Origin of the sequence: Candidatus Pantoea deserta, from assembly GCF_003813865.1 — a bacterium.
Classification (GTDB): Bacteria; Pseudomonadota; Gammaproteobacteria; order Enterobacterales; family Enterobacteriaceae; genus Pantoea; species Pantoea deserta.
In genome coordinates this window covers 1-115343 of the sequence record NZ_RMVG01000015.1, presented here as the reverse complement: position 1 = coordinate 115343, position 115343 = coordinate 1, and the positions used below count along the sequence as shown (strand labels likewise).

Sequence of the window (115343 nt, the reverse complement as noted above, 5' to 3'; positions counted from 1 at the left end):
TAAAGACCGTCACGCCACGTCTTTAAAATGCAGTCTCTGCGCTTAACCTCTTTACTCCACTAACCCCGCGCAGTACAGGTTATAGCGGGACTCTTTGACATCCCTTCGCCCGAACAACATCATGAGTGACAAAAAAGGCATAGTGTCTGAGAACGTCAAAAGGTACTGAGCAGCAAATGTTCTCTATAAAAAGATTAGCGGGCAATAACTGCCCGCTGTTTACATCTATAAAAGGCCCGTTTTAACAGGGCAAAAGAAGGTTACGACTGATAGCCAGGCAGGCCTTTCATAACATCAACGATTAGCGTTTCTCCAAGAGCCAGCGTCGCATCCCAGCCGAGGTAAGGAGTATAAACAGCGCCTGCCACTGCACCAACCACCGCTCCGCCAATCATACCAACCAGCGCCGTAATTCCGCCGCCGATACCAATCAGATCCCAGTTATGTGAGCCACGTCCGCCTAAAATGGCAACTGTCCATGAACCCCCTACGGCTCCAAGAATTGCACAACCGATGGCTTCGCCAATATTAGCCAGCATGTTATCCCCGTAAGCACCGGAAACAGAGGTTATTTCCAGACAAGTTAATTCGCGCATAGTTGATCACCTGTTTATTTATAAAAGAATAGAGAATTTTGATTCTGACGTTTACTGGATTCCGCCAGAAACAAGCAGATCTACAAACTGATTAACCAGCGGCATACAGTAAGAAAGCGAAACTATACTTCCTCCGACTAAGCCGCCGATACCGCCGATTATCCCGCCGCCGGCCGCTCCCACCAGCTGACCAATAGCCTGCAAGCCCAACACGCCCATTGCATCGCCACCGTGGAGATAACCAATCGTGCCACCGCCAATAGCGCCAGCGACAGTGCAGATAACTGCGCTCGCCAGATGATCGCCAATAAAAAGTGCAGCATTGTACAAGTTAAATTCAGCGCCTGAAACACCTGAAATTTCAGGAATGGTTAATTCGCGCATAAGCCCTCCTGGCTCAAAAAAAGTTATTATTGATACACGCTCGCGAGCGTGCCCATTTACAGGCTAAGTAGAAACATTTAATTAATGAATAGCAAAAAATCTAAAAAATAAAGCAGGTATGTTTTTTTGAGAATCCGAACAAATACAACTTATTTTTTACAGGTGAATTTATACGAAATTTTTTTATGCGGTGTTTTTTTGGACGCTTATGAAAAAAACGAGATGGGAATAAAAAAGCAGCAGCAGAAGATTATTATAAAAAGACCTGACAAAGCGCGAGCTTTGCCAGGCATAAGGCAAATGATTATGAAAGACGCTTTTTCGCTTCCTCAATGGCAAAGGCCACCTGCTGTGGCGCGACGCCGCCTTTCGCGTTACGTTTTTCCAGACAGGACTGAAGCGCCAGTACCGGATAGACATCCTCTTCAATCGCCGGGCTGAAGGCTTTAAGCTGCGCCAGCGACAGCGCTTCCAGCGCCACGCCCTGGTTAATCGCCTCGACGACCGCTTCACCTACGATATGATGCGCCTCGCGGAACGGTACGCCTTTCGCTACCAGATAGTCAGCCAGCTCGGTTGAATTCGCATAGCCCTGCTCGGCGGCTTCCTGGCAGCGCGGACGTTTTACCTGAATGCCGTCCAGCACCAGCGCAGACATGTGCAGGCAGTCCAGCCAGGTATCGAGCGCGTCGAACAGTCCCTCTTTGTCTTCCTGCATATCTTTGTTGTAGGCCAGCGGCAGGCCCTTCAGCGTCATCATCATGCCGGTCAGCGCGCCCTGCACGCGGCCGCACTTGCCGCGGATCAGCTCCAGCGCATCCGGGTTTTTCTTTTGCGGCATCAGCGACGAGCCAGAGGTGACCTTATCGGAAAGCTCGACGAAACCCGCCTCGCCGGTATTGAAGAAGATCAGGTCTTCCGCAAAGCGCGACAGGTGTACCATGCCGATAGAGGCATCAGCCAGCAACTCCAGCACATGATCGCGATCGGATACGGTATCCAGACTGTTGCGCGTCGCGGAGGCGAAGCCCAGCCAGCCCGCCAGTTGCTCACGATCGATCGCATAGGCGGTGCCCGCCAGCGCGCCGCAGCCGAGCGGACTGACGTCGAGACGCTTCAGCGTATCCTGCAAACGGCTTTCATCACGCGCCAGCATCTCCACATAGGCCAGGCACCAGTGGGCAAAGGTCACCGGCTGCGCGCGCTGCAAGTGGGTATAGCCAGGCATGACCGCGTCCTGGTTCGCCTCGGCGGTGCTCGCCAGCGCCTGCTGTAGCGCACGCGTCGCGCCCAGCAGCGCCTCAACCTGCATTTTGCACCAGAGTTTCAGATCGGTGGCGACCTGATCGTTACGGCTGCGGCCGGTATGCAACTTTTTACCCAGCGCGCCAACCTTCTCAATCAGCTGACCTTCCACCCAGCTGTGAATATCTTCGGCATCGCTTTGCAGGATCTGCTCAGGATCCGCCTGTACCTCTGCCAGCAGCGCATTCAGGGCCTGTTCCAGCTGCTGCTGCTCATCGTCGCTCAGCACCCTGACCGTGACCAGCGCTTTGGACCAGGCGATAGAGCCGATAATATCCTGCTCCGCCAGACGATAGTCAAAGCGCAGCGAGTCGTTGAACTGTTTGAAACGTTGATCTGCTGCCTGGGTAAAACGCCCGCCCCAAAGTGCCATAGGAAACTCCTTTAATGCTGTAAACAAAAGGCGGCCCGAAGCCGCCTCTGCGAAATCTGGTGGGCGAGGCTGCTGCCTCGCCGGGAATTACTTCTTCTGCTCGTTCAGCGCGCGGATGCGCGATGAGAGCGAGAACAGACGGATAAAGCCGCCCGCGTGACGGTGATCGTAAACCTCGTCCTCGCCAAAGGTCGCGAACTCTTCGGAGTAGAGGCTGTTAGACGAGCTTTTCTGAATCGCCGTGGCCTGACCTTTGTAGAGTTGCAGCACCACTTCGCCGTTGACCTCTTCGGCCAGCGATTCCGCCGCCGCCTGGATAGACTTACGCAGCGGCGCGAACCAGCGGCCGTCGTATACCACGTAAGACATCTCATGGCCCAGCTGCTCGCGCCATTTAAAGCTGTCGCGATCCAGTACCAGCTGCTCAACCGCGCGCAGCGCGTTAACCATAATGGTGCCGCCAGGGGTTTCGTAGCAGCCGCGCGACTTGATGCCGACCAGACGGTTCTCTACGATGTCAATACGTCCTACGCCATGCTTCGCGCCAATGGCGTTCAGCGCTTCCAGACACTGGAACGGGCTTAATCTTTCGCCGTTTACCGCGACGACGCGACCTTTTTCCACGGTCACGGTGACATTTTCCGGCTGATCCGGCGCGTCCTGCGGGTCTACGGTCCACACCCAGCAATCTTTGTTCGGCGCGTTAGACGGGCTTTCCAGCACGCCGCCTTCCGTAGAGATGTGCCACGCGTTTTCGTCGCGGCTGTAGATTTTTTCCAGCGACGCGGTGGTGGGAATATTGCGCTCTTTCAGATAGTCCAGCAGCGCTTCACGGGAACGCAGGTTCCACTCGCGCCACGGCGCCACCACTTTCAGCTGCGGCGCCAGCGCCGTGTAGGTGGTCTCGAAACGCACCTGATCGTTGCCTTTGCCGGTTGCGCCGTGGCACAGCGCGTCAGCGCCGACTTTCAGCGCCAGCTCAACCTGCGCTTTAGCGATAATCGGACGCGCCATCGAGGTGCCGAGCAGATAGGTGCCTTCATACAGCGCGCCGGTCTGTAATACCGGATAGACGTAGTCGCTGATGAACTCTTCACGCAGATCGACAACGTGACACTCCGACGCGCCGGACTGTAACGCTTTTTTCTCAACGCCTTCCAGATCGCTACGCTCCTGGCCGATGTCCGCCACGAACGCCACTACTTCACAGCCGCCGTAGTTCTCTTTCAGCCACGGAATAATGGCTGACGTATCCAGACCGCCGGAGTAAGCCAGTACGATTTTTTTGATGTTTTGCGTGCTCATTGTCGTCATCCTGAAATCTAAGTCGTTAAGCGAGAATGCGGGTGCCAATCGACACACCGTTAAACAGGTCGGGCAGCTGTTCCGCGTGACGCCAGCTGGCGATGTCCACCGGGCGGCCCAGGGTGCGCGCCGCGTCGAGCGCCGCGTGCACCTTTACAATCATGCCATCGGTAATAATGCCCTGCGCGATCAGCTGTTCCGCTTTGGCCGCGGTCATCTCAGCAATGCGCTGGCCTTTACCGTCGAGAATGCCGCTCACGTCAGAAAGCAGCACCAGATCCGCCCCCAGCGTCGCGGCCAGCGCGGTTGCGGCCTGATCGGCGTTGACGTTCATCAGTTCGCCCGCGTCGGTAATGCCGATAGAGCTAACGATCGGCATATAGCCTGCGCCCAGCAGCGTGTTCAACAGCGCCGGATCGCCCGGCTCGGCGTGACCCACGTGGCCCAGCTCTTCGTCGAACTGCGCCACTTTCACCAGATCGGCGTCGCCCAGGCTCAGGCCGACCGCCTTGATACCGTGCTTTTTCGCCCAGGCGAGCAGCGTTTTATTGGCGGTTCCCGCCAGCGCGCCGGTAATAATGTCAATCTGATCGGCTGGCGTAACGCGCAGGCCGTTTTTCTTCTTCACCGGCAACGACAGCTTTTTCATCAGCTCGTCAACCACGCAGCCGCCGCCGTGAACGATCATCAGCGGTCGCTGATGCGCGCTGCGCCAGGTCAGCAGCGCCTCAAACAGCCGTGCCAGCGCTTCTTCGCTGTCGAGCAGTACGCCGCCCAGTTTGATAATTAATGGAGTGGTCATATGCATCCTTGTCCGTTAAATCAGTGACTGCGTTTCAGGGAAGCCGAAGCGAATATTCATACACTGTACCGCCTGCGATGCCGCGCCTTTCAACAGGTTATCTTCCGCCGCGACGACAATCAGATGCTCGCCCTGTACGGCGAAACCGATATCGCAGAACGGCTGGCCGATAACCGCTTTCAGCGCCGGCACGCCCTGGTCGTAAACGCGCACCAGCGGCTTGTCGTGATAGGCAGTGTGGAACGCCGCCGCCACGTCATCCTGGCTGACGCCCGGCTTCAGACGACAGGTAATGGTCGCCAGAATGCCGCGCGGGAAGCTGCCAAGATGCGGCGTGAAGATCACGGGCGTCCCCAGATGCGCCACGATCTCCGGGTGATGACGGTGATTAAACAGGCCGTACGCCGACAGGCTCACTTCGCAGAAGCTGGTCGCTACGTTAGCTTTACGACCTGCGCCGCTGACGCCGCTGGTGGCGTTGATCACCGGCCACTGCTCAAGATTCAGCAGCTCACCCTCAACGAGCGGCTTCAGCGCCAGCTGCGCGGCGGTGGGATAACATCCCGGCACCGCAACCAACTGCGCCTCTTTAATTTTCGTCTGGTTCCACTCCGCCAGACCATAGACGGCTTTGTCGAGCCAGTCGCCGTGCTGGTGCGTGAACCCGTAGAACTGCTGATAAAATCCGCCGTCGTTCACGCGGAACGCGCCGGAGAGATCGAATACCACGCAACCGGCTTTCAAAAATTCCGGCGCCAGGTCGTGGCTGACTTCGTGGGCCGTCGCGAGAAACACCACATCCACCTTGTCCGCCCACTCGGCGGCGCTGCTCAGCGGCTGTAGCGGCAGATCCACCACGCCTTTCAGCTGCGGATGCAGGTCAGACAGACGCTTTCCTGCATCCGGGCTTTGCGCTGAAACCGCCAAAGCGGTTATGTTCATATGTGGATGACGATTGAGGAAAGTGGCTAGCTCTACGCCAGCGTAACCACTGGCACCAACGATCAGCGTATTCAACATCAGGCTGTAACCCTTTTTACAGTCACACGTTCCGGGTCGCGGCCTTGCCCCGTTGCCCACGATGCCGCTTGCAGGGGATTTTTGCTTCCCAGCCAACCGGCGTTAATGTATTTTTATTCACTATTAATGCATGAATATTGATACATCCTAACTCAAGGACCGTCAACAGTGAAGACAAAATTACCGCCTTTTATCGAACTCTACCGCCAGCTGATCGCAACGCCGACCATCAGCGCGACCGATGCGGCGCTGGACCAGAGCAATGAAACTTTAATCAATTTGCTGGCAGGCTGGTTTCGCGACCTTGGCTTTAGCGTTGAGGTGCAGCCCGTGCCGGGCACGCGCCATAAATTCAACCTGCTGGCGCGCACCGGCAGCGGCGCGGGCGGCCTGCTGCTGGCCGGTCATACAGACACCGTGCCTTTTGACGATGGCCGCTGGACGCGCGACCCTTTTACGCTGACGGAACACGACAACAAGCTCTACGGCCTGGGCACTGCCGACATGAAAGGCTTCTTTGCCTTTATTCTCGACACGCTGCGCGACCTTGATCTGAGCAAACTCAGCAAGCCGCTCTATATTCTTGCCACCGCCGATGAAGAGACCACTATGGCGGGCGCGAAATATTTCTCTGAAACGGCCTCTGTCCGTCCCGACTGCGCGATTATCGGCGAACCCACCTCTCTGAAGCCGGTGCGGGCGCACAAAGGCCATCTGTCACATGTTATTCGCGTGCAGGGACAGTCAGGCCACTCCAGCGATCCGGGACGCGGCGTAAATGCCATTGAGCTGATGCACGACGCTATCGGGCATCTTATGCAGCTGCGCAATACCCTGAAGGAGCGCTACAACCACGATGGCTTCGCCATTCCTTATCCCACCATGAACTTCGGCCATATCCACGGCGGCGACGCGGCCAACCGCATCTGCGCCTGCTGTGAACTCCATATGGATATTCGCCCTCTGCCGGGCCTGACGCTGAACGATCTGGAAGGATTGCTGAACGAGTCGCTGGCGCCGGTCAGCGCACGCTGGCCGGGCCGCCTGACCGTGGGCGAGCTGCATCCGCCGATTCCGGGTTATGAATGTCCGGCCAACCACGAGCTGGTTGCGGTAGTAGAAAAACTGCTGGGCACTCCGACCGAAGTGGTGAACTACTGCACCGAAGCTCCCTTTATCCAGACGCTGTGTCCAACGCTGGTTTTAGGACCGGGATCGATCAATCAGGCGCACCAGCCGGATGAATTTATCGATACTGCATTCATTAAGCCAACGCGTTCTTTAATCGCTCAGGTTGTGCAGCATTTTTGCCACTGATACGTAATAAACAGGGCAATTAACTGTTAAGAAAGTAAATTTCCTGATTAATGCGCGGGATTTGTTGATAAGAATAACTTATCCCGCTCCCCTCAAATTAAAATCTTTGAATTTCCGCTAGTTAGGCGCATGTTACCGGGCGCTTAAGCGCATTGACGCCGCAGGGTTTACGTGGCTAGATAAAAGCCGATGTTATGCCCAATGGGCGATTGCCCATGCCGTTTCACGCGATCGTGAAAGGTGGGTATAGAAGTTTACCAAGACGATAAGGGTGTCAGGGTCACATGAACGAACAATATTCCGCAATGCGAAGTAATGTCAGTATGCTCGGCAAACTGCTCGGGGATACCATTAAGGATGCACCAGGAGAGCACATCTTTAATCAGGTGGAGACCATCCGCAAACTCTCAAAGTCATCCCGTGCGGGAAATGACACTCATCGCAAGGAACTGCTCAATACGCTGCAAAATCTGTCGAACGACGAACTCCTTCCCGTCGCGCGCGCCTTTAGCCAGTTTCTTAATCTGACCAACGTCGCCGAGCAGTATCAGACCATCTCGCGCAGCGGCGACGGCGCCAACCATCCTGAACTGCTGAAAACCACCTTTGACCGTCTGAAACAGCAGCCTGACGTCAGCGAGAGCGCTATCCGCGAAGCCATCGAGTCGCTGTCGCTGGAGCTGGTGCTGACCGCTCACCCTACGGAAATTACGCGCCGCACCCTGATTCATAAACTGGTCGAGGTTAACAGCTGCCTGAAGCAGCTCGATCACAGCGACATCTCTGACTACGAGCGCAACCAGATAATGCGCCGTCTGCGCCAGCTGGTGGCGCAGGCGTGGCACACGGACGAAATTCGTAAATACCGCCCGACGCCGATCGATGAAGCCAAATGGGGCTTCGCCGTAGTGGAAAACAGCCTGTGGGAAGGCGTGCCCGCCTTTTTGCGCGAGCTGAACGAACAGGTGGAAGAGGCTTTCGGCATCAAACTGCCGGTGGACTTTGTCCCGGTGAAATTCACCTCCTGGATGGGCGGCGACCGCGACGGCAACCCGAACGTCACCGCGACGGTAACGCGTCATGCCATGCAGCTGAGCCGCTGGAAAGCCGCCGATCTGTTTCTGCGCGACATCGGCGTGCTGATTTCTGAGCTTTCAATGTCCGAGTGCAGCGAAGAGGTTCGCGAGCTGTGCGGCGATCCAGAGGCCATCGAACCTTACCGCGTTATTCTGAAGCGTATCCGCAGCCAGCTGATGAATACGCAGGCTTATCTTGAGCGCCGCCTGAAGGGCGAGCGTCTGCCGCGCCCCGCCGACCTGCTTATCTCTAACGATCAGCTGTGGACGCCGCTTTACGCCATCTATCAGTCGCTGCAACAGTGCGACATGGGCATTATCGCCAACGGTCAGCTGCTGGATACGCTGCGCCGCGTGAAGTGCTTCGGCGTGCCGCTGGTGCGCATCGATCTGCGTCAGGAGAGCACGCGCCATACCGAGGCGATTGCCGAAGTCACGCGCTATCTCGGTCTTGGCGACTACGAAAGCTGGTCAGAAGCAGATAAGCAGGCCTTCCTGGTGCGCGAGCTGAACTCCAAACGTCCGCTGCTGCCGCGCCACTGGGAGCCGAGCGATGAGACGCGGGAAGTGCTGGAAACCTGCCGTGTCGCTGCTGAAGCGCCGCAGGGTTCTATCGCCGCCTACGTGATCTCAATGGCGAAAACGCCCTCTGACGTGCTGGCGGTGCATCTGCTGCTGAAAGAGGCGGGCATCACCTTCGCCATGCCGGTCGCCCCGCTGTTTGAAACGCTCGACGATCTCAACAACGCCAACGACGTGATGAGCCAGCTGCTGAGCATCGACTGGTATCGCGGCTTTATTCAGGGCAAACAGATGGTCATGATCGGCTACTCTGACTCGGCGAAAGACGCAGGCGTGATGGCGGCCAGCTGGGCGCAGTATCAGGCGCAGGACGCCCTGATAAAAACCTGTGAAAAAGCGGGCATCGCGCTGACGCTGTTCCACGGACGCGGCGGCAGTATTGGTCGCGGCGGCGCGCCGGCGCACGCGGCGCTGCTGTCGCAGCCGCCGGGCAGTCTGAAAGGCGGCCTGCGCGTGACCGAACAGGGCGAGATGATCCGCTTTAAATATGGTCTGCCGGAAGTCACCATCGCCAGCCTGTCGCTCTATACCGGCGCGATCCTGGAAGCGAACCTGCTGCCGCCGCCGGAGCCGAAGCAAGAGTGGCACAGCATTATGGATCAGCTCTCCGCCCACTCCTGCGCCATGTATCGCGGCTACGTGCGCGAAAATCCAGAGTTTGTGCCTTACTTCCGTTCCGCTACGCCGGAGCAGGAGCTGGGCAAACTGCCGCTCGGCTCGCGCCCGGCGAAACGTCGTCCGACCGGCGGCGTCGAATCGCTGCGCGCCATCCCGTGGATTTTCGCCTGGACGCAGAACCGTCTGATGTTGCCCGCCTGGCTCGGCGCAGGCGCGGCCCTGCAAAAGGCGATGGAAGAGGGACATCAGGATCAGCTGGAAGCCATGTGTCGTGACTGGCCCTTCTTCTCCACGCGCCTGGGCATGCTGGAGATGGTGTTCGCCAAAGCTGACCTGTGGCTGGCGGAATACTACGACCAGCGTCTGGTGGACAAAGCGCTCTGGCCGCTGGGTAAACAGCTGCGCGACCAGCTGGATGCTGACATCAAAGCGGTGCTGACCATTGCCAATGACGCCCACCTGATGGCCGACCAGCCCTGGATCGCCGAATCCATCGCGCTGCGCAACGTCTACACCGATCCGCTCAACGTCTTGCAGGCGGAGCTGCTTCAGCGCTCCCGCGCGCAGGAAGCGCGCGGCGAAGAGGTCGACCCGCGCGTCGAGCAGGCGCTGATGGTGACGATCGCGGGCGTCGCCGCGGGAATGCGCAATACCGGCTAATCCGGCTTTCTCATCCGGGCAGGTCCCTGCCCGGATACCTGCTGCGCCGCGCGTGTTTCACGCGCGCAGGCGTTGTGCCTGGCGGCTACTTTGCTCTATTCTTTAGGACCATTCCTCGGTTCGACCTATTTTCATTTACAGGAGTTGCCCTTATGGCTTCAGGAATTTCTCGCGTCTGGATGCGCACCGGCATGCTGTTCAGTGCCGCGTTGCTGATGTTTAGCCTCACTGCATGCGGCGATAAAGAGGGCGATCAGCGCAAAGCCTTTATCGATTTTTTGCAAAATACCGTGATGCGCAGCGGCGAGCACCTGCCAAGCCTGAGCGAAAACCAGAAGCAGAACTTTGGCAAATACGCGGGCGATTACGCCATTATTTACGGCTTTTCGCAGCAGGTGAATAAAGCGGTAGACCAGGGAATGCGTCCGGTTGTGGATGAGCTGTCGGCGATTCACGTCCCCCAGGATTATCTGACGCGCCGCGAATCGCTGCGCCAGGCAAACGGCGCGCTGGTAATTGTCACGCAGCAGCTGGAGAGCGCTAAAATGCAGGCGGACAGCAGCAAAGCCGCGCTCAAGCAGGAAGAGGATCTGAAGAAGGTCTATGACGGCGTTTACGACAAAGTCGTCACGCAGCCCGCAAATCAACTGGTGCCTTTGCTGCCGAAACTTCAGGCGTTGAGCCAGGGCGCGGTAGAAGCAGGCGACTTCCTGCAACAACAAGGCACGCGCGTCACCTTCAATAACAGCGCCGTTCAGTTCCCGACGCAGGATCAGGTTACGCAGTATAACGCGCTGATGAGCACCCTTTCCGCTAACGCGCAGGCATTAAATCAGGCGCAGGCCGCCGTTCAGAGCGGTTTGCAATAACGTCTTTCAGAGGCAGGCGACCCGTCTGCCTCTGCTCTCTTCGCTTATCTCTTTTCAGTTTTTTCTCAGGCTTCCCCAGACTGTGATCGGACGCATTTTGACCCGCAAATTCTTTGTGATCTTAGTCACATATATGAAACAAAACGAACATAATAAAAAGTGACTTTCATCACATTTAGCCCGGTTTCCTGCTGAAAAAATGTGCGCTGGCGCTTTTTTATACCTCTGAACTGTGATCTACTTCACTAAAAAACACCCCGAACCCACCAAAAATCAGTGACCGAGATCACACTTAATCCGACCGCTACGCAGCGTCATATTCGCGTGATAGAGTCCGCGTGCATACAGTAATAGCGACGGCTTGCTGCCTCGCTGGCCTAACAAAAACAAACGCGCTCTCTTATTGCAGCGCGTCTCGATAAGGGGTGGGTTTATGTCCTCATCAGTCAAGGTCAAGGTCCAGAGCTTTGGCCGCTTTCTGAGTAACATGGTGATGCCTAACATCGGTGCGTTTATCGCCTGGGGTATCATTACTGCACTGTTCATCCCAACCGGATGGATTCCAAACGAAACGCTGGCCAAGCTGGTCGGGCCGATGATCACCTATCTGCTGCCGCTGCTGATCGGTTTCACCGGCGGGCGTCTGGTCGGCGGCGATCGCGGCGGCGTGGTCGGCGCGATTACCACTATGGGCGTGATTGTCGGCGCCGATATGCCGATGTTCCTCGGCGCAATGATTGCCGGTCCGCTGGGCGGCTGGGCGATTAAATCTTTCGACCGCGCGATCGACGGCAAGATCAAAAGCGGCTTCGAGATGCTGGTTAACAACTTCTCTGCCGGTATTATCGGCATGGTGCTGGCCCTGATCGCCTTCATGGCTATCGGTCCGCTGGTGGAAGCTCTGTCGCATATCCTTGCCGCAGGCGTGAACCTGATGGTGCAGAACAACCTGCTGCCGCTGACCTCTATCTTTGTTGAACCGGCGAAAATCCTGTTCCTCAATAATGCCATCAACCACGGCATCTTCTCGCCGCTGGGCATCCAGCAGGCCAGCGAAGCAGGCAAATCCATCTTCTTCCTGATCGAAGCGAACCCAGGCCCAGGTATGGGCGTGCTGGTGGCCTATATGATCTTTGGCCGCGGCAGCGCGAGACAATCTGCGGGCGGCGCCGCGATCATCCACTTCCTCGGCGGGATTCACGAAATCTACTTCCCGTATGTCCTGATGGCGCCGCGTCTGCTGCTGGCGGTTATCCTCGGCGGTATGACCGGCGTATTTACGCTGACGCTGCTGCATGGCGGCCTGGTCTCTCCGGCCTCGCCGGGTTCAATCCTGGCCGTTCTGGCAATGACGCCGAAAGGCACCTACTTTGCCAATATCACCGCCATCGTCGCCGCCTTTGCCGTTTCATTCGTGGTCGCTTCCGTGCTGCTGAAAACCAGCAAAGTGAAAGAAGATGATGACATTGAGGCCGCGACTAAGCGTATGCAGGATATGAAAGCGCAGTCGAAAGGTCAGGCTGTCGCCGGCGCGCCAGCCGTTGCCGATGCGAACAGCGTTGACGTCAGCCACGTGCGTAAAATCATTGTCGCCTGCGACGCCGGTATGGGTTCCAGCGCAATGGGCGCTGGCGTGTTGCGTAAGAAAGTGCAGGATGCCGGTTTAGGCAACGTGTCGGTAACCAATAGCGCGATTAACTCGCTGCCGGGCGATGTTGACCTGGTGATTACTCATCGCGATCTTACCGAGCGCGCAATGCGTCAGGCGCCGCAGGCGCAGCATATCTCGCTGAATAACTTCCTCGACAGCGCGCTCTACACCAACCTGACTGAGCGTCTGGTTGCCGCGAACCGCAGCGAAGCGCACCGCGAAACCGTACAGAGCGCGCTGGCGGACAGCTACGATAACAGCGGCGCCCATCTGTTCAAACTGGGCGCGGACAACGTCTTCCTCGGCCTGACCGCCAGCAACAAAGAGCAGGCGATTCGCTTTGCCGGCGAGCAACTGGTAAAAGGCGGCTACGTTCAGCCGGAATATGTCGACGCGATGCTGGCGCGCGAACAGCTCACGCCAACCTACCTCGGCGAATCTATCGCCGTGCCGCACGGGACGGTGGAAGCGAAAGATCGCGTATTGAAAACCGGCGTAGTGTTCTGTCAGTATCCACAGGGCGTGCTGTTCGGCGAAGACGCGGATGACGTGGCGCGTCTGGTCATCGGTATTGCGGCGCGTAACAACGAACATATTCAGGTCATTACCAGCCTGACCAACGCGCTGGACGACGAAAGCGTGATTGAGAAGCTGGCGCACACCACCAGCGTGCAGGAAGTCCTGGATCTGCTGTCAGGCAGCCCGGCTACCGCCTAAACGTCCTGCATGATTTTCCCTGGGGCGGGTATGCCCGTCCCGATTTGCGGGGCGGATATGCCCGCCCCATCGTCATTTGATATGGGTCAATATTATGAAAGCGTTACATTTTGGAGCAGGTAATATCGGTCGTGGTTTCATCGGCAAGCTGCTGGCGGATGCAGGCATTGAGCTGGTCTTTGCCGATGTCAATCAGGTGGTGCTGGACGCACTGAACGCGCGTCATGAGTATCCCGTTCATGTGGTTGGCGAGCAGGCGAAAGTAGACATCGTAACCGGCGTCAGCGCGGTCAACAGCACCAGCGATGAGATCGTGACGCTGGTGGCGGAGGTCGATCTGGTGACCACGGCGGTAGGCCCGCAAATTCTTGAGCGCATCGCAGGCAGCCTGGCGAAAGGTCTGGCGCAGCGCCATGACAACGGCAATACCCAGCCGCTGAATATTATTGCCTGTGAAAACATGGTGCGCGGCACCAGCCAGCTAAAGCAGCACGTGCTGAAAGCGCTGCCTGAACAGTATCATACCTGGATCGAACAGCACGTCGGCTTCGTCGACTCGGCGGTAGACCGCATCGTGCCGCCCTCTGAGGCGGGCAGCAAGGATCCGCTGGAAGTCACGGTAGAAACCTTCAGCGAGTGGATCGTTGATAAAACCCAGTTCAAAGGCGAGCTGCCCACTATTGCGGGCATGGAGCTGACCGATAACCTGATGGCGTTCGTCGAGCGCAAACTCTTTACCCTAAATACCGGCCACGCCATTACCGCTTACCTCGGCCAGCTGGCGGGTCATCAGACCATTCGCGACGCCATTCTGGACGAGAAAATCCGTGCGGTGGTAAAAGGCGCAATGCAAGAGAGCGGAGCGGTATTGATCAAGCGCTACGGCTTTGACGCCGACAAGCACGCCGCCTATATCGAGAAAATTCTTGGCCGCTTTGAGAACCCCTATCTGAAAGATGATGTCGAACGCGTTGGCCGCCAGCCGCTGCGTAAGTTGAGCGCAGGCGATCGCCTGATCAAGCCGACGCTGGGAACGCTGGAGTACCAGCTGCCTAACGCGAATCTGGTGCAGGGCATCGCGGCCGCGATGCGCTACCGCAGCGCGCAGGATCCGCAGGCCCAGGAGCTGGAAGCGCTGCTGAATGAGAAAGGTCCGCAGGCCACGCTGGCGCAGGTGTCCGGTCTGGATGCCAACAGCGACGTCGTGGCCGCAGCGGTTAGCGCCTACAACGCAATGGCATAAGAGACGCGTGCCAGTCACGCAAAAGTGGTACGGGCGCGGTCAGGCTGCGCCCGTTGACGGTAGTGGAATGTTGCAGGCGACAATGGAAGAAAAGCAGGCTTTTGAAAACCGGGTGCTGGAGCGCCTCAACGCCGGTCGCTCGGTGAGAAGCTTTCTGATCGCCGCCGTAGAGCTGTTGGCCGAAGCGGTCAATCTGCTGGTATTACAGGTATTTCGCAAAGACGACTATGCGGTGAAATATGCGGTAGAGCCGCTGTTACTGGGCGATGGGCCTCTTGGTGAGCTGCCGGTGCGTCTTAAGCTGATTTACGGCCTGGGGGTTATCAGCCGCCACGAGTATGAAGATTGCGAGCTGCTGCTGGCGCTGCGCGAAGAGCTTAACCACGATCAGGGCGACTATCGCTTTACGGACGACGAGATCCTCGGTCCCTTTCGCGAACTGCACTGCGTGGCCGCCTGGCCGCCGCAGCCGGATTTTCACCCTGACGACGCCGAGCTGCGCGCCATGCAGCAGCAGCGCTATCTGCAAATGGTACGCTCGACCATGGTGCTTTCCCTGACTGAATTGATCTCACGAATCAGCCTGAAACAGGCGTTTAAACGTCCTGGCAGCTAAGGCCAGGCGCGCCCTTCTCTGCGGATGAACGCGTATCCGCGCGACTTTTCGTGTATCCTTTGCCTGTTTTCCACTACGAGTTTCCGCCATGAAAGAGCAAGAAAAAGCCGAAATTAAGCGTCTGAGCGATCAGCTGGACGCCCTGAACCGTAAAGAGCCGCAGCTGCTGGAAGCGGGCGACGCTGAGAAACTGGGCGCGCTGCTGAAAGAGAAAGAGGCGCTGGTTACCGAAATCGAACGTCTGCGCGACAAGCTCGACGACAAACTGAGCAAAGAAGCGCAGAAGCTGATGGACCTGCCGTTCAGCCGTGAAATCACCCGCAAAGAGCAGGCCGACATGGGCACGCTGAAGAAAAGCGTGCGCGGCCTGGTCGTGGTGCACCCGATGACGGCGCTGGGTCGCGAGATGGGTCTGAAAGTCATGACCGGCTTCGCGAAAAAGCCGTTCTGACCCCCCAGGATCAGGCAGCCGCCTGATCCGCCGCGCGCTGGCCAGCAGCGGTTAACATCTGCTCTGTCAGCGCGTCCAGCAGCGCATAACGTCGGCGATACTCCGCGCGTTTCTTGCTGGCGATCTCCTCCAGCGCTTTACGCGGCACGCTGAGCGGTAGCTGAAACAGCCCATCCTGACGCTCTGTTCCGCCGAGCGAGATCCAGAACTCGCTATAACTGGCAAAGAAGTGATCGCTTTTGCTGTGGCGATAGCGCAGGCTGCGAAACACATGGGTCGCATCGCCGACGGCAACGATGTTTTCCACGGCGCACTGCCGCGCCAGAATAAAAACCGCCTCCATCAGGATACGTTTAGGAAACAGACCGTGCGCGGCTTTGGTCGCTTCGCGGATCACCTCATTTGAAATATGCTTACGCGGCCCCTGCAATCCGCCAATTAATAAGGTGCGCTGTTTACTCTCATTAATTAACGAAAAAGAGAGCGAGGCAATTGTCGCCTCCTGATAGCGCAGCACCAGCGTTATTTCCCCCTCGCGATCAAAACGCCCCGGACAGGAGAAAAGCGCAAAGCACTCCTCGTTTTTACCGCGCAGCGTCGCCAGCAGGTTTTCGCCGGCACTTTGTAGCAGCTGGCGTAGCCTGATATTCTGCAAGGCAGCTACCTGCTGGTAGTGATCGAGAATGGCCTGCGCGCGCTCGGCGACGCTCATTCCGGCGCGCAAATAGGGGCGATGCGGTTTCGCAGGTAATAGCCCCTGTACGCTCATTACCTGGGCTAAATCGGGGAGCCTCGACAGCTGGCGTAAATAGCTCAGCGTCGTAACGGGAAACGCCAGCGATCTTAAGGCAAATTTCACACGGAAATTTTTACTCAACCACAGTTTATTCGGAATATATTTGCCGCTGATTAACTGCAAAAACAGCGAAGCCGACGACTCTGTGGCCGGCGAGTGCGTAGTTATAATGGACACGATGTAACATCCTCTGGTGGAATGTTACTAAGCCTACCGGGGCAAAGCTCAACGGTTGATTAATGTGGTAAAAGGTAAAATACGAACTGCACGAATGTTTAACTGCGGTTTAATAAAAGGATTTTAAGCAATAAAAAAACCGGCGAAGCGATGCGCCGGTTTTTTGTCTTACTGGATAAGACGATTATTTTGCTGAAGCGAAACGCGCTGCGGCTTCGTCCCAGTTCACCACGTTCCAGAACGCCTTGATATAGTCAGGACGTTTGTTCTGGAATTTCAGGTAGTAGGCGTGCTCCCACACGTCCAGGCCCAGAATCGGGAAGCCAGAGGTGCCGGAAATGGCTTCGCCCATCAGCGGGTTGTCCTGGTTAGCGGTAGAAACCACGGCCAGCTTGTCGCCTTGTTTCACCAGCCACGCCCAGCCTGAACCAAAGCGGGTTGCGGCAGCTTTCTCGAACGCTTCCTGGAATTTCTCAACGCTGCCGAAATCTTTTTCAATCGCGGCTTTCAGGTCGCCCTGAAGCGTGGTGCCGGTTTTCAGGCCTTTCCAGAACAGGCTGTGGTTAGCGTGGCCGCCTGCGTTGTTGCGCAGTACGGTTTTTTTGTCTGCCGGAACCTGATCCAGTTTAGTGATCAGCTCGTCAACCGGCAGGTCAGCAAATTCGGTGCCTTCCAGCGCTGCGTTAGCATTGTTAACGTAGGTCTGGTGATGCTTAGTGTGATGGATTTCCATCGTCTGCTTGTCGAAATGCGGTTCCAGTGCGTCGTAGGCGTAAGGCAGGGATGGCAGTGAATAACTCATGTTCTTCCTCTCCATATCATATTTGGGCGGCAACGCCAGGGGCGCGCCGCGTAAGCAGTCGAACCATTATAGTTAAATTCATGATCCGGAAAAGGGTAATCAATGCCCCATTAAACATAAGGAATAGCGAAATCCGGCATAAGCAAACCGTTGTTTTTACAGCCCACCGGCACTAAACCCGGCTCAGCGCAGCCGCTGCGGATGCGTATACACCGTGGCGCGTCCCGGTTTACTGAAGCCGACCAGCGTCAGGTTGCAACGCTGCGCCACCTCGACAGCGAGACGCGTGGCCGCCGACACCGCAAACAGGATCTCTACGCCGCACATGGCGGACTTTTGCACCATTTCATAGCTGGCGCGGCTGGAGACCAGTACGGCCCCGTCGCCCCAGCTGGCGCGACTGCGATAGCCGAGCAGCTTATCGAGCGCGACGTGCCGCCCCACATCTTCGCAGCCGCCCGCCAGTTCGCCGTCCGGACGTATCCAGGCCGCCGCATGGGTGCAGCCGGTCTGCTGGCCTACAGGCTGAAAGCTTTTTAACTGGCCTAAGCCGCGATCCAGCTGCGCCAGATCGAAGGTCTGCGTAAAGGGCAGCGGCTGTACCGGCTTGCCGATCTGCTCCAGCTGCTCCACCCCGCATACGCCGCAGCCGGTACGCCCTGCCAGCGCGCGGCGCTGCTCTTTCAGCGCCATAAAGCGCCGACTGGAAAGCTCGATCTGCACTTCAATACCGTTACAGCCAGGCACCACGTCCAGGCCGAAAATGTCGCCCGGCGCGTCAATAATGCCTTCCGACAGAGAAAAGCCGATGGCGAACGCCTCCAGATCTTTTGGCGTCGTCATCATCACCACATGGGAGATACCGTTGTAAACCAGCGCCACCGGGACTTCATCCGCCAGCCAGTCAGACTGAGGCTGCGTTAAGCTAGCGCGCTGCCATACCAGCGCTTCGCTGATCCCGTCCTGAAATGTTAAATTTTCGCCTGAAGGTTGAGATAGGGATTTCAAGAATGTCTACCCGTCGTTAACAAGAATGTAAATCATGCGCTGCTGAACATCAGGCGCTGCGTGGACCAATTTTGCGCTCTTGCCTCGCGCAGCGCAAAAAAAACACTATACAAATTATGCTGCCATTGCCCGCTGCGCCTGCCCTGTCGCTGTAAATGAGAACGATTCCTTATCCACAATTAACATCGTATTTCATAAGACAACAGGTTTCTTTTTACCTGCTGAAAAAAACGCCACCCCGCTCGCACTCTACCTAAAGAGTGTTAAACAGAATTTAAAAAAGCTTTATTAAGCACTGCCTTATTGACCTTCATCAAATAAGTCCGAAAGAGGACTGCTATTTTGCATAGCTTCGCAATGGAGCTGATTGATAAAGAAGAAAGATAATGCAAATTACCAGACGAAGTTTTTTTAAGATTTGCGCCGGAGGCATGGCAGGGACCAGTGCGGCGTTATTAGGGTTTGCTCCTGAAACGGCTCTGGCCAGCATCCGGGAATATAAGCTGGTTCGCGCCAGAGAAACCCGTAACAACTGTACCTATTGCTCGGTTGGCTGCGGCATGCTGATTTACAGCCTCGGCGACGGCGCTAAAAACGCCCGCTCAGCCATCTACCACATCGAGGGCGATCCCGATCACCCGGTAAGCCGCGGCTCTCTTTGCCCGAAAGGCGCGGGCGTACTCGACTATATTCACAGCGATCAGCGATTAAAATACCCTGAATATCGCGCGCCCGGCAGCGACAAGTGGCAGCGTATCAGCTGGGAGGAGGCGTTCGAACGCATCGCCCGCCTGATGAAGCAGGATCGCGACGCGCACTTCCAGCAGACCAACGCCGCAGGTCTCACGGTCAACCGCTGGCCGACGACCTCCATGTTCTGTTCGTCGGCGGCCAGCAACGAAACCGGCCTGCTCGACCATAAATTCGCCCGTGCGCTGGGTATCGTCGCGCTGGAGAACCAGGCCCGACTGTGCCACGGGCCAACGGTTGCCGCGCTGGCGCCCAGCTTTGGCCGCGGCGCAATGACCAACAACTGGAACGATATTAAAAACGCCAACGTCGTGCTGATCATGGGCGGCAATCCGGCGGAAGCGCATCCGGTCGGCTTTAAATGGGTGATCGAAGCGAAAACCCATAATAACGCGCAGGTAATTGTGGTCGATCCGCGCTTTAACCGTTCGGCATCGGTCGCCGACCTCTATGCGCCGCTGCGTGCGGGCAGCGACGTCACCTTCCTGATGGGCGTCATTAACTATCTGCTGCAACACAACCAGATTCAGCAGCAGTACGTGCGCGCCTTTACCAACGCCGCGCTAATCGTCAGTGAAGGTTACAGCTTCAAAGATGGCCTGTTTAGCGGCTACGATCCGCAAACGCGTCAGTACGATCGCGGCAGCTGGCAGTATGAGCTGGATGAAAAGGGACAGGCGCGCCGCGACGACAGCCTCAGCCACCCGCGCTGCGTGCTGAACCTACTGAAAGTCCATGCCAGCCGCTACACGCCGGAAATGGTAGAGCGTCTGTGCGGCACGCCGCAGGCGACCTTCCTCTCTGTCTGTGAGCAGCTCGCCTCCACCAGCGCCACCAACCGCACCGCCACCATCCTCTACGCGCTGGGCTGGACGCATCACACCAACGGCGCGCAGATTATCCGCACCGCGGCGATGATTCAGCTGCTGCTCGGCAATATCGGCATGCCCGGCGGCGGCATCAACGCGCTGCGCGGCCACTCTAACGTACAGGGCTATACCGATCTCGGCCTGCTGGCGCAGAGCCTGCCGGGCTATCTGCCGCTGCCGTCGGAAAAAACGCCGACGCTGGCGGACTATCTGCAAAAAGCGACGCCCGTCGCGCCGCTGGCGGGACAGGTCAACTACTGGCAGAACACCGATAAATTCTTTGTCAGCCTGATGAAAAGCTTCTATGGCGATAACGCCACGGCGGAAAATCAGTGGGGCTATGACTGGCTGCCTAAGTGGGACAAAAGCTACGACTGCATGGCGCAGGCAGAGATGATGGAACAGGGCGAGATGAACGGGGCCATTATCCAGGGCTTTAACCTGCTGGCCGCTTTCCCGAACAAAAACAAAGCGTGCCGCGCGCTTTCTCGCCTGAAATATATGGTGGTGATCGATCCGCTCAGCACCGAAACCGCCAGCTTCTGGCAGTCGCACGGTGAATTTAACGACGTTGATCCGGCGCAAATCGACACGGAAGTGTTCCGCCTGCCCTCTTCCTGTTTCGCAGAAGAAGATGGTTCAGTCGCTAACTCCTCGCGCTGGCTTCAGTGGCACTGGGCGGCCGCCGAGCCGCCGGGCGAAGCGCTGCACGACGGCAAGATCCTCGGCAACCTCTTTTTACGCCTGCGCGAACTCTATCAAAAAGAGGGCGGCGTCGCGCCAGATCCGCTGATGGCGATGAGCTGGGATTACCGTAACCCCGCCGATCCATCGCCGGAAGAGGTGGCGCAGGAGAGTAACGGCCGCGCATTACAGGACGTCTATGACGCCAGCGGCAAGCTGCTGCTGAAAAAAGGCCAGCAGCTCAGCTCCTTTGCCGAACTGCGTAACGACGGCACCACCGCCAGCGGCTGCTGGATTTATAGCGGCAGCTGGACGCCGCAAGGCAACCAGATGGCGCGCCGCGATAACGCCGACCCGTCAGGTCTGGGCGCGGTGTCCGGCTGGGCCTGGGCCTGGCCCGCCAACCGCCGCATCCTGTATAACCGCGCCTCTGCCGACGAGCAGGGCAAAGCCTGGGATCCAGGCCGTCGCCTGATTGAATGGGACGGGCAGCGCTGGCACGGCATCGACGTTCCTGATTATCCGCTGACCCTTGCGCCGCAGCAGAAAGCCGGACCCTTTATTATGCAGCCCGACGGCATGGGCCATCTGTTCGCGCTCGATAAAATGGCCGATGGTCCTTTCCCTGAGCACTATGAACCGATGGAAAGCCCGCTCGACGCCAACCCGCTGCATCCGCAGCAGAGCCACAGCCCGGTGGCGCGCCTCTTTGCGCGTGACGCCGAAGAGCTGGGCGAGGCGGCCCAGTATCCCTGCGTCGCCACCACCTACTCCATTACCGAGCTGTTCCGCCACTGGACCAAACACGCCCTGCTGAACGCCATTGCGCAGCCAGAGCAGTTCGTCGAGATTGGCGAGGAGCTGGCAGCGGAAAAAGGCATCAAGGCGGGCGACAGCGTCAAAGTGTCATCCCGACGCGGCTATATCAAAGCGAAGGCGGTGGTCACGCGACGGTTGCAGCGCCTCACCATCGACGGCAAGCCGATCGATACCGTCGGCATTCCCTGTCACTGGGGTTTTGAAGGCGCGGCGCGCAAAGGCTTTCTTGCCAATACGCTGACGCCGTCAGTGGGCGATGCCAACTCGCAAACGCCCGAATATAAAGGTTTTTTAGTGAAAATAGAGAAGGCGTAACGGAGAACGGACATGGCTTATCCCACCCAGGACATTATTCGTCGCTCCGCGACCAGTTCACTCACGCCCGCGCCGCAGGCGCGCGACCACAAACAGCAGGTCGCCAAGCTGATTGACGTGACCACCTGTATCGGTTGCAAAGGCTGTCAGGTGGCCTGCTCGGAGTGGAACGATATTCGCGCTGACGTCGGCCATAACATCGGCGTCTATGACAACCCCACCGATCTCGACGCCAAAGCCTGGACGGTCATGCGCTTTTCTGAAACAGAAGAGCATGGCCGTCTGGAGTGGCTGATCCGCAAAGACGGCTGCATGCACTGCGCCGATCCCGGCTGCCTGAAGGCCTGCCCGTCGGCGGGCGCCATCGTGCAGTACGCCAACGGCATCGTCGATTTTCAGTCGGAACACTGTATCGGCTGCGGCTACTGCGTAGCAGGCTGCCCCTTTAACGTGCCGCGCATCAACAAAGAGGACAACCGCGCCTATAAGTGCACGCTCTGTGTCGATCGGGTCAGTGCCGGACAGGAACCGGCCTGCGTAAAAACCTGCCCGACCGGCGCGATTCACTTCGGCACTAAAGAGGAGATGAAACAGCTCGCGGCCGAACGCGTGGCCGAACTGAAGTCGCGCGGCTTTGAAAACGCCGGTCTTTACGATCCGGCAGGCGTCGGCGGCACCCATGTGATGTATGTCTTGCACCATGCCAGTAAGCCGCAGCTTTACCACGGACTACCGGAAAATCCGGGCATCAGCCCCACCGTGACGTTCTGGAAAGGGATCTGGAAGCCACTGGCGGCCGTTGGTTTCGCCGCTACCTTTGCCGCCTCGGTATTTCACTATGTCGGCGTTGGGCCAAACCGCGTAGAAGAACATGAGGAGGAAAAGGAATGAAAAAAGGCGATCGCATCATTCGCTACCGTGCGGCGGAGCGTATTAACCACTGGATTGTCGCCATCTGTTTTATGCTGGCGGCGCTCAGCGGACTGGGTTTTCTTTTTCCCTCGTTTAACTGGCTGATGAATGTGCTGGGCACGCCGCAGCTGGCGCGCATTCTGCACCCCTTTATCGGCGTGACGATGTTTGCGGCCTTTCTGCTGATGTTTTTCCGCTACTGGCATCATAACCTGGTGAATAAAGACGACCTGCTGTGGGCGCGCAATATCCATAAAATTGCCCTCAACGAAGAGGTCGGCGATACTGGCCGCTACAATTTCGGCCAGAAGTGTGTGTTCTGGGCTGCTATTATCAGCTTAATACTGCTGCTGCTTAGCGGTGTGGTCATCTGGCGTCCGTGGTTTGCCGGCGCCTTTAACATCCCGATGATCCGCGCCGCGCTGCTGGTGCACTCCCTTGCCGCCGTGGGCCTGATTGTCGTTATCATGGTGCACATTTATGCGGCGCTGTGGGTCAAAGGCACGCTCACCGCTATGGTTGAAGGCTGGGTGACATCCGCATGGGCGGAGAAACATCATCCCCGCTGGTATCGCGAGCAGCGCAACCGCTCAACACAACAGGAAAAACGCCCCTGATGAGTATTCGCATTATCCCGCAAGACCAGCTGGAGAAAGGCGAAAAAACAACGGCGGATACGATTCCGCCGTTACTTTTTCCCCGGCTGAAGAACCTCTATAGCCGCCGCGCCGCGCGGCTGCGCGAACTGGCGGATAAAAATCCTCTGGGCGACTATCTGCGCTTCGCCGCCAAGATCGCCCAGGCGCAGGAGATCGTCCTGTACGACCATCCGCTGCACCGCGATCTCTACGATCGACTGGTGCAGAGCGCGGCCGAAGGCAAGCCGCCGCTGGATATTCATACGCTGCCGCGCGATGCGCACTGGCAGCGCCTGCTGCACTCGCTTATCGCCGAATTAAAGCCGGAGATGACCGGTCAGGCGCTGGCGGTGCTGGAAAATCTGGAAAAAACCGCCGCTGGCGAACTGGAGACGCTGGCCAGCGCGCTGCTGGCGGGAGAATTTGCGCTGGTCAGCAGCGATAAAGCTCCCTTTATCTGGGCCGCGCTTTCGGTTTACTGGGCGCAGATGGCCGCGCTGATCCCTGGCAAAGCGCGGGCGGAATATGGCGAACAGCGCCAGTTTTGCCCGGTTTGCGCCAGTATGCCGGTGGCGAGCGTGGTGCATCTGGGCACGCAGCAGGGGCTGCGCTACCTGCACTGCAACCTGTGCGAGAGCGAATGGTATGTGGCGCGCAGCAAATGCAGCAACTGCGAACAGACGCGCGATCTGCACTACTGGTCGCTGGACAGCGAACAGGCGGCGATTAAAGCAGAGAGCTGCGGCGACTGCGGCACCTACCTGAAAATGCTTTATCAGGAGAAGGATCCGGCGCTGGAGCCTGTCGCGGACGATCTCGCTTCGCTGGTGCTGGATGCGCGCATGGAGCAGGAAGGCTTCTCACGCAGCAGCCTGAATCCGTTTCTGTTTCCCGATGAGAGCTGATTAACCCTTTGTGATGGCGGAGGAGTGCGATGAAACTGATTGGCAGCTACACCAGCCCTTTTGTGCGGAAAATATCGGTTATCCTGCTGGAAAAAGGCATCGTTTTCGAGTTTGTTAACGATGCGCCCTATAGCCCCGACAGCCACGTCTCTCACTACAATCCGCTGGGTAAAGTGCCGACGCTGATTGATGATAACGATCAGGCCTGGTTCGACTCCTCTATTATCGCGCAGTTTTTAGAACTGCGCGGCAGTGAACCTGCGCTGCTGCCGGACGACCCCTGGCTGGCGCTGCATATTCGCCAGGTTGAACGGCTGGCGGATGGCGTCAGCGACTGCGCCAGCATTATCGTGCGCGAAAAGCTGCGCGCGCCGGAGCAGCAGTCTGCCGAGGTGCTGACGCGCCATCGCGAAAAGATTCTGCGCGGGCTGGATAAGCTGGAGGCGATCGCAGCAGAGGGGAAATGGCTGAACAGCGGCACGCTTAATCTTGCCGATGTCGCGACAGGCTGCATGATCGGCTATATCAACTTCCGTCATGTGGCGCCCAACTGGTGCGTTGACCGTCCGGCGCTGATCAAGCTGGCGGAGAATTTGTTTCAGCGCGAGAGTTTCGCCAGAACCGCGCCGCCGGCCAGCTAAGGCCAGGCTGTCAGCCGCGATAAGCCGCAGCTCGCTTTGATGCGTTACCGGCGAGCGCCAGTAAAAAGGCCGACAGTGCTGTCGGCCTTTTTTTCATTTACTGCCCGGTTACTGCAACAGTGAAATATCCGCCACCTGCAAGAAGAGCGCGCGCAGTTTCGCCAGCAGCGTCAGACGGTTAATGCGCACTTCGGCATCCTCCGCGTTCACCATTACCTTGTCGAAGAAGTTATCTACGGCGGCGCGCAGCTGCGCCAGCTCGATCAGGGCATCCTGATAGCGGCCTTCCGCAAAGTAAGGTTGCAGCTTGTCGTCCAGCGCGGTAACGAAGGTCGCCAGCTGGATCTCTTCGTTCTCTTTCAGCAGCGACGCCTGCACATTTTCGTTCAGGGTTTCCGTCGATTTCGCGAGGATGTTGGAGACGCGCTTGTTGGCTGCCGCCAGCGCCGCCGCTTCGTCCAGCGTGCGGAAGTGCGATACCGCCTTCATGCGCGCGTCAAAGTCGGCAGGACGGGTCGGACGACGCGCCAGCACCGCCTGTAGCGTATCGATGCTGTGGCCTTCTTCCTGATACCAGCTGCGGAAACGGCCCAGCATAAAGTCGATGACGTCGTCGACCACCTGCGCATTGCTCAGCTTGCTGCCGTAGAGACGCACCGCCTCTTCGGTCAGCGTTTGCAGATCGAGCGGCAGATTTTTCTCAACGATAATGCGCAGCACGCCCAGCGCGGCGCGACGCAGCGCAAACGGGTCTTTATCGCCCTTCGGATGCTGACCGATGCCGAAGATCCCTGCCAGGGTGTCCATCTTGTCGGCGATGGCCAGCGCGCAGGCGACCGGGTTCGACGGCAGATCGTCGCCGGCGTAGCGCGGCTGATACTGCTCGTTGAGCGCCACCGCCACGTCTTCGGCTTCGCCGTCGTGACGCGCATAGTGCATCCCCATGACGCCCTGAGTGTCGGTAAACTCGAACACCATGTTGGTCATCAGGTCGCACTTGGAGAGCAGGCCCGCGCGCGTGGCGTGGTTAACGTCAGCGCCGATTTGCGCGGCGATCCAGCCCGCCAGCGCCTGAATACGGTCGGTCTTGTCGCGCAGCGTGCCAAGCTCTTTCTGGAACAGCACGGTTTCAAGGCGCGGCAGATGATCTTCCAGACGCTTCTTGCGGTCGGTGTTAAAGAAAAATTCCGCATCCGCCAGACGCGGGCGCACAACCTTCTCATTACCCGCAATAATCTGCTGCGGATCGCGCGATTCGATATTGGTGACGAAGATGAAGTTCGGCAGCAGCTTGCCCGCGTCGTCATAGACCGGGAAATATTTCTGGTCGCCTTTCATGGTGTAGACCAGCGCTTCCGCAGGCACCTTGAGGAACTTCTCTTCAAAGGTCGCCGTCAGCACCACCGGCCACTCCACCAGCGAGGTCACCTCTTCCAGCAGGCTGTCGCTCAGATCGGCGTTGCCGCCCAGCTGCCGCGCGGCAGCTTCCGCATCGGCTTTGATCTGCGCCTTACGTGCCGCGTAATCGGCGATAACTTTGCCGCGCGTCTCCAGAATAGCAGGATACTGATCGGCGCTGTCGATCGTGAACTCCGGCTCGCCCATAAAGCGATGGCCGCGAATCGTGCGGCCTGATTCAATGCCGAGAATCGTCGCCGGGATCAGCTCTTCACCCAGCAGCAGGGTAACGGTGTGCACCGGACGGACAAACTGCACGTCGCTCGCGCCCCAGCGCATCAGTTTCGGGATGGGCAGCTTGCTGAGCGCGCTGGCGATCATCGCGGGCAGCAGCGACTGGGCGGATTCGCCTTTCACCTGAGCGCGATACACCAGCCATTCCCCTTTGTCGGTACTCAGACGCTCAGCCTGGTCAACCGTGATGCCGTTGCCGCGCGCCCAGCCTTCCGCGGCTTTTGTGGGCTTACCCTCGGCGTCAAAGGCGGCGGCCACGGCCGGACCGCGTTTTTCAACTTCGCGATCGGCCTGCGCTGAACTCAGCGCGTCCACTTTCAGCGCCAGACGACGCGGCGCGGCGTACCAGCGAACGTCGCCGTGAGCCAGACCGGCGCCATCCAGTTCGGCGGTCACCTGGGCGGCAAAAGCTTCAGCCAGGCTACGCAGGGCTTTCGGCGGCAGCTCTTCGGTGCCAATTTCCACCAGAAACGTTTTTTCAGTCATGGCTGCCTCTTACTTGTTGTTATTGCACATCGGGAAGCCCAGCGCCTCGCGGGAGGCGTAGTAGGCTTCAGCCACGGCTTTGGTCAGGGTGCGGATGCGCAGAATATAGCGCTGGCGCTCGGTTACAGAGATCGCCTTGCGCGCATCCAGCAGGTTAAAGCTGTGCGCGGCTTTCAGGATGCGCTCGTAGGCCGGCAGCGGCAGCGGTTTTTCCAGCGCCAGCAGCTGCTGCGCCTCTTTTTCGTACTGCTCGAAGCAGGTAAAGAGGAAATCGACGTCGGCGTATTCGAAGTTGTAGGTCGACTGCTCGACTTCGTTCTGATGGAACACGTCGCCGTAGGTGGTTTTACCCAGCGGGCCGTCGCTCCAGACCAGATCGTAGACGCTGTCGACGCCCTGGATATACATCGCCAGACGCTCCAGGCCGTAGGTGATTTCGCCGGTGACCGGCTTACACTCCAGGCCGCCGACCTGCTGGAAGTAGGTGAACTGGGTGACTTCCATACCGTTAAGCCACACTTCCCAGCCGAGGCCCCACGCGCCCAGCGTCGGGTTTTCCCAGTTATCTTCCACGAAGCGAATATCATGCACGGTGGGATCCATACCCAGTTCTTTCAGCGATCCGAGATACAGCTCCTGAATGTTGTCAGGCGATGGCTTGATGATCACCTGGAACTGGTAGTAGTGCTGTAAGCGGTTCGGGTTTTCGCCGTAGCGTCCGTCGGTGGGACGGCGTGACGGTTGTACGTAAGCTGCGGCAATCGGCTCAGGGCCAAGTGCGCGCAGGCAGGTCATAGGGTGTGAAGTGCCAGCGCCCACTTCCATGTCCAGCGGCTGAACGATGGTGCAGCCCTGACGCGCCCAGTAATCCTGCAATGTCAGGATCAAGCCCTGAAAGGTTTTGGTATCAAACTTTTGCATGATGATTTCGCACGCGAGTCGGGTAGATGAAAAAAGAGTGCGACAGTATACCCTTTGACCGCGCGATGTGCAGCCGGAAATCCAGCGGCCAGACGGCTCCTAAACCTGATGCGAAAGGTTGTTGTGGTCGATGCGACTGTCTACCCTTCTTCGCACCAACGTCATGCGCAAGAGGAACCGATGTCGCAAAAGATTTGCTGGATCGACAATTTACGCGCGGTCGCCTGTTTGATGGTGATCGTGATCCATACCACCACCTGGTATATCACCGGTCCTCTGGCGGTGACGGGGCACTGGTGGGACATTGCCAACCTGCTGAACTCCGCGTCGCGCGTCTGCGTGCCGCTCTTTTTTATGATTTCAGGCTACCTGTTCTTCGGCGAGCGCAGCGCGCAGCCGCGCCATCTGCTGCGGCTGGTGCTGTGCCTGCTGTTCTATAGCGCGGTGGCGCTGGCCTATATTACCTGGCTGACGCCCATCAGCGAGGGACGCTCGCTGCTGAAAATGCTTCAGAAGCCGGTGTTCTATCATCTGTGGTTTTTCTTCGCGCTCATCGGCATCTATCTGTTGTCGCCGCTGATTCAGGTGAAGAGCGTGCAGCCGCGCTATGTGGCGCTGCTGGTGCTGGTGCTGGCGGTGCTGGCTAATCCCAACACCGTCGATCAGGCGGTCGGGCCGTTTCACTGGCTGCCGGTTAATCTCTACGTCAGCGGCGACAGTATTTACTATCTGCTGTATGCCCTGCTGGGTCGCGCCATCGGCACCATGGAGACACAGAAGCGCGGCGTGACGCCGCTGGCGGCCGGGCTGTTTGCCGCCTGCGTCATCGGCATCACGCTCGGCACCAAACAGGCGCTCATCGTTAACGGCGCGTTCAACGACCGCTGGTATCTCTACTGCGGTCCGCTGGTGTTTATTGCCGCCATCAGCCTGCTGGTGCTGTTCAAGAACGCGCTGAACAGCCGCACCCTGCCGGTACTGGGCACTCTTTCACGCTATTCCCTGCCGATTTATGGCTTTCACGCGCTGTTTATCCACTTCCTGCGCACGCGCCATTACGACGATATGTCACGGCCGCTGCTGGATCTGCCCTGGGTATTCGGCGTGACGCTGGCGGGCAGCCTGCTGCTGGCGATGGGGTTGCAGCGTCTTGATAAACGTCACTGGGTAAGCTGATCGCGCCAGCGATCGCGGGCGCGTCGTAGCTGACGCGCCGAGGAGAAGCCTGCGGCCAGCGCCGCTTTTTCCGCCCCTTCGCCCTGCTGCTGGCGCTGACGCGCAATGCCCAGCCGCAGCTGCTCGTGGTATTCGCGCACGCTGATGCTCAGATGCTGGCGGAACAGGCGCGCCAGATGCCGTCCGCTGACGTGAACCTGCGCGGCGAGGTCATCCAGCGACCAGTCATGCTCAGGATGGGCGATCATCACGTCTTGCGCGCGGTGAATCGCCGGATGCAGATGATTACGGTAGCGCAGCCAGGGGGAAAGCTGAGGATCGTCGCCGGAACGGCGGAACCACACCACCATGTCGCGCGCCACCTGCAGCGCCGCCTGCGCGCCGCACAGCCGGTTGATCAGGTGCAGCGAGAGGTCAATCCCGGCGGTAATGCCTGCGCTGGTCCAGATATTGCCGTCGTCGACGAAGACGCGGTTTTCTTTTATCAGCGCCGCCGGCGCGGCGGCTTTCAGGCGCAGCAGAACATCGTGATGGGTGGTGCACTGCACGCCGTCGAGCAAACCGGCCTGCGCCGCCAGCAGCGCGCCGGAGCAGACGCAGATCAGGGTGAGCTGCTGCGCGCGCAGCAGCGGCCGCTGGCGTTGCAGCCAGCGGCGCGCGATGTCAGCCTGTTCCGTGCTGAACCAGACGGTCGAGTCGCTGACGCCCGGCACCACCAGCAGGCTGTCGGGCGGCAGCGTTTCCGGCAGGGGTTCGATGTCGGCGATGGTCATTTGCGTAGAACTCAGCACAGATGCCTGCGGACCAATGTAGCGCAGCGCGAAGCGGTCTCCCGCCAGCCGCAGCGTCTCGGCCGGCCCGGTCAGATCGAGCGCCATCACGCCGGGCAAGGTAAGAAACAGAACGTTTTGCGCCATCGCGCCACTCCTTTAGATCAGACGCGTGCCAGACACGCTTCCACGCTGACCACCTCGGCAAAGCGGTTGACCAGTACCGTCTCAGTGCGGTGGATCAGTTCGGCGCTGCTGAGCGTGACGCCGTTGTGCGTCATCGGAAAAGTCAGCGTCGCTTCAGAGACAAACAGTACCTTAAAACCCAAATCGGACGCCACGCGCGCGGTGGTTTCGCAGCACTGTTCGGTGCGGATGCCGCTGATAATCAGGGTATCGATCGCCTGCGCCTGCAGCCAGGGCAGCAGTCCGGATTCGGTCAGCGCATTGTGCACGCGCTTCTGCACGCTCAGGGTTGCCTGATGCTGCAAGAAATCCATGCGTTTCACCCAGCCGGAGTCCAGTGAAAAGGGTCCCTGCTCTGCGACATGAAACACATCGATCACCGGAATCGCTTTCGCCTGGCAGCCCTCGATCAGCGCGCTGATGTTGCGCTGAAACGCCGGAACGTCCTCATCCTGCCAGAAATCACGGTGTAAAAACGACTGCTGAACATCGATAACCAATAACGCTGCCTGTGCCATTTTCGGCCTCCTGATAATTAAGTTCAGGCCCATAATGACGGGCCTGAAGCCAGGTAAGAAGGCCAAATCAGGACAAGATGGTGACAGTAGCGGACAAGCTTACTGCATCAGCGGCGCAAGCTGCGTATAGAGACGAGCAAAGGTCTCGCGCAAGGGCTGATAGCGCTGGTAGCGGGCGGCATCAGGCTGATGGCGCTGGACGCGCGTTAAGGCGGGCATCGCCGCCTGCGCATCGATTGCCAGCTGCGCCAGCCGCGCCGCGCCCAGCGCCGGACCGACTTCACCGCCCTGACAGTAATCGAGCGTCTGTCCGCTGATGTCGGCCAGCATCTGCCGCCAGAGCGCGCTGCGCGCGCCGCCGCCGATCAGCATAATGCTGGAGGGCGTTACGCCGCACTCGTGCACCGCATCCATGCCCTGCGCCAGCGCATAGCCGACGCCCTCCAGCACCGCCCGCGCCAGTTCAGGCCGGCGATGCTGATGCGTCAGGCCGAAGAACGCGCCTGTCGCCTGCGGGTTATTGTGCGGCGTGCGCTCACCAGAGAGATAGGGCAGAAACCACAGCGGCGTCGCGCTTTCGTCCGCGCGTTCCGCTTCCGCCAGCAGCTGCGGCACATCGGCGCAGCCGGTCAGTTCGGCTGCCCAGTCGAGGCAGGCCGCCGCGCTGAGGATCACCGACATCAGATGCCAGCGCTGCGGCAGCGCGTGGCAGAAGCTGTGCACCGCGCGCTGCGGATTACTGAGGTAGCCATCGCTGACCACAAAATAGACGCCAGAGGTGCCAAGCGACAGCATCCCCTGGCCCGGTTCCGTCATCCCAACGCCTACTGCGCCCGCAGCGTTATCGCCGCCGCCCGCCACCAGCGGCACCGGCGACAGCCCCCAGCGTTGCGCGATGTCGCGGCTGAGCGTCCCCGTGACGGCGTTGCCCTCAAACAGCTGCGGCATCTGCTCGCGCGTCAGACCGCAGGCGGCCAGCATGACGTCGCTCCAGTCGCGGCGCGCCACATCCAGCCACATCGTGCCTGACGCATCGGACATATCGCTGGCAAAGTCCCCGCTTAGCCGCCAGCGCAGATAATCTTTCGGCAGCAGCACCTTCGCCACCTGACGAAAAATGTCCGGCTCATGCTGCCGCACCCACAGTAGCTTGGGCGCAGTAAAGCCAGGCATCGTCAGGTTGCCGGTAATCTGGCGCGACTCAGGCACGCGCCGCTCCAGCTCGCGGCACTGCTCGCCGCTGCGCCCGTCGTTCCATAACATGGCCGGACGCAGCACGCGGTGCGCGCTGTCGAGCAGCGTTGCGCCATGCATCTGCCCGCTCAGGCCAATGGCTTTTACCTCGCTCAGGGTATGCTGCTGCGCCAGCGTCTGCATCGCCCGATCGGTCGCCAGCCACCAGCTTTCGGGATCCTGCTCGCTCCAGAGCGCGCGCGGGCGCGACACCTGCAACGGCGCGCTGGTCACCGCCGCGACCTCACCCTGCGCATCCAGCAGCGCCACTTTCACTCCGGACGTGCCTAAATCGATCCCGATATACATGCCTTGCTCCGATTGTCTCAGAAGTTAAAAAGATAGTGGTTTACCAGGTTCTCCAGCTGCTCCTGGCGGCCGCTGCGATGCTGCGGATTAAACTGCTGTTGCTGAGCATGCGCCGCCAGCGAGGCGAGGGAAAACTCGCCTTTCAAAATTTGCTGGCCGAACTCACCATTCCAGCCGCTGTAGCGCTGCGCCACGCGCTGATCCAGCTCGCCCGCCTCAACCATGCGCGCCGCCACCTTCAGCGCCAGCGCCATCGTGTCCATCGCGCCGATATGGCCGTAAAACAGATCGTATTTATCGGTGCTCTGGCGGCGTACTTTGGCGTCGAAGTTCAGGCCGCCGGTGGTAAAGCCGCCCGCTTTGATGATCTCATACAGCACCAGCGCATTCTCTTCGACGCTGATCGGGAACTGATCGGTATCCCAGCCGCACTGGCTGTCGCCCCGGTTAGCATCCACCGAGCCAAAAATACCCAGCGCGATAGCGGTGGCGATCTCATGATGAAACGAATGACCCGCCAGAGTGGCGTGGTTCGCCTCGACGTTGACCTTAATCTCTTTTTCCAGGCCGAACTGCTTCAGAAAGCCATACACCGTCGCCACATCATAATCATACTGATGTTTGGTTGGCTCCTGCGGTTTCGGCTCGATCAGCAGCGTGCCCTGGAAACCAATCTTATGCTTGTGCTCTACCACCATCTGCATAAAGCGGCCAATCTGCTCGCGCTCCTGGCGCAGATCGGTATTCAGCAGGGTTTCATACCCTTCGCGACCGCCCCACAGCACGTAGTTTTCCCCGCCCAGCGTCTGCGTCGCCTGCATGGCGCTGCACACCTGAGTCGCCGCCCAGGCGAAAACCTCTGGATCGGGGCTGGTTGCCGCGCCTGCGCCATAGCGCGGATGGGTAAAGCAGTTGGCGGTGCCCCACAACAGCTTCACGCCGCTCTCCTGCTGCTTCTCCAGCAGCTTGTCGGTCATAACGGCGAAATTTTCCTGATAGCTGCGCAGCGAATCCCCTTCCGGCGCAACGTCCACGTCGTGGAAGCAGTAGTAGGGCACGTTCAGCTTGTGGAAAAACTCAAAGGCCACGTCGGCCTTCAGCTTCGCCAGCTGTAGCGCGTCGCCGCTCTTTTGCCAGGGGCGATCGAACGCGCCGACGCCGAACATATCCGCGCCGTTCCAGCAGAAGGTGTGCCAGTAGCAGGCGGCGAAGCGCAGGTGTTCGGCCATGGTTTTGCCGAGGATAACCTCATCAGGATTGTAATGGCGGAAGGCCAGTGGATTGGTACTCTTTACCCCTTCAAAACGAACGCGTTCGATCTGGTCGAAATAGGCGTGCATGTTTCGCTCCTCAGCGTGAAATCCGGACAGTGGGCCGTGTGCCTTTATATTGCTTGCGCGTTTTCCGCCGGCTCAATTACGAAATTTCACACCCTGTTTAAGATAATTAATATTTGTGCTGCCGCTCGCAAATTAATAAAGACAACCGCAGAAATTCCGATTGTCTTTTCCTAAAAACGTCAAATTTCGATCGCGCTCATAAAATCGCAAATAAACCAAAAAACGTAATCGCCGGATAAAAATCAGTAATTGATGTTGCCTGAATATCAGGTCAACAATTCATCCGCCTGGTTCATAGCGATAACGACAACAGCCTCTACCTACAGGATGAATACCATGAAAATGAAACTTACGCTGTTAGCCGCCTGCGCCGCGCTGGCGCTGTTCAGTCATGCCGGTGTAGCGAAAGAAGTGAAGATCGGTATGGCCATTGACGACCTGCGCCTGGAGCGCTGGCAGAAAGACCGCGACATTTTCGTTAAGCAGGCGGAATCACAGGGCGCGAAAGTCTTTGTGCAGTCGGCCAACGGCAATGAAGAGACGCAGATGTCGCAAATTGAAAATATGATCAATCGCGGCGTCGATGTGCTGGTGATCATTCCCTATAACGGCCAGGTGTTAAGTAATGTCGTCGCCGAAGCGAAACGCGAAGGCATTAAAGTGCTGGCCTATGACCGCATGATTAATAACGCCGACATCGATTTCTATATCTCTTTTGATAATGAAAAAGTCGGCGAGCTTCAGGCGGAAAGTATTGTTAAGCAGGTGCCTAAAGGAAACTATTTTCTGATGGGCGGCTCGCCGGTCGATAATAACGCGCACCTGTTTCGCGCGGGTCAGATGAAGGTATTAAAACCCCTTATCGACAACGGCAGTATTAAAGTGGTCGGCGACCAGTGGGTTGACGCCTGGCTGCCGGAAAACGCGCTGAAAATCATGGAAAACGCCCTGACCGCCAACAGCAATCATATCGACGCGGTGGTCGCCTCCAACGACGCCACCGCAGGCGGCGCCATTCAGGCGCTGAGCGCCCAGGGCCTGGCGGGTAAAGTCGCCATCTCCGGCCAGGACGCCGATCTTGCCGCCATTAAGCGCATCATGAACGGCACCCAGACCATGACCGTCTATAAGCCGATAACCAAACTCGCCACCGAAGCGGCCAATATCGCGATCGAACTGGGCAACGACAAGACGCCCGCCAGCAACGGCAAGCTGAATAACGGCCTGAAAGACGTGCCCTCTCGTCTGCTGACGCCGATTCAGGTCAATAAAGACAATATCGAAAGCACCGTGGTGAAAGACGGCTTCCATAAACAGAGCGAACTCTGAGCGCGCCTGGCGCGAAAAGGAGAGACCGATGCTGCTGGAAATGAACAACATCACCAAGCGTTTCGGCGCGGTGAAAGCGCTGGATAACGTTAGCCTGCGGCTGGAGAGCGGCGAGGTCATGTCGCTGTGCGGCGAAAACGGCTCAGGTAAATCCACGCTGATGAAAATCCTGTGCGGGCTTTACCCTCACGGCGACTTTGAAGGCCAGATCTACTTTGCCGGTGACGAGATTCAGGCGCAGACCATCCGCGACACCGAACGCAAGGGGATTGTGATCATTCACCAGGAGCTGGCGCTGGTGCGGCAGTTGACGGTAATGGAAAACATTTTTCTCGGCGCGGAGCTGGGCCGCTTCGGCATTGTCGATGACGAAACCATGACGCTGCGCTGTCAGCAGCTGCTGGCGCGGGTGAAGCTGAATGTCTCGCCCCATACCCGCGTCGGCGATCTCGGCCTGGGCCAGCAGCAGCTGGTAGAGATCGCCCGCGCGCTGAATAAACAGGTGCGGCTGCTGATCCTGGATGAGCCGACGTCATCGCTGACCGAGCGGGAAACCGAGGTGCTGCTGAGCATTATTCATAACCTGCGCGATCACGGCATCGCCTGCATCTATATTTCGCACAAGCTGAACGAGGTGAAAGCGATTTCCGACACCATTTGCGTCATTCGCGACGGCAAGCCGATTGCAACCCGACCGGCTGCCGGGCTTAGCGAGGACGACATCATCACCATGATGGTCGGGCGCGAGCTGACGGCGCTCTATCCGCATCAGCGGCACGCCATCGGCGAGACGGTGCTGCGGGTGGAAAATCTCACCGCCTGGCATCCGGTCAATCGCCACGTGCGGCGCGTTAACGACGTCTCCTTTAGCCTGAAGCGCGGCGAGATCCTCGGCATCGCCGGACTGGTCGGCGCGGGCCGAACCGAAACGGTGCAGTGTCTGTTTGGCGTCTGGCCTGGGCGCTGGCAGGGCGACATCTGGATCAACGGTAAAAAGGTGCAAATCAACGACTGCCAGCAGGCAATCGCGCAGGGTATTGCGATGGTGCCGGAAGACCGCAAGAAAGACGGCATCGTGCCATTAATGAGCGTCGGCAAAAATATCACCCTGGCGGCGCTGGACCAGTTCAGCCACCGCTTTGCTCCGCTGGATGAGACGCGCGAGCAGCACACCATCAACGCGTCAATCGCCCGACTGCGCGTGAAAACCTCGTCGCCGGAGCTGGCCATTGGCCGACTGAGCGGCGGCAACCAGCAAAAGGCGATCCTCGCGAAATGTCTGCTGCTGAATCCGCAAATTTTAATCCTCGATGAGCCGACGCGCGGCATCGACGTCGGCGCGCGGCAAGAGATCTATCTGCTGATCAACAGCCTGGTGCAGCAGGGGATCGCGGTGATCGTCATCTCGTCCGAACTGCCTGAAGTGCTGGGCCTGAGCGATCGCGTGCTGGTCATGCATGAAGGACGGATCAAAGCCGATCTGATTAACGACAACCTGACTCAGGAGCAAGTGATGGAAGCGGCCCTGCGGAGTGAACATTATGCTTAAAACCGAAAGTCGTCAGGGCGCGCTGCCGGGCGCGCCGTCGCCGGGAAAATTCTCGCTGCCTAATCTTCAGGTGCTGGTGATGCTGGGCGCTATCCTGGTTATCGCTCTGTTCTTTACCTGGACCACCGACGGCGCCTGGCTCAGCGCGCGTAACCTTTCTAACCTGCTGCGCCAGACGGCGATTACCGGGATTCTGGCGGTCGGCATGGTGTTTGTCATTATTTCGGCGGAGATCGATCTGTCGGTCGGCTCCATGATGGGGCTGCTCGGCGGGGCGGCGGCGATTTTTGATGTCTGGCTCGGCTGGCCGCTGCCGCTGACTATCGCGGTCACGCTGCTGATGGGTCTGCTGCTGGGCACCTGGAACGGCTGGTGGGTCGCCTATCGCAAAGTGCCGTCGTTTATCGTCACTCTGGCCGGCATGCTGGCGTTTCGCGGCATTCTGGTCGGCATCACCAACGGCACTACGGTCGCGCCGACCACGCCTGCCATGTCGCAGATCGGACAGAGCTATCTCGCTGACGGCGTCGGCTTCGGCTTCGGCATCGCCGGCCTGGCGCTGTTTATGCTGTGGCAGTGGCGTCTGCGCCTGCGTCGTCAGCAGCTTGGGCTGAGCCAGTCCACCGCCAGCGGCACCGTGGCGCGCCAGGCGATTACGGCGGTGCTGGTGCTGGGCGCGATCTGGCTGCTGAACGATTATCGCGGCGTGCCCACGCCGGTGCTGCTGCTGGCGCTGCTGCTGCTGGGCGGCATGTTTATGGCGACGCGTACCGCCTTTGGTCGCCGCATTTATGCCATCGGCGGCAACCTCGACGCGGCGCGACTGTCGGGCATTAACGTCGCGCGCACCAAACTGGCGGTGTTCGCCATCAACGGCGTGATGGTGGCGATTGCCGGTCTTATCCTCAGCTCGCGCCTCGGCGCAGGTTCGCCGTCGGCAGGCAATATTGCCGAGCTGGACGCCATTGCCGCCTGCGTGATCGGCGGCACCAGCCTGGCCGGCGGCGTCGGGTCGGTGGCGGGCGCGGTGATGGGAGCCTTTATCATGGCCTCGCTGGACAACGGCATGAGCATGATGGACGTGCCTACCTTCTGGCAGTACATCGTCAAAGGGACCATTCTGCTGCTGGCGGTGTGGATGGATACCGCGACGCGCCGTCGGGTGTAATCGCGTCGGCGATCACAACGTGGCGCAAACAATTTCTGCTGTACATCTGGCCGTGCTATGCATTGCGCTGGGATTCAGGAGAGCGCGCCACTATGCATGAAAAACGCTATCGCATTACGTTGCTGTTCAATGCCAATAAGGTGTATGACCGTCAGGTCGTCGAGGGCGTCGGCGAATATTTACAGGCGTCGCAGACCGACTGGGATATTTTTATCGAGGAGGATTTTCGCTGCCGTATCGAAAATATCCGTGAATGGCTGGGCGACGGCGTGATCGCCGACTATGACGACAGCTCAATCGAACAGCTGCTGGCGAACGTTAAGGTGCCGATTGTGGGCGTCGGCGGCTCCTATCATCGCCAGCAGGATTATCCGTCGGTGCACTATATCGCCACGGACAATGCGGCGCTGGTGGAGAGCGCCTTTCTTCATCTTAAGGAAAAAGGCATTAACCGCTTTGCCTTTTACGGGCTGCCCGCCTCCAGCGGCAAGCGCTGGGCGCAGGAGCGCGAATACGCGTTTCGTCAGCTGGTGCAGCGCGAACGCTATCAGGGCGTGGTCTATCAGGGCATGAATACCGCGCCGGAAAACTGGCAGCACGCGCAGAACCGGCTGGCCGACTGGCTGCAAACCCTGCCGCCGCAGACTGGCATTATCGCCGTCACCGACGCCCGCGCGCGCCATCTGCTACAGGCCTGCGAGCATCTTAAAATTCCGGTGCCGGAAAAGCTGAGCGTGATTGGCATCGATAACGAAGAGCTGACGCGCTATCTGTCGCGCGTGGCGCTCTCTTCCGTAGCGCAAGGCTCGCGGCAGATGGGCTACCAGGCCGCTAAGCTGCTGCACCGCCTGCTGGATAAACAGCCGCTGCCGCTACAGCGTATTCTGGTGCCCCCGGTCAAGGTTATCGCTCGCCGCTCAACTGATTTCCGCTCGCTGCGCGATCCGGCCGTGATTCAGGCGATGCACTACATTCGCTTCAACGCCTGTAAGGGCATCAAGGTGGAGCAGGTGCTGGACGCTATCGGCATGTCGCGATCTAATCTGGAGAAGCGCTTTCGCGACGAGACCGGCGATACCATTCACGCCATGATCCATCGCGAAAAGCTGGAAAAGGCGCGCGAGCTGCTGACCTCTTCCTCTCTGAATATTAATGAAATCTCCCAGATGTGCGGCTACCCGTCGCTGCAATATTTTTATTCGGTATTTAAAAAGAGCTATGCCAAAACGCCAAAGGAGTATCGCCAGCACCATGGTGAAAACGTATTATAAATGGCTGCCGGTTTTCGCCATACACAGGCGCGCGCTGCTTTTTTCTTCTGCTCCGGCGCGCCGCGCGACGCCACCTCGCCGTTTATGCTCCAGCGCGTAGTGTCTGAAGCTCTCTGGCTCCCGCCCCGCCGTTAATCCTGACGCTGTTCAAACTGTTCTATCACCGCCAGCGACAGCCCCACCGCCGGATCGAGACGCGTCTGGAGAAAATGCAGCGCGGTATGCTGGAACGTAAACGCGGGCGTGCTGGACTCAATACGTTTCCGTACCGTATCGCAAAACAGAGAGTGCACATTCCAGGGCGCATCGACGATCACGCTGGCAGGGTTAAGCAGCAGGACGATGGGTCCAAGCGCTTTCGCCAGAAACCCGCCCGCCAGCTGCATCACCTCATCAACCACTTTCGGCGCCTCATTGCGCGTCTGCCAGCTTAAACCGGGACGCCGCTGCGCCAGCTGCTGCTCTATGGCGGGCTTACTGATCAGCGCCTCAATGCAGCCCTGCCGCCCGCAGCGACAGCGCGGCCCGTCCGGCTGAACCACAAGATGTCCCGCTTCACCCGCCGTCCAGCTGTTGCCGGTGACCACTTCGCCCTGCTGCACCAGCGCGCCGCCCATTCCCTCCGAGATGCGCACATAGAAATGGCTGCTTCCCGTATCGAGTCCCAGCTGCTGTACCGCCAGCAGCGCCGAGGCTTTGACGTTGTTCATAACGCGCAGCGGCAGGTTAACTTTTTGCCGCACCGGGGTGAGCAGATCAACATCCTGCCAGCCGAGATGCGTCGAAAGGTGCATCCAGCCGCGCTGCGGATCGACGATGCCGGGAAATCCCAGTCCAATGCCCAGCAGCTGCGGATGTTTCTCTGCCAGTTCGTGACACAGGTTTGCCACCTCTTCCAGCAAGACGCGTGGGTTTGAGGTATCGGTGCGCCGCGTCTGCTCAACTATCACCTGGGAAAAGTAATCGCAAACGCGCCAGTAAATGACGTTGCGCTCCACCATCACCCCCGCGCTTTTCAGCCGGTCAGGCAACAGGGCGATCTCAATTTTGGGGCGCCCGGCGGCGGCTACGCTGACCGGCCCCAGTTCCTGTACCAGCGCCTGTTCCAGCAGCTCATCGACAATCAGCGAAACCGTATTTTTGCTGAGCGACAAGATGCGGGCTAAATCCTGACGCGAGGTGACGCGCAACCGACGTAGCTGCGTCATAACTCGCTTTTGATTATTAAGTCTGAGTAGTGCAGGACCTTTGCTCATGTTTCTCATGGCGCTCACCTGACAGAATGTACGTCTTTCAGTGTAACAGCGCCGGGACAGGCGTCATCCGGCACTTTTGCGCGCTGTTTCACACAAGTTAACGCCCAGTCCGACGAAGGCGAAAAAAAACCGGGCCAGGCCCGGTTTCTCTGCGCTAAGCGCTTAATATTCGTCACCGCGCACGCGGCTGCGGTAACTTTCCCAGTCGAAGCGCACCCACATACTGTTGCCCAGGCGCATACGATCCATCACGCGTTCGCCCAGCAGGGTGTTCATGCCTGCCGGATCGAGGTTCGACAGCATGCCGGTCGGACGCTTCGATGAAGAGCGGCGATCGACAATCTGATTGATAATCACCTTTTCGTAGCGCGATTCGCTCTGCATGCCAATTTCGTCAATCACCAGTAGATCGACGGTGCTGAGATCCTGCAACAGGCGCTCTTCGGTAATATCGCTGCCGCCGCTAAAGGTGCCCTTCATGCTGGACATTAAATCGGCCACGGTGACGATCAGCACGCTCTTGCCGCGCAGGATCAGGTCATTGCCGATGGCCGCCGCCAGATGATTTTTGCCGGTGCCGGGACGGCCGGAGAAGACAAAACTGGCGATGCTGCCTTCGAATTCGTTGGCATACTGGCGCGCCATCGCCAGCGCCCGGCGCTGCCCTTCATTCTCAACGCGGTAGTTGTCGAACGAGCAGTTCATATGCAGCTCGCGAATGCCGGACCGTCCCATCACGCGCTGCATCTTCATGGCGCGGTTTTCACGCACGATAGATTCCGAGCGCAGGCGGCCCTGCTCCTGATTCCACGCCAGCAGCTCTTCACCGCTGGTGAATTTCGGCTTCACGTTGGCGGGCATCATTTTTTTCAGACGGCTGAACAGATCGGTCGGCGTTTTCATTACTCACCTCGAAACCCATCGGGAATGTTGTAATCAGTATTGCTGATTTGCGTGATGTCGCGTTTTGGCTGTCCGCCGCTGGCGGCGCGGTTCATCTGCACGCTGCGCGCCAGCTTCTGCTGCCACTGAACGTGGTGGAACAGACGGCCTTCCGCCTGCCAGTAGGCGACAAAGGCGGCCAGCTCGGCGGGCGTCACCGGCTCGCTCAGCGCCACGCCCCAGATCGCCGCCTGGCGCTGGAAGTCGGCATCGGGCTGCCAGCCTGCATACATCGCGAATTTACCCGCCGGCGTCGGCAGCGTGGCGGGCAGGTCGTCATATAAGCTGTCGTCCAGCGTAACGTCGCTGGGCTGCTGCGCGGCGGCTTCCAGCGCCAGCAGATGGGCCAGCCGCTCAGGCGTCACGGCATACAGCACCGGCGCATAGTTATCCAGTACTGCCAGCGTGCCGTTTTCCGCCTGTTGCAGCGCCTGGCGCGGATCCTGACAAAAGGTATCCAGACCAATAAGCGTAGAAGTAAGAATTTTGACTGACATGATGAAACCTGACGTTGGCCTGCGCGTTGCGCCGACAGAGCGTCGGCGCACAAGCCTTTATTGTACCTTTTTTAGCGTCGGGGATCGCCAAAAAAGCGAAGGTTACGAAGACCAGGAGACCGGTTCTGGCGAGAGAGAAGCGTGCTGCTGCGCTGCTGCGGTCGCCGCTGCGCGCTCAGGGCGCGTTTGCCACAGATAGCGCACCGAGGCGAGCCAGCAAATACTGTAGCCCAGCAGCTCGGTGCCCTCTTCCGCCATGTTTTTCACCACGCGGTTGTAGCCATCCAGCATCAGGTGCTGCCACAGCTGATGCATTCCGAACAAACGCGAAAACACCAGCACCACCAGCAGACCGCTGGCGGTCATCAGCCAGCTGCGATCTATTACAAAACCAACCAGACCATCCAGCGTGCCGCGTGGAGAACGCAGCGCCAGCGCCAGACAGGCGGCGGCGGTCGCCAGCGCGAACCACAGCCAGCAGCCCTGCTCGATGGCATCAAACAGGAAATCCAGTTCGCGGATCAGCATACAGCTGTAAAAGCCGCCGATCAGGATCAGCGCGCCGCGCTGGGCTGGACGAGAACGCGCCGACCAGAAGAATATCAGCGCAATGGAAGCCAGCATCACCTCCTGTAACGTCTCCGTCAGCGAGGTTTCATGCATGGCGTCGTTCATCCAGTTTACGTCGATATAGATGGCCGACATCATGACCACAAGGAACAGTGTTGCAAAGAGAAAAGCCGCGCCTTCACGGCCAAGGATTAAAATTTGTTCGCGCATATTATTACCACTATTATGATTAGCGCGCTTATTATATGGCGTAACTTATCCGCCCTTTCTCATTTTATGCCCCTGTTAAAAACTGGCGCTGACGCCGAGACTGTAAATAAACTGCTCGCCGCTGTTCAGCCCGTCGCTCTGTGAAAAAGCGGCGAACGCCGCCATCTTCTTATTCAGGGGAATTTGCGCCCCGACGCTGACGTCCATCCCGCTCTCCTGACGCATGGGCGCGTCATCCGGCAGACGGTCGCGCGCTTCGCCGCTCAGGCTATCGCCTGGCTGATAGCGGTAACTGAGCTGCGCATAAGGCGCGACCCAGCCCAGCTGGGAATCCACGCGCCAGCCCAGCATCGCTACTCCGTCGCGGCTAATGTCACACTGCTCACAGTGGAGCGGCGCAGGCACCGCCGCATACTGGGCAACTGGCCCGGTGGTCAGCGAATCGCCCAGCGGCATTTCCCAGCCGATGCTGTAGCGCGGACCGGGCAGTACAGGCTCTACGCGCAGCGTAAAGGTCGCCTGCGACGAGTTGAGCGCCGCATCGAGAAAATTTTTCTGATCGTCGTCGCCAGTAATCAAATGATTGCGGGAAATTTTTTCCGCAAGAATAGTGTCGTAGTCGGGCCGACTGTCTGCGCCGTTGTCACCTGATGACAAGGTCCCGCTGTTCCAGGCTAAGGCAGGCGTTGTAAAGCAAAAAAGCCACGCACTGCTCAGCCCCAACGCCGCAAGGCGAAGGCTAGCACACTCTCTTTTCTGCAACATAGGAGGCTCCAGACGAGGCTGAAGGAGATAACTGGCGTTTTAAGTCGGTGTTTTATCACGCCTGCTGTATAACTATTAACCGACTGTACGTAAGATCAAGCCTCACCGCTAAATTTTCTCATTATAAGGATATTGCTCATGCAACGATGCGGCTGGGTTACTCAAGACCCGCTTTACCTGGCATACCACGACCGCGAATGGGGTCTTGCGCAGACAAACAAGCAGGCGCTGTTTGAAATGCTCTGCCTGGAGGGTCAGCAGGCAGGACTGTCCTGGATTACTGTGCTAAAAAAACGCGAAAATTACCGTCGCGCTTTTCACCATTTCGATCCCCAGAAGGTGGGCCTGATGGATGAGCAGGATCTGGCGCGCCTGCTGCTGGATAGCGGTCTGATTCGTCATCGAGGCAAGCTGGCGGCGATCATCACCAACGCGCGCGCGTACCTGGCGATGGAGGCGAAAGGTGAGGATTTTGCCCGCTTCGTATGGAGTTATGTCGATAACGAGCCGGTTATCCACCATTTTGCCCACTATAAAGAGGCACCAACGACCTCAGAAGCGGCCATAGCGCTGTCGAAAGCCCTGAAGAAACGTGGTTTTAAATTCGTCGGCCCAACAATTTGCTACTCCTTTATGCAGGCCTGCGGGCTTATCAGCGATCATCAGACCAACTGTTTTTGCCATCCTGACAACCTTTTATCGTCAACCCCGACAAAATAAGAGTTTCCCTCACCCTTTCTCTGACATTAAGCGGCATAATCGAGCCGCTTTAAAGACTTAATGTCTTTGTTTGATTTAGGGAACCCGCATGTACAAAAAAACACTTACGATTTGCCTGTTACTGAGCGGCAGCCTGGCGCTGTCAGGTTGTACCGTTAACCCATACACCAACGAATCGCAGGCCGGTAAATCCGGCATCGGCGCAGGCGTCGGCGCGCTGGTAGGCGCGGGCGTTGGCGTGCTCTCCTCCTCGAAAAAAGATCGCGGTAAAGGCGCGCTGATCGGCGCAGCCTCCGGCGCCGCGCTGGGCGGCGGCATCGGCTACTACATGGATGTGCAGGAAGCGAAACTGCGCGAAAAGATGCGCGGCACCGGCGTCAGCGTGACGCGTCAGGGCGATAACATCGTGCTGAATATGCCGAACAACGTGACCTTCGACTCCAGCAGCAGCAGCCTGAAAGCCGAGGGCGCAAACACCCTTACCGGCGTGGCAATGGTGCTGAAAGAGTATCCGAAAACCGCGGTAAACGTGGTGGGTTACACCGACAGCACCGGCACGCGCGCGCTGAATATGCGTCTGTCGCAGCAGCGCGCGGAGAGCGTGGCCAGCTCGCTGATCACTCAGGGCGTGGCGGCCAGTCGCCTGCGTACTCAGGGCCTGGGACCGGATAATCCGATCGCTACCAACAGCACTGAGGCAGGCAAAGCGCAAAACCGTCGCGTAGAAATAACGCTTAGCCCTCTCAGCTGATGCGAAAACGCCCCGGTTCGGGGCGTTTTCCAGCAGCACATCAGTTTTTCGTCACTTTTACGCGCCTGTTTTGACAATTACTGCCGGACAACAGGCAAGCTGTAGTACCAAAAAATACTTTATGCTAGCGTAAAAAAAAGGCGTCCAGCGAGTCATTCAGCATGTCACTTAAAGCCATTGCCTCTATTTTAGGGTTGTCGGTTACCACGGTTAGCCGGGCGCTCAACGGCTATGACGATGTTTCGCCGGAGACCCGCAAACGCGTCGAGGCCGAAGCAGAGCGCCGCGGTTATCGCCCTAACGCCGCCGCCCGCCGTCTGAAAACCGGCCGCGCCAATGCGGTGGGACTGGTGTTTCCTGGCCGGACGTCGCCCATTAGCGACTGCCGCTTTAGCGAGATGCTGCTGGCGCTCGATCAGCGCCTCGCTCAGCAGGAAATCGATCTGCTGCTGCTGGTCGATAAGCCGCATGATGGTCCCCGCACCTTAACGCGCCTGCTGCGCAGCCGGGTGCTGGATGCGCTTATCGTGACCCATACGGCACCGCAGGATGAGCGCCTGCTGAGTTTGCAGCAGAAAAATTTCTCCTTTATCACGCTCGGACGCAGCGATCTGCCTCAGCCCTACGCCTGGCTTGACGTCGATCATCAGCAGGGTTCGCGTCAGGCGGTAGAAGCCTGTCTGCGACAGGGGCTGACGCGTATCGCCTGGCTGGGCAGCGATGAAAACACCACCTTTGTGCGCGATCGCCGCCAGGGTTTTCTCGATGCGATAGCCGAGGGGGCGCCTTTTGACATCGTCGCCATCCCGCCGTCGCGTCGCGCGGGCTATCAGCAGAGCCTGGCCTGGCTGGCGCAGGATGTCCCGCCTGAGGCGATTATCACCGACAGCAGCGCGCTGGCGGAAGGCGCGGCGCTGGCGCTACAGCAGGCGCAGCGCCTGTCGGGCCCGCAGGCGGTGCGCCTGTATGCCTGGGAAGGTCTGCCGCGCGAAGCGATTATTGACGCGCCGGTCACTGCAATCCGCCAGGCTTCGCAGCGAGAAACCGGCGATCAGCTCGCCGACATGGTGGTGCGGATGCTGAACGGCGCGCCGCCGGAACAGCTACAGCTGCTGCGTCAGCCCTGGCTGGAACCCGCATCCCTCTGATGCACGTCCTTGTTGCCACGGCCTGAGGCTGTGCTAGTCTCTGCCTGTTTCTCTTTCTACAGGTACCGACATGAAGAACAGACCGCCTCGCGCCACCATCAGCGATGTCGCTCGCAGCGCGCGAACCGGTAAAACCAGCGTGTCTCGCTATCTCAATGGCGAGCAGCATCTTCTTTCCGCTGATTTAAAAGCCCGCATCGAACAGGCCATTGCTGAACTTGATTACCGCCCCAGCCAGATGGCGCGCGGGCTGAAGCGTGGCCGCACGCGCCTGATCGGTCTGATTATTGCGGACATCACTAACCCGTATTCGGTCGACGTGATGTGCGGTATCGAAGCGGCCTGCCGCGAGCGCGGCTTTACGCTACTGATGTGCAACACCAATAATGAAGTGGATCTGGAACAGCACTATTTGCAGCTGCTGAGCAGTTATCAGGTCGAGGGCGTGGTGGTCAATGCCGTCGGCATGCGTGAAGAGGCGCTGAGCCGTTTGCAGCAGTCCCTGCTGCCGATGGTGCTGATCGACCGAAAAATTCCTGATTTTGCCTGCGACGTGGTCGGCCTGAATAACGCCGAAGCCACGGAAATCGCCACGCAGCATCTGCTGGACAACGGCTATGAGGCGCTGCTGTTTTTAAGCGAGCCGCTGGGCAGCGTTAACACGCGCCGCGAGCGGTTGCAGGCGTTCCGCCAGCGGCTGGCCGCCTGCCCGCAAGTCGTCTATGAAAACGCCGAAGTGCCGCAGCATCAGCCTGCGACGCTGGATGCGCTGCTGCTCGACTATGCGCGACGCCAGAGCGGCAAGCGCGCGGCGGTAATGGTGGCGAACGGCGCGATGACCTTACAGGTTGCGCGCGCGATGCAGCGCGTCGGCATGCGCTGGGGTGAAAATATCGGCCTGCTCGGTTTTGATGAGCTGGAGTGGGCCGCGCTGGCTGGCGTCGGCATTACCACGCTGCGCCAGCCCACCTGGCAGATTGGCTATGCGGCGCTGGAACGGCTGATCGCCCGTATTGAAGGCACTGCCGGACCGGTCGGCGAACAGGTCTTTTCCGGCGAACTGGTGGTGCGCGGCTCCAGCCAGCCTCTTTCCTGAACTGCGCTTCTCTCTCCCTCTCTCGTGCTCGCTTCGTGAGCACGATCATAATTTCAACCTCTGCTCCTTTGCTTTGGAACCGGTTCCAATTAACGTTTTCCTTGTAACTTTCGCTTAACGCGCCTTTCAGGAGGGACGATGAACACTGAAATTATTGTAGTGACCGCCGCTTACGGACAGCAACAGGTCGCGGCGCTGGGCGGCCAGCAGGCGCTGCTGCCGCTGATCCAGCAGGCAGGCGCCGACGGCGTCGAAATCCGTCGGGAACTGTTCGACGCCGCGACGCTCGACAGCCTGCCCGCGCTGGCGCAGGCGATTCAGCAGCACCAGCTGCGCGCCAGCTACTCGGTACCCGACACGCTGTTTTGTGACGACGGCGCGCTAAATCCGCAGCTGGAGAACTACCTTAAAGAGGCCCGGCAGTTAAGCGCGCAGCGTCTGAAGCTGGCGCTGGGCGGCTTCAGCGGCGAGCTGCATGGCGCGACGCTGCGCGCGCTCAGCGAAAGCTATCCGGTGGAGCTGGCGGTAGAAAACGATCAAACCGCTCAGGGCAAACTGGCGCCTTCGCTGCAATTTTTCCACGCAGCGGAGCAGGAAAATCTGCCGGTGGTGATGACCTTTGATATGGGCAACTGGCTCTGGACGCAGGAGAACGCGCTGGACGCAGCCGCGCGCCTGGGCCGCTTTGTCCGTTATATCCACGTTAAAGCCGCCGTGCCGCATGGCGACAGCTTTCGCGCTATTGCGCTGGATGACGCCAGCGACGACTGGCGCCAGCTACTGCAACAGCTGCCTGTCGATGCGCCGCGCGGCATTGAATTTCCGCTGGAAGGCGAGGATCTGCTGGCGGTAACGCGCCACTATGTCACGCTGCTGCGCAATCTGTAAGGAGAAGAGATGACTACCCTGGATAATGGCATGCTGGACGTCGTCACCATCGGCGAAGCGATGGCGATGTTTGTCGCGCGTGAAAGCGGCGACCTCGCCGCCGCGGAAAGCTTTATCAAGCGCGCGGCGGGCGCTGAGCTTAACGTTGCCATCGGTCTGGCGCGCCTTGGCCTGAAAGTCGGCTGGGTGAGCCGCGTCGGCGCCGACAGCTTTGGCCGTTTTATCTGCCAGCTGCTGGAGAGCGAAGGCGTCGATCACCGTCGCGTCACCACGGATGCGCGCTACCCCACCGGCTTCCAGCTGAAATCGAAAGTGGATGATGGTTCCGATCCGAGCGTGGAGTACTTCCGCAAAGGGTCTGCCGCCAGCCACCTCTCCGTTGACGATTTCGACAGTGACTATTTTGGCGCGGCCCGTCACCTGCATCTGAGCGGCGTGGCCGCCGCGCTCTCGCCCGGTTCGCTGGCGCTGCTTAAGCACAGTGCGAAGGAGATGCGCGCGCGCGGCAAAACGATTTCTTTCGATCCCAATCTGCGCCCGGTGCTGTGGCGCAGCGAAGAGGAGATGCGCCAGCAGCTCAACCACCTGGCGGAGTACGCCGACTGGGTGCTGCCGGGCGAAAAAGAGGGATATATCCTGACGGGTTATCGTCAGCCAGAAGCCATCGCCGATTTTTACCTGGATAAAGGGGTAAAAGCGGTAGTGATTAAAACCGGCTGCGACGGCGCCTGGTATAAAACGGCCGAGGGCGAACAGGGCCAGGTCGAGGCGATTCGCGTCGAGAACGTGGTGGACACCGTTGGCGCGGGCGATGGCTTCGCCGTCGGCGTCATCAGCGCTCTGCTGGAAGGTAAAACGCTGCCGCAGGCGATTAAGCGCGGCAACAAAATCGGTTCGCTGGCGATCCAGGTGATCGGCGACAGCGAAGGGCTGCCAACACGCAGCGAGCTGGGTGATTTTTAGCCTGCATCCGGAACCGCAATATCAGAGGAGAACACCATGAAAACGCAGACAATCGCGCCAAAACGCTGGTGGTATATCATGCCCATCGTGTTTATCACCTACAGTCTGGCGTATCTGGACCGTGCGAATTTTAGCTTCGCCTCTGCCGCGGGCATAAACGACGATCTGGGCATCACCAAAGGCATGTCCTCGCTGCTGGGCGCGCTTTTCTTTCTCGGCTACTTCTTTTTTCAGATCCCCGGCGCGGTCTACGCCGAACGCCGCAGCGTGAAAAAACTGATTTTCTGGTGTCTGGTGCTGTGGGGCGTCTGCGCGTCGCTGACCGGCGTGGTCAGCAATATTCCCATGCTGGCGGCCATTCGCTTTACCCTCGGCGTGGTAGAGGCGGCGGTGATGCCCGCGATGCTGATCTACATCAGTAACTGGTTCACCAAATCGGAACGCTCGCGCGCCAATACCTTTTTGATCCTCGGCAACCCGGTTACGGTGCTCTGGATGTCGGTGGTGTCAGGCTATCTGATTGACTCATTCGGCTGGCGCGAAATGTTTATCATCGAAGGTATTCCGGCGGTGATCTGGGCCGTCGCCTGGTGGTTTATGGTGCAGGATAAGCCGGAGCAGTCGCGCTGGATGAGCGACGAAGAGAAAGCGGCGCTGGCTGCCCAGCTGAAAAAAGAGCAGGAAAATATCAAGGCCGTGCGCAATTACGGCGAGGCCTTCCGCAACCGCAACGTTATTCTGCTGTGCATGCAATATTTTGCCTGGAGTATCGGCGTATACGGCTTCGTGCTGTGGCTGCCGTCGATTCTGCGCAACGGCACGCAGATGGGCATGGTGGAAGCCGGCTGGCTCTCCGCCGTTCCCTATCTGGCGGCGACCATTGCGATGATCGTGGTCTCCTGGGCCTCAGACAAGATGCAGAACCGCAAGCTGTTTGTCTGGCCGCTGCTGCTGATCGGCGCGATGGCCTTCCTCGGTTCGTATCTGGTCGGCTCCAGCAACTTCTGGCTGTCGTACGGGCTGCTGGTGATTGCCGGCGGCGCGATGTACGCCCCTTACGGCCCCTTCTTCGCCATTATTCCGGAAATGCTGCCGCGCAATGTTTCCGGCGGCGCGATGGCTCTGATCAACAGCATGGGCGCGCTGGGTTCGTTCGTCGGTTCATGGATTGTCGGCTATCTTAATGGAGCGACGGGCAGTCCGGCGGCCTCCTATATCTTCATGGGCGCAGCGCTGCTGGTGTCGGTGTGGCTGACGTTGATCGTCAAACCCGCCGAGAACAAAACGCCGCCGCTGCACGGCGCGAAACACGCCTGAAAGCGTAAGCGCTGACCCTCTTATCCGGGCGACCTGTGAGTCGCCCGTCACACGTTTTACAGGGAGCGAACGATGAAACCATCCGTGATTCTGTATAAAAGCCTGCCGGACGACCTGCGCGCCCGTCTCGACGCGCACTTCAGCGTGACCGAAATCAAGGACCTCTCGCCGGAGAGCCAGCAGCAGCACGCTGCTGCGCTGGCGCAGGCCGAAGGATTAATCGGTTCTGGCGGTAAAGTCGACGGCGAGCTGCTGGCAAAGATGCCGAAGCTGCGCGCCTGCTCTACCGTATCGGTGGGTTATGACAATTTCGACGTCGAGGCGCTAAACCAGCGTCATGTGCTGCTGATGCATACGCCGACGGTTCTGACCGAAACGGTAGCGGATACCATGATGGCGCTGGTGCTGAGCAGCGCGCGCCGCGTGACCGAGCTGGATGCCTGGGTCAAAGCGGGCCAGTGGAATAAAAGCATCGGGCCAGATAAATTCGGTATCGACGTGCATCATAAAACGCTGGGTATCCTCGGCATGGGCCGCATCGGTATGGCGCTGGCGCAGCGCGCGCACTTTGGCTTCGGCATGAAGGTGCTTTACAACGCGCGTCGTGAGCATGAAGAGGCCCAATCGCGCTTCGGCGCGCAGCGCTGCGATCTGGAGACGCTGCTGAAAGAGAGCGACTTCGTCTGTATCAGCCTGCCGCTTACCGAGCAGACCCACCATCTGATCGGCGCTGAGCAGCTTAAGCTGATGAAGCCGAGCGCCATCCTGATTAACGCCGGACGCGGGCCGGTGGTGGATGAAGAGGCGCTGATTGCCGCGCTGAAAGAGGGTACTATTCACGCGGCTGGTCTCGACGTCTTCGAGCAGGAGCCGCTGACGGAGTCGCCGCTGTTTTCGCTGCCCAATGTGGTGGCGCTGCCGCACATCGGCTCCGCGACCCATGAAACCCGCTATGGCATGGCGCAGGACGCGGTAGACAACCTGATTGCCGCGCTGACCGGCAAGGTGGAGAAGAACTGCGTGAATCCGGACATACTGAAGTAATCCGCCCTTCCCATTGCGCCCGCCGCTGGCGGGCGTTATCGTTGATTCCCCATTCGTCACATGTTTTTAACTTTTATATGGCTTTTTCTCAGTTCGGCGACAAGTTTACCCAGCACACCGGCATCTCACGCCTGATGGAAGATATGGGCGCAGGCCTGCGCACGCCCGGCACCATTATGCTCGGCGGCGGCAACCCGGCGCAGATCCCGGCGATGAATGATTATTTCCAGCAGCTGCTGCAACAGATGCACAATGAAGGCAAGCTCAGCGAGGCGCTCTGCAACTATGACGGCCCGCGCGGTAAAGCCACGCTGCTTAACGCGCTGGCGACGCTGCTCAGCAGTGAACTGGGCTGGCCGGTTACCGCGAAAAATATCGCCCTGACCAACGGCAGCCAGAGCGCCTTCTTTTATCTGTTCAACCTGTTCGCCGGCCGACGCGCCGACGGCAGCAAAAAGCGCGTGCTGTTTCCGCTGGCCCCGGAATATTTAGGCTATGCCGACGCCGGACTGGACGAGGGGCTATTCGTTTCTGCGAAACCCAATATTGAGCTGCTGCCGGAAGGGCAGTTTAAATATCACGTCGACTTCGAGCATCTGCCGATGCATGAAGATATAGGCCTGATCTGCGTGTCGCGCCCTACTAACCCAACGGGCAATGTGGTCACCGACGAAGAGCTGATGCAGCTTGACGCGCTGGCGCAGCAACATGATGTGCCGCTGCTGATCGACAATGCGTACGGCGTGCCGTTTCCCGGCATTATTTTTAGCGAAGCGCGCCCGCTGTGGAATCCCAACATTATTCTCTGTATGAGCCTGTCGAAGCTTGGCCTGCCGGGCGCGCGCTGCGGCATTATCGTTGCAGACGAAAAGATTATCAGCGCCATCAGCAATATGAACGGCATCATCAGTCTGGCGCCGGGCAGCATTGGTCCCGCCATTGCCGCAGAGATGATTCAGCGCGGCGATCTGCTGCGGCTGTCAGAAGAGGTCATCAAGCCCTTTTATCAGGCCAAAGTCACGGAGACGATTGCCATTATCCGGCGCTATCTGCCGGAAGATCGCTGCCTGATCCATAAGCCAGAAGGGGCGATATTCCTCTGGCTGTGGTTTCGCGATCTGCCGATCACTACCGAAACGCTCTATCAGCGCCTCAAGGCGCGCGGCGTGCTCATGGTGCCGGGCCACTTCTTCTTTCCGGGTCTGGAGCAGGCGTGGCCGCATACCCATCAGTGCATGCGTATGAACTATGTGCCGGAGGCGGAGAATATTGAACGCGCGGTGCAGATCCTGGCGCAAGAGGTGGAGAAGGCGTTTGCGGAGCAGGCATTATAAAGCCCGCATACGGGATGCCCGGTTTACCTTCGGGGAATGCCGGGCGTTGAATCAGCAGAATCTGTCGCCTCTTTTTTTGCCTGAGCAAGCAGTTCACCCCAGTCATCAGGCGGATTTCCGCTCTTCAGCATGGCAGAGAATACCCTGTAGGCATCTGTTTTGCTGCCGTAAGCGCGAAGCGTGTCAACGCTATTGACCCAGCCGATGACAATGGTTTTATGCTGTTCACTACAGCGGTAAAAAAGACGAAACTGCTGGAGAAACTTCACCCTGAACCAGTGCTTATACTCGCCGCCCAGCGTGTCGCCCTGCCGATATTTCGCGTTAAGAGGATCGGCTGCAATTTGCTCTTCAATGACCTTTCTGATTGCGGCTAATAGCTTTACCGGCTTTTTATGCATGTACTCATCAGGTTTAGCCGCTTTCAGGGCGGAGACTTCCAGAGTAAGTGCTTTCATTTGCTCAAGAAAACAGCCATGAAAATAGATTTTCCAGCCGTTAAGTTGCAAAACGTCCATGCTTTCTCCAGCTAATCGTCCGTCAGCGGCGCGTCTAGATCGACCTCGACTCCAGCAGTAAGCGCTTCAATTCCTGCCCAGACATCTTCTGTCGCAGGCTGGATATGATGTGGGTTTTTCTTCATGTCGTTTTCAAGAAAAGCCAGAAATTGCGAGACGACAGGATCATCCTGCGGCTCGCGCTGCTGGCGGGACATGATGGCTTTGCCACCCGGCAAAAGCGCGTATTCAATAAATTCGCCAGGCTTCAGGCCGAGCGCGTCACGAATCGCTGCGGGAATAGTCGTCTGGCTGCGTTCCGTAAGTCGTGACGCCATTCGCAGCGTGCTATTCGCCAGTTCGGTATCTAACATTTTTTCTCCTCAGCTCCCCCTGTTACAGGTTGCGGCCTGCCAATCCGCAGGAACCTCATCGTCAAGATAAACATAATGTAATGCATTTGCATTGCACAATGCAAATGCATTATTTGCGGAGGTTTTTGCTATCGTTACGCCGCTGGCAGCGACTCCCGACACCACCGCGCCAGCTGGCAAATGGCCTGCTCGACCTCGTCATTCCAGCCAAAGCCCGCATTGAGTCGAAAACAGCGATCGTAGCGGTCATCGGTAGCGAAGATATGGCCCGGCGCGATGCCGATTCCGGCATCGCGCGCCTTTAAAAACAGTTCGCGCACGTTAAGCGCCCTTTGCGGCATTTCGACCCACAACACATAGCCGCCTTCGGGTTCCGACACGCGCGTGCCTGCCGGAAAGGCGCGCAGCAGCGCCTGGCGCATTTTTTCTATCTGACCGGCCAGCTCGCGCCGCAGCTTACGCAGATGGGCGTCATAGCCGCCGCTGCGCAGCAGCTCAGCCACGGCCGCCTGCGACAGCATCGAGGTGCCCATCGTCGAGGTATATTTCAGCGAAGCGATTTTGCGCATCAGGTTAACGCTGTGCACCCAGCCAATACGAATGCCGGGCGCGACGGTTTTCGAAAAGCCGCTGCACAGAATGACGTTGGAGCTAAAGGCGCGCATCGGAAAGGGGCGACGGTCGCCAAAAGCCGTGTCGCCAAAAATATCATCCTCGACGATCACCACCTCATTCTCATCGGCCGCGCGGGCGATTCTGGCCTTCTGCTCATTGGGGATTGATTTGCCGAGCGGGTTATTAACGTTGCTGATAGTGAGAAATGCCTGCACTGCTCTGCGACGAAACAGCGCGGTCAGTTTTTCGACGTCCACATAGCCTTCCGCTCCGGCTTCAACCTCAATAACGCGCAGATTGAGGTTATGCAGCATCTGCAACAGCACAAAGTAGCAGGGCGATTCTACCGCCACCACGTCGCCGGGCGTAAGCGCGGCGCGCAGCGACAGCGACACCGCCTCAATACAGCCGTTGGTGATCAGAATATGGTCCGGGCTGAGGGCGCAGCCATAGTCCACGGCGCGGCGGGCAATTTCCTGCTTTAACGGCAAATAGCCGGTGCCTTTTACGCTGTTGCCCAGCAAGGCGGGTTTGCTGTAGCCCATCTGACGCATCAGCAGCCCCAGCTTATTGACCGGATAGAGGGCGCTGTCGCCGTTCGCCAGGTCGAGGCGCACGCGGCACTCTGAACCGAGGATCGCCAGATGCATCTCCGTCTGCTCATCCAGCGGCGCGATCAGCCGCGGCTGGGCAAGCTGGGGCGGCTCCGCCTCCGCCAGACGCGCCGCGACAAAGAAGCCGGACTTTGGCTTCGCCACGGCAAAGCGTTCATCTTCCAGCGTGCGTAGCGTCTTGAGCGCGGTGGTGGGACTGACGCTATACTGAGTGGCAAGCGTGCGCACCGAAGGCAACCGGCTGTCCGGCCGCAGCGTTCCGCTGCGAATGGCCTGCTTGATCTGCTCGGCGATCTGGCGGTAACGACTACGCTGACTTTCCCTTTCATCCGGCATCTGTTCCACCCCATATCCTGCCGATCTGTGCATATTCAAAAGAGTACATTCAAAGTAGTTTAGGGTGCAGCTGTTAATTGTGTCTGACACCGGGGAAATGTATGTCAGTCAAAGATATGTTGCTGGCGCTGTGCGTCGTGGTCGCCTGGGGCGTCAACTTTGTGGTCATCAAGCTCGGTTTACAGGGCATGCCACCTTTTTTGCTGGCGGGCCTGCGTTTTGCGCTGGTGGCGTTTCCGGCAATCCTTTTCATCCCTCGCCCCGCTATCCCGCTGCTCTGGCTGGTGGTTTACGCCATGACCATCAGCTTTGGCCAGTTCGCCTTTCTGTTCCTGGCGATCAAGCTGGGTATGCCCGCCGGGCTGGCGTCGCTGGTATTACAGGCGCAGGCCTTCTTTACGCTGCTGCTGGGCGCGCTGCTGCTGGCGGAAAAGCTGCGCTGGAACCATATCGCAGGCGTGCTTATCGCCACGCTCGGCATGTTTATGCTGGCGACGGCGGGCATGGAAGGCCAGTCGGCGGCGGGTATCACGCTCACGACCATGATGCTGACGCTGGCCGCCGCGCTGTCCTGGGGATTAGGCAACATTACCAATAAAATCATTCTGCGTAACCGCAACGTGCCGGTGATGTCGCTGGTGGTGTGGAGCGCGCTGGTGCCGGTGCTGCCTTTTTTCGCCTGCTCCTGGCTGTTCGACGGCGGAGACGTCATGCTCTCCAGCCTGCGCCATATTTCGCTGCAAACCACCCTGGCGGTGATCTACCTTGCCTTTTTCGCCACCCTTATCGGCTACGGTATCTGGGGCAATCTGCTCAGCCGCTATGAGACCTGGCGCGTGGCGCCGCTGTCGCTGCTGGTGCCGGTGGTGGGCATTCTCAGCGCCGCGCTGGTGCTGGACGAACGGCTGTCGGCTCAGCAGATGCTGGGGGCGGCAGTGATTATTCTCGGCCTGCTGGTGAATGTGTTCGGTGGGCGGGTGAGCCAGCGTCTGATGATGCGCACCCATAGCTGATGCGCGCCAGGGCGATAACGCTCAGAGCTGCGTAACGCACCAATAAAAAACGCCGCATCAGCGGCGTTTTCTTTTTGTTGATTCTGATTAATTCAGAATTTCGATCCGACGCGGTTTCGCCTCTTCGGGGACGATACGTTCCAGATCGATACTCAACAGGCCGTTTTCCAGCTTCGCATCACGTACCACGATATGGTCGGCCAGCTGGAATTTGCGCTCGAAATTACGTTCGGCGATGCCCTGATAGAGATATTTACGTTCGGTCTGCTCTTCGGGATGCGCGCCGCGCACGATCAGAACGTTGTCATGAGCGGTGATCTCCAGTTCGTTCTGAGCAAAACCCGCCACCGCAATGGTGATGCGATAGTGATTTTCGCTGACCAGTTCAACATTGTACGGAGGATAACCGCCATTGCTCTGGTTCTGGTTGGACTCCAGCAGGTTGAACAAGCGATCGAAACCGATAGCAGAACGATAAAGTGGAGCAAGATCAAAATTACGCATGGAATGACTCCTGATAGTCAGCAAGTTTTGGCAACCTTCCACAATGGACAGATTGAGCGGCGTCTCGTTGCCCCTGTCGGCGACAGTGAGTACGTCCGTAGCTTAAAAGTGGGTATGCCCGTTCTGGTTTCAAGAGGCGAAACGCAATTTTTTTCACCAGTCTGCTGAAATGGCATACACTCAGGGGACCTTTCGTCTGACATAGCTCACCTCGCCGCAGAGTGAGGACGCTAACGGACGAGCCAACTCAGCCGGGGCTACCGCAACAGCTGAAGGGATGATGAAGATGAAATTATTAAAGGCCTTTCCTCTGGCAGGCGCGCTGGCGTGCTGCTCTCTGATGATGTCAGGGTGCTCCAGCGTTATGTCACATACTGGTCCGAATCAGGGCTACTATCCTGGCACCCGTGCCAGCGCCGATATCCTGACGGACGATCACAGCAGCTGGGCGCTTAAGCCGCTGGCGCTGATCGATCTGCCTTTTTCCGCCGTGATGGATACGCTGCTGCTTCCCTGGGACTATGCCCGTAGCGACGACGATAAATCGGTCGATTCTCCGCGCGAGCGTATTCTTCAGAGCGAGAAGCTAAACCACACGCAGGAGAATCTGGCGCAGTCCGCGCCCTTTCCGGCGGCTACGCCGACACAGTAAACAGCTGTCGCCAGCCATCGACGTCACGCATAAAGGCAATCTGGTTGCCGTCCGGCGACCAGACCACCGCATCGCCGCTCGGCGGCTGTTCGCTGCACGCCGTCAGCGGCAGGCATTCGCCGCTGTTTATCTCGCAGCGCATCACCCGGCCGTCGCTGATAAAGGCGATGGCCTCGCCCTGAGGATGCCAGTTAAAAGCTGACTGAACGCCGTGGGTCAGCTGCGTGATCTGACGCGGCGCTCCGCCGTTGGGCGAAACCGTCCAGAGCTGAACCACGCCCTGTTCGTCGGCCATTAAAAAGGCGATGGCGCTGCCGTCTGGCGCGCTGCGCAGCCAGTGGCGCGGCTGCTGGGCCAGACCGCGCGTAAAGGTCAACCGGCGCTGCCGCACGCCAGCCGGAGGCGCAGGCAGACGGCTTTCCGTGCCCTCCAGCGGCTGATCGCCTGGCCTGGCGTAATCCTCCAGCGCGTCCGGCAGGTCGACGATAAAGACCTCCGGCTGCTTTTCGCCGCTGGCGGACAGCGTGTCGCCGATAAACGCGATAGCCCAGCGCTGCCAGCTGCCGTCCGGTTTCTGATAGCCGCGCGCGCCGATCCAGCCCTCTTCGTAAGCGCGGTTAATCTCGTCGCTGCCGGGCTGCGGCGCGACGGTGGTCTGGCTGATCAGCACGCAGAAGTAGCTGCCGCTGTATTCGCGCGGATGCTGTTTCCTCGGCGTAACGGCGCGCAGCGGCACCGCGATACCCACGTTGCGCAGATCCTCGCGGACGTCTTTCTCATGCATCACATGATCGTTATAGGTAAAGCTGACGCGCGAGCCGTCGGGGCTGAAGAGGTGCACATGCGAGCCGCCGCGCAGCGCGCCGGGCGTAAAGGGCGGCGTAATGTCGCAGGCGTCAAGGTTCTGCGCGCGGCCATCCTGCACTATCACGCCGCGCCGGTGGTGAAAATCATAGTGCCAGCTCTCGTCCGGGCGTTCCGGACCGTGAATGCAGAGATAGCGCGGCGGCAGGTCAGGGCTGACGGTCACCACGCCCACGTGCGCGCCGTCGGTCGCCCGATAGAGCACCTCAACCTCGCCGGTGACGACATTGACGCGCTCAATGGTTTCGCTGGTAAAAGACGCGCCCGACGGACGCACGTCGAATGCCAGCCACTGGCTGTCGGCGGTCCAGACGTTGCTGTTGGTCAACTGATGGTGACGCGGCGTAAAGGTGAGTTGTTTTTCGCGCATAGGGCAACCTGACTAAAAATGTTGCCCCACACGCTACGCCAAAAGCGCTAAAGATGCATCTCCGGCCTTACAGCACCAGCTCTTTAATGGCATGCGCGACGCCATCTTCCCGGTTCGTTTTGGTGACGAACTGCGCAACGCGCTTAACCGAGTCGATGGCATTGCCCATCGCCACGCCCATACCGGCGTACTCGATCATCGCCAGGTCATTCTCCTGGTCGCCAATCGCCATCACCTCATCGCGCGCCAGCCCCAGCTTTTCCGCCAGCATCTTAACGCCCTGGCCTTTGTTGACGCGGTTATCAAGGATCTCCAGATAGTAGGGCGCGCTCTTGAGAATGGTGTAGCTCTGCTGCGCTCTGGCCGGCAGACGCTGGATCGCGGCGTCCAGCAGGTCGGGCTTATCGATCATCATAAGCTTGGGAAAACGCATCGCGCGGTCCATCTCTTCCACGGCGCGATAGCGCACCGGTATCCCGGTCAGGCTCGCCTCGTGGATGGTGTATTCACTGATGTCTTTATTGGGCGTGTAGAGCGAAGATTTGTCGAACGCCTGAAAATGCACGCCCAGCTCGCGCGCCAGCTGTTCGATGTAGAGGTAGTCGTCGAAGCCCAGCGTAATTTCCGCCACGCACTCGCCGTCGTTAGCACGCTGCACCAGCGCGCCATTGTAGCTGATGCAGTACTGTCCCTCGTCAACCAGGCCCAGCTCCATCAGGTAGCGCTGGATCCCTATGTATGGCCGACCGGTGGCCAGCACCACGGCAACGCCTTTTTTATGAGCCTGATCGATAGCCGCTTTGACGCCATCGGTGATCTCATGCTGCGGATTAAGCAGCGTGCCGTCCATATCGATTGCTACCAGTTTTATCGCCATAGCTTCCTCGTTAAGTCAGGGTTTGGCTTAAATGCTAGCGCGATCCCGCTCACAATGACCAGTTTCCCGGTGCGTCAGGCATAAAAAAACCCTTCCGCATGGGAAGGGTCTGACAGAAACCGATCGCAGAGCCGCTCAGGGCATCCCTGCGCGCTTCATCCCTGAGGTGCGCCCGTTACCGAGCCAATGCGCTGCGTTTTGTCCCTGTCGGGGGACGCTGCGCTCTTCGGCTCCTGCCGCCCGCGCTTTAGCTTTAGCGGTGTCTGTAGGCTTAAATATCGATATTCGCCGCTTTCAGCGCGTTCTCTTCGATAAAGGCGCGGCGCGGCTCGACCGCATCGCCCATCAGCGTCGTGAACAGCTGGTCGGCAGCGATGGCGTCCTTGATGGTGACGCGCAGCATACGGCGGCTGTCCGGATCCATCGTGGTTTCCCACAGCTGCTCGGCGTTCATTTCGCCCAGACCTTTATAGCGCTGTACAGAGAGGCCGCGACGCGACTCTTTCACCAGCCATTCGATAGCCTGTTCGAAACTGTCTACCGGCTGACGACGCTCGCCGCGCTCAATGTAGGCGTCCTCTTCGATCAGACCGCGCAGCTTCTCGCCCAGCGCGTTGATTTTGCGATACTCCGGGCCGTGAATGAAGTCAGCGTCCAGCACGTAATCGGTATCAACGCCGTGCGTGCGCACGCGCAGTACCGGTTCGTACAGGTTCTGCTCGCGGTTAGCGCGCACCTGAGCCACATAGGTGCTGCCGTGCGCTTCGCGCTCGGTCAGATAGGCCACCAGCCCGTCCAGCCAGCCTTGCACTTCCGCTTCATCGCCCAGGCCGCTTAGCGTGGGGTGGTAAATCAGCCCGCGCAGCAGCGCGACCGGATAGCGGCGCTCCATACGCTTGATCATCTTCTGCGTGCTGTTGTACTCGGCGACCAGGTTTTCCAGCGGCTCGCCGCCCAGCGCAGGCGCGCTGGCGTTGGTGTGCAGGGTGGCACCATCCAGCGCGATGGCGATTTGATACTGATCCATCGCCTCGTCATCTTTGATGTACTGCTCCTGCTTGCCTTTCTTCACCTTGTAAAGCGGCGGCTGCGCGATATAAACGTGGCCACGCTCGATGATTTCCGGCATCTGACGATAGAAGAAGGTCAACAGCAGCGTACGAATGTGCGAGCCGTCGACGTCTGCATCGGTCATGATAATGATGCTGTGGTAGCGCAGTTTGTCCGGATTGTATTCGTCGCGGCCGATGCCGCAGCCCAGCGCGGTAATCAGCGTGGCGACTTCCTGCGAAGAGAGCATTTTGTCGAAGCGCGCTTTTTCCACGTTCAGGATTTTACCCTTCAGCGGCAGAATCGCCTGGTTCTTACGGTTACGGCCCTGCTTGGCCGAACCGCCTGCGGAGTCACCCTCCACCAGGTAGATTTCAGAGAGCGCCGGATCGCGCTCCTGGCAGTCCGCCAGCTTGCCCGGCAGACCGGCCAGATCGAGCGCGCCTTTACGGCGGGTCATTTCACGCGCGCGACGCGCGGCTTCACGGGCGCGCGCGGCGTCGATAATCTTACCCACCACGATTTTCGCGTCAGAGGGGTTCTCCAGCAGGTATTCGCTGAGCAGTTCGTTCATCTGCTGTTCTACCGCCGATTTCACTTCGGAAGAGACCAGTTTGTCTTTGGTCTGCGAGGAGAACTTGGGATCCGGCACTTTCACCGACACGACGGCTACCAGGCCTTCGCGGGCGTCATCGCCGGTGGCGCTGACTTTCGCCTTCTTGCTGTAGCCTTCTTTGTCCATATAGGCGTTCAGCGTGCGCGTCATCGCCGCGCGGAAACCGGCGAGGTGCGTACCGCCGTCGCGCTGCGGAATATTGTTGGTGAAGCAGTAGATGTTTTCCTGGAAACCATCATTCCATTGCAGCGCCACTTCCACGCCAATGCCGTCTTTCTCGGTAGAGAAATAGAACACATTCGGGTGGATCGGGGTTTTGTTCTTGTTCAGGTACTCAACAAACGCCTTGATGCCGCCTTCATAGTGGAAATGGTCAGCTTTATCGTCGCGCTTGTCTTCCAGACGAATCGACACGCCGGAGTTCAGGAACGACAGTTCACGCAGGCGTTTCGCCAGAATGTCGTACTCAAATTCGGTCACGTTGGTAAAGGTTTCGTGGCTTGGCCAGAAGCGCACGCGCGTACCGGTCAGCTCGGTTTCACCCGTCACGTGCAGCGGTGCCTCTGGCACGCCGTGCACGTAGGTCTGCTGATGGACTTTGCCTTCGCGGCGAATGGTCAGCTCTAACTTCTGCGACAGGGCGTTAACCACCGAGACGCCGACGCCATGCAGGCCGCCCGATACTTTATAGGAGTTGTCGTCGAACTTACCGCCTGCGTGCAGCACGGTCATGATAACTTCCGCGGCGGAAACGCCCTCTTCTTCGTGAATACCGGTGGGAATGCCACGGCCATCATCCTGAACAGACACGGAATTATCGGCATGAATGGTCACGACAATATCACTACAGTGACCGGCGAGCGCTTCGTCGATTGCGTTATCCACGACCTCGAATACCATGTGGTGCAGACCGGTGCCGTCATCCGTATCGCCGATATACATACCTGGGCGTTTGCGTACCGCATCCAGCCCTTTCAGAACTTTGATACTTGAGGAGTCATAAGAATTCGACATCAACGTTTCTCGCTCATTTAATCTTCAGGTTGAACCGCTATTTTACCCTGTTCCACACGGAACATCTTGCCCTTTTCGTCGCTCATGTCGATGACATGATCTACAGCAATCGCGCTGACAAACACCTGAGCCTGCGTGGCTTTCAGTCGCTGCGCCAGCAGGCGTCGTCGGCTGTCATCCAGCTCAGAGGCGAAGTCATCAATCAGGTAAAGACAGCGGCGTCCGCTCTGGCGCGTCAGGAACTCCCCCTGCGCCAGACGCAATGCACACATCAATAGTTTTAACTGGCCGCGCGACAGCAGGTCTTCAACCGGCGTGCCGTCCGCACGGATACGAAAATCCGCTTTGTGCGGGCCGCTGGCGGTGTAGGTTAGCGCGCGGTCGCGCTCAAAATTGCGCTCCAGCAGTTCGCCGTAGGCGCTCTCTTTGTCCCAGCCGCGCTGAAAAGAGAAGTTCAGCGCGAACTCTGGCAAAAACTGCGCGCAGGTAGCGACAATCTCTGCTGAAATGGCTTCGCTGTATTCCGCCCGCCACTGGCTGATCTGTTCCGCCAGCGGCACCAGCTCCTGGTCCCAGGCGCGGATCTGGCTATAGCGCGAGACCTGGCGCAGCGCGGCGTTGCGCTGTTTCAGCAGCCGTCGCAGATTGCTCCAGGCATTAAAGAATCCGGGCGTATTATGAAAGCAGCCCCAGTCAACATAGGCTCTACGGTATTTGGGGCCGCCGTTGAGCAAAGTAAACCCCTCTGGCGTAATTAACTGCATCGGCAGCATCTGCGCCAGCTCGGCCACTTTATGCCCGTCGCTGCCGTCGATGCGCACCTTGCTGTCGCCCGCGCGGTTCTTTGTCAGCCCCACCGAGATTTCACGCTCGCTTCCCTCAATGCGGCCATGCAGCACAAAGGCGGTCTCATCGTGACGGATAACGCGTCCGGCCTGCAAACTGCGAAAGGCGCGGCCATGACCCAGCGTATAGATTGCCTCCAGCACGCTGGTTTTGCCGCTGCCGTTCGCCCCCACCAGAAAATTAAATCCCGGCGACAGCGCCAGATCGGCCTGCTCAATATTACGAAAATCTTTGATAAGGAGGCGGGTTAAGGCCATGAATCAGTCCAGCGTGAAGGGCACAAAGAGGTATCGCCTTTAAGCGGCCTGTGGCCAACGGCGAAGCCCGATAACGGCCTCACCACTACCAGGCCGATTCTACCTCACCAGGCCGTCGGCGTCGCAGCCAGTCTGGTTGCGGCCAGCGCGCAGGCCCTGGGAGCATACTGAAGTATGTGACCAGGGACGAGCACGGCCCGCGACCAGAATGGCAAGTAAGCCAGGCCGATATATTCTACAAGCGCATGGGCATCACGACGTAGGCGGCTGCCGGGCTGGCGAGATCTTCTATCTGCACGCTCGACACCGAATCCGTCAGCAGCAGACGCACGTTCTCGCACTTCAGCGCATTCAGCACGTCCAGCACATAGCTGACGTTGAAGCCAATCTCCAGCTCGCTGCCACCGTAGGTGACGTCCAGCATCTCTTCCGCCTCTTCCTGTTCAGGGTTATTGGCGGTGATTTTCAGCTGATTTTCGGTGATATAGAGGCGAACGCCGCGGAATTTCTCATTCGACAGAATGGCGGCGCGCGCAAACGCCTGCTTGAGAATATCGCAGCCCGCCTCCAGCACTTTGTCCGGGTTTTTCGGCAGCACGCGACGATAGTCAGGGAAGCGGCCATCCACCAGCTTCGACGTAAAGATAAAGTCGCCGACGTGCGCGCGAATATTGCTGCTGCCAATCTGCACCTGAAGCGGCGTCTCGCCGCCGTCCAGCAGACGCACCAGCTCGATAACGCCTTTACGCGGCACGATCACCGAATGGTTCGGCAGCGCCTGACCAATGGGCATTGAGCAGACCGCCAGACGGTGACCGTCTGTGGCAACGGTGCGCAGCTCTTCGCCTTCGGTCTCAAACAGCATACCGTTGAGGTAGTAACGCACATCCTGATGCGCCATAGAGAACTGGGTCGCTTCGATCAGGCGCTTCAGCGTCGCCTGCGGCAGCGTAAATTCCACTTCGCTCTGCCAGTCATCCAGGTTTGGGAAGTCACTGGCCGGTAAGGTCGACAGCGAAAAGCGGCTGCGCCCGGAGCGGATCAGCATACGTTCGCCTTCCAGCGTGACATTAATTTCCGCGCCCTCCGGCAGCCCGCGACAGATGTCGAGGAATTTACGTGCCGGGACGGTGGTCGCGCCCGGTTCGTGCGGCTGAGTCAAGGCGACGCGCGCCACCATCTCCATTTCCAGATCCGTGCCGGTCAGCAACAGCGTACCGTCGTTGACCTGCATCAGCAGATTTCCCAGGATCGGCAGCGTCGGGCGACCGCCTAGCGGGCCGCTGACCTGTTGCAGCGGCTTGAGCAACTGTTCACGTTCTACAATAAATTTCATAGCGTCAGGAGGATAAAGTTCGGATGAGATTAGAGAAATCTTCTTTTATGTCGTGGCTCTCTTCGCGCAGCTGCTCGATTTTGCGGCAGGCGTGAAGCACCGTGGTGTGGTCGCGGCCGCCAAAGGCGTCGCCGATCTCCGGCAGACTGTGGTTCGTCAGCTCTTTCGCCATCGCCATCGCCATCTGACGCGGGCGGGCGACCGAACGCGAACGGCGCTTGGAAAGCAGATCCGCGACCTTAATTTTGTAGTACTCGGCGACCGTCTTCTGAATATTGTCGATGGTCACCAGCTTTTCCTGAAGCGCCAGCAGATCGCGCAGCGCCTCGCGCACGAAATCGATGGTAATCGCGCGACCGGTAAAGTTCGCATTGGCGATGACGCGGTTCAGCGCCCCTTCCAGCTCACGTACGTTGGAACGCAGACGCTTGGCGATGAAAAAGGCCACCTCGCCCGGCAGACGGATGTCATTCTCATCCGCCTTTTTCATCAGAATAGCAACGCGCGTTTCCAGCTCCGGCGGCTCAATGGCGACCGTCAGCCCCCAGCCGAAACGGGACTTAAGGCGATCTTCGACCCCGTTAATTTCTTTCGGATAGCGGTCCGACGTAAGAATGATTTGCTGATTGCCTTCCAGCAGCGCGTTGAAGGTGTGAAAAAACTCCTCCTGCGAGCGCTCTTTATTGGCAAAGAACTGAATGTCATCGATCAGCAGCGCGTCAACGGAGCGGTAGTAGCGCTTGAACTCTTCAATGGCGTTGTTTTGCAGCGCCTTCACCATGTCCTGTACAAAACGCTCAGAGTGCATATAGACGACTTTGGCATTGGGCTTGCGCGCGATAATACCGTTGCCCACCGCATGCAGCAGGTGCGTTTTACCCAGACCGGTTCCGCCATAAAGGAAGAGCGGGTTATAGGCGCCGCCAGGATTATCCGCCACCTGACGCGCCGCCGCGCGCGCCAGCTGGTTGGATTTACCCTCAACGAAGTTATCGAAGTTATGACGGTTATTCACATTTGACCGGTAGGTCACGTCGGCCGGCGCCGGAACGTTATCCCAGCTTGGGCGCAAAGGCTGCGCGGGCGCCGGACGGCTCTCGACTGGCGCGGGCGCGTTAACGCTCGCCATCGCAGGCTGGCTCATGGCCATCGGCTGCTGCTGCGCCGGGCGCGTGCCCACTTCAAAACGCAGCAAAGGCACATCCACGCCGCAGAATTCATTCAGCAGCCCGTTGATATTATTGATGTATTTATCTCGTACCCAGTCGAGCACAAACCGATTCGGAGCATACAAGGCCAGCGTATTGTCGTTTAACTCCGCCTGGAGCGGTCGAATCCACATGCTGAATTCGGTGGCAGGAAGCTCATCCTGCAAACGGGCAAGACACTGTTGCCAGAGCGTAAGTGACACGGCGGACTCCACTTGTACAAAATCGATAAGAAATAGTAGGCGCTAATAAAGAAACGTTCATTTTTGACACAGACGGTAGAAAGCGCCTGCGACCGCTATCAGCGGTTTCCGTCCTTACGATCGCGACCGGATCGTCAGCGGAAGGGCGGATCATAGCGCAAAGCGAGGCAGAGATCTTCACTTTCTACACAGTTTTGATCGTTTTTATCCACAGGCCGTGGACAGGTAAAACAGTTTACGCCTGCTGCGGCAAAAAGATGCGAGGATCGTCGGGAAAAGGATGATTTTTCAGGCAGCCTGGCGTTTTCCCTGTGAATAAAGGTCAGGCGATCGTAAGAAGATCCCGAACGATCCTTGCGCTTTGAAGTGGAGACCGTATAATTCTTCCCCCGGCGTTGTCGCGCTATGCCCAATGCCCGGACTCAGCGGGCTGTATCCGGGTTTCCAGGTACCGCGACCAGCGAAGTAAATTGACTCCGGACTGTACAATTATTACAATCCCGCCTCTTTATTAAAGACACATTGAGGCGTCGGTCGTTTTACTGGCCCACAAAACGCGTCACCCAGTGAAATTTTTCAAGTTTAGGTAGAAATCGCCATGAAACGCACTTTTCAACCGTCCGTACTGAAGCGCAACCGTTCTCACGGCTTCCGTGCTCGTATGGCAACTAAAAATGGTCGTCAGGTTCTGGCACGTCGTCGTGCTAAAGGCCGTTCTCGTCTGACCGTTTCTAAGTAATAAAAGCTAACCCTGGTGGGTAAGCTCGCATTTCCCAGGGAGTTACGTTTGTTAACTCCCACTCATTTCACTTTCGTCTTCCAGCAGCCACAACGGGCTGGCACGCCGCAAATCACCATACTCGGCCGCCTTAATTCGCTGGGGCATCCCCGCATCGGTCTTACCGTCGCTAAAAAGCACGTCAAGCGCGCGCATGAACGCAACCGGATCAAACGTCTGACCCGTGAAAGCTTTCGTCTGCGTCAGCATGAATTGCCGGCGATGGATTTTGTCGTTGTGGCAAAAAAGGGGATTGCCGATCTCGACAACCGTACGTTGGCGGAAGCGTTGGAGAAACTATGGCGTCGTCACTGTCGCCTGGCGCGCGGCTCCTGATCGTCCTGATACGCGTCTATCAGCGCGGCATCAGCCCTTTGCTGGGACCGCACTGCCGGTTTCAGCCAACCTGCTCTCATTATGGAATTGAGGCGTTACGCAGGTTTGGCCTGATAAAAGGCAGTTGGTTGACACTCAAACGCGTATTAAAATGCCACCCTTTGAACCCGGGTGGTGACGATCCTGTGCCGCCAAAAAACCATTGATACCAGAGAACATTAACGATGGATTCGCAACGCAATCTTTTTCTCATCGCTTTTCTGTTCGTGTCTTTCATGATCTGGCAAGCCTGGCAGACGGACCACGCTCCGCAGCCGCAGCAGACCCAGACCACGCAAAACACCAACAGCGCAGCAGGTGATGCCGCCAGCCAGGGCGTACCGGCCAGCGGCCAGGGCAAAACGATCACCGTTAAGACTGATGTCCTGTCATTGAATATCAACACCCGCGGTGGCGATGTCGAGCAAGCCCAACTGCTGACCTACCCGGATAAACTGGGTTCCGATCAGCCGTTCCAGCTGCTGGAAACCACGCCGTCCTTCGTTTATCAGGCACAGAGCGGGCTGACTGGCCGTAACGGCCCGGATAACCCGAATAACGGCGCGCGCCCGCTGTTCACCACGCAGCAGGATCATTTCGAAATGGCTGACGGCCAGACCGAACTGCGCGTGCCGATGACCTACACCGCTGAAAACGGCGTGGTCTACACCAAGACGTTCGTCTTCAAGCGCGGCGAATTCGCGGTGGACGTGAACTACAACGTCAACAACACCACGCAGCAGCCGCTGGAAGTGTCGCTGTTCGGCCAGCTGAAGCAGACCATCGATCTGCCGAAGCATCGCGACACCGGCAGCAACAACTTTGCGTTGCATACCTTCCGTGGCGCCGCCTACTCCACCAGCGAAGAGAAGTACGAAAAGTATAAGTTCGATACTATCGCGGATAACGAAAACCTGAACGCCACCACCAGCAACGGCTGGGTCGCGATGTTGCAGCAGTATTTCGCCACCGCATGGGTGCCGCGTACCGCTGGCAATAACGCGCTCTACACCAGCAACCTGGGCAACGGCATTGCGGCGATCGGCTACAAGTCCGCGCCGGTCACCATTGCAGCCGGTCAGCAGCAGGATCTGGGCGCAACGCTGTGGGTTGGACCGGAAATTCAGGACAAGATGGCCGCCGTGGCGCCGCATCTCGACCTGACCGTCGACTACGGCTGGCTGTGGTTTATCTCTCAGCCGCTGTTTAAGCTGCTGAAGTTCCTGCACAGCTTTATCGGTAACTGGGGCTTCTCCATTATCGTTATCACCTTCATCGTGCGCGGCATCATGTACCCGCTGACCAAAGCGCAGTACACCTCGATGGCGAAAATGCGCATGCTTCAGCCGAAGATTCAGGCGATGCGTGAACGTCTGGGCGACGACAAGCAGAAGATGAGCCAGGAGATGATGGCGCTGTATAAGGCGGAGAAGGTTAACCCGCTGGGCGGCTGTCTGCCGCTGGTTATCCAGATGCCGATCTTCCTTGCGCTCTACTACATGCTGTCTGGTTCAGTAGAACTGCGTCATGCGCCGTTTATCCTCTGGATCCATGACCTGTCGGCGCAGGACCCGTACTACATCCTGCCGATTCTGATGGGCATCACCATGTTCTTCATCCAGAAGATGTCACCGACCACCGTGACCGATCCGATGCAGCAGAAGATCATGACCTATATGCCGGTTATCTTTACCGTGTTCTTCCTGTGGTTCCCGTCAGGTCTGGTGCTGTACTACATCGTCAGCAACCTGGTGACCATTCTCCAGCAGCAGCTGATTTATCGCGGGCTGGAAAAACGCGGTCTGCACAGCCGCGACAAGAAGAAGGCGTAACGCGCTTACGCCCGTCTGACAATCTGGTTTACCCTGAGGCGGTCATTAGACCGCCTTATTTTTTAGCGAGAGAAAATCCATGAGCCACAGCGATACTATCGTCGCCCAGGCGACGCCACCCGGACGCGGCGGCGTCGGTATTTTGCGTATCTCCGGCGCGCGCGCCGCTGAGGTCGCGCAGCAGGTGCTCGGCAAGCTGCCGAAGGCGCGCTACGCCGACTATCTGCCGTTCAAAGACGCCGACGGCAGCGTGCTGGATCAGGGCATCGCGCTGTGGTTTCCCGGCCCGAACTCCTTTACCGGCGAGGATGTGCTGGAGCTACAGGGCCACGGCGGCCCGGTGATCCTCGATCTGCTGCTGAAACGTATTGTCGCTCTGCCGGGCGTGCGCATCGCCCAGCCGGGCGAGTTCTCGGAGCGCGCCTTTCTTAACGATAAGCTGGATCTGGCGCAGGCCGAAGCGATTGCCGATCTGATTGACGCCAGCTCCGAGCAGGCGGCGCGTTCGGCGGTCAACTCGCTACAGGGCGCCTTCTCGACCCGCATCAATCAGCTGGTTGAAGCCCTCACTCATCTGCGTATCTACGTGGAAGCGGCTATCGACTTTCCCGATGAGGAGATCGATTTCCTCTCTGACGGCAAGATTGAGGCGCAGCTTGATGAGGTCATCGGCGATCTGGACGGCGTGCGCGCCGAAGCGCGTCAGGGCAGCCTGCTGCGTGAAGGGATGAAGGTAGTTATCGCCGGTCGTCCCAATGCCGGCAAATCCAGCCTGCTGAACGCGCTGGCCGGACGCGAGGCGGCTATCGTCACCGATATTGCGGGCACCACGCGCGACGTGCTGCGCGAGCATATTCATATCGACGGCATGCCGCTGCATATTATCGATACGGCCGGCCTGCGCGAAGCCAGCGATGAGGTCGAACGCATCGGCATCGAGCGCGCCTGGCAGGAGATCGAACAGGCCGATCGCGTGCTGTTTATGGTGGACGGCACCACCACTGAGGCGACAGAAGCCGCGCAAATCTGGCCGGACTTCGTTTCGCGCCTGCCTGCGTCACTGCCGATTACCGTGGTGCGCAATAAAGCCGACGTCACGGGCGAAACGCTGGGCCTGACGGAAGTAAACAGCCACTCACTGATTCGCCTTTCGGCGCGGACCGGTGAAGGGGTCGATGTGCTGCGCGATCACCTGAAACAGTCGATGGGCTTTTCCGGCAATATGGAAGGCGGCTTCCTGGCGCGCCGTCGTCATCTTCAGGCGCTGGAGTTAGCGGCGACTCATCTTCAGCAGGGCAAGGCGCAGCTGCTGGGCGCCTGGGCGGGCGAGCTGCTGGCGGAAGAGCTGCGGCTGGCGCAGCAGGCGCTGAGCGAAATCACCGGCGAGTTCACCTCTGACGATCTGCTGGGACGGATATTCTCCAGTTTCTGTATCGGGAAATAAGCGCTTCCCCTCTTCTACCCGCTGCCGGACGGACGCGACGTCTTTGACGCTTGTCCGGCGCTGCGCCGCCGCTTGCGGAATACGAGCCGCCGCGCGCAACAGCCGGACGAACCGCGGCAGGCCCCGTCTGTCCTGGCGCATTTCGGAGAGCCTGCCGCCGGGTTATTTGCGCCTTTGTCATTTGGCGGCGGCAAATCATTGAGGTATAACAGGCAGAGCCGCAGGCTGATCATCAGTCTGCGGCTCTGCTTTTTTTATTTCTTTCGCAGAGCGCAACACCACGCCGGCTTTTCCGGCCGCGCCTTCCACCCAGGTAAGCATTAGGCGGCTGCTTCCGCCTGACAAAGGAGAGTAAAATGCCTTCACCGCTCGACCAACATGCGTTAGATCAGCTATTCAACGACGCCCGCACTCATAGCTACTGGCAGGATAAACCGCTGGAAGAGGGCATTCTGGAGCAGCTCTACGCGCTGACTGCGCTGGGACCGACGTCGGCGAACTGCTCGCCGGGCCGCTTTGTGTTTGTGACCTCGCAGGAAGGCAAAGAGAAGCTGAAGCCTGCGCTCTCATCCGGCAACCTGGAAAAAACCATGACCGCGCCGGTTACGGTGATCGTGGCTCATGATATGGCGTTCTATGAGCAGCTGCCGCAGCTGTTTCCGCACGCCGACGCGCGCAGCTGGTTTACCGGCAGCCCGGAGCTGGCCAGAGAGACGGCTTTCCGCAACAGCAGCCTGGAGGCAGGCTATCTGATCCTGGCCGCGCGCGCGCTTGGTCTGGATGCCGGTCCGATGTCGGGCTTCGATCCGTCGAAAATCAACGAGGCTTTTTTCGCCGACAGCAGCTGGCAGGTCAATATGTTGATCAATCTCGGCTACGGCAACCATGAAAAGCTGCATCCGCGTTTGCCGCGTCTGCCTTTTGAACAGGCGTGCAAGTTAGCCTGACAGCCCTGCGCGGCTGCCTCACGATGCGGCAGCTGCCTTTTCCCGCCCCGAATCAGCCAATTCTGAATATTGCGTCATTCTGACGTATGCCGGATGCAATGTGCTCAGAAAATTCTTACAATGCGCGTCTGATGATTAAGTGACCATTTTCACGGAGCGACAGATGGCAAGTCATTTTGTACGTTGGATGGGCGACCCCGGCATTGCCGCCGACGCCATGCGCATGCCGCAGGATGTGCTGGATCAGGCACGCCAGCTTCCCGATAAGCGCCGCGGGCGCTTTCTGATTGCCCGCCTGATGCTGGCTCAGCTTATGCTGCGCGTTTACGGCATTAATACTCTTCCAGCCCTGATTACCCAGAGCAATGGTCGGCCAGCCTTTGCCGATCGCGATCTGCCTGACTTCAGCATCGCTTATGCAGGAAATATGGTCGGGGTGCTGCTGGCGGAAGAAGGCGGCCGCGCGGGGCTGGATATGGAGATCGTACGCGCCCACAGCCGCCAGACGCAGGAGCAGCTTATGCAGGCGCTGACCTCTGGCGAGCGCGCCTGGATCAATGCGCAGCAGGATTTTATGGAAGCGGTGACGCAGATCTGGACGCTGCGCCAGAGCATTCTCAAGCTGACCGGCGAAGGTAGCGATCATATGGAGTCGCTTCAGCTGCACCCCGCAGCCGGACGCCTGCGCTCGATAAGCTACCCCGATATTCAGGCGGTGTGCGACGCAGAACCAACCCTGGTCTGGTCATGCGCCCTGTCGCCTGCCACGCAGCGTCTGCACTTATGGGAAGTGGATGCGGCGCGCCAGTGGCATGCGCTGCGCGACGTGGAGATGAATAAGCCGAATATTGGTCCGCGCACGCTGCGTCTGACCAGCTCGCCGCTGGAGCGCAGCGCGCATCCCCAGATGTAAAACAGGCCGCGTAAGCGGCCTGTTTCTTTTAATGCGCGTCTATAAACGCGATTTTCAGAACGAACAGCAGCGCCACCACCACCACGCACGGCGTGATTTCGCGCCAGCGGCCGGTGCCGAGCTTCATCACGCAGTAGGCGATAAAGCCCAACGCAATGCCTTCGGTAATCGAGAAGCTGAACGGCATCATGGCGGCGGTAACAAAGGCAGGCACCGCCTCAGTCAGATCGTCCCAGCGCACGCGCGACAGGCTGGCGGTCATCAGCACGCCTACGTAGATCAGCGCGCCTGCGGCCGCATAGCCCGGCACCATTGCCGCCAGCGGCGACAGGAACATCACCAGCAGAAACAGCACGCCGGTCACAACCGCCATCAGGCCGGTGCGGCCACCCACCGCCACGCCGGAAGAGCTTTCGATGTAAGCGGTCACTGACGATGTCCCCGCCAGCGCGCCCGTTACCGAACTGAAGCTATCGACAAACAGCGCCTGCTTCATGCGCGGGAAGGTGCCTTTTTCGTCCGCCAGGCCCGCTTTATCGGTCACGCCGATCAGGGTGCCGGAAGAGTCGAACAGATTGACCAGCATAAAGGAGAAGATCACGCCCGCCATGCCGATATTGAACGCGCCTTTAATATCGACCTGACCGACCACGCTGCCGATAGAAGGCGGCGCGGAAAACAAGCCAACGAATTTTACGTCGCCCACCGCCCAGCCAATCGCCGTTGTCACCACCATGGAAATCAGCACCGCCGCATGAATGTTGCGCGACGCCAGAACGGCAATGATAAAGAAGCCCAGCGCGCCAAGCAGCACGCTGTGCGAGGTCAGGTTGCCCACTGCGGCGATAGTGTCGGGATTCGCCACGATAATGCCGGCGTTTTTCAGCCCCATCATGGCGATAAACAGGCCGATACCGGCGGTAATCCCCACGCGCAGGCTCAGCGGAATATTGGCGATCATCCAGTAGCGCACGCGCAGCAGCGTCAGGATCAGCAGTCCCAGTGCGCCCCAGAAAATCGCGCCCATGCCCACCTGCCATGAGTAGCCCATCGCGCCGACCACCACAAAGGCAAAGAAGGCGTTGAGTCCCATCGCGGGCGCCAGCGCCACCGGCAGGTTAGCGAACAGCCCCATCAGGATACTGCCGAAGGCGGCAATCAGGCAGGTGGTGACAAAAACCGCCTGCGTATCCATTCCCGCCACGCCAAGGATCTGGGGGTTAACAAAGACGATGTAGACCATCGTCAGGAAAGTTGTGAAACCGGCAATAATCTCGGTACGCACCGTGGTGCCGTGTTCGTGCAGCCTGAATACGCGCTGCAAAAGGCCTTGTTTACTCATGCCAGCAATCCTGATGAAAAGAAGTCGGCGCGTATCCTGACCGCTTTGCCGCATCAATACAATGATTTTTCGCAACCGTTTCCGGGATCGCAATCCGCGGCGATTAGGTTAAAGTGTGGGCTACCCTGCAACAGAAGGATCCTGAGAAATGTCAGTAGACTGTGTGTTTTTTGACTGCGACGGCACGCTGGTGGACAGCGAGCTGCTCTGTACCCAGGCGTACGTCAATACGTTTGCGCGCTATGGTATTACCTGTTCGTTACAGGAGATGTTCGAGAAGTACAAAGGGGTGCAACTCTACGACATCATTCGCGACGTGGCGCACGCGCATCAGACCACGCTGCCGCAGGAGCGTTTCGAAACCGACTACCGTGCCGAAGTGGCGCGGCTGTTTGACCAGTCGCTGACGCCGATCCCCGGCGCAAAGGCGCTGATAGAGAAGATCACCGTTCCGATGTGCGTGGTCTCTAACGGAACGGTAAAGAAGATGCAGCACTCGCTGGGCCTGACCGGCATGCTGCCCTGGTTTGCTGATCGCCTTTACAGCGGCTATGACATCTCCAGCTGGAAACCCCGCCCTGAACTGATGTACTACGCCGCTGAACAGATGCAGGTGCCTGTCGAGCGCTGCATTCTGGTCGATGACTCGGAAGCAGGCGCCCGCGCAGGCATCGCAGCGGGCATCCCTGTGTTCTACTACTGCGCCGACGCGCACAATCCCGGCATCGATCATCCGCTGGTGACGCGCTTTACGGATATGGCGCAACTGCCTGCGCTGTGGCAGGCGCGCGGCTGGCAGCTAACCAGCTGACGGCCGCAGGCCTGAACCACTCAGCCAATCGCGCCCAGCGAATCCTCGTTGCCCTGCTTTTTCGGCAGCAGAAACAGCGTGGCGAAAATATCCAGCAGGTAGATGAGCGCCAGCAGCGTAATCGCCGCCACAAAGGATATTTTCGCCGCCAGCAGACCAATCACCAGCGGACCGAAACCGCCGACGCCGCGCCCCAGGTTAAACAGCACGTTCTGCGCCGTCGCGCGCGCCTGCGGCGGAAAGGTATCGGAAATCAGCGCGCCGTAGCCGCCGATCATGCCGTTGACGAACATGCCCATCAGCGCGCCGGTAAACAGCATCACCGTAGGGTCGCGCAACTGCGCGTAGATCACCACCATCGCCACGGCGCCGAACTGATACAGCAGGAAAATTTTCCAGCGCGCAAAGCGGTCCGCCAGCACGCCGAACAGCCAGATGCCAAAGGTCATGCCGACCACCGTCACCGCCGTCCAGAGTCCTGACTTCGTCAGGCTGAAGCCGAAGTTGGCGGAGAGATAGCTTGGCATCCAGATCATCAGGCCGTAGTAGCCGAAGTTCTGTACCGAGGTAAGGATAAAGATGCCCAGACTGGCCTTTGCCGTCGCACGATCCTGTACCAGCATTTTCAGCCGGGCGGCAAAGGAAAGTGAGGGCGTGCGATTCACCTGACGGGTAAAGGCTTCCGGTTCGCCCATGCTGCGCCGCAGCACAAATGACAGCAAGGCAGGCAGCAGCCCGACCAGAAACATGCCGCGCCAGCCAATCACGCCAAGCAGCGGCGGCGTAATAAAGGCGGCCAGCAATACGCCGAGCTGCCAGCCGATGCCGACCCATGCCGAGGCGCGGTTGCGCTTTTCCACGGGCCAGGCTTCGGCGATCAGCGCCATGCCGATGCCAAACTCACCGCCCAGCCCCATACCGGCCAGCGTACGGTACGCCAGCAGATCCCAGTAGCCCTGCGCCACTGCGCACAAGCCGGTGAAGATCGAGAACATCAGGATCGTCACCGTAAGAATGCGAATGCGCCCGAAGCGATCGCTGAGATGACCAAACAGAATGCCGCCGACGACTGCGCCAATCAGGGTCCAGGTCACCAGCGAACCCGCCTGAGAAGGTTCCAGCGCCAGCGACAGGCTAATAGCCGGCAGCATAAATCCCAGGATCAGCAGATCGAATCCATCCATTGCGTAACCACTGACCGCGGCCAGCATCGCCTTTGCAGGCGTCACGCTCTGCTTACTGCGGGAAAGAGACATGAATCAGCACCTTAATGAAGAAAAAGTGTGCTGATTATATAAAGGAAACGGTTGCGTATAACAGAAAAAGCGGCAAGCCGTGCGCCAGCGCGCGCACGGCAGAGCGCCATCAGGAGGGTTTGTTAGAGCCGTCGTCGCCGGAAAGCAGCTCATCCAGCCTGTCGCCGCCAACGTGGCGGAAGTCCTGACCCTTAACAAAATAGAAGATGATTTCGCAGATGTTCTGGCAGCGATCGCCGATGCGCTCAATGGCGCGCGCGCAGAACAGCGCGGTCAGCACGCTGGGAATGGTGCGCGGATCTTCCATCATGTAGGTCATCAACTGACGCACAATGCCTTCGTACTCTTTATCGACCTTTTTATCTTCGCGGTAGATATTAATGGCTTCGTTGAGATCCATACGCGCGAACGCATCCAGCACGTCGTGCAGCATCTCGACGGTATGACGGCCCAGCGACTCCAGGCTCACCAGCAGCGGCATATGCTGCTGGCCGAATTTTTCCAGCGCGGTGCGGCTGATTTTCTCCGCCACGTCGCCGATGCGCTCCAGTTCGGAAATAGTCTTGATGATCGCCATTACCAGTCGCAGGTCGCTGGCGGTAGGCTGACGTTTGGCGATGATGCGCACGCAGGCTTCATCAATCTCCACCTCCATCATATTGACCTTCTGATCGCCGTCGATCACGCGCTGCGCCAGCTCGCCGTCAAGGTTGTGCATCGCGGTGATGGCGTCGGTAAGCTGCTGCTCAACCATACCGCCCATAATCATCACCTGGGTGCGAATATGTTCCAGCTCCGCATTGAACTGACCGGAGATATGCTTGTTCAGGTTAAGGTTATCCATGGTTATCTCCTGATAAATCAGCCGTAGCGGCCTGTAATATAGTCTTCGGTCTGCTTCTGCGCCGGCTTGGTAAAGAGCCTGTCCGTATTGCTGAACTCAATCAGCTCGCCCAGATACATAAAGGCGGTATGGTCAGAACAGCGCGCCGCCTGCTGCATATTGTGGGTGACGATCACCACGGTGTAGTCCTGCTTCAGCTCGGTGATCAGCTCTTCGATACGGCCGGTGGAAATCGGATCGAGCGCTGAACAAGGTTCGTCCAGCAGCAGCACCTCCGGGCGAATCGCAATGCCGCGCGCAATGCACAGACGCTGCTGCTGACCGCCGGAAAGACTGTAACCGCTCTGATGTAGCTTGTCTTTGGTTTCATTCCACAGGGCGGCCTTGCTCAACGCCCACTGCACGCGCTCGTCCATATCGGCGCGCGACAGCTTTTCAAACAGACGCACGCCAAAGGCGATATTGTCGTAAATCGACATGGGAAAGGGCGTCGGCTTCTGGAACACCATGCCGACGCGGGCGCGCAGCAGGGCGATGTCCTGATGTGAAGCCAGAATGTTTTCGCCATCCAGCAAAATATCGCCTTCGGCGCGCTGCTCAGGGTAGAGCGAATACATTTTATTAAAGGTGCGCAGCAGCGTCGATTTACCGCAGCCTGAAGGTCCGATAAAGGCTGTGACCTGATTCTTTGCTATATCCAGATTGATATTCTTCAGCGCGTGAAATTTGCCGTAATAGAAGTTCAGGTTTCGTACCTGAATTTTACCGCCGTTTGCAGTCGCAATACTCATTGCTCGTCTCTCTTAAACAACGCCGCGCAGGGCAGCGCCGAAAATTATCCGTGTTTGCTCTTGGTGAAAATCACGCGAGCCAGAATGTTCAGCAGCAGCACGCAGAGCGTGATAATCAGTACGCCCGCCCATGCCAGGCTTTGCCACTCGGCAAAAGGACTCATAGCGAATTTAAAGATGGTGACCGGCAGGTTCGCCAGCGGCTGCATCATGTCGGTAGACCAGAACTGGTTCGACAGCGCGGTAAACAGCAGCGGCGCGGTTTCGCCTGCAATACGGGCCACCGCCAGCAGGACGCCGGTCAGAATGCCCGACACTGACGCCTTTAGCGTGATGGCGGAGATCATCTTCCATTTCGGCGTACCCAGCGCGTAGGCGGCTTCACGCATACTGTCAGGCACCAGGCGCAGCATATTTTCGGTGGTGCGGATCACGATGGGGATTTGCAGCAGCGCCAGCGCGATTACGCCTGCCCAGCCGGAAAAGTGCTGCATCTGCGCCACCACGATGGTGTAAACAAACAGCCCCACCACAATGGAGGGCGCCGAAAGCAAAATGTCATTGATAAAGCGGATCACCTCGGCCAGCGCCGACTTGCGGCCATATTCCGCCAGATAAACCCCTGCCAGAATCCCCAGCGGCGTTCCCACCACGGTAGACCAGAAGATCAGCAGGCCGCTGCCCGCCAGGGCGTTAGCCAGACCGCCGCCTGCGGTATTGGGCGGCGGGGTTGATTCGGTAAACAGCGACCAGCTCAACCCATCGACGCCACGGGTGATGGTGGTGAACAGGATCCACACCAGCCAGAACAGACCAAAGGCCATCGTCAGCAGCGACAGCGTCAGCGCGATCTTGTTCTTGGTGCTGCGCCAGGACTGCATTTTGCGCCGCGACGCATCCAGTTCGGCGCGAGCCTGTAATTCAATGGTGGTCATGAGCGCGCTCCTTCACTTTTCGTCAGGCGCAGGATCATCAGCTTAGAGATCGCCAGAACGATAAAGGTGATAACAAACAGGATCAGTCCCAGCTCCATCAGCGCAGCCACATGCACGCCTGACTCCGCTTCGGCAAATTCATTCGCCAGCGCGGAGGTGATGCTGTTACCCGGCATAAACAGCGAGGCGCTGTCGAGCTGGTAGGTGTTGCCGATGATAAAGGTCACGGCCATGGTTTCGCCCAGCGCGCGCCCCAGACCCAGCATTACGCCGCCAATCACGCCGTTTTTGGTAAAAGGCAGCACGATGCGCCAGATAACTTCCCAGGTGGTGCAGCCGATGCCGTACGCCGACTCTTTCATCATGACCGGCGTTTGCTCAAACACATCGCGCATCACCGAAGCGATATAGGGGATGATCATAATGGCCAGAATGATGCCTGCCGCGAGGATGCCGATACCAAAAGCCGGCCCGGAAAACAGGGTGCCGACAAAAGGTATAGCCGACATCACCTCACCCACCGGCGTCTGAAAATATTCGGCAAACAGAGGAGCGAAGATAAACAGCCCCCACATGCCGTATACGATGCTGGGAATAGCCGCCAGCAGCTCAATCGCGGTGCCAAGCGGACGACGCAGCCAGCCGGGCGCCAGTTCGGTCAGAAACAGCGCAATGCCAAAGCTCACCGGCACGGCGATAATTAACGCGATTAACGAGGTGACAAGGGTGCCGTAGATAGGCACCAGCGCGCCAAATTCTTCATTGGGCGCATCCCAGGTTTTCGACCACAGGAAAGAGAAACCAAATTTCTGAATGCTCGGCCAGGAGGAGACAATCAGGGAGACGATAATGCCGCCCAACAGCAATAGCACAATCAGCGCCGCCAGTTTAACCAGCGCGCCGAAAATCATGTCACCTTGCTTACCGGGGGCTTTGAATGCCGGCTTCGTTGCAGCCATAGAAGTCTCATTCTCAGAAGGTTGTCAGGGCGGCCAATGACCGCCCATCGTTCCGGCCGGACAGGTATCCGGCGGTTATTCACTTATTGATAAAGCGCTTTGCCTGAACTGTCTTTGATATTGGCTTTCCATGCATCGCGAATCTGCTGGGTTACGCTATCCGGCAGGGTGGCGTAATCCAGGCTGGTCGCCGTTTTATCGCCATTCTTATAGGCCCAGTCGAAGAACTTCAGCACTTCGCTACCTTTCTCAGCATTAGCCTGATCTTTGTAGATCAGAATGAAGGTCGTTGAGGTGATCGGCCACGCATCATTGCCTTTCTGGTAGGTCAGGTCCTGAGCAAAGGATTTGCTCCAGTCCGCGCCTTTCGCCGCGTTAGAGAAGCTGGTTTCGCTCGGCGCGACCGGCTTGCCGTCGGCATCAACCAGTTTGGTGTAGGTCAGGTTGTTCTGCTTAGCGTAAGCGTATTCCACATAGCCGATAGAGCCAGGCAGACGCTGAACGAACGCGGCGACGCCGTCGTTGCCTTTACCGCCCAGCCCAGTCGGCCAGTTTACGGTGTTGCCTTTGCCGATTTTGCTGCTCCACTCTTCATTCACTTTCGCCAGGTAGCTGGTGAAGACGAAAGAGGTGCCGGAACCATCAGCGCGACGGACGACGTTGATGTTGGTGTCTGGCAGTTTTACGCCCGGATTCAGCTTAGTGATGGCGGCATCGTTCCACTTTTTGATCTTACCCAGATAGATGTCACCGACCGTTTTACCGTCGAGCGTCAGTTCGCCGGATTTCACGCCCGGAATATTAACGGCCAGCACAACGCCGCCAATCACCGTCGGGAACTGGAACAGGCCATTTTTTTGCAGGTCTTCATCTTTCATTGGCGCATCAGAGGCGCCAAAATCCACGGTTTTAGCGATGATCTGTTTTACGCCGCCGGATGAGCCGATGCCCTGGTAGTTAATTTTGCTACCGGTAGCTTGCTGATATTCTGCTGCCCACTTGGCATAAACCGGCGCCGGGAAAGTACCGCCCGCGCCCGTCAGATCGGTCGCTGCAAAAGCAGAAACCGTGCTTACGGCGAGAGTGGCGGTAAGAATTCGGGCTACGGTGCTACGCATCAGTGTCATGTTCCCTCCAGGGGAGTTTATCTCAGGCTTGAAGCCGTTGTAGTTGGAGTCAGTGATTGCTGCTGGAGGCAAAATAGGACAGTTTGATGACAGTGAAATGTAGGAAATGTGACAGATTTATGACAGCAGGAAGCTGTGTAAGAAGGCGAGAATTGCGGCTGGCGGCTGTATACAGGTAACAGAGACTGGTTTTTATCCTTCCTCAGCCTTCACGCGCTTCTCAGCTCCGCCTCACTACAGCCTGTAACGGCTGGCGTCTTAGTCCGCCAGCGCCATACGGATAAATCCTGCGGCTTCGCTTTTGGGTAAGGAAAGCACGTTGCTCCACAACGCTTTATAAATTTCACAGGCGATTTTTTCATTGCCGATTCCTTTGCGCGGGTCGCTTAAGATTTGCAGATGCTGCCCGTACTGCGGCGTCATGCTCTGTACCAGCCGTTGCGCATTTCGCTGCGCGATTTGTCGTTCTTCACTGGTGATGATATGCCGGTTGGGTCCATAAGCGGAGCGCATCATCGCCACGTCAGCCTCTATTCGCTGTAAAAGAATCGATTGAGGGAGAATGTTTGTGGGGTTTATTCCCCCTTTGACCGCAGGAAAAAGGAAGCGGTAACAGGCGTCGTCGCTGTATTTTTGCACTGCCGCAATCTGTGCAACACTGGCTTGCATAACCGCCACCACCTGCTCGTCTGGCGCAAAGGCTATCCGACTTTTCTGTATGGCTAATATTTGCGGCTGGATAGCGTCGATAACCTGCTGTTCGCTCTGGCCTGCCTTAAGCATGGCCAGTACCTGAGCACGGATCTGCTGAAACTTTTGCGGTTCCTGCTCTTTGAGGACCTGATAAATGGGCATGCCTGCTATGGCCGCATCAATCTTTTGCTCTGTATTTTGTTTAGCTGAGCGATTTAAATAATGGACGTCAATAATGTTCCAGCCAACGATCCCTGCCAGCGCTAGCGCGATCGCGCCGCCTCGTCCGATCCACCCCTTTTTGCGCAGCGATGCGGCAATCGCTGTAAGCACAGCCCCGATATAGCCAGCCAGGAAAATGTGCGTCCAGTCCATCGTCTCTGTCCTTGATTTTTGTGATCGTGCTTATTAACGCTGAAGTGAGCCTGGCGCTTTGCCCTGCCCTTGCTGAGTAGCGCGCATAATAACCCCGGCCACACTGTTAAAGTAAAAACCCCAGCCGCTAAGGACTGGAATGCTTTTATCAACAATAAAATTTCACTTTTTATTTACCTCACCAATATACCAGTGCTCAGAAAGATAAATCTCGCCCTCATCATTTTCGCAGGCTCTTAATATTCCTGATTCTGCAAAACCTTTCGGCAATTCCAAATTAAAATCCTTTACCAGGCTTCGTCCATGTAACAAACTTAACTGTCCAAAAATATTATTTCCTGGCTGTGTGTGCATGTTGAAATACTCCTCAGAAGTAAACAAGCACAGCTCACTAGAAAACATGTCCGGCAGAACAATACTGCAAGTAACTCTTATCTCATCTTTATCAGCAGGTTTAGACTGATAAAGATCGTATGCGGCGTTTATCAACATTTGTGCACAATATGACTGAATGTTACGACTAGTCTGTTTCCCCTGAACTAATGAAAAATGCACAGGTATTTTGACATTCCAATAACCATAAGAGTAGTCTTCATCGGCAATTGTTGGAAAGTTAGATATATAAGATTCAGACCACTTTTTTAATGATCGTAGCCTGCGTGGAATCCCTCGCAACTTCTTATCACTCACTGCCAGTTGTCGCATTACCTTTTCCTGCCCTTCGCTGCTTCAGTCCTGGACTTATTAATAGCCCCACCCAGATTTAACAACACTTTAAATTTCCCTTTACTGTCAAACAGTTCAAGATGATTTTTATGTTATCCATTAAGATAAAATTGATCACCTTTCTTTATCACTTCGCCAGTATTACTGTTTGCGTTGTAAATACTCTGACCTTGCTATATTTGGCAACGTTTTTGTGCGCCATTCTTAATCTGAGTGCCAGGCCATAATTGGCAAGGAATTTTTTCATATTCCCGACAGCCCCGGCATCTGGAACATGTGGCGCTTTCTTGCCCGGTCATATATTCCGGCCAGCATCCCACCAGTGGCTTCCAGCTCTGCCTGATTCCCTTCGGATGCCTGTTTGATCGTATCAGCTACCGCAGACCAGGTATCGCTGCTCATCAACGCCTTAATGCTGTCCGCCTGGCGATGGCAGAGGTTGTACCCTCACCCAGCTTTTCCCTGATCTGATTCTTAAGGGATTCAGCTGCTTGTTTCGCCGTTGCCCCGCCTGGTCACCAGGCAAGGAGTGATTCTCAACCGCATTCTTCCCGGCCTGCGCCCCGGCTACCGCGCTCGCCGTACTGTCACCTGCAAGGCCACCGGCAGGCCCGCCGCTTTATCAAATAAAAAACCCGGTAATTTCACCTGAAAATTACCGGGTCTGTTGCTAATTAATCCAGCGAAGCTCTGTTATTCCACCGTCACCGATTTCGCCAGGTTTCGCGGCTGATCGACGTCGGTGCCTTTAATCAGCGCAACGTGATAGGAGAGCAGCTGAAGCGGCACGGTGTAGAAGATCGGCGCAATCACCTCTTCCACATGCGGCAGCGAGATAATCTTCATGCCGTCGCTGTCGTTAAAACCCGCATCCTGATCGGCAAACACGTACAGCAAGCCGCCGCGCGCGCGCACCTCTTCAATATTCGACTTCAGCTTTTCCAGCAGTTCGTTGTTCGGCGCGACGACGATGACCGGCATGTCGGCATCAATCAGCGCCAGCGGGCCGTGCTTCAGCTCGCCAGCCGCATAGGCTTCAGCGTGAATATAGGAGATCTCTTTGAGCTTAAGCGCGCCCTCCATCGCGATCGGATACTGATCGCCGCGTCCGAGGAACAGCGCGTGATGCTTGTCGGAGAAGTCTTCCGCCAGCAGCTCAATGCGCTTGTCCTGCGCCAGCATCTGCTCAATACGGCTCGGCAGCGCCTGAAGGCCATGAACGATGTCGTGTTCGATCTCTGCCGACATGCCGCGCAGGCGGCCCAGTTTCGCCACCAGCATCAGCAGTACGGTCAGCTGCGTTGTGAAGGCTTTGGTCGAGGCGACGCCGATCTCCGTGCCGGCTTTGGTCATCAGCGCCAGATCCGACTCGCGCACCAGCGACGAACCGGCCACGTTGCAGATCGCCAGCGAACCCAGATAGCCCAGCTCTTTGGAAAGACGCAGCGCCGCCAGCGTATCGGCGGTTTCGCCAGACTGGGACAGGGTGATCAGCAGGCTGTTTTTACGTACGGCGGATTTGCGATAGCGAAACTCGGAAGCGATCTCCACGTCGCAGGGGATATTCGCCAGCGATTCAAACCAGTAGCGCGCCACCATGCCTGAATTGTACGAGGTGCCGCAGGCGATGATCTGGATATGCTCGACCTGGCTCAGCAGCGCTTCCGCATTCGGACCCAGCTCGCTGAGATCCACTTCGCCATGGCTAAAACGACCGGTCAGGGTGTTTTTAATCGCCATTGGCTGTTCGTAAATCTCTTTCTGCATGTAGTGGCGGTAAACGCCTTTGTCGCCCGCGTCGTACTGCACGCTGGATTCAATTTCAGCGCGATGCACCGCCTTGCCGTCGCGATCGACGATGGTGACCTCGCGGCGGCTGATTTCGGCGATGTCGCCCTCTTCCAGATAGATAAAGCGACGCGTTACCGGCAGCAGCGCCAGCTGATCGGAGGCAATAAAGTTTTCGCCAACGCCACGGCCAATCACCAGCGGGCTACCTGAGCGGGCGGCCACCAGCAGCGACGGATCGCGGCTGTCCATGATCACCATGCCATAGGCGCCGCGCAGTTGAGGGATGACGCGCAGCACCACTTCGCGCAGCGATCCGCCCTGTTTCTGCTCCCAATGCACCAGATGCGCGACCACTTCGGTATCGGTCTCAGAGGCAAAGCGATAACCACGCGCTATCAGCGTCTCACGCAGCGGTTCGTGGTTTTCAATAATGCCGTTGTGCACCACGATAATGTGCTCAGAGACGTGCGGATGCGCATTGGCTTCCGACGGTTCGCCATGGGTTGCCCAGCGCGTATGCGCGATGCCCGTGCCGCCAATCAGCGGCTGCTGCTCTGCGGCTTCCGCCAGCATCTGTACCTTGCCGACGCGCCGCAGGCGCGTGACGTGCCCCTGACGATCGACGACGGCCAGACCAGCCGAATCATATCCGCGATATTCAAGGCGACGCAGTCCTTCCAGCAGAATTTCTGCAATGTCGCGTTGTGCTACTGCACCTACAATTCCACACATAAATGTTATTCCTGACCTGATGGCTTTCGGCCATCTTGCGTTGTCATACGACCTGATAACCGGCTTTGCCGGATTCCCCGAGCCTTGTAGAGAGTGGGGATTATTATTGTGCTACTGCGACGGCCAGCACGCGGCTGGCCGTAAAATTACTTTTTCTTCACCGGACGCTGCCAGCCCGCTTTGCTGTTTTGCTCTTTGCGGTTGTAGACCAGCACGGCATCCGTGACGTCCTGCATTACCGTGGTGCCCGCCGCGATGGTTGCGCCGGCCGCCACGCTGACCGGCGCCACCAGTTGCGTGTCCGACCCCACAAAGACGTTATCGCCGATAAGGGTTTTCGACTTGTTGGCCCCGTCATAGTTGCAGGTAATGGTGCCCGCGCCGATATTGACGTTCGCGCCGATCTCCGCGTCGCCGAGATAGCTAAGATGTCCAGCCTTGGAGCCTTTGCCCAACGTCGCCTTTTTCATTTCGACGAAGTTGCCGACATGTGCGGCCTGCGCCAGCTCGCTGCCGGGACGCAGGCGAGCGAAAGGTCCGACGGTGCAGTCGGCGGCGAGGTTCGCCTGCTCGATCACCGAATAGGGGCTGATTTCACAGTCGTCGCCGATAACGCTGTTTTTAATGATGCAGCCCGCGCCGATTTTAACGCGATTGCCCAGCGTCACTTCGCCTTCGATAATGACATTGGTGTCGATCTCGACATCGCGTCCGTGATTAAGCGTGCCGCGCAGATCAAAGCGTGCCGGGTCGCGCAGCATCACGCCTGCCAGCAGCAGTTTTTCCGCCTGCTCGCTCTGATAAACTCGCTCCAGCGTGGCCAGCTGTAGGCGGTTGTTGACGCCGTCGGTTTCGCTGACGCGCGCCGGATGGACGGCATTGATGCGACGCCCTTCCTGATGGGCCAGCGCGATAATATCGGTGATGTAGTATTCGCCCTGCGCATTGTTGTTGGTCAGCTGCGCCAGCCAGCGTTTTAGATCGCCGCCGTTGGCGATCAAAATGCCGGTGTTAATTTCCGTAATTTTCAGCTGCTCCGGGCTGGCGTCTTTCTGCTCCACGATCCCGACGATGGCGTCGTTTTCACGCATGATACGCCCGTAGCCGCTGGGATTATCCAGCACCACCGTCAGCAGGCCGATGCCGCCCTGCGGTCTGGCGTCGCGCAGGCGCTGCAATGTCTGCTGGGAGATAAGCGGCACATCGCCGTAGAGCATCAGGATGTCTTCATCGTCAGCGAAGGCGGGCGCCGCCTGCTGCATCGCATGGCCCGTTCCCAGCTGCTCCGCCTGTAATACCCAGTTAAGCGACGGCTCGGTCAGGACGGCCTTAAGCCGATCGCCGCCGTGGCCGTAAACCAGATGGATATGGTTCGCGCCGAGACCGGTTGCGGCGTCGATGACGTGCTGGACCATGGGTTTGCCTGCAAGGGTGTGCAGAACTTTGGGCAGATCGGAATACATACGGGTTCCCTTGCCGGCAGCAAGGATCACCACGCTCATTGCGCTGTTAGACATAACCATCCTGACAGTGTTTTAGACATGCGAAAGTTAAACGGTTTAGTCCTGAGATTACTACATTTTTCTCAGGTCGAAATTAGGCGCGCGCCGGTATTAACGCGCAGATAAAAAAAATGCCAGCCCAATGGGCTGGCATTTCATGACGCATAAAGCCTGATTACATCGCTTTTTTGGTCAGCTCGATCACGCGCAGTTTAGCAATGGCTTTCGCCAGCTCCGCAGAGGCCTGAGCATAGTCAACGTCGCCGTGGCTGCTGTTGATATGCTCTTCTGCTTTGCGTTTCGCTTCCAGCGCCAGCGCTTCGTCAAGGTCGGTACCGCGGATAGCGGTATCGGCCAGAACGGTGGTGCTGCCCGGCTGCACTTCCAGCACGCCGCCAGAGAGGTAAATATACTCCTCTTCGCCGTGCTGCTTCACGATACGGATCATTCCAGGCTTGATGGCAGTCAGCAGCGGGGCGTGGCCAGGGTAAATACCCAGCTCGCCTTCGCTACCTGACACCTGAATTTTCTGCACCAGGCCAGAGAACAGCTGTTTCTCTGCGCTGACGACGTCCAGGTGATAAGTCATAGCCATATCTGTCCTCCCGGGAAACCGTTATTACAGTTTCTTCGCTTTTTCCACGGCTTCTTCGATAGCGCCGACCATGTAGAAAGCCTGCTCTGGCAGATGGTCGAACTCGCCGTCCATAATGCCTTTAAAGCCACGGATAGTGTCTTTCAGGGTGACGTATTTACCCGGCGCGCCGGTAAAGACTTCAGCAACGAAGAACGGCTGAGACAGGAAGCGCTGAATTTTACGCGCGCGTGCCACCAGCAGTTTGTCGTCTTCAGACAGTTCGTCCATACCCAGGATGGCGATGATGTCTTTCAGTTCCTGGTAACGTTGCAGCAGAGACTGCACGCCACGCGCAACGTCGTAGTGCTCCTGGCCAACGACCAGCGGGTCCAGCTGACGGCTGGTAGAGTCCAGCGGGTCAACGGCCGGGTAGATACCCAGAGACGCGATCTGACGGCTCAGCGTTACGGTTGAGTCCAGGTGGGCGAAGGTGGTCGCCGGAGACGGGTCAGTCAGGTCATCCGCAGGCACGTAAACGGCCTGTACAGAGGTGATTGAACCGGTCTTGGTGGAGGTAATACGCTCCTGCAACACACCCATCTCTTCAGCCAGCGTCGGCTGATAACCTACCGCAGACGGCATACGACCCAGCAGTGCTGATACTTCCGTACCGGCCAGGGTATAACGATAGATGTTATCAATGAACAGCAGAACATCGCGGCCTTCATCACGGAATTTCTCCGCCATGGTCAGACCGGTCAGCGCAACGCGCAGACGGTTGCCCGGCGGCTCGTTCATCTGGCCATACACCAGCGCAACTTTGTCGATTACGTTGGAGTCGGTCATTTCGTGGTAGAAGTCGTTACCCTCACGAGTACGCTCGCCCACGCCGGCAAATACCGAGTAACCTGAGTGCTCAGCCGCGATGTTACGGATCAGCTCCATCATGTTTACGGTTTTACCTACGCCCGCGCCGCCGAACAGGCCGACTTTACCGCCTTTGGCGAACGGACACATCAGGTCGATAACCTTGATGCCGGTTTCCAGCAGTTCCTGCGAGCTTGACTGGTCTTCATAAGAAGGCGCCGCGCGGTGAATAGAGGAGATCTCTACTGCACTGCCGTCTTCTTCTTTGATGTCGCCTTTCATGTCGATCGGCTCGCCCAGCACGTTCATGATACGGCCGAGGGTGGCTTTACCCACCGGAACCTGGATCGGTTTTTTCAGGTCAGCAACTTCCAGACCGCGCTTCAGGCCGTCAGAAGAACCCATGGCGATGGTACGAACCACGCCGCCGCCCAGCTGCTGCTGAACTTCCAGCACCAGACGAGCATCACCATTCTTAACCTCAAGGGCGTTGTACACTTGCGGTACCGCGTCCTGAGGGAATTCGACGTCAACTACGGCGCCGATAATCTGGACAATCTTTCCAGCTGCCATCTTGAATCCTCTACCTAATTCTAACCTGGTTAAACCGCGGAGGCTCCCGAGACGATCTCGGTGAGTTCCTGGGTGATGCTGGCCTGACGAGCTTTGTTGTACACCAACTGCAACTCTTTGATCAGGTTTCCGCCGTTGTCGGTTGCGGCTTTCATCGCCACCATACGTGCGGCCTGCTCACTGGCCAGGTTTTCCACCACACCCTGATAAACCTGCGATTCGACATAACGACGCAGCAGGGTATCCAGCAGCGCTTTCGGATCGGGTTCGTACAGGTAATCCCAGGTCTTCGCCTTCATCTCTTCTTCACCTTCCGCTGGCGGTAACGGCAGCAGTTGGGTAATGGTCGGAGTCTGAGACATGGTGTTATTAAACTTGTTGCTGACAACATACAGCTTGTCGATACGACCTTCGTCGTAGGCTTGCAACATCACTTTTACCGGGCCGATCAGATCGGACAGGGAAGGTTTGTCTCCCATGCCGGTGACCTGGGCCACGACGTTACCGCCTACGGAGCTGAAGAACGCCAGACCTTTGGAACCGATAATCGACAGATCGCTCTGTACGCCTTTATCAGACCAGGCTTTCATATCCGCCAGCAACTTTTTGAACAGGTTAATGTTCAAACCACCACAAAGCCCGCGGTCAGTCGAAACGACCAGGTAGCCGACGCGCTTAACGTCGCGCTCTTCCAGGTAAGGGTGCTTGTATTCCAGATTCCCAAGCGCAAGGTGACCAATCACTTTGCGCATGGTGTCTGCATACGGACGGCTGGCCGCCATGCGTTCCTGCGTTTTACGCATTTTGGAGGCGGCGACCATTTCCATCGCTTTGGTGATCTTCTGCGTATTTTTCACGCTTCCGATCTTGTTACGTATCTCTTTTGCGCCGGCCATTAGCTTCTCCTCAAAGCCTTGCGGCCTGCCTTTTCAGACAAGCCGCCAGACATTACCAGGACTGGGTTGCTTTAAACGTATCGAGCAGCGCTTTCAGCTTCGCTTCGATATCGTTGTTGTAGTTACCAGTTTGGTTGATTTCCTGCATCAGCTCGGCGTGGTCGCGGTCTGCGAACGCCAGCAGCGCAGCTTCGAAGCTAAGGATCTTCGCCAGTTCAACGTCGTTCAGGTAGCCGCGCTCGGCAGCAAACAGCACCAGACCCTGCTGCGCAACGGACATCGGCGCATACTGTTTCTGTTTCAGCAGCTCGGTCACTTTCTGACCGTGGCTCAGCTGTTTGCGGGTCGCGTCATCCAGATCGGAAGCGAACTGCGAGAACGCCGCCAGTTCACGATACTGCGCCAGCGCGGTACGGATACCACCGGACAGTTTCTTGATGATCTTGGTCTGAGCAGCACCACCAACACGCGATACAGAGATACCCGGGTTAACCGCCGGACGAATACCGGAGTTAAACAGGTTCGATTCCAGGAAGATCTGACCATCGGTAATAGAAATTACGTTGGTCGGAACGAACGCGGAAACGTCACCCGCCTGGGTTTCGATGATCGGCAGCGCGGTCAGTGAACCGGTTTTACCTTTAACTTCGCCGTTGGTGAAACGCTCGACGTAGTCAGCACTTACGCGTGATGCGCGCTCCAGCAGACGAGAGTGGAGATAGAACACGTCGCCCGGGAAGGCTTCACGGCCCGGCGGACGGCGCAGCAGCAGAGAAATCTGACGGTAAGCGACAGCCTGCTTAGACAGGTCATCGTATACGATCAGCGCATCTTCGCCGCGGTCGCGGAAGTATTCACCCATGGCGCAACCGGAGTAGGGCGCCAGGTATTGCAGCGCAGCGGACTCAGACGCTGAGGCTACAACCACGATGGTGTTCGACAGCGCGCCGTGCTCTTCCAGCTTACGCACCACGTTGGCGATGGTAGAGGCTTTCTGACCAATAGCGACGTAGACGCATTTGATGCCGGAATCGCGCTGGTTGATGATGGCGTCGATCGCCAGCGCGGATTTACCGGTCTGACGGTCGCCGATGATCAGCTCACGCTGGCCACGACCGATTGGAATCATCGCATCGACAGATTTGTAACCGGTCTGAACCGGCTCGTCGACTGACTGACGGTCGATAACGCCCGGTGCGATCACTTCAACCGGCGAGAAGCCGTCGTTGTCGATCGCGCCTTTGCCGTCGATAGGTGCACCCAGGGTGTTCACCACGCGGCCCAGCAGGCCACGACCGACCGGCACTTCCAGGATACGACCCGTACATTTGACCTTCATGCCTTCGGCGAGGTCAGCATACGGACCCATTACCACGGCGCCGACAGAGTCGCGCTCCAGGTTCAGGGCGATAGCGTAACGGTTACCCGGCAGGGCGATCATCTCACCCTGCATGACATCGGCCAGGCCGTGTACGCGGATGATACCGTCGCTTACAGAGACGATAGTACCTTCGTTGTGAGCTTCGCTCACGACATTGAACTGAGCAATGCGCTGCTTGATCAGTTCGCTGATTTCGGTGGAATTCAGTTGCATATGCTCCAGTCCCCTTAAGACTGCAAGGCGTCTGCCAGACGCTCAAGACGGCCGCGCACGCTGCCATCAATCACCAGATCACCCGCACGGATGATCACGCCTGCCATGACAGACTTATCAATTTTGCAATTCAGCTTAACTTTGCGTGACAGACGTTTTTCCATCGCGGCGCTGATGTTAGTCAGCTGGCTGTCACTCAGCGTACTGGCGGAAATCACGTCAACTTCCGCCGTCGCCTCATAGGCGTCGCGCAGTTGAATGAACTGCTCCAGTACAGCCGGAAGCGCGGTCAAACGTCCGTTCTCAGCCATAACCTTAATCAGGTTCTGGCCGTGTTCATCTAATTGATCGCCGCAGACGGCAATGAAAGAAGCCGACAACGCTTCCGGCGCCAGCGCGCCAGAGAGAAGATCGGCCATTTGCTCATTGCGCGCGACAGTCGCGGCGAACGCCAGCATCTGTTGCCAGCGTTCAATGCTTTGATGCTCAACAGCAAAGTCAAAAGCTGCTTTGGCGTAGGGGCGAGCTACAGTAATCAGTTCAGACATCAGCCCCTCCCTCCTTACAGTTCAGCGACCAGTTTATCAACGATGTCGCTGTTAGCAGCTTCATCCACGGAACGTTCGATGATCTTCTCGGCACCAGCCATTGCCAGCAACGCGACTTGCTTACGCAGCTCTTCGCGGGCACGTTTACGCTCGGCGTCAATCTCTGCCTGCGCCTGCGCCACGATGCGGTTACGTTCGTTCTCAGCTTCAGTTTTCGCTTCGTCCAGAATCTGAGTACGGCGTTTGTTCGCCTGCTCGATAATGACCTGAGCTTCCTCTTTAGCTTTTTTCAGCTGGTCGGTCGCATTAGCCTGCGCGAGATCCAAATCTTTCTTCGCGCGTTCAGCAGAAGCAAGGCCTTCAGCAATTTCTTTCTGGCGCTTTTCGATGGCAGCCATAATCGGCGGCCATACGTACTTCATGCAGAACGCGACAAACAGGATGAACGCGATGGCCTGGCCGAGGATTGTTGCATTAATGTTCACAGCACAATGCCTCTAATTAAGTTGTTAACTTATCTGCCGTTATCACCGTGATAAGCGGCAGAACCGTTCATCTTTGCGCGCGGGGCGCGGGATGAACAAAGAGCGACAGGCTTTAGGCGACAGCAAACATCACGTAGAGACCCAGACCAACAGCGATCATCGGGATTGCATCCACCAGACCCATTACAACAAAGAACTGCGTACGCAGCAGAGGGATCAGATCCGGCTGGCGCGCGGCGCCTTCCAGGAATTTACCTCCGAGGATGCCGATACCGATCGCAGCACCGATTGCCGCCAGGCCCATCATCACAGCGGCAGCCATGTACAGCAGATCCATATTCAGGTTTTCCATGACAGTCTCCAGTTTGTTTCAGTTAAACGCTTAGTGTTGAGAAAAAAATCAATGTTCTTCAGATGCCATCGACAGATAGACAATCGTGAGGACCATGAAAATGAAAGCCTGCAACGAGATGATCAGGATGTGGAAAATGGCCCACGGCACATTCAGCACCCACTGCGACCACCACGGCAACAGACCGGCAATAAGGATAAAGATCAGCTCACCCGCATACATGTTGCCGAACAGTCGCAGACCGAGTGAAACCGGTTTGGACAGCAGGCTAACACCTTCAAGAATCAGGTTGATGGGGATGAAGATCGGGTGATTAAAAGGTTGCAGCGTCAGCTCTTTCGCGAAGCCGCCTACACCTTTCATTTTGATGCTGTAGAACAGAATCAAAATAAAGACGCCCAACGCCATAGACAGCGTGATGTTCACGTCTGCGGACGGCACGACGCGCAGCGCCGGCAGGCCTAGCCACTCTTCGCCGATGTACGGCAGCAGGTCGATAGGCAGCAGATCCATGAAGTTCATCAGGAAGACCCAGACAAAAATCGTCAGAGCCAGCGGGGCGATAAGTTTGCTTTTACCGTGGTACATGTCGCGCACGTTGCTGTCAACGAAGCCGACAACCAGTTCGATAGCCGCCTGCATTTTCCCTGGCACGCCGCTGGTGACGCTTTTCGCCACTTTACGGAACAACACCAGGAAGATCACTCCCAGCACCAGAGAGAAAAACATGGAATCGATATTTAATACCCAGAACGTCGCGGGTGCGTCGTGAGCATTCACTAACTCGAAGGTACGCAGGTCCAGCTGAAGATGCGTCAGGTGGTGACCAATGTACTCTTGCGGAGTTTGAGTTTCTCCTGCAGCCATGATGCTTTTTACCCTTTGTTGTTAATTACCGCCGGCGCCAGCATCTGAACCACCAGCACCGATAACCAGGTTACCCCGAGCGGCCAGAAGACCACTCTGAAAACACCCAACGCTACAATGAGCAACACAATGGTTGCGATGACTTTGCCGATTTCGCCAAGAGCGAAACTCCACGCAACCCGTCCGGAAGCCGGGGATTGCCCTTGCAAGCGCCAGGCTAAAAACATAAACAAAACGTTTGGCAGCCAGGCTGCCGCTCCGCCAGCAAGCGCAGAGACGCCCCAGGTGACATCTTTCAGGGCAAAGAGAGCGCCGATGATGACAACAGTCACCAGCTGGATAACCAGCACGGTTCGGGCGAATTTTACACTGTAAAGAGACACTGACATGGCGCTGATACTCTCCTGCCCCATAAGGGGTATGTCGCGTGTCGTATAAGACTGCCTTTACTCACTCGAGTCAAGCAGCAAAAGCCGTGCAAATTATACGGGCCGCACCTGCGATTTCAATCCGTAAGTAGCCAAAAGGTGAACAATTATTTAAATTTCTTTCCGAATGGCTATTTTTCCAAAGATTGTCAGCGGAAATTAGCGGCGAATGCCGCTGAAATTTCGCGGCGGGCTGGCTTTTAAAGCGTGCTTTAGATCACATTCTACACAATGCGCGCTATCTAAATTTCCCGACAAGCAATGGCAGAGGTTATTCCTTTACCCTTAATCTCAGCCTAATCAAAAGCTTAATCTGTAGCCCAGCTTAAGCTGCGCGTAATTTCGATAAAAACAGTCGATTGACATCGCAGAGTAAGCCAACCTCGTTAAAGTGATATTACGCACGCAGAGTTATTACCCTGATATATTTTCCAGCGTGATTATCGGTAGCCACTTCGTTTCACTAATAAGTGATCTTCCTGATAAACAAATGTGAATTAAACGTTAAATGTAACAGCATTTTTCGGATAATTTCCGCCGCGCTTGTTAACGTTATTTCAGGCTTATCAGCCTTAAAAATGTGACCTTACAAGGGTTTCAATCGGCGATTTTTTAGTCAGCGCTCAGGCTAAGTCAAATACCGATGAAACCCCTTAGATTGTAAGGTGTTATGCCTGCTGGCGCGCAATAACGACCAGATGACGTTCGCCATCCAGCTCAGGGACCTTCAGCGCTTCGATCGAAACCAGACGGAAACCCTCTGGCAGGCTGGCGATCTCGTCATCCGGACGCACGCCCTTCAGGGCGTAAAACGCGCCGTCTGCCGCGGGCAAATGATGGCACCAGTTCACCATATCCTGTAGCGAGGCAAACGCGCGGCTAATCACGCCGTCGAACGGCGGCTCAGAGGGAAACGCCTCTACCCTGCTCTGCACCGGCGTGATGTTATTTAACGCCAGCTCGTGCTGAACCTGACGCAAAAAGCGCACGCGCTTGCCCAGGCTGTCGAGCAGCGTAAAGTGCGCCTGCGGCATTACGATGGCGAGCGGTATTCCCGGCAGCCCTGGTCCGGTGCCGACGTCGATAAAGCGTTCGCCCTTCAGGTGCGGCGCAACGACAATGCTGTCGAGAATATGGCGCACCAGCATCTGCTGCGGGTCACGCACCGACGTCAGATTGTAGGCCTTGTTCCATTTATCCAGCAGGCCGACATAGGCAACCAGCTGCTGTTTTTGTTGATCGGAGAGGGAAATACCGGCTGCCTTAAGCAGCGAAGTGAGTTTTGTGATCACAGCATAAGTCCAGTCAGTTGGGGCGAGTCGCCTCGCCCCGTTTAAGGTCAGGCGCTTTTGCGCAGCAGCCCTTGCTTTTTCAGGTAAATCAGCAGAATGGAAATGGCGGCCGGCGTGATGCCGGAGATACGCGAAGCCTGACCAATGGAGGAAGGTTTATGATCGTTGAGCTTAGCGATCACCTCATTCGACAGGCCGCTGACCTGTTGATAATCGAGATCGGCAGGCAGCAGGGTGTTTTCATTGCGCTGCTGGCGATCGATCTCTTCCTGCTGGCGCGCGATATAGCCTTCATACTTCACCTGAATCTCAACCTGCTCGGCAGCCTGCGCGTCATCCAGCGCCGGGCCAAAGCTCGGCAGCGTAGTCAGCTGAGCATAAGTGAGTTCCGGACGACGCAGCAGATCTTCCCCGCTCGCCTCTTTGGTCAGCGCGCTGTTCAACAGCGCGTTCACTTCCCCGACGTTTTCCGACTTCGGATGGATCCAGAGATCGCGCAGACGCTGACGCTCCTGCTCAATGGCTTCCAGTTTCTGGTTGAACCGCGCCCAGCGGGCGTCATCCACCAGACCCAGCTCGCGGCCGGTTTCGGTCAGGCGCAGATCGGCATTGTCTTCGCGCAGCATCAGACGATATTCAGCGCGCGAGGTAAACATGCGGTACGGCTCTTTGGTGCCAAGCGTGCAGAGGTCATCCACCAGCACGCCGAGATAGGCCTGATCGCGACGCGGCGCCCAGCCCTCTTTGTCGGCAGACTGGCGCGCGGCGTTAAGGCCTGCCAGCAGGCCCTGCGCGGCGGCTTCTTCGTAGCCGGTGGTGCCGTTGATCTGGCCGGCAAAGAACAGTCCGTGAATATATTTGCTTTCCAGCGTCGGCTTCAGATCGCGCGGATCGAAGAAGTCATATTCGATCGCATAGCCCGGACGCACGATTTTCGCATTTTCCATGCCCTTCATTGAGCGCACAATCTGCATCTGCACGTCAAAAGGCAGGCTGGTGGAGATACCGTTCGGGTAAATCTCGTTGCTGGTTAGCCCTTCCGGTTCGAGGAAAATCTGGTGCGCGTTGCGATCGGCGAAGCGCATTACTTTGTCTTCAATCGACGGACAGTAGCGCGGACCGATGCCTTCAATGATGCCGGCATACATCGGGCTGCGATCGAGGTTATTGCGGATCACCTCATGGGTCTGCTCGTTGGTATGGGTGATCCAGCAGGGAACCTGCTGTGGATGCTGTGAGGCATCGCCCATGAAAGAGAAAACCGGCATGGGCGTATCGCCATGCTGCGGCGTCAGCACGGAGAAATCGATGGTGCGCGCGTCAATACGCGGCGGCGTGCCGGTTTTCAGTCGGCTGACGCGCAGCGGCAGCGCGCGCAGACGCTTCGCCAGCGGAACCGACGGCGGATCGCCTGCGCGGCCGCCGCTGTAGTTATCCAGCCCGATGTGAATTTTGCCGTCGAGGAAGGTCCCGACGGTGAGCACCACGCTTTTCGCACGGAACTTCAGGCCCATCTGCGTGACCGCGCCGACGACACGATCGTTCTCGACGATAAGATCGTCCACCGCCTGCTGGAAGATCATCAGGTTGGGCTGGTTCTCCAGCGCGGTGCGTACCGCCTGGCGATACAGCACGCGGTCGGCCTGGGCGCGGGTAGCGCGCACGGCCGGGCCTTTGCTGCTGTTTAGTATCCTAAACTGAATGCCCGCCTTGTCGATTGCGGTCGCCATCAGGCCGCCTAAGGCATCCACTTCCTTAACCAGATGTCCTTTTCCAATGCCACCGATCGCCGGGTTGCAGGACATTTGTCCAAGCGTATCAATGTTATGGGTGAGTAACAGGGTTTGCTGACCCATTCGGGCAGCGGCCATTGCGGCTTCTGTGCCCGCATGACCACCACCGATTACGATGACGTCAAAAGGATCTGGATAAAACATGAAGTGGTACCTCGTTAATGAACTGGCAGGGATCGTTGCCCTGGGCGGTGGATTCTACTGAAATTCCGCCGGGGGTGAAAGCGGCGGGATCCGCGGGTTTAAAAGAAAGGATCTTTATTCTGTATATGATCTTCTTGTTAGATCTCTTTATTAGGATCGCGCCCTGCTGTGGATAACCCCGAAAAGGCACGCGATATCAGCAAAATAGAGAGGATCCTTTGCTGTGAATGATCGGTGATCCTGATCCGTATAAGCTGAGATCAAAAAGCCGACTTATGCACAGCGCAGAAAAGCATCAGCGGTTATTCTTTGGATAACTACCGGTTTTACGCAGCATTCAAGCATAGTTATCCACAAAAAAAGCGACACCGATCGGTAAAAAACAGAGGTTTAAACTGGGGATCTCGCGAAATTCCCGATCCCCTGCGGCAAGGATCCGCTTAAAGATGGGCGGTCCAGCCGCTCAGCCAGGCCTCGGCCGGATCTTCAGGGATCTCATGCTCAAGCACGTCAATTTCCAGCCGATCGCCGATACGCTGCGCGCCGCGCGCGATCAATAACGCGTCCAGCGAGCGAATAGCCCCGCAAAACAGATCGTATTCATGGTTGCCCAGGCCCACGGCGCCAAAGCGCAACGCGGAAAGATCGGGCTGGGTTTCGGCAATGGCGTCATATAAAGGCTGCAAATTATCAGGCAGCTCGCCTGCGCCGTGGGTAGAGCTGACCACCAGCCAGATGCCCTGCTGCGGCAACTCATCCAGCGTCGGGCCGTGCAGCAACTCCGTGGAGAAACCCGCTTCCTGCAACTTCTCTTCCAGATGCTCGGCCACATATTCGGCGCTGCCCAGCGTGCTGCCACTAATTAAAGTAATATCGGCCATGATGCTCTCCCCGAAATAAAGGCGAGCATTGTACGCTGTGATCAAGCCGTGATCCACCTGTGGAAAACAGGGTTAATAAAAATAGCGAGGCGAACGCAGCCGTTGCTGCAGGCGGCGTTCTTCGGGGATAAGATTGTGCACAGAAAAAAAAGGATCAGGGCTTAATGGTGCGCATGATCGGGTTTTGCAGCGAGATCAGGGTTTCCGTTGACTGAATTTCATCGATGGTCTGGATCTTGTTGATCAGCACCTGTTGCAGGGCGTCGATGGAGCGGCACATCACTTTAATAAAGATGCTGTAGTGGCCGGTGGTGTACCAGGCTTCCACCACCTCATCAAGCGCCTCCAGTTTGCTCAGCGCGGCAGGATAGTCGCGCGCGCTTTTCAGGATGATGCCGATAAAGCAGCAGACGTCGAATCCCAGCTGACGCGGGTCGATCTCCACGCGCGTACCGAGAATAATACCGGCCTGTTTCATCTTCTCCACGCGAACATGGATGGTGCCCGGACTGACGTTAAACTGCTTTGCCAGTTCGGCATAGGCGGTGCGGGCATTATCCAGCAGCGCGTTCAGGATCCCGCGATCCAGGTTGTCCAGTTGCAGTGATTCGGCCATATCATCCTCGTGTCAGCTCTTCTTGTTTTGAACAGAGGAGAATGTGCAGCAAAAAGAGACGTCAGGCAATCTCCGGCAGCGGCAAACGCCGCTGCCGTTGGGCTTAACGCTTACGCCACAGCGTGACCTGCGCCAGCGAGTGCTGATATTTGCGGGCGGTTTCACGGATCACAAAGGGGATATCCTGCGGCGCGCCGACGGGTTCGAAATCCGCCGCCAGCAGCCGTTGCAGCGCCTGAAGCGTAGTGAGGGCTTCGCCGTTCTCGCGGATGCCGCCCAGCCAGTTCTCTTTCGGCGTAAACTCTTCCAGCCAGGTATAGGGCGAGGAGAGCAGCAGCAGGCCGCCTGGGCGGATTACTGGCGCGATGTCCTGCAAAAAGCGCTGCGGCTGGCGCAGGCGGTCAATCAGGTTGGCGGCCAGCACCAGGTCATACTGCACGGGCTGCGGTTTCAGGTTGCAGGCGTCGCCCTGGACAAACTGAATACGCTGCGCCTGTTCCGCGTCCAGGCCAAAATCTTTCAGACGCACCTGACGATACTCCACCAGCTCGCCCTCTTGCGGCACCACATAGCGGAACTCTTCGCCTGAGGTAAGTTGCAGGGCCACATCGATAAAGCGCGCCGAATAATCCATCCCGATCACCCGTTCGAAATGGCGCGCCAGTTCGAAGCTGGCGCGGCCGGTGGCGCAGCCCATATCCAGCGCCGCGCCGCGCGTCTGACAGTGAGGCAGCGCCAGCGCGACCAGCGATTCGGCATAGTTATCGACGCCGAAGTAGCGCGGGCCATACTGGAAGTCGAGATACTGCGATACCATGCTATCGGTTTCGTAGGGATTCAGCGTCATCGATTCCTGATGCGAAGAAACGACGTAGCGAAAGCCTGCGTGCTGGAAAAAGTGGCGGCGAAACGCGTAGCGAGAGGACTTCAGGGCTTCATTGCCGGTTGAGATCCAGCTGCCGCCCTTAATAAGTGAATGCTTACCATCGAAGGTCGGCGTAGAAAAATCGTCATAGAGCGGATGGACGCGAAAGCCTTCGAAGCCGTTAATGGGCGTTGTCGTCCACTGCCAGACATTGCCCACTACGTCGTAAAATTCTCCCTGGGCGAAGCGGTCGATGGCGCAGGACGACGCCCAGTAAGCCAGATTGATATTGCCGGGAGCCTGCTGCCACTCCGGCTGATCGCCTTCGACCTGCTCGCGCAGCTGCATCCATTCCGCTTCGCTCGGCAACTGAACGGAGGTACCGGTCTCCTGCGCTTTCCAGCGGCAGAAGGCGGCGGCCTCAAGCTGATTCACTTCTGCCGGCCAGTCCCAGGGCATCGCCACCTCTTCGGTCATCAGACGTAGCTTCAGCGCCTCCGGGCGTTGCGGATCGCCAAGCCAGAAGGTCGGCATCTGCGCCTCAGCGAAGCTGCGCCAGCCCCAGCCCTCTTCATCCCAGTATTCACGCTGCTGATAGCCGCCTGCCGCCACAAAGTCATAAAACTCTGCGTTGCTCACCAGCATTTTGCTGGCTTTAAACGGCTTGAGTTCGGTGATCTGGCTGCCATATTCGTTATCCCAGCCGTAGGTGTCATCGCGTTTACCTTGCGCGACGCTGCCGCCAGGCATGGCGACCAGCGTATTGGCGGGTACGCTTTCACGCAGGTGACGGGCCTCCTGACAGGCTGGCCACTGCGGCTGCGGTCTGACCCATTCGACAGGTAGCTGGCGTATCAGCACGCTGGAGGTTTCCAGATGGATGCGTTCATGTTCGATGCCCATCAGGATCACCCACGCCGGGCTTTCCCAGCTAATGGGTAAGTCCAGCGGCATAGACTGGATAAACTGCGTGACCAGGCTTTTTACTTTGCCACGGTAGTCGCGTACCTCTGCGACGTCAGGCCAGGAGTAATGACTGTCATCGAGATCGTCCCAGCTCATCTCGTCCACGCCGATCGCCATCATCGCCTCAATGCGATCGTCAACGCGCGCGTCGATGTAGCGGCCCGCCATCAGCTTATTGATATAAAAAGAGGCAGTATGGCCAAAATAGAAGATCAACGGATGGCGCAGCGTGATGGCTTTGGTAAACCAGGCGCGATCGTCGGCAAGACAATCGAACAGGCTTTCATACAGTTCCCAGGTCTGGGTGAAATAAGCCAGCAGCTCAGCGCGTTTCTCTGCGATGCTGCTGCCGGAAAGGCGTACCGTGCGGGTCGGTGCCGGTAATTGTTGATATTGTTGTGCGGTTGTCACGGTGAACTCCGTTAGCTGATTAAACACAGCGGGTAATTCACTATAGCAAATAAGGATTTCTGTCCCGTGACTAACGTCGCCAGCGGCGCAGCAACCGGCTCTTCATGCCGGTGTCAAAACGCCAGATATGATCGAAGATACGCAGAATGCCGGGTTTGCCGTGCGCTGACATGGCCACCGCATGAAAGCGCTGCTGCTGATGCTGCTGACGGCGCTTGACCACGCTGACGACGTCATCCGGCAGACGCTGGGCGATAAAATCCGATACCACCACGGCGTCAGCGTCCTGCCACTGCGAGCCTTCCATGCGCGTGACCACCGCCGACAAACAGGCGGCAAGATCGGTACCGCCGCGAAAGCGCTGGCTCAGAAAGCGGATGGCCTGCTCCAGCCCATCGTCGGCGGTGAGTTCGTAGCCGATCACATCGTGGGCGAACAGCATAATGTAACAGCGACGGCGATCGGCCAGCGCGACCTTGAGCAGCGCCAGACAGAAGGCTTTGGCGCAGCGCTCGTTAAAGCCGCCCATCGAGCCTGAGGTATCGACGCAGACAATAAAGGGGCCGCGCGGCTGCTCTTCATGCTGCTGGTGGCTGACCGGGCGCAGCGTGACTTTCTCGTGCCAGGCGTCGCCCTGCAATTTGTAAGTAAGCAGCCGCTTCTCTACCAGGCGGCGATAGAACTCGATTTCCAGCTCGCTAATGCTGATAGTTGCCAGCTCCGGCGGCAGCAGGCGCAGGACGTCGTCGCTCTGATGAATCCCGCTGACCTCTTCCGGCACGGCGTCCGGCTCGCGCACCAGCTGGTGAAAGGCTTCCAGCGGCGCATCCTGAGAAGGCACCGATTTCGCTTCGCGGCTGCGGCCAAGCTGCTGCGCCAGCGCCAGCAGCTCCGGCTGTTGCGCCAGAAAGTCGCCATACTCCAGCATCAGCTGATAGTCGCCGTGCTGGAGCGGCGCTTTGCTCATATCCCACAGGCGACCGGCGGCCGCCTCGTCGTCGTCGCCTAGCAGCGGCGCCAGCTGGCCGCTCAGCGCCATGCGCTGTTGCAGCTCCGCCATCAGCCGTTCGCGCTGCTGCTCCAGCAGCTGCTCGTTCAGCGTCAGGGTTTGCAGCGTCAGGCTGAGACGCCAGCGCTGAAGAAACAGCGTGTGCTGCGCGCCGCTCAGCTGATGCGGATCGGTATGCTGCAACAGGCGGTTCGCCTCATCGAGAAAGGGCGACGAGAACTGTGACAGTGCGGTAAGCATCTCCGGCAGTTGCTGGCTGAAATCGGCATGGCTGAGCAACTGCGCGCGCTGAAACAGCTGAAATTCACTGGCCAGCGCGTCCGGCACCGGCGTGGCCTTCAGCTCGGCGTTAATCTCCGCTTTCCAGCGCGGCACGTCGCGCAGCATCGCCTGCTTCAAGCCAGGAAATTTTTCAAAAAACACGGCCATCTGCGGCGAGGCGAGCAGCGCGAGGATCAGCTCTTCGATCAGCTCGGCTTCGCCAACAGAGAGCAACGCGCTAAGCGCCTCCAGTGAGATCATTTACGCGCCTGTTTTAACTGATCGGCCACGTCCTGAAGGCTGACTTCAATGCGCGCCAGCCAGTCGTCGCTGATAAACAAGCAGCGTTGATGCTGGCTGAACAGATGGCGCTGCGCGCGCAACTGCGTGTCCAGCTCGTCCAGCGCCTCGCTGATTTCAGCCGGCATCTCGCCGTGCGCGGGCGCGCCCGGCAGCGTCAGACGCGCCGTTTGCAGGCTCACGTCGCGCAGCGCCAGGCAGTGCTGCGCATCCACCAGCAGATCCAGCGTCTGGGCGAAACCGATGCCGTTAAGCTTGCCGCGTATATCGCCGCCTTTCAGCAGCCACTGCTCCAGCGCGTCGCGCGCGACCACCACATGGGTAACCTGCATATCGTGCAGCGTCAGCGGCTGCTGTAGCATCAGGGTCAGCTGCTCATCGGCCAGGCTGGCGGGAAGCTCATAGTGCGGCTTGCGGCTGAACATGCCGCTGTGTTTCTCCAGCGTAATCGCCTGCGCCACGCTCTGCTGCTGCTGTAGCGCCAGACGGCGCGCCTTGATCTGCTGAAGTTTGAGCAGCAGCGTCTGCTGCTGCCACGCCTGCTGCGTCATCAGCTGATCCAGGCTGCGCTCCAGCACCTGCATCGACGCGACGTCGTGCCAGAGACAATCTTTCAGCAAAATAAGGTCGATGGGGGCGATGGCGCTGCGGCCGCTGTAAAAGGCGCTGGCCTGCAATAAGTGGATGGCTTTTTTCCAGCGGCGATCGGAAATGTAGGGCGCATCGGGCAGCGTTTCCAGCTGCTGACGCAGCTGATAAATCAGTTCAAACACATTATCCGGCAGCGTCACCTGCGTAATGCCCTGCTGCCAATGATGGTACTCTTCATCGCTGATGCGTAACGCTTCTGCGACCGGATTGGCGTTCTCATCCTGCTGGTGGGTCAGCATGCTGCGGAAGTTTTGCTTTTCATGCACATTGTCGAGCCACAGGCGGATCAGCATACGGTCATACAGCGCTTCCAGTCCGCTGTCGGCTTCCGGCAGCTCATTGGAGGCGGTCACCAGCAGGCGCATGGGAATTTTTTCCTCGCTGTCGCCGTTGCGAAAGCGCCGTTCGTTGATGGCGGTCAGCAGGGTATTCAGGATGGCGGGACCGGCTTTCCAGATCTCATCCAGAAACACAATTTCCGCATCAGGCAGATAGCCTTTGGTCAGGCGCTGATAGCGGCCTTCGTCTTTTAACGCCTGGATCGATAGCGGGCCAAAAACTTCTTCTGGCGTAGAGAAGCGCGTCATCAGGTATTCAAAGGCTCTGGCATTCTGGAAGGCGTATTTCAGGCGGCGGGCGATCAGACTCTTGGCGATGCCCGGCGGGCCAAGCAGAAACACGCTTTCACCGCTCAGCGCCGCCAGCAGACAGAGACGAATCGCATCGTGGCGTTCGTACAGGCCTTTCTCCAGCGCGTTGCTAAGGCGAGAAATTCTTTCTGCCAAAAGATGGGGTTGAGCCATAATCACTTCATTGTCCTTCTGATTCAGCTGCCGTCGCATAACGGCAGGTGTCGTACTTTACTGATTATGATGTGTGAAAGCGTTGATTGATGTCCGCTTTTTTGTGTCACAAAACCCGTCATCGTACAAGGCTGATTCTGCCAGTAATGCCATCAGAAATGGGTAAAAGTCAGAGGCGTTGACGCTGCGTTGGGGTAGGTTTTTTGGGAAATACGTGCATACTGTGCGCTTTTTGATGGCAAGAGCGAGAGATTCCAGCTCTCGGCTCCAACAAAAGATAACTCTATGAGCTCGGATAATAAGCAATCACTTAGTGCGTTAACGCTGGCCGCAATTGGCGTGGTGTATGGGGATATCGGGACCAGCCCGCTCTATACCCTGCGCGAATGTCTCTCCGGCCAGTTTGGTTTCGGCGTTGAGCGCGAAGCGGTATTCGGCTTTCTGTCGCTGATTTTCTGGCTGCTGCTGCTGGTGGTGTCGCTGAAATATATCAGCTACGTCATGCGCGCGGATAACGCGGGCGAAGGCGGCATCTTAACGCTGATGTCGCTGGCGGGGCGCAACACCGGCGCGCGCGCCACGGCGGCGCTGGTCATTATGGGGCTAATCGGCGGCAGTTTCTTTTATGGCGAGGTGGTCATTACGCCTGCCATCTCCGTGATGTCGGCTATTGAGGGGCTGGAGATCGCCGCGCCCTCGCTCGATCCCTTTATCGTTCCGCTCTCAATCGCCGTGCTGACGCTGCTGTTTATCATTCAGAAGCACGGCACGGGCATCGTCGGCAAACTCTTCGCGCCGGTGATGCTGGTGTGGTTTCTGACGCTGGCGGGGCTGGGCGTAAGCGGCATTATGAAAAATCCTGAGGTGCTACAGGCGCTTAATCCCGCCCATGCGCTCAGCTTCTTCGTGCACTATAAAACTATTTCGTTCTTTGCGCTGGGCGCGGTGGTGCTGGCGATTACCGGTGTGGAAGCCCTGTACGCGGATATGGGGCACTTCGGCAAAATGCCGATTCGCATCGCCTGGTTTATCGTGGTGCTGCCGTCGCTGGTGCTGAACTACTTCGGCCAGGGAGCGCTGCTGCTCAGCGATCCCAAAGCGATTAAAAACCCTTTCTTCCTGCTGGCGCCGGACTGGGCGCTGATCCCGCTGCTGGTCCTCGCCACGCTGGCGACCGTCATCGCCTCACAGGCGGTTATTTCCGGCGTCTTCTCCCTGACGCGTCAGGCGGTGCGTCTGGGCTATCTGCCTGGCATGCGCATTATTCATACCTCGGAGATGGAGTCCGGTCAGATTTACGTGCCGATGATTAACTGGGTGCTCTATTTTGCCGTTTTGATCGTGATTATCAGCTTTGAGCACTCCAGCAACCTGGCGGCGGCGTACGGCATTGCGGTAACCGGCACCATGGTGCTGACGTCGATTCTCTCCTGTACCGTTGCGGTTAAAAACTGGCACTGGAACAAGCTGGCGGTCGGCCTGATCCTGACGCTGTTTCTCTGCATCGATGTGCCGCTCTTCTCTGCCAACCTGATTAAGCTCTTCTCCGGCGGCTGGCTGCCTATCTGTCTGGGCCTGATCATGTTCCTGATTATGACCACCTGGAAAAGCGAGCGCTTTCGCCTGCTGCGCCGTATGCACGAGCACGGCAATTCGCTGGAGGCCATGATCGCCTCGCTGGAGAAATCGCCGCCGGTGCGGGTGCCGGGGACCGCTGTCTATATGTCGCGCGCGCTCAATGTGATCCCCTTTGCGCTGCTGCATAACCTTAAACACAATAAAGTCCTGCACGAACGCGTGGTGTTTTTGACCTTACGAACCGAAGACGCGCCCTATGTGCACAACGTGCGCCGCGTTGCCATTGAACAGCTTTCGCCGACGTTCTGGCGCGTGGTAGCCAGCTACGGCTGGCGCGAAACGCCGAACGTGGAAGAGATCTTTCACCGCTGCGGGCTGGAAGGGCTGAACTGCCGCATGATGGAAACCTCGTTCTTTATGTCGCACGAGTCGTTGATCATCGGCAAACGCCCGTGGTATCTGCGTCTGCGCGGCAAACTGTTTCTGGCGCTACAGCGCAACGCCCTGCGCGCCCCTGACCAGTTCGAGATCCCGCCCAACAGGGTGATTGAGCTGGGCACCCAGGTCGAAATCTGACGCTTACCAGCGCAGGGCGACGCAAAGTCCGCCGCCCTGCCGCTGGCTGAAGCTGAGCTGCATGCTGTGCAGCTGCGCGACGTTGCGCACAATCGACAATCCCAGCCCGCTACCGCTTTTTTCCTGCCCCGGCGGACGCCAGAAGCGTTCGCCCAGCCGCTGCATTTCCGCCTCGCTCAGTCCCGCGCCGTTATCCTCTACGCGCAGGCTGCGGCTCTCCAGCGTCACCACCACTTCGCTGCCCTCTGGCGTGTAGCGAATGGCGTTTTCCAGCAGGTTGCGTACCAGCAGCGACAGCAGCAGCGCATGCCCCTGAATAACCGGCCGCGCGGTGGCGGCGAGCTGTAGTGTGATATGAGCGCTATCGGCAGCGGACCGTTGCGCCGTCACCGCCTCCTGAAGCAGCGGTTGCAGCGCCACCGGCTGAAACGCGCTGCGTGCATCGTCGGCTTCAGCGCGCGACAGCGTCAGCAGCTGATCGACCAGCCGCGTCGCGCGCTGTATACCGGCATCCAGCTGGCGCAGCCCGTGCAGACGCATCGCCTCGTCGTCTGCGGCAAGCTGCACCACCTCGCTCTGAACGCGCAGCGCTGCCAGCGGGCTGCGCAGCTCATGCGCGGCGTCAGAGGTAAAGCGCCGCTCGCGCTGCATCATGGTGCTGATGCGGCTGAACAGGCCGTTAAGCGCGGCAATCAGCGGTTTCACCTCCTGCGGCAGCCGCCCGGCGGCCAGCGGCGTCGCGTCATCCGGCGCGCGCTGCGCCAGCTGCTGCGCGATCTGTTTCAGCGGGCGCAGCTCGCGCCACACCAGGCCGAGCAGCAGCAGCAGCATCAGCGGCAGCGCAACCAGCCAGGGCACGATGCTGCTGGCGACCAGCGCGGTCGCCATATCTTCGCGGTATTCCCACTCCTGGCCGACGACAATGCGATGCCGGCCATCCGGCGTCGTCAGCCAGACAAAGCGCCAGGCGTCATCGTCGTTGGTCAGCCGGCCGTCGTGAAACCCCTGCGCCTCCGCGTCGAACGGCAGCCTGCGGCCGTTTTCGCCGTCGTTAAGCACCGGTTTGCCGTCGCGGGTGAAAACGGCAAAAGCCAGCGCATCATCATCCTGATCGCCACGATGGCGATGCAGCAGCGCTTTGTTTTTGGGCAGCGCGGCGCTGTCGGGCGCCGCGAGATCAAGCGCCATAAGGCGCTTAGCGAACAGCAGCTGCTGGGTATCGAACAGCTCATTAATGGTATCGCGCGTCTGCACCCACGCGCTCAGGCTGGCGCTGCCCCAGCACAGGCCCAGCAGCAGCAAAAAGCCGATGCCGAGCCGCCAGAACAGGCTCATTGCGCCTCTCCCAGCCGGTATCCGACGCCGTGTACGGTGCGGATAAAATCCGCGCCCAGCTTTTTACGCAGGTGATGAATATGCACTTCTACCGCATTGCTGGAGACGTCTGCGTCCCAGCTGTAGAGTTTCTCTTCCAGCTGGGCGCGCGTCAGCACGCGGCCCGGATTGCGCAGAAACAGTTCCAGCAGCGCCAGTTCGCGGCTTTTGAGCGTCACGCTCTCTCCCTCCAGCGTTACGCTGTGGCTGGCGGGCTGCATTGCCACGGAGCCGTGCCGCAGTTCAGGCTGTAGCTGGCCATGACGACGACGGATCAGCGCCTGAAGCCGTGCGGCGACTTCCGTCAGGGCAAAAGGCTTACAGAGGTAGTCGTCTGCGCCCAGTTGCAGGCCTTCGACCCGCTGATCGAGCGCATCGCGGGCAGTCAGGATCAGCACCGGCACGTCCGCTCCCTGTTGCCGCCAGTCGCGCAGAATATCCAGCCCGTCACGCTGCGGCAGCGAAAGATCGAGAATGACCGCATCCCAGGGGGCCGCGTGCAGCGCGGCTGCGCCCTGATCGCCAGAAGTAAACCAGTCCACGCTAAAACCCAGTTTTCCCAGGCCCGCTTTGATACCGTCGCCAATCAGCCGATCGTCCTCAATCAGTAAAATGCGCATCTTTTCTCCTTGTGGTCGCAAAGGCTTTATACGAAGCAGAAGCCGTCTTGTACAGGCTATATCGCGTCTTTTCGCTTATTTTCGCCCTTTAAGATCCTGTTAAGAACTCCCTGCTTTAATCGACAGCGAACCACACACATTCATGGAAAAGAGGTGAACAGATGAAAAAGCATGCCGCACTGTTAGCGATTTTAGCGCTGGCGACCGCACCGGTTTTTGCTGCCCCTCAGGGCGGATTTGTCGATCCCAGTGCGCCAGCCGCTCAGGCGAAACAGGGAGGTTTTCAGAGTGACCAGACCAGCGTGGTAACGGTTAAGCAGGCCGGGGAGATGAAGGATGACAGCTGGATCACCGTGCGCGGCCAGCTGGAGAAGCAGGTCGGCGACGAAGATTATCTGTTTCGCGATGCGACCGGCACCATGAAGGTGGAAATCGATCGCAAGCGCTGGGACGGCGTAACGGTTTCGCCGAAAGATCGCGTGGAGCTGACGGGCGAACTGGATAAGGATTTCAACAGCATCGAACTTGATGTTAAGCAGGTACGAAAACTGCCGTAGTCTCCTCCCTCCTGGGCCGCGTCTGCGGCCCCTGTCGCTCCTTAAGCCAAACTGGCGTCAGCAGAAGCGAAACGTTTCGATAACGATCACATTTCTCGATTTACCCCGTTGAGTTACCTCCGCCATTTCATACACTGCGGCAAGCGAAACGTTTCGCTCTGGAGCAGAAAATGAAAAAAGGTCGTCTGATAAACGCTGAAATCTCTTACGTGATTGCCCGCCTGGGCCATACGGATACGCTGACCATTGCCGATGCCGGCTTGCCGATTCCGGCAGGACCGCAGCGCATCGATTTGGCGCTGACGCCGGGGACGCCCGATTTTATGCAGGTGGTGGAAGCCGTCACGCTGGAGATGCAGGTTGAAAGCGCCCTGATTGCGGAAGAGATCAAGCAGCACAATCCGCAGCTCCACAGCCAGCTGATCGCCGTGCTCGAAGCCTTGCAACAGCACCAGGGAAATACCATTGCAGTAAGTTACACCAGTCACGAACAGTTCAAACAACAGACTCAGCGTAGTCAGGCGGTCATTCGCAGCGGAGAGTGTTCTCCGTTTGCGAATGTCATCCTGAGCGCTGGCGTTACCTTCTGAGGCCGTTATGCAACCGTTATTGCAGCTCCAGGGAATTGAGAAATCCTTTCCCGGCGTAAAGGCGTTAAAGAGCGCGTCGCTGGCGGTCTATCCGGGACGCGTGATGGCGCTGGTGGGCGAGAACGGCGCCGGTAAGTCCACCATGATGAAGGTGCTGACCGGTATTTATAGCCGGGATGCTGGCTCGCTGCGCTGGCTCGGCGAAGAGACCACCTTCAACGGTCCTAAAGCCTCGCAGGAAGCAGGCATCGGCATTATCCATCAGGAGCTGAACCTGATCCCCCAGCTGACCGTGGCAGAAAATATTTTCCTGGGGCGCGAATTTGTTAACCGTTTTGGCCGTATCAACTGGAAAAAGATGTACGCCGAGGCGGATGCGCTGTTGAAACGTCTCAATCTGCGCTTTAACAGCCACAAACTGGTAGGCGAGCTGTCGATCGGCGATCAACAGATGGTCGAAATCGCTAAGGTGCTGAGCTTTAAGTCGCAGGTGATCATCATGGATGAGCCAACCGATGCGCTGACCGATACCGAAACCCTGTCGCTGTTTCGCGTCATCAACGAGCTGAAAGCGCAGGGCTGCGGCATTGTTTATATCTCTCACCGTATGAAAGAGATCTTTGAGATTTGCGATGACGTGACGGTTTTCCGCGACGGCCAGTTTATTGCCGAGCGCCCCGTTCAGACGCTGAGCGAAGAGAGCCTGATTGAGATGATGGTGGGACGCAAGCTGGAGGATCAATATCCGCGCCTCGATCAAACGCCGGGCGAGATACGGCTGAAGGTAGAGAACCTCAGCGGACCAGGCGTACACGACGTCAGCTTTACCCTGCGCAAGGGCGAGATCCTCGGCGTCTCTGGCTTAATGGGGGCTGGCCGCACCGAACTGATGAAGCTGCTGTATGGCGCGCTGCCGCGTACTCAGGGCCGCGTCTGGCTTGACGGCCGCGACGTGACGGCGCGCGCGCCGCAGGACGGACTGGCGAACGGCATTGTTTACATCTCCGAAGATCGCAAGCGCGACGGCCTGGTGCTGGGCATGTCGGTTAAAGAAAACATGTCGCTGACGGCGCTGCGCTACTTCAGCCACGGCGGCGGCACGCTAAAGCATGCTGCCGAGCAGCTGGCGGTCGGCGATTTTATCCGCCTGTTTAATATTAAAACGCCCTCAATGGAACAGGCGATCGGTCTGCTTTCAGGCGGCAATCAGCAGAAAGTGGCGATTGCGCGCGGCCTGATGACGCGTCCCAACGTACTGATCCTCGACGAGCCGACGCGCGGCGTTGACGTCGGCGCGAAGAAAGAGATTTATCAGCTGATCAATCAGTTCAAGGCCGAAGGGCTAAGCATCATTTTGGTTTCGTCAGAAATGCCGGAGGTGCTGGGTATGAGCGACCGCATTCTGGTGATGCATGAAGGCCGTTGCGGCGGCGAATTTACCCGTGAACAGGCGACGCAGGAATCGTTAATGGCGGCAGCCGTAGGCAAGCAACACAGCGAGGATTTAGTTGTATGAGTACCCAAACCTTAGCATCCAGCCGTCGCTGGTTCAGCAAAGCCTGGCTGATGGAGCAGAAGTCGCTGATCGCGCTTATCGTACTGATCGCGGTGGTGGCGAGCCAAAGCCCTAACTTTTTCACCGTCGCCAACCTGTTCAACATTCTGCAACAGACCTCGGTTAACGCCATCATGGCGGTCGGCATGACGCTGGTTATCCTGACGTCCGGCATCGACCTTTCCGTCGGTTCGCTGCTGGCGCTGACGGGCGCGGTGGCTGCCTCGCTGGTCGGAATGGAAGTGAATGCGCTGGTGGCCGTAGCCGGCGCGCTGGCGCTGGGCGCAGCGATCGGCGCCGTCACCGGCACTATTGTGGCGCGCGGCAAGGTGCAGGCCTTTATCGCCACGCTGGTGATGATGCTGCTGCTGCGCGGCGTCACCATGGTTTATACCGACGGCAGTCCGATCAATACCGGCTTCAACGACAACGCCGATCTCTTTGGCTGGTTCGGCATCGGTCGTCCGCTGGGCATTCCAACGCCGGTATGGCTGATGGCTGTGGTCTTTCTGCTGGCGTGGTACATGCTGCACCACACGCGTCTGGGCCGCTATATCTATGCGCTGGGCGGCAACGAAGCGGCGACGCGCCTTTCCGGCATCAACGTTAACCGCGTAAAAGTGATTGTCTATGCGCTGAGCGGCATGCTGGCGGCGCTGGCGGGAACCATTGAAGTGGCGCGACTCTCCTCTGCGCAGCCGACGGCGGGCACCGGCTATGAGCTGGACGCCATCGCCGCGGTGGTGCTGGGCGGCACCAGCCTGGCGGGCGGCAAAGGGCGCATTATGGGCACCCTGATCGGCGCGCTGATCCTCGGCTTCCTGAATAACGGACTCAATCTGATGGGCGTCTCTTCCTACTACCAGATGATCGTAAAAGCGGTGGTAATCCTGCTGGCGGTACTGGTGGATAACAAAAGCAGTAAATAACTCTGACCTTTACACAGGATGACATGATGAAAAAGTTGACCGCACTGGCCGTAATCCTTGGCGCGACGTTGAGCGCCGGCGCAATGGCGAAAGATACTATCGCGCTGGTGGTTTCTACGCTGAATAACCCGTTCTTCGTCTCGCTGAAAGAGGGGGCGCAGAAAGAGGCCGATAAGCTGGGCTATAACCTGGTGGTGCTCGACTCGCAGAACAACCCGGCAAAAGAGCTGGCTAACGTGCAGGATCTCACCGTGCGCGGCACCAAACTGCTGCTGATCAACCCTACCGACTCCGATGCGGTCGGCAATGCGGTAAAAATGGCCAACCAGGCCAACATTCCGGTGATTACCCTGGACCGCGTCGCGGCGCAGGGCAAGGTGGTCAGCCATGTCGCTTCTGATAACCGTTTCGGCGGCAAGATGGCAGGAGACTATATCGCTAAGCGTCTGGGCGACAGCGCGAAGATTATTGAACTACAGGGCATTGCAGGCACCTCTGCGGCGCGTGAGCGCGGCGAAGGCTTTAAGCAGGCTTCCGATGCGCATAAATTCCAGGTGCTGGCGAGCCAGCCGGCAGACTTCGACCGCACCAAGGGGCTTAACGTGATGCAGAACCTGCTCCAGGCGCATCCGGACGTGCAGGCGGTGTTTGCGCAGAATGATGAAATGGCGCTTGGCGCATTACGCGCATTGCAAACCGCCGGGAAATCTGATGTCGTGGTAGTCGGCTTTGACGGCACCGCGGACGGTGTAAAAGCCGTCGAGGGCGGCAAGCTGGCGGCGACAGTCGCTCAGATGCCGGATAAAATCGGCATGATTGGCGTGGACACTGCCGACAAAGTGCTGAAAGGTGAAAAAGTGCAGGCCATCAATCCCGTTGACCTGAAACTGGTCACCAAATAACTCAAAGAAAAGCAGGGCAATGCGCCACCGTAAACCGGTGGCGCACTCTTTCTGGATCACACCCTATGAGCAAAAGCGCAAAACTGGCCGTTCTCGGCAGCATCAATGCTGACCATATCCTTAACCTGGCGCACTTTCCTCGACCCGGCGAAACGGTGATCGGGAAGCAGTACACCGTGGCGTTTGGCGGCAAAGGGGCAAATCAGGCGGTTGCCGCTGGACGCGCGGGTGCGGACATCGCCTTTATCGCCTGTCTCGGCGATGACGCTATCGGCGAGCGTATTCTCGCTCAGCTGGCGCAGGACAACATTGATACCGCGCCGGTGGAAACCGTCAGCGGGGAACCCACCGGCGTGGCGATGATTTTCGTTAACGGCGAAGGTGAAAACACCATCGGCATCTGTGCCGGCGCGAATGCGGCCCTGACGCCCGCCTGCGTTGCGCGCCATCAGCAGGCGATCGCTGACGCATCGGCGCTGCTGATGCAGCTGGAGTCGCCGCTGGAGAGCGTTCTGGCCGCCGCGAAGATGGCGCGAGCCAGTCAGACGCAGGTGATCCTGAATCCTGCGCCGGCGACACCGCTTGATGATGAACTGCTGGCGCTGGTGGATATTATTACGCCGAATGAAACCGAAGCAGAAAGCCTGACCGGTATTGCCGTCAGCAATGATGACGATGCGGCGCGCGCCGCGGCAGTGCTGCACGCGAAAGGCATTCCTACGGTTTTGATCACGCTGGGACGTCGCGGCGTCTGGCTGAGCGAACAGGGTAAAGGCCAGCGCATCGCAGGTTTTACGGTAAAAGCCGTGGATACCATTGCCGCGGGCGATACCTTTAACGGCGCATTTATTACGGCGCGGCTGGAAGGCCAGAGCCTGCATGACGCGGTGCGCTTTGCTCATGCGGCGGCGGCCATTGCCGTCACGCGTCCGGGCGCGCAGCCCTCTGTGCCGTGGCGCACAGAAATCGACGAATTTTTACTTCAGCAGGGTTAAGCCTTGGCCACCATGAAAGATGTCGCCCGCCTGGCGGGCGTCTCCACATCTACCGTCTCGCACGTTATTAATAACAACCGCTTTGTCAGTGAGGCGGTGCGCGAGAAGGTTGATCAGGCGATCAGCGCGCTGAATTACGCGCCCTCGGCGCTGGCGCGCAGTCTTAAGCTCAACCAGACACGGACCATTGGCATGCTGCTGACCGCCAGCAGTAACCCTTTTTATGCCGAAGTGGTGCGCGGCGTCGAAGACAGTTGCTACGAGCGCGGCTACAGCCTGATTCTCTGCAATACGGCAGGCGATGAAGAGCGTATGAATCGCAGCCTGGAAACGTTGCTACAGAAGCGCGTCGACGGGCTATTAATTATGTGTACGGAAAGCCACCTGCCCTCGGCGACCATTCTTAATCGCTATCCCTCTATTCCTGCCGTGATGATGGACTGGGCGCCCTTTGAAGGGCGCGGCGACATTATTCAGGACAACGCGCTTCTTGGCGGCGAGCTGGCGACGCAGCATCTGATTGACTGTGGCTATACGCGTATCGCCTGCATTTCCGGTCCGCTGGATAAAACGCCGGGGCGGATGCGCTTGCAGGGCTACTACCACGCGATGGAGAAAAATGGTCTGGCGATCCCCGCTGGCTATGTGATTAACAGCGACTTTGAGTTTCAGGGCGGCTATAGCGCCATGACGGAACTGCTGGCGCTGGAGACGCCGCCGCAGGCGGTTTTCGCCAGTAATGACGCGATGGCGGTCGGCGTCTATCATGCGCTGTTTCAGGCCGGACTGCGCGTTCCGCAGGATATGGCGGTGATGGGATACGACGATATTGAGCTGGCGCGTTACCTGACGCCGCCGCTGACGACCATTCACCAGCCGAAAGATGAGCTGGGCCAGCTGGCGATTGATACCCTTATTCATCGTCTGAGCGATCCCGACGCCAGCCAGCAAACGCTGGTGCTGACGCCGGAGCTAGTGGTACGCGGATCGACTTAAGCGGCTTTCTTCTTTTTGTCGCGGTTGGTCACCAGATGACGGCCGTCGCCTGGTCGCAGCAGCGCAAAGGTAAAGGCAGAGATGACCGTCACGATGCCCATCGTCAGGAAGGTGGCATGAAATTGATCAACGGTGCCGGTTTCAACTTCCTGATAGAAACGCAGCACCGCCGCGCTTACCGCGACGCCAAAGCTAATCGACAGCTGCTGCGTTACCGCCAGCACGCTATTGCCGCCGCTGGCGTTCTCATCATTTAAGTCCGCCAGCGTAATGGTGTTCATTGCGGTGAACTGCGTCGACATCGCCATGCCAAGAATAAAGAGAGGCAGCAACAGCAGAATGATGCTTTCCGTAGGCGACTGTAGCGTAAAGCTGGCGATGAGAATGCCAATGATAATAGTGATGCCGACCAGCGTACGACGATAGCCAAATAGCCGCAGCACCCGCGTCACCGTTGATTTTGCCAGAATCGATCCGATTGCCGTCGGCGCCATCATGCAGCCTGCGACCACCGCCGAGAAACCAAAACCTACCTGCAACATCAGCGGCATTAAAAAAGGCACACAGCCTGTTCCAAGGCGCGAAGCAATATTGCCGATAATGCCAACCGAGAAGGTGCGGGTTTTAAACATCGGCAAACTGATTAACGGGGAGGGGTGGCGACGCGCATGCACAATATAAAGCAGCAGCAGCGCAAGGCCTGAGGCCAACACGCCGGTCGCCACCCAGGCAGAGACGATGCGTTCGCCAAACAGTTCGATGCCAATAGAGAGCAACACCAGTCCGGCCCCGAACAGCAGGAAACCGAGAAAATCGAAGCGCCGTCTGGGCAAGGTGAAATCCGGCATATATTTGCGCGCATAGAAAATGCCGAGGATGCCAACGGGAATATTAATTAAGAATATCCAGTGCCAGGTCGCATAGGTCACCAGCAGCCCACCCAGCAGCGGACCCAGTATGGGACCCACCAGGCCGGGCATAGTCACAAAGTTCAGCACCGGCAGAAGTTCGCTGCGTGGATAGGCGCGCAATAACGCAAGGCGCGCCACCGGCATCATCATCGCGCCGCCGATACCCTGGACCACGCGTGAGATGACCAGCATGGTCAGCGACTGCGAAAAGGCGCAGGCCAGCGAGCCGAGGGTAAAGAGCGAAACCGCGATGATAAAGACCTTACGCGTACCAAAACGGTCAGCCAGCCAGCCGCTTACAGGGATCAACATCGCAACGGTAAGGGTGTAACTGATTACGGCGGACTGCATTGCTAAAGGAGAACGTTCGAGACTGGTCGCAATAGCGGGTAGTGCGGTGTTAAGAATGGTGGCGTCAAGCGCCTGCATAAAAAACGCCATGGCAGCTATCCATGGAAGACCGGCCATACTGCGCGCGGAACGTATCATCGAAAATCCTTCTTATATAAGTCAGTACTGGCAAGAAACCGAAGTGACAGCATAGCATCGGCATAAAAGGGTATTGAGGCTATTTTCCCTGCCAGGGACAGGTTTTAGCGCGATTTTTAGCCGGGAAATGCCTGTTTTTACCTCGTTCGATTAAAAATAAGGCATGTGGTAATTATTTTTAAAGAAATGCTTGTCACCTGAGAAGAACTCCCTATAATGCGCCTCCACTGACACGGCACAACGGCTTACGGAGCGCGGTGTTCAGGAGACTCAGGCAGCTGAGTCGCCGGAGAAAATCTCTGAAAAAAGAGGTTGACTCTGAA

104 protein-coding genes and 2 pseudogenes are annotated in these 115343 nt (G+C 58.0%); 44 read left to right on the top strand and 62 right to left on the bottom strand.

Going from position 1 to position 115343, the window contains the following annotated elements:
* Positions 1-260: 260 nt before the first annotated feature.
* The 6 genes from BBB56_RS17525 to argC all read right to left on the bottom strand — a co-directional run bounded on the left by BBB56_RS17525 (position 261) and on the right by argC (position 5785).
* A complete protein-coding gene (locus tag BBB56_RS17525) occupies positions 261-596 on the bottom strand; it encodes a hypothetical protein (protein ID WP_123802224.1) in 336 nt (111 codons plus the stop codon).
* A 51-nt stretch (positions 597-647) separates the two neighbouring features.
* Positions 648-980: a colicin V synthesis protein gene (locus BBB56_RS17520; protein ID WP_123802223.1), complete on the bottom strand. Its 333-nt coding sequence runs from the start codon at positions 978-980 to the stop codon at positions 648-650.
* Between the two features lie 304 nt (positions 981-1284).
* A complete protein-coding gene (gene argH, locus BBB56_RS17515) occupies positions 1285-2658 on the bottom strand; it encodes an argininosuccinate lyase (protein WP_123802222.1) in 1374 nt (457 codons plus the stop codon).
* 87 nt (positions 2659-2745) lie between these two features.
* Positions 2746-3963: an argininosuccinate synthase gene (locus BBB56_RS17510; RefSeq protein ID WP_123802221.1), complete on the bottom strand. Its 1218-nt coding sequence runs from the start codon at positions 3961-3963 to the stop codon at positions 2746-2748.
* A gap of 25 nt (positions 3964-3988) precedes the next feature.
* Positions 3989-4765 carry an acetylglutamate kinase gene (gene argB, locus BBB56_RS17505; protein ID WP_123802220.1) on the bottom strand — a complete coding sequence of 259 codons (777 nt, stop codon included), beginning with the start codon at positions 4763-4765 and terminating at the stop codon, positions 3989-3991.
* A gap of 15 nt (positions 4766-4780) precedes the next feature.
* Positions 4781-5785 (bottom strand): N-acetyl-gamma-glutamyl-phosphate reductase, encoded by a 1005-nt coding sequence (argC, locus tag BBB56_RS17500; protein WP_123802219.1) that lies wholly within the window; start codon positions 5783-5785, stop codon positions 4781-4783.
* Between the two features lie 168 nt (positions 5786-5953).
* Here argC and argE point away from each other — a divergent pair, with 168 nt between their 5' ends.
* The 7 genes from argE to BBB56_RS17465 all read left to right on the top strand — a co-directional run bounded on the left by argE (position 5954) and on the right by BBB56_RS17465 (position 15585).
* Positions 5954-7102: an acetylornithine deacetylase gene (argE, locus tag BBB56_RS17495; RefSeq protein WP_123802218.1), complete on the top strand. Its 1149-nt coding sequence runs from the start codon at positions 5954-5956 to the stop codon at positions 7100-7102.
* 284 nt (positions 7103-7386) lie between these two features.
* A complete protein-coding gene (ppc, locus tag BBB56_RS17490; RefSeq protein WP_123802217.1) occupies positions 7387-10038 on the top strand; it encodes a phosphoenolpyruvate carboxylase in 2652 nt (883 codons plus the stop codon).
* Between the two features lie 152 nt (positions 10039-10190).
* Positions 10191-10907 carry a DUF3053 domain-containing protein gene (locus BBB56_RS17485; protein ID WP_123802216.1) on the top strand — a complete coding sequence of 239 codons (717 nt, stop codon included), beginning with the start codon at positions 10191-10193 and terminating at the stop codon, positions 10905-10907.
* A 433-nt stretch (positions 10908-11340) separates the two neighbouring features.
* The gene (locus BBB56_RS17480; protein WP_123802215.1) at positions 11341-13275 is read left to right on the top strand and encodes a PTS mannitol transporter subunit IICBA; all 1935 of its coding nucleotides are present in this window, start codon (positions 11341-11343) and stop codon (positions 13273-13275) included.
* Between the two features lie 94 nt (positions 13276-13369).
* Positions 13370-14518 carry a mannitol-1-phosphate 5-dehydrogenase gene (gene mtlD / locus BBB56_RS17475; protein ID WP_123802214.1) on the top strand — a complete coding sequence of 383 codons (1149 nt, stop codon included), beginning with the start codon at positions 13370-13372 and terminating at the stop codon, positions 14516-14518.
* Positions 14519-14585: 67 nt separating this feature from the next.
* Entirely contained in the window at positions 14586-15134 is a 549-nt protein-coding gene (gene mtlR / locus BBB56_RS17470) for a mannitol operon repressor MtlR (protein WP_199756255.1), read from the top strand.
* An 88-nt stretch (positions 15135-15222) separates the two neighbouring features.
* Positions 15223-15585, top strand: a complete 363-nt coding sequence (locus BBB56_RS17465; protein ID WP_123802213.1) for a YibL family ribosome-associated protein — start codon at positions 15223-15225, stop codon at positions 15583-15585.
* Positions 15586-15595: 10 nt separating this feature from the next.
* On the opposite strand, the gene BBB56_RS17460 is transcribed toward BBB56_RS17465, so the two are convergent.
* The 3 genes from BBB56_RS17460 to fdhD form a co-directional block, all read right to left on the bottom strand.
* A complete protein-coding gene (locus BBB56_RS17460) occupies positions 15596-16558 on the bottom strand; it encodes a VirK/YbjX family protein (RefSeq protein WP_123802212.1) in 963 nt (320 codons plus the stop codon).
* 184 nt (positions 16559-16742) lie between these two features.
* A complete protein-coding gene (gene sodA, locus BBB56_RS17455) occupies positions 16743-17360 on the bottom strand; it encodes a superoxide dismutase [Mn] (protein WP_123802211.1) in 618 nt (205 codons plus the stop codon).
* Positions 17361-17543: 183 nt separating this feature from the next.
* Positions 17544-18317 carry a formate dehydrogenase accessory sulfurtransferase FdhD gene (fdhD, locus tag BBB56_RS17450; RefSeq protein ID WP_505541175.1) on the bottom strand — a complete coding sequence of 258 codons (774 nt, stop codon included), beginning with the start codon at positions 18315-18317 and terminating at the stop codon, positions 17544-17546.
* Between the two features lie 437 nt (positions 18318-18754).
* On the opposite strand from fdhD, the gene fdnG reads away from it, so the two are divergent.
* Genes fdnG through BBB56_RS17425 form a run of 5 tightly spaced genes read left to right on the top strand, consistent with a single transcriptional unit; the run spans position 18755 to position 24901 of the window.
* Positions 18755-21805, top strand: coding sequence for a formate dehydrogenase-N subunit alpha (gene fdnG / locus BBB56_RS17445; protein WP_123802209.1), 3051 nt, complete (start codon positions 18755-18757; stop codon positions 21803-21805).
* A gap of 12 nt (positions 21806-21817) precedes the next feature.
* Positions 21818-22696 carry a formate dehydrogenase subunit beta gene (fdxH, locus tag BBB56_RS17440; RefSeq protein ID WP_123802208.1) on the top strand — a complete coding sequence of 293 codons (879 nt, stop codon included), beginning with the start codon at positions 21818-21820 and terminating at the stop codon, positions 22694-22696.
* A complete protein-coding gene (gene fdoI / locus BBB56_RS17435) occupies positions 22693-23334 on the top strand; it encodes a formate dehydrogenase cytochrome b556 subunit (RefSeq protein WP_123802207.1) in 642 nt (213 codons plus the stop codon). The genes fdxH and fdoI overlap by 4 nt, the downstream gene beginning before the upstream one ends.
* On the top strand, positions 23334-24260 hold the full coding sequence (gene fdhE / locus BBB56_RS17430) for a formate dehydrogenase accessory protein FdhE (RefSeq protein ID WP_123802206.1): 927 nt from the start codon (positions 23334-23336) through the stop codon (positions 24258-24260). Before fdoI ends, fdhE begins: the two co-directional genes overlap by 1 nt.
* Before the next feature lie 29 nt (positions 24261-24289).
* Complete coding sequence (locus BBB56_RS17425; RefSeq protein ID WP_123802205.1) at positions 24290-24901, top strand: glutathione S-transferase; 612 nt, start codon at positions 24290-24292, stop codon at positions 24899-24901.
* A 108-nt stretch (positions 24902-25009) separates the two neighbouring features.
* Here the strand turns inward: BBB56_RS17425 and glyS are convergent, their stop codons facing one another.
* The gene (gene glyS / locus BBB56_RS17420) at positions 25010-27079 is read right to left on the bottom strand and encodes a glycine--tRNA ligase subunit beta (RefSeq protein ID WP_123802204.1); all 2070 of its coding nucleotides are present in this window, start codon (positions 27077-27079) and stop codon (positions 25010-25012) included.
* A gap of 9 nt (positions 27080-27088) precedes the next feature.
* On the bottom strand, positions 27089-28000 hold the full coding sequence (gene glyQ, locus BBB56_RS17415; RefSeq protein ID WP_123802203.1) for a glycine--tRNA ligase subunit alpha: 912 nt from the start codon (positions 27998-28000) through the stop codon (positions 27089-27091).
* Between the two features lie 180 nt (positions 28001-28180).
* On the opposite strand from glyQ, the gene BBB56_RS17410 reads away from it, so the two are divergent.
* Positions 28181-29176 (top strand): acyltransferase, encoded by a 996-nt coding sequence (locus BBB56_RS17410; RefSeq protein WP_123802202.1) that lies wholly within the window; start codon positions 28181-28183, stop codon positions 29174-29176.
* Here BBB56_RS17410 and BBB56_RS17405 read toward each other — a convergent pair.
* The 4 genes from BBB56_RS17405 to xylA all read right to left on the bottom strand — a co-directional run bounded on the left by BBB56_RS17405 (position 29161) and on the right by xylA (position 33532).
* Positions 29161-30093, bottom strand: coding sequence for a GlxA family transcriptional regulator (locus BBB56_RS17405; RefSeq protein WP_123802201.1), 933 nt, complete (start codon positions 30091-30093; stop codon positions 29161-29163). The genes BBB56_RS17410 and BBB56_RS17405 overlap by 16 nt on opposite strands.
* 17 nt (positions 30094-30110) lie before the next feature.
* Complete coding sequence (locus BBB56_RS17400) at positions 30111-30650, bottom strand: isochorismatase family protein (protein ID WP_123802200.1); 540 nt, start codon at positions 30648-30650, stop codon at positions 30111-30113.
* Positions 30651-30749: 99 nt separating this feature from the next.
* Positions 30750-32192, bottom strand: coding sequence for a xylulokinase (gene xylB / locus BBB56_RS17395; protein WP_123802199.1), 1443 nt, complete (start codon positions 32190-32192; stop codon positions 30750-30752).
* A 17-nt stretch (positions 32193-32209) separates the two neighbouring features.
* Positions 32210-33532, bottom strand: coding sequence for a xylose isomerase (xylA, locus tag BBB56_RS17390; protein ID WP_123802198.1), 1323 nt, complete (start codon positions 33530-33532; stop codon positions 32210-32212).
* A gap of 336 nt (positions 33533-33868) precedes the next feature.
* Between xylA and xylF the strand changes: the two genes are divergently transcribed.
* The 4 genes from xylF (at position 33869) to xylR (ending at position 38849) form a co-directional block, all read left to right on the top strand.
* A complete protein-coding gene (gene xylF, locus BBB56_RS17385) occupies positions 33869-34861 on the top strand; it encodes a D-xylose ABC transporter substrate-binding protein (RefSeq protein WP_123802197.1) in 993 nt (330 codons plus the stop codon).
* 28 nt (positions 34862-34889) lie between these two features.
* Positions 34890-36410, top strand: coding sequence for a xylose ABC transporter ATP-binding protein (locus BBB56_RS17380; RefSeq protein WP_123802196.1), 1521 nt, complete (start codon positions 34890-34892; stop codon positions 36408-36410).
* Entirely contained in the window at positions 36403-37578 is a 1176-nt protein-coding gene (gene xylH, locus BBB56_RS17375; RefSeq protein ID WP_123802195.1) for a xylose ABC transporter permease XylH, read from the top strand. Before BBB56_RS17380 ends, xylH begins: the two co-directional genes overlap by 8 nt.
* A gap of 92 nt (positions 37579-37670) precedes the next feature.
* Positions 37671-38849: a D-xylose utilization transcriptional activator XylR gene (xylR, locus tag BBB56_RS17370; protein ID WP_123802194.1), complete on the top strand. Its 1179-nt coding sequence runs from the start codon at positions 37671-37673 to the stop codon at positions 38847-38849.
* A gap of 131 nt (positions 38850-38980) precedes the next feature.
* Here xylR and BBB56_RS17365 read toward each other — a convergent pair whose 3' ends face one another.
* From BBB56_RS17365 to BBB56_RS17345, 5 genes are all read right to left on the bottom strand, one after another.
* On the bottom strand, positions 38981-40114 hold the full coding sequence (locus BBB56_RS17365; RefSeq protein ID WP_123802193.1) for an ROK family protein: 1134 nt from the start codon (positions 40112-40114) through the stop codon (positions 38981-38983).
* 153 nt (positions 40115-40267) lie between these two features.
* Complete coding sequence (gene dnaC, locus BBB56_RS17360; protein ID WP_123802192.1) at positions 40268-41008, bottom strand: replicative helicase loader DnaC; 741 nt, start codon at positions 41006-41008, stop codon at positions 40268-40270.
* A complete protein-coding gene (dnaT, locus tag BBB56_RS17355) occupies positions 41008-41544 on the bottom strand; it encodes a primosomal protein DnaT (RefSeq protein ID WP_123802191.1) in 537 nt (178 codons plus the stop codon). Before dnaT ends, dnaC begins: the two co-directional genes overlap by 1 nt.
* A gap of 102 nt (positions 41545-41646) precedes the next feature.
* The gene (locus BBB56_RS17350; protein WP_233593058.1) at positions 41647-42324 is read right to left on the bottom strand and encodes a hypothetical protein; all 678 of its coding nucleotides are present in this window, start codon (positions 42322-42324) and stop codon (positions 41647-41649) included.
* Between the two features lie 75 nt (positions 42325-42399).
* Entirely contained in the window at positions 42400-42981 is a 582-nt protein-coding gene (locus tag BBB56_RS17345) for an autotransporter (RefSeq protein WP_233593057.1), read from the bottom strand.
* Positions 42982-43227: 246 nt separating this feature from the next.
* On the opposite strand from BBB56_RS17345, the gene BBB56_RS17340 reads away from it, so the two are divergent.
* The 9 genes from BBB56_RS17340 (at position 43228) to BBB56_RS17300 (ending at position 52350) form a co-directional block, all read left to right on the top strand.
* On the top strand, positions 43228-43809 hold the full coding sequence (locus BBB56_RS17340; protein ID WP_123802189.1) for a DNA-3-methyladenine glycosylase I: 582 nt from the start codon (positions 43228-43230) through the stop codon (positions 43807-43809).
* Between the two features lie 88 nt (positions 43810-43897).
* Positions 43898-44560, top strand: coding sequence for an OmpA family lipoprotein (locus BBB56_RS17335; protein WP_123802188.1), 663 nt, complete (start codon positions 43898-43900; stop codon positions 44558-44560).
* 161 nt (positions 44561-44721) lie between these two features.
* Positions 44722-45708 carry a LacI family DNA-binding transcriptional regulator gene (locus tag BBB56_RS17330; protein ID WP_123802187.1) on the top strand — a complete coding sequence of 329 codons (987 nt, stop codon included), beginning with the start codon at positions 44722-44724 and terminating at the stop codon, positions 45706-45708.
* Between the two features lie 70 nt (positions 45709-45778).
* Positions 45779-46804, top strand: coding sequence for a LacI family DNA-binding transcriptional regulator (locus BBB56_RS17325; protein ID WP_123802186.1), 1026 nt, complete (start codon positions 45779-45781; stop codon positions 46802-46804).
* Between the two features lie 138 nt (positions 46805-46942).
* Positions 46943-47692 carry a sugar phosphate isomerase/epimerase family protein gene (locus BBB56_RS17320; RefSeq protein ID WP_123802185.1) on the top strand — a complete coding sequence of 250 codons (750 nt, stop codon included), beginning with the start codon at positions 46943-46945 and terminating at the stop codon, positions 47690-47692.
* A 9-nt stretch (positions 47693-47701) separates the two neighbouring features.
* Positions 47702-48655: a sugar kinase gene (locus BBB56_RS17315; RefSeq protein WP_123802184.1), complete on the top strand. Its 954-nt coding sequence runs from the start codon at positions 47702-47704 to the stop codon at positions 48653-48655.
* Positions 48656-48691: 36 nt separating this feature from the next.
* A complete protein-coding gene (locus tag BBB56_RS17310; protein WP_123802183.1) occupies positions 48692-49972 on the top strand; it encodes an MFS transporter in 1281 nt (426 codons plus the stop codon).
* 72 nt (positions 49973-50044) lie between these two features.
* Complete coding sequence (gene ghrB, locus BBB56_RS17305; protein WP_123802182.1) at positions 50045-51016, top strand: glyoxylate/hydroxypyruvate reductase GhrB; 972 nt, start codon at positions 50045-50047, stop codon at positions 51014-51016.
* A gap of 77 nt (positions 51017-51093) precedes the next feature.
* Complete coding sequence (locus BBB56_RS17300; RefSeq protein ID WP_123802181.1) at positions 51094-52350, top strand: valine--pyruvate transaminase; 1257 nt, start codon at positions 51094-51096, stop codon at positions 52348-52350.
* Positions 52351-52373: 23 nt separating this feature from the next.
* Here BBB56_RS17300 and BBB56_RS17295 read toward each other — a convergent pair whose 3' ends face one another.
* The 3 genes from BBB56_RS17295 to BBB56_RS17285 form a co-directional block, all read right to left on the bottom strand.
* Positions 52374-52868, bottom strand: coding sequence for a type II toxin-antitoxin system YhaV family toxin (locus BBB56_RS17295; protein ID WP_123802180.1), 495 nt, complete (start codon positions 52866-52868; stop codon positions 52374-52376).
* 11 nt (positions 52869-52879) lie between these two features.
* Positions 52880-53221: a type II toxin-antitoxin system PrlF family antitoxin gene (locus BBB56_RS17290; protein ID WP_123802179.1), complete on the bottom strand. Its 342-nt coding sequence runs from the start codon at positions 53219-53221 to the stop codon at positions 52880-52882.
* 134 nt (positions 53222-53355) lie between these two features.
* Positions 53356-54786 carry an aminotransferase-like domain-containing protein gene (locus BBB56_RS17285; RefSeq protein ID WP_123802234.1) on the bottom strand — a complete coding sequence of 477 codons (1431 nt, stop codon included), beginning with the start codon at positions 54784-54786 and terminating at the stop codon, positions 53356-53358.
* Positions 54787-54887: 101 nt separating this feature from the next.
* Here BBB56_RS17285 and BBB56_RS17280 point away from each other — a divergent pair, with 101 nt between their 5' ends.
* Positions 54888-55799 (top strand): EamA family transporter, encoded by a 912-nt coding sequence (locus tag BBB56_RS17280; protein WP_123802178.1) that lies wholly within the window; start codon positions 54888-54890, stop codon positions 55797-55799.
* Positions 55800-55886: 87 nt separating this feature from the next.
* Here BBB56_RS17280 and ibpA read toward each other — a convergent pair whose 3' ends face one another.
* Positions 55887-56303 (bottom strand): small heat shock chaperone IbpA, encoded by a 417-nt coding sequence (gene ibpA, locus BBB56_RS17275; RefSeq protein ID WP_123802177.1) that lies wholly within the window; start codon positions 56301-56303, stop codon positions 55887-55889.
* A 286-nt stretch (positions 56304-56589) separates the two neighbouring features.
* Between ibpA and BBB56_RS17270 the strand changes: the two genes are divergently transcribed.
* Positions 56590-56955 (top strand): YceK/YidQ family lipoprotein, encoded by a 366-nt coding sequence (locus tag BBB56_RS17270; RefSeq protein WP_123802176.1) that lies wholly within the window; start codon positions 56590-56592, stop codon positions 56953-56955.
* Here BBB56_RS17270 and BBB56_RS17265 read toward each other — a convergent pair.
* The 6 genes from BBB56_RS17265 to dnaA form a co-directional block, all read right to left on the bottom strand.
* Positions 56939-58189, bottom strand: a complete 1251-nt coding sequence (locus BBB56_RS17265) for a YidR family protein (RefSeq protein WP_123802175.1) — start codon at positions 58187-58189, stop codon at positions 56939-56941. The genes BBB56_RS17270 and BBB56_RS17265 overlap by 17 nt on opposite strands.
* Positions 58190-58256: 67 nt before the next feature.
* Entirely contained in the window at positions 58257-59066 is an 810-nt protein-coding gene (yidA, locus tag BBB56_RS17260; protein WP_123802174.1) for a sugar-phosphatase, read from the bottom strand.
* 271 nt (positions 59067-59337) lie between these two features.
* Complete coding sequence (gene gyrB / locus BBB56_RS17255) at positions 59338-61746, bottom strand: DNA topoisomerase (ATP-hydrolyzing) subunit B (RefSeq protein WP_123802173.1); 2409 nt, start codon at positions 61744-61746, stop codon at positions 59338-59340.
* A 17-nt stretch (positions 61747-61763) separates the two neighbouring features.
* A complete protein-coding gene (gene recF / locus BBB56_RS17250; RefSeq protein WP_123802172.1) occupies positions 61764-62849 on the bottom strand; it encodes a DNA replication/repair protein RecF in 1086 nt (361 codons plus the stop codon).
* 235 nt (positions 62850-63084) lie between these two features.
* Entirely contained in the window at positions 63085-64185 is a 1101-nt protein-coding gene (gene dnaN, locus BBB56_RS17245) for a DNA polymerase III subunit beta (RefSeq protein ID WP_123802171.1), read from the bottom strand.
* Between the two features lie 4 nt (positions 64186-64189).
* Complete coding sequence (gene dnaA, locus BBB56_RS17240) at positions 64190-65596, bottom strand: chromosomal replication initiator protein DnaA (protein ID WP_123802170.1); 1407 nt, start codon at positions 65594-65596, stop codon at positions 64190-64192.
* Between the two features lie 598 nt (positions 65597-66194).
* Here dnaA and rpmH point away from each other — a divergent pair.
* From rpmH to BBB56_RS17205, 7 genes and pseudogenes are all read left to right on the top strand, one after another.
* Positions 66195-66335, top strand: coding sequence for a 50S ribosomal protein L34 (gene rpmH, locus BBB56_RS17235; protein ID WP_003849659.1), 141 nt, complete (start codon positions 66195-66197; stop codon positions 66333-66335).
* Positions 66336-66350: 15 nt separating this feature from the next.
* Complete coding sequence (rnpA, locus tag BBB56_RS17230; protein ID WP_123802169.1) at positions 66351-66710, top strand: ribonuclease P protein component; 360 nt, start codon at positions 66351-66353, stop codon at positions 66708-66710.
* Positions 66674-66932: pseudogene (yidD, locus tag BBB56_RS17225) on the top strand (membrane protein insertion efficiency factor YidD). Before rnpA ends, yidD begins: the two are co-directional and overlap by 37 nt.
* 2 nt (positions 66933-66934) lie before the next feature.
* Entirely contained in the window at positions 66935-68581 is a 1647-nt protein-coding gene (yidC, locus tag BBB56_RS17220) for a membrane protein insertase YidC (RefSeq protein WP_123802167.1), read from the top strand.
* A 79-nt stretch (positions 68582-68660) separates the two neighbouring features.
* Positions 68661-70025, top strand: coding sequence for a tRNA uridine-5-carboxymethylaminomethyl(34) synthesis GTPase MnmE (gene mnmE / locus BBB56_RS17215; RefSeq protein WP_123802166.1), 1365 nt, complete (start codon positions 68661-68663; stop codon positions 70023-70025).
* 356 nt (positions 70026-70381) lie between these two features.
* A complete protein-coding gene (locus BBB56_RS17210; RefSeq protein ID WP_123802165.1) occupies positions 70382-70972 on the top strand; it encodes a malonic semialdehyde reductase in 591 nt (196 codons plus the stop codon).
* 163 nt (positions 70973-71135) lie between these two features.
* Positions 71136-71885: a 4'-phosphopantetheinyl transferase family protein gene (locus tag BBB56_RS17205; protein ID WP_123802164.1), complete on the top strand. Its 750-nt coding sequence runs from the start codon at positions 71136-71138 to the stop codon at positions 71883-71885.
* A gap of 28 nt (positions 71886-71913) precedes the next feature.
* On the opposite strand, the gene BBB56_RS17200 is transcribed toward BBB56_RS17205, so the two are convergent.
* The gene (locus BBB56_RS17200; RefSeq protein WP_123802163.1) at positions 71914-73227 is read right to left on the bottom strand and encodes an NCS2 family permease; all 1314 of its coding nucleotides are present in this window, start codon (positions 73225-73227) and stop codon (positions 71914-71916) included.
* A 148-nt stretch (positions 73228-73375) separates the two neighbouring features.
* Here BBB56_RS17200 and yieH point away from each other — a divergent pair, with 148 nt between their 5' ends.
* Positions 73376-74038 (top strand): 6-phosphogluconate phosphatase, encoded by a 663-nt coding sequence (gene yieH / locus BBB56_RS17195; RefSeq protein WP_123802162.1) that lies wholly within the window; start codon positions 73376-73378, stop codon positions 74036-74038.
* 20 nt (positions 74039-74058) lie between these two features.
* On the opposite strand, the gene BBB56_RS17190 is transcribed toward yieH, so the two are convergent.
* The 28 genes and pseudogenes from BBB56_RS17190 to ravA form a co-directional block, all read right to left on the bottom strand.
* Positions 74059-75294 (bottom strand): MFS transporter, encoded by a 1236-nt coding sequence (locus BBB56_RS17190; protein WP_123802161.1) that lies wholly within the window; start codon positions 75292-75294, stop codon positions 74059-74061.
* Between the two features lie 109 nt (positions 75295-75403).
* Positions 75404-76138, bottom strand: coding sequence for a phosphate signaling complex protein PhoU (gene phoU / locus BBB56_RS17185; protein ID WP_123802160.1), 735 nt, complete (start codon positions 76136-76138; stop codon positions 75404-75406).
* Between the two features lie 17 nt (positions 76139-76155).
* Positions 76156-76929 carry a phosphate ABC transporter ATP-binding protein PstB gene (gene pstB / locus BBB56_RS17180; RefSeq protein WP_123802159.1) on the bottom strand — a complete coding sequence of 258 codons (774 nt, stop codon included), beginning with the start codon at positions 76927-76929 and terminating at the stop codon, positions 76156-76158.
* Positions 76930-76973: 44 nt separating this feature from the next.
* The gene (gene pstA, locus BBB56_RS17175) at positions 76974-77864 is read right to left on the bottom strand and encodes a phosphate ABC transporter permease PstA (protein ID WP_123802158.1); all 891 of its coding nucleotides are present in this window, start codon (positions 77862-77864) and stop codon (positions 76974-76976) included.
* Positions 77861-78823 carry a phosphate ABC transporter permease PstC gene (pstC, locus tag BBB56_RS17170; RefSeq protein WP_123802157.1) on the bottom strand — a complete coding sequence of 321 codons (963 nt, stop codon included), beginning with the start codon at positions 78821-78823 and terminating at the stop codon, positions 77861-77863. Before pstC ends, pstA begins: the two co-directional genes overlap by 4 nt.
* Before the next feature lie 83 nt (positions 78824-78906).
* Positions 78907-79950 (bottom strand): phosphate ABC transporter substrate-binding protein PstS, encoded by a 1044-nt coding sequence (gene pstS / locus BBB56_RS17165; RefSeq protein WP_123802156.1) that lies wholly within the window; start codon positions 79948-79950, stop codon positions 78907-78909.
* Positions 79951-80208: 258 nt separating this feature from the next.
* Positions 80209-81018: a topoisomerase II gene (locus tag BBB56_RS17160; protein WP_123802155.1), complete on the bottom strand. Its 810-nt coding sequence runs from the start codon at positions 81016-81018 to the stop codon at positions 80209-80211.
* 162 nt (positions 81019-81180) lie between these two features.
* Complete coding sequence (locus BBB56_RS17155) at positions 81181-81723, bottom strand: DUF3916 domain-containing protein (RefSeq protein ID WP_123802154.1); 543 nt, start codon at positions 81721-81723, stop codon at positions 81181-81183.
* Between the two features lie 264 nt (positions 81724-81987).
* Complete coding sequence (locus tag BBB56_RS23810) at positions 81988-82146, bottom strand: hypothetical protein (protein ID WP_233593056.1); 159 nt, start codon at positions 82144-82146, stop codon at positions 81988-81990.
* Positions 82147-82153: 7 nt separating this feature from the next.
* Positions 82154-82348: pseudogene (locus BBB56_RS23805) on the bottom strand (VENN motif pre-toxin domain-containing protein); the annotation flags it as partial.
* A gap of 89 nt (positions 82349-82437) precedes the next feature.
* Positions 82438-84267, bottom strand: a complete 1830-nt coding sequence (gene glmS / locus BBB56_RS17145; protein ID WP_123802153.1) for a glutamine--fructose-6-phosphate transaminase (isomerizing) — start codon at positions 84265-84267, stop codon at positions 82438-82440.
* Between the two features lie 146 nt (positions 84268-84413).
* Positions 84414-85784 (bottom strand): bifunctional UDP-N-acetylglucosamine diphosphorylase/glucosamine-1-phosphate N-acetyltransferase GlmU, encoded by a 1371-nt coding sequence (gene glmU, locus BBB56_RS17140; RefSeq protein WP_123802152.1) that lies wholly within the window; start codon positions 85782-85784, stop codon positions 84414-84416.
* 160 nt (positions 85785-85944) lie between these two features.
* On the bottom strand, positions 85945-86364 hold the full coding sequence (locus BBB56_RS17135) for a F0F1 ATP synthase subunit epsilon (RefSeq protein ID WP_123802151.1): 420 nt from the start codon (positions 86362-86364) through the stop codon (positions 85945-85947).
* Positions 86365-86388: 24 nt separating this feature from the next.
* Positions 86389-87786: a F0F1 ATP synthase subunit beta gene (gene atpD / locus BBB56_RS17130; protein WP_123802150.1), complete on the bottom strand. Its 1398-nt coding sequence runs from the start codon at positions 87784-87786 to the stop codon at positions 86389-86391.
* A gap of 29 nt (positions 87787-87815) precedes the next feature.
* Positions 87816-88682 carry a F0F1 ATP synthase subunit gamma gene (gene atpG / locus BBB56_RS17125; protein ID WP_033792957.1) on the bottom strand — a complete coding sequence of 289 codons (867 nt, stop codon included), beginning with the start codon at positions 88680-88682 and terminating at the stop codon, positions 87816-87818.
* Positions 88683-88734: 52 nt separating this feature from the next.
* Positions 88735-90276 (bottom strand): F0F1 ATP synthase subunit alpha, encoded by a 1542-nt coding sequence (gene atpA, locus BBB56_RS17120; protein WP_123802149.1) that lies wholly within the window; start codon positions 90274-90276, stop codon positions 88735-88737.
* A gap of 14 nt (positions 90277-90290) precedes the next feature.
* On the bottom strand, positions 90291-90824 hold the full coding sequence (gene atpH, locus BBB56_RS17115) for a F0F1 ATP synthase subunit delta (protein ID WP_123802148.1): 534 nt from the start codon (positions 90822-90824) through the stop codon (positions 90291-90293).
* Positions 90825-90838: 14 nt separating this feature from the next.
* Complete coding sequence (gene atpF, locus BBB56_RS17110) at positions 90839-91309, bottom strand: F0F1 ATP synthase subunit B (protein ID WP_081140530.1); 471 nt, start codon at positions 91307-91309, stop codon at positions 90839-90841.
* A gap of 112 nt (positions 91310-91421) precedes the next feature.
* Positions 91422-91661 (bottom strand): F0F1 ATP synthase subunit C, encoded by a 240-nt coding sequence (gene atpE, locus BBB56_RS17105; protein ID WP_003849523.1) that lies wholly within the window; start codon positions 91659-91661, stop codon positions 91422-91424.
* Positions 91662-91709: 48 nt separating this feature from the next.
* Positions 91710-92528: a F0F1 ATP synthase subunit A gene (atpB, locus tag BBB56_RS17100; RefSeq protein WP_123802147.1), complete on the bottom strand. Its 819-nt coding sequence runs from the start codon at positions 92526-92528 to the stop codon at positions 91710-91712.
* An 8-nt stretch (positions 92529-92536) separates the two neighbouring features.
* Positions 92537-92917 (bottom strand): F0F1 ATP synthase subunit I, encoded by a 381-nt coding sequence (gene atpI / locus BBB56_RS17095; RefSeq protein WP_123802146.1) that lies wholly within the window; start codon positions 92915-92917, stop codon positions 92537-92539.
* Positions 92918-93624: 707 nt separating this feature from the next.
* Positions 93625-94248 (bottom strand): 16S rRNA (guanine(527)-N(7))-methyltransferase RsmG, encoded by a 624-nt coding sequence (gene rsmG / locus BBB56_RS17090; RefSeq protein ID WP_123802145.1) that lies wholly within the window; start codon positions 94246-94248, stop codon positions 93625-93627.
* A gap of 47 nt (positions 94249-94295) precedes the next feature.
* The gene (gene mnmG, locus BBB56_RS17085) at positions 94296-96185 is read right to left on the bottom strand and encodes a tRNA uridine-5-carboxymethylaminomethyl(34) synthesis enzyme MnmG (protein WP_123802144.1); all 1890 of its coding nucleotides are present in this window, start codon (positions 96183-96185) and stop codon (positions 94296-94298) included.
* A gap of 440 nt (positions 96186-96625) precedes the next feature.
* Positions 96626-97066 (bottom strand): FMN-binding protein MioC, encoded by a 441-nt coding sequence (mioC, locus tag BBB56_RS17080; protein ID WP_123802143.1) that lies wholly within the window; start codon positions 97064-97066, stop codon positions 96626-96628.
* Between the two features lie 154 nt (positions 97067-97220).
* Positions 97221-97682 (bottom strand): transcriptional regulator AsnC, encoded by a 462-nt coding sequence (gene asnC, locus BBB56_RS17075; RefSeq protein ID WP_033755376.1) that lies wholly within the window; start codon positions 97680-97682, stop codon positions 97221-97223.
* 103 nt (positions 97683-97785) lie between these two features.
* A complete protein-coding gene (gene ovoA, locus BBB56_RS17070; protein ID WP_123802142.1) occupies positions 97786-99924 on the bottom strand; it encodes a 5-histidylcysteine sulfoxide synthase in 2139 nt (712 codons plus the stop codon).
* Positions 99925-99994: 70 nt separating this feature from the next.
* The gene (viaA, locus tag BBB56_RS17065; RefSeq protein ID WP_123802141.1) at positions 99995-101455 is read right to left on the bottom strand and encodes an ATPase RavA stimulator ViaA; all 1461 of its coding nucleotides are present in this window, start codon (positions 101453-101455) and stop codon (positions 99995-99997) included.
* Positions 101452-102948, bottom strand: coding sequence for an ATPase RavA (gene ravA / locus BBB56_RS17060; protein WP_123802140.1), 1497 nt, complete (start codon positions 102946-102948; stop codon positions 101452-101454). The genes viaA and ravA overlap by 4 nt, the downstream gene beginning before the upstream one ends.
* A gap of 285 nt (positions 102949-103233) precedes the next feature.
* Here ravA and kup point away from each other — a divergent pair, with 285 nt between their 5' ends.
* Positions 103234-105102, top strand: coding sequence for a low affinity potassium transporter Kup (gene kup / locus BBB56_RS17055; RefSeq protein ID WP_123802139.1), 1869 nt, complete (start codon positions 103234-103236; stop codon positions 105100-105102).
* Between the two features lie 3 nt (positions 105103-105105).
* Here the strand turns inward: kup and qseC are convergent, their stop codons facing one another.
* Both qseC and qseB read right to left on the bottom strand, forming a co-directional pair.
* On the bottom strand, positions 105106-106437 hold the full coding sequence (gene qseC / locus BBB56_RS17050; protein ID WP_123802138.1) for a quorum sensing histidine kinase QseC: 1332 nt from the start codon (positions 106435-106437) through the stop codon (positions 105106-105108).
* Positions 106434-107096 carry a quorum sensing response regulator transcription factor QseB gene (qseB, locus tag BBB56_RS17045; protein ID WP_123802137.1) on the bottom strand — a complete coding sequence of 221 codons (663 nt, stop codon included), beginning with the start codon at positions 107094-107096 and terminating at the stop codon, positions 106434-106436. The genes qseC and qseB overlap by 4 nt, the downstream gene beginning before the upstream one ends.
* Before the next feature lie 161 nt (positions 107097-107257).
* On the opposite strand from qseB, the gene BBB56_RS17040 reads away from it, so the two are divergent.
* The 7 genes from BBB56_RS17040 (at position 107258) to rbsR (ending at position 113620) form a co-directional block, all read left to right on the top strand.
* Positions 107258-107653: a YgiW/YdeI family stress tolerance OB fold protein gene (locus tag BBB56_RS17040; protein WP_123802136.1), complete on the top strand. Its 396-nt coding sequence runs from the start codon at positions 107258-107260 to the stop codon at positions 107651-107653.
* 170 nt (positions 107654-107823) lie between these two features.
* Positions 107824-108243 (top strand): D-ribose pyranase, encoded by a 420-nt coding sequence (gene rbsD / locus BBB56_RS17035; protein ID WP_123802135.1) that lies wholly within the window; start codon positions 107824-107826, stop codon positions 108241-108243.
* A gap of 7 nt (positions 108244-108250) precedes the next feature.
* A complete protein-coding gene (gene rbsA / locus BBB56_RS17030; protein WP_123802134.1) occupies positions 108251-109759 on the top strand; it encodes a ribose ABC transporter ATP-binding protein RbsA in 1509 nt (502 codons plus the stop codon).
* Positions 109756-110727, top strand: a complete 972-nt coding sequence (gene rbsC, locus BBB56_RS17025) for a ribose ABC transporter permease (RefSeq protein WP_123802133.1) — start codon at positions 109756-109758, stop codon at positions 110725-110727. The genes rbsA and rbsC overlap by 4 nt, the downstream gene beginning before the upstream one ends.
* Positions 110728-110753: 26 nt before the next feature.
* Entirely contained in the window at positions 110754-111629 is an 876-nt protein-coding gene (gene rbsB, locus BBB56_RS17020; protein WP_123802233.1) for a ribose ABC transporter substrate-binding protein RbsB, read from the top strand.
* 65 nt (positions 111630-111694) lie between these two features.
* Positions 111695-112624 carry a ribokinase gene (gene rbsK, locus BBB56_RS17015; RefSeq protein WP_123802132.1) on the top strand — a complete coding sequence of 310 codons (930 nt, stop codon included), beginning with the start codon at positions 111695-111697 and terminating at the stop codon, positions 112622-112624.
* Between the two features lie 3 nt (positions 112625-112627).
* The gene (gene rbsR / locus BBB56_RS17010; RefSeq protein WP_369409915.1) at positions 112628-113620 is read left to right on the top strand and encodes a ribose operon transcriptional repressor RbsR; all 993 of its coding nucleotides are present in this window, start codon (positions 112628-112630) and stop codon (positions 113618-113620) included.
* On the opposite strand, the gene mdtD is transcribed toward rbsR, so the two are convergent.
* Positions 113617-115020 carry a multidrug transporter subunit MdtD gene (gene mdtD, locus BBB56_RS17005; protein ID WP_123802131.1) on the bottom strand — a complete coding sequence of 468 codons (1404 nt, stop codon included), beginning with the start codon at positions 115018-115020 and terminating at the stop codon, positions 113617-113619. The genes rbsR and mdtD overlap by 4 nt on opposite strands.
* Positions 115021-115343 lie beyond the last annotated feature (323 nt).

What these genes read in the sequence shown, in the direction of transcription:
- BBB56_RS17525 (WP_123802224.1), bottom strand. Translation starts at nt 596, where the DNA reads ATGCGCGAATTAACTTGTCTGGAAATAACCTCTGTTTCCGGTGCTTAC.
- BBB56_RS17520 (WP_123802223.1), bottom strand. Translation starts at nt 980, where the DNA reads ATGCGCGAATTAACCATTCCTGAAATTTCAGGTGTTTCAGGCGCTGAA.
- argH (WP_123802222.1), bottom strand. Translation starts at nt 2,658, where the DNA reads ATGGCACTTTGGGGCGGGCGTTTTACCCAGGCAGCAGATCAACGTTTC.
- BBB56_RS17510 (WP_123802221.1), bottom strand. Translation starts at nt 3,963, where the DNA reads ATGAGCACGCAAAACATCAAAAAAATCGTACTGGCTTACTCCGGCGGT.
- argB (WP_123802220.1), bottom strand. Translation starts at nt 4,765, where the DNA reads ATGACCACTCCATTAATTATCAAACTGGGCGGCGTACTGCTCGACAGC.
- argC (WP_123802219.1), bottom strand. Translation starts at nt 5,785, where the DNA reads ATGTTGAATACGCTGATCGTTGGTGCCAGTGGTTACGCTGGCGTAGAG.
- ppc (WP_123802217.1), top strand. Translation starts at nt 7,387, where the DNA reads ATGAACGAACAATATTCCGCAATGCGAAGTAATGTCAGTATGCTCGGC.
- BBB56_RS17485 (WP_123802216.1), top strand. Translation starts at nt 10,191, where the DNA reads ATGGCTTCAGGAATTTCTCGCGTCTGGATGCGCACCGGCATGCTGTTC.
- BBB56_RS17480 (WP_123802215.1), top strand. Translation starts at nt 11,341, where the DNA reads ATGTCCTCATCAGTCAAGGTCAAGGTCCAGAGCTTTGGCCGCTTTCTG.
- mtlD (WP_123802214.1), top strand. Translation starts at nt 13,370, where the DNA reads ATGAAAGCGTTACATTTTGGAGCAGGTAATATCGGTCGTGGTTTCATC.
- mtlR (WP_199756255.1), top strand. Translation starts at nt 14,586, where the DNA reads ATGTTGCAGGCGACAATGGAAGAAAAGCAGGCTTTTGAAAACCGGGTG.
- BBB56_RS17465 (WP_123802213.1), top strand. Translation starts at nt 15,223, where the DNA reads ATGAAAGAGCAAGAAAAAGCCGAAATTAAGCGTCTGAGCGATCAGCTG.
- sodA (WP_123802211.1), bottom strand. Translation starts at nt 17,360, where the DNA reads ATGAGTTATTCACTGCCATCCCTGCCTTACGCCTACGACGCACTGGAA.
- fdnG (WP_123802209.1), top strand. Translation starts at nt 18,755, where the DNA reads ATGCAAATTACCAGACGAAGTTTTTTTAAGATTTGCGCCGGAGGCATG.
- fdxH (WP_123802208.1), top strand. Translation starts at nt 21,818, where the DNA reads ATGGCTTATCCCACCCAGGACATTATTCGTCGCTCCGCGACCAGTTCA.
- fdoI (WP_123802207.1), top strand. Translation starts at nt 22,693, where the DNA reads ATGAAAAAAGGCGATCGCATCATTCGCTACCGTGCGGCGGAGCGTATT.
- fdhE (WP_123802206.1), top strand. Translation starts at nt 23,334, where the DNA reads ATGAGTATTCGCATTATCCCGCAAGACCAGCTGGAGAAAGGCGAAAAA.
- BBB56_RS17425 (WP_123802205.1), top strand. Translation starts at nt 24,290, where the DNA reads ATGAAACTGATTGGCAGCTACACCAGCCCTTTTGTGCGGAAAATATCG.
- glyS (WP_123802204.1), bottom strand. Translation starts at nt 27,079, where the DNA reads ATGACTGAAAAAACGTTTCTGGTGGAAATTGGCACCGAAGAGCTGCCG.
- glyQ (WP_123802203.1), bottom strand. Translation starts at nt 28,000, where the DNA reads ATGCAAAAGTTTGATACCAAAACCTTTCAGGGCTTGATCCTGACATTG.
- BBB56_RS17410 (WP_123802202.1), top strand. Translation starts at nt 28,181, where the DNA reads ATGTCGCAAAAGATTTGCTGGATCGACAATTTACGCGCGGTCGCCTGT.
- BBB56_RS17405 (WP_123802201.1), bottom strand. Translation starts at nt 30,093, where the DNA reads ATGGCGCAAAACGTTCTGTTTCTTACCTTGCCCGGCGTGATGGCGCTC.
- BBB56_RS17400 (WP_123802200.1), bottom strand. Translation starts at nt 30,650, where the DNA reads ATGGCACAGGCAGCGTTATTGGTTATCGATGTTCAGCAGTCGTTTTTA.
- xylB (WP_123802199.1), bottom strand. Translation starts at nt 32,192, where the DNA reads ATGTATATCGGGATCGATTTAGGCACGTCCGGAGTGAAAGTGGCGCTG.
- xylA (WP_123802198.1), bottom strand. Translation starts at nt 33,532, where the DNA reads ATGCACGCCTATTTCGACCAGATCGAACGCGTTCGTTTTGAAGGGGTA.
- xylF (WP_123802197.1), top strand. Translation starts at nt 33,869, where the DNA reads ATGAAAATGAAACTTACGCTGTTAGCCGCCTGCGCCGCGCTGGCGCTG.
- BBB56_RS17380 (WP_123802196.1), top strand. Translation starts at nt 34,890, where the DNA reads ATGCTGCTGGAAATGAACAACATCACCAAGCGTTTCGGCGCGGTGAAA.
- xylH (WP_123802195.1), top strand. Translation starts at nt 36,403, where the DNA reads ATGCTTAAAACCGAAAGTCGTCAGGGCGCGCTGCCGGGCGCGCCGTCG.
- xylR (WP_123802194.1), top strand. Translation starts at nt 37,671, where the DNA reads ATGCATGAAAAACGCTATCGCATTACGTTGCTGTTCAATGCCAATAAG.
- BBB56_RS17365 (WP_123802193.1), bottom strand. Translation starts at nt 40,114, where the DNA reads ATGAGAAACATGAGCAAAGGTCCTGCACTACTCAGACTTAATAATCAA.
- dnaC (WP_123802192.1), bottom strand. Translation starts at nt 41,008, where the DNA reads ATGAAAACGCCGACCGATCTGTTCAGCCGTCTGAAAAAAATGATGCCC.
- dnaT (WP_123802191.1), bottom strand. Translation starts at nt 41,544, where the DNA reads ATGTCAGTCAAAATTCTTACTTCTACGCTTATTGGTCTGGATACCTTT.
- BBB56_RS17350 (WP_233593058.1), bottom strand. Translation starts at nt 42,324, where the DNA reads ATGCGCGAACAAATTTTAATCCTTGGCCGTGAAGGCGCGGCTTTTCTC.
- BBB56_RS17340 (WP_123802189.1), top strand. Translation starts at nt 43,228, where the DNA reads ATGCAACGATGCGGCTGGGTTACTCAAGACCCGCTTTACCTGGCATAC.
- BBB56_RS17335 (WP_123802188.1), top strand. Translation starts at nt 43,898, where the DNA reads ATGTACAAAAAAACACTTACGATTTGCCTGTTACTGAGCGGCAGCCTG.
- BBB56_RS17330 (WP_123802187.1), top strand. Translation starts at nt 44,722, where the DNA reads ATGTCACTTAAAGCCATTGCCTCTATTTTAGGGTTGTCGGTTACCACG.
- BBB56_RS17325 (WP_123802186.1), top strand. Translation starts at nt 45,779, where the DNA reads ATGAAGAACAGACCGCCTCGCGCCACCATCAGCGATGTCGCTCGCAGC.
- BBB56_RS17320 (WP_123802185.1), top strand. Translation starts at nt 46,943, where the DNA reads ATGAACACTGAAATTATTGTAGTGACCGCCGCTTACGGACAGCAACAG.
- BBB56_RS17315 (WP_123802184.1), top strand. Translation starts at nt 47,702, where the DNA reads ATGACTACCCTGGATAATGGCATGCTGGACGTCGTCACCATCGGCGAA.
- BBB56_RS17310 (WP_123802183.1), top strand. Translation starts at nt 48,692, where the DNA reads ATGAAAACGCAGACAATCGCGCCAAAACGCTGGTGGTATATCATGCCC.
- ghrB (WP_123802182.1), top strand. Translation starts at nt 50,045, where the DNA reads ATGAAACCATCCGTGATTCTGTATAAAAGCCTGCCGGACGACCTGCGC.
- BBB56_RS17300 (WP_123802181.1), top strand. Translation starts at nt 51,094, where the DNA reads ATGGCTTTTTCTCAGTTCGGCGACAAGTTTACCCAGCACACCGGCATC.
- BBB56_RS17295 (WP_123802180.1), bottom strand. Translation starts at nt 52,868, where the DNA reads ATGGACGTTTTGCAACTTAACGGCTGGAAAATCTATTTTCATGGCTGT.
- BBB56_RS17290 (WP_123802179.1), bottom strand. Translation starts at nt 53,221, where the DNA reads ATGTTAGATACCGAACTGGCGAATAGCACGCTGCGAATGGCGTCACGA.
- BBB56_RS17285 (WP_123802234.1), bottom strand. Translation starts at nt 54,786, where the DNA reads ATGCCGGATGAAAGGGAAAGTCAGCGTAGTCGTTACCGCCAGATCGCC.
- BBB56_RS17280 (WP_123802178.1), top strand. Translation starts at nt 54,888, where the DNA reads ATGTCAGTCAAAGATATGTTGCTGGCGCTGTGCGTCGTGGTCGCCTGG.
- ibpA (WP_123802177.1), bottom strand. Translation starts at nt 56,303, where the DNA reads ATGCGTAATTTTGATCTTGCTCCACTTTATCGTTCTGCTATCGGTTTC.
- BBB56_RS17270 (WP_123802176.1), top strand. Translation starts at nt 56,590, where the DNA reads ATGAAATTATTAAAGGCCTTTCCTCTGGCAGGCGCGCTGGCGTGCTGC.
- BBB56_RS17265 (WP_123802175.1), bottom strand. Translation starts at nt 58,189, where the DNA reads ATGCGCGAAAAACAACTCACCTTTACGCCGCGTCACCATCAGTTGACC.
- yidA (WP_123802174.1), bottom strand. Translation starts at nt 59,066, where the DNA reads ATGGCGATAAAACTGGTAGCAATCGATATGGACGGCACGCTGCTTAAT.
- gyrB (WP_123802173.1), bottom strand. Translation starts at nt 61,746, where the DNA reads ATGTCGAATTCTTATGACTCCTCAAGTATCAAAGTTCTGAAAGGGCTG.
- recF (WP_123802172.1), bottom strand. Translation starts at nt 62,849, where the DNA reads ATGGCCTTAACCCGCCTCCTTATCAAAGATTTTCGTAATATTGAGCAG.
- dnaN (WP_123802171.1), bottom strand. Translation starts at nt 64,185, where the DNA reads ATGAAATTTATTGTAGAACGTGAACAGTTGCTCAAGCCGCTGCAACAG.
- rpmH (WP_003849659.1), top strand. Translation starts at nt 66,195, where the DNA reads ATGAAACGCACTTTTCAACCGTCCGTACTGAAGCGCAACCGTTCTCAC.
- yidC (WP_123802167.1), top strand. Translation starts at nt 66,935, where the DNA reads ATGGATTCGCAACGCAATCTTTTTCTCATCGCTTTTCTGTTCGTGTCT.
- mnmE (WP_123802166.1), top strand. Translation starts at nt 68,661, where the DNA reads ATGAGCCACAGCGATACTATCGTCGCCCAGGCGACGCCACCCGGACGC.
- BBB56_RS17210 (WP_123802165.1), top strand. Translation starts at nt 70,382, where the DNA reads ATGCCTTCACCGCTCGACCAACATGCGTTAGATCAGCTATTCAACGAC.
- BBB56_RS17205 (WP_123802164.1), top strand. Translation starts at nt 71,136, where the DNA reads ATGGCAAGTCATTTTGTACGTTGGATGGGCGACCCCGGCATTGCCGCC.
- BBB56_RS17200 (WP_123802163.1), bottom strand. Translation starts at nt 73,227, where the DNA reads ATGAGTAAACAAGGCCTTTTGCAGCGCGTATTCAGGCTGCACGAACAC.
- yieH (WP_123802162.1), top strand. Translation starts at nt 73,376, where the DNA reads ATGTCAGTAGACTGTGTGTTTTTTGACTGCGACGGCACGCTGGTGGAC.
- BBB56_RS17190 (WP_123802161.1), bottom strand. Translation starts at nt 75,294, where the DNA reads ATGTCTCTTTCCCGCAGTAAGCAGAGCGTGACGCCTGCAAAGGCGATG.
- phoU (WP_123802160.1), bottom strand. Translation starts at nt 76,138, where the DNA reads ATGGATAACCTTAACCTGAACAAGCATATCTCCGGTCAGTTCAATGCG.
- pstB (WP_123802159.1), bottom strand. Translation starts at nt 76,929, where the DNA reads ATGAGTATTGCGACTGCAAACGGCGGTAAAATTCAGGTACGAAACCTG.
- pstA (WP_123802158.1), bottom strand. Translation starts at nt 77,864, where the DNA reads ATGACCACCATTGAATTACAGGCTCGCGCCGAACTGGATGCGTCGCGG.
- pstC (WP_123802157.1), bottom strand. Translation starts at nt 78,823, where the DNA reads ATGGCTGCAACGAAGCCGGCATTCAAAGCCCCCGGTAAGCAAGGTGAC.
- pstS (WP_123802156.1), bottom strand. Translation starts at nt 79,950, where the DNA reads ATGACACTGATGCGTAGCACCGTAGCCCGAATTCTTACCGCCACTCTC.
- BBB56_RS17160 (WP_123802155.1), bottom strand. Translation starts at nt 81,018, where the DNA reads ATGGACTGGACGCACATTTTCCTGGCTGGCTATATCGGGGCTGTGCTT.
- BBB56_RS17155 (WP_123802154.1), bottom strand. Translation starts at nt 81,723, where the DNA reads ATGCGACAACTGGCAGTGAGTGATAAGAAGTTGCGAGGGATTCCACGC.
- BBB56_RS23810 (WP_233593056.1), bottom strand. Translation starts at nt 82,146, where the DNA reads ATGAGCAGCGATACCTGGTCTGCGGTAGCTGATACGATCAAACAGGCA.
- glmS (WP_123802153.1), bottom strand. Translation starts at nt 84,267, where the DNA reads ATGTGTGGAATTGTAGGTGCAGTAGCACAACGCGACATTGCAGAAATT.
- glmU (WP_123802152.1), bottom strand. Translation starts at nt 85,784, where the DNA reads ATGTCTAACAGCGCAATGAGCGTGGTGATCCTTGCTGCCGGCAAGGGA.
- BBB56_RS17135 (WP_123802151.1), bottom strand. Translation starts at nt 86,364, where the DNA reads ATGGCTATGACTTATCACCTGGACGTCGTCAGCGCAGAGAAACAGCTG.
- atpD (WP_123802150.1), bottom strand. Translation starts at nt 87,786, where the DNA reads ATGGCAGCTGGAAAGATTGTCCAGATTATCGGCGCCGTAGTTGACGTC.
- atpG (WP_033792957.1), bottom strand. Translation starts at nt 88,682, where the DNA reads ATGGCCGGCGCAAAAGAGATACGTAACAAGATCGGAAGCGTGAAAAAT.
- atpA (WP_123802149.1), bottom strand. Translation starts at nt 90,276, where the DNA reads ATGCAACTGAATTCCACCGAAATCAGCGAACTGATCAAGCAGCGCATT.
- atpH (WP_123802148.1), bottom strand. Translation starts at nt 90,824, where the DNA reads ATGTCTGAACTGATTACTGTAGCTCGCCCCTACGCCAAAGCAGCTTTT.
- atpE (WP_003849523.1), bottom strand. Translation starts at nt 91,661, where the DNA reads ATGGAAAACCTGAATATGGATCTGCTGTACATGGCTGCCGCTGTGATG.
- atpB (WP_123802147.1), bottom strand. Translation starts at nt 92,528, where the DNA reads ATGGCTGCAGGAGAAACTCAAACTCCGCAAGAGTACATTGGTCACCAC.
- atpI (WP_123802146.1), bottom strand. Translation starts at nt 92,917, where the DNA reads ATGTCAGTGTCTCTTTACAGTGTAAAATTCGCCCGAACCGTGCTGGTT.
- mnmG (WP_123802144.1), bottom strand. Translation starts at nt 96,185, where the DNA reads ATGTTTTATCCAGATCCTTTTGACGTCATCGTAATCGGTGGTGGTCAT.
- mioC (WP_123802143.1), bottom strand. Translation starts at nt 97,066, where the DNA reads ATGGCCGATATTACTTTAATTAGTGGCAGCACGCTGGGCAGCGCCGAA.
- asnC (WP_033755376.1), bottom strand. Translation starts at nt 97,682, where the DNA reads ATGGCCGAATCACTGCAACTGGACAACCTGGATCGCGGGATCCTGAAC.
- viaA (WP_123802141.1), bottom strand. Translation starts at nt 101,455, where the DNA reads ATGATCTCACTGGAGGCGCTTAGCGCGTTGCTCTCTGTTGGCGAAGCC.
- ravA (WP_123802140.1), bottom strand. Translation starts at nt 102,948, where the DNA reads ATGGCTCAACCCCATCTTTTGGCAGAAAGAATTTCTCGCCTTAGCAAC.
- kup (WP_123802139.1), top strand. Translation starts at nt 103,234, where the DNA reads ATGAGCTCGGATAATAAGCAATCACTTAGTGCGTTAACGCTGGCCGCA.
- qseC (WP_123802138.1), bottom strand. Translation starts at nt 106,437, where the DNA reads ATGAGCCTGTTCTGGCGGCTCGGCATCGGCTTTTTGCTGCTGCTGGGC.
- qseB (WP_123802137.1), bottom strand. Translation starts at nt 107,096, where the DNA reads ATGCGCATTTTACTGATTGAGGACGATCGGCTGATTGGCGACGGTATC.
- BBB56_RS17040 (WP_123802136.1), top strand. Translation starts at nt 107,258, where the DNA reads ATGAAAAAGCATGCCGCACTGTTAGCGATTTTAGCGCTGGCGACCGCA.
- rbsD (WP_123802135.1), top strand. Translation starts at nt 107,824, where the DNA reads ATGAAAAAAGGTCGTCTGATAAACGCTGAAATCTCTTACGTGATTGCC.
- rbsA (WP_123802134.1), top strand. Translation starts at nt 108,251, where the DNA reads ATGCAACCGTTATTGCAGCTCCAGGGAATTGAGAAATCCTTTCCCGGC.
- rbsC (WP_123802133.1), top strand. Translation starts at nt 109,756, where the DNA reads ATGAGTACCCAAACCTTAGCATCCAGCCGTCGCTGGTTCAGCAAAGCC.
- rbsB (WP_123802233.1), top strand. Translation starts at nt 110,754, where the DNA reads ATGAAAAAGTTGACCGCACTGGCCGTAATCCTTGGCGCGACGTTGAGC.
- rbsK (WP_123802132.1), top strand. Translation starts at nt 111,695, where the DNA reads ATGAGCAAAAGCGCAAAACTGGCCGTTCTCGGCAGCATCAATGCTGAC.
- mdtD (WP_123802131.1), bottom strand. Translation starts at nt 115,020, where the DNA reads ATGATACGTTCCGCGCGCAGTATGGCCGGTCTTCCATGGATAGCTGCC.